The organism is Streptomyces albiaxialis, assembly GCF_039530985.1.
In the GTDB taxonomy this organism is placed as follows: Bacteria; Actinomycetota; Actinomycetes; order Streptomycetales; family Streptomycetaceae; genus Streptomyces; species Streptomyces albiaxialis.
Window position 1 is genome coordinate 414,979 of sequence record NZ_BAAAPE010000001.1, and the last position, 111,315, is coordinate 526,293.

Here is a 111,315-nt window from a genome sequence, read left to right on the forward strand (position 1 = left end):
CCGCGGCGTGGCCCGTCGCGGCGCCCAGGTCGGGGTAGCAGTCGAAGAGCCGCCGCACGCCGAGCGCGGCCAGCACGCGGTTGACGTGCGAGCCGTCGACGGCGCCCTGCGCGGGCAGGATCAGCCGGAGCTGTCCCGCGCACGAGCGCATCAGACGGCGCGAGGCGATCAGCACCCCCACGCCGCTGGAATCGCAGAACAGCACCTCGGACAGGTCGAGCACCAGACTGCGGCGCCCGTCGGCCACCGCGTCGTGCACGTGCTGCCGCACCGCCGGAGAGGTCACCAGGTCCATCTCGCCTGAGACGCGCAGCACGGCCCACTCCCCCCGTACCTCCTCCAGCACTTTCAACGACACGTCCCCGCACCCCTTCGTCGTTCGCCTACAGCTTTCGGCTGCCCGTCCGACTACTGCCAAAACTGGTCCCGTAGGACGACCCTATGTCGTCACCAGGTCGTACTTCTGAGGACTTCTGTCACGGGTGCGCACTGTGACGAAATCAGCACCTTCAGCAATCGCCCCGGGGCGCACATTGCCGTAAAGGGGCGTGCGTTGTCAGCCCCTCGCACTACATTCGAGGTGTTGACGAACGTCACGAGGGCGGGCATGAGGGCGGGGCTTCCATGGCGAACGACACACCACCGCGCTGGGACAGGAAGATGCAGCAGCGCCTCGCGCGCGGCGAGGCGGCGGCGCTCGGCGAGCTGTACGACCGGTTCGCCTCCCTCGTCCACAGCCTCGCCCACCGGGTGCTCGACGACGACGAGGCGGCCGACAGCACGACCCGCGACGTGTTCGGTTACGTCTGGGAGAATCCGCACGCGTTCGACCCCCGCGAGGGCCCGATGCGCTCCTGGATCGCCGCCCTCACCCAGCGGCTCGCGGCGAGCAGGCTGCGGCAGCAGCAGCGGGGAGGCGGGCCGCTGGGCCCCGAGAGGGCCCGGCAGATCGAGGAGAAGGTCCGTGCCGCCTCCACCGCCGCCCGCGCCGACTACATCGTCACGTCGATGCCCGCCTCCCTGCGCGCCGCCCTGGAGCTGGCCTATTTCGAACGGCGCGATTACCGACAGACGGCCGAGCACCTCGGCGTCACCGAGGACGAGGCCCGTCGCCGCCTGCGGCTCGGCCTCCAGCTCCTCTCCTCGGCGATGACCCTGCCGCCGGGGGTCGCCTCCCCCGCGCCCGGCGAGACCCCCGCCCCACCGCACCGCATGGGACACCAGCAGTGAACGCGCCCCTGGACCCCGGACGCGACAAGACCCCGGGCCCCGACCGAGCCGACCGACCCGACCGAGCCCCGAAGCAGCGCTCCGACGCACCCCGGCGGGACGCGCACGTGCCTCCGCAGGGCGGCCCCCAGGGCGCCTCCCGGAGCGGAGCACCCCCGCAGGACGTACGAGCGGCACAGGACGCGGAGGGGCACGTGTACGACCACAACGTCCTCAGGTCGCTGCTCGGCGCCTGGGCCCTGGCCGCCTGCTCCGCCGAGGAGACGGCCGCCGTCGAGGCGCACCTCACCGACTGCGCGGCGTGCGCCGAGGAGGCGCTGCGCCTGCGGGACGCGGTCGGCCTGCTGCACGCCGAGGACAGCCTGGACCTCGACCCCATGCTGCGCACCCGCGTGCTGGAGGGCTGCCTGGTGCGCCGCCCGGCCCGTATCCCGGTGCCCGGCTGGGCCGCGCCGTACGACGCGGAGACCTCACGGCTCGACGCGCTGCTGCGCGACATGGCGGAGGACGAGTGGCGGGCGCCCGTCAGGCTGCGCTGGTTCGACGGGGAGGGCGAGGCGGAGCGGACGACCACCGTCGCCGGGGTGATCGGCCATCTGCTGGCCGTCGACGGCCTGGTCGCGACCGCGCTGGGCCTGCCCGACCCGCTCGGCCGGGCGGCCCGCCTCCCGGACGGGACCGGCGCCCCACCGGGCCCGGGAGCGGGCCCGGGAGCGGTCGGCGGACCGATGGGGCCCGTGGCGCGCACGGAGGCGTTCTGGGCGCTGGAGGACCCGAAGGCGCAGGGCTCGCCCGCCGCGCGGGAGCGGTGGCGCGACCAGACGCACGCGATGGTCCGCTCCGTCTCGTTCACCGACGGGGACGTGGCGGGAGTGGACGTCACGTACGGAGACTTCGCCCTCCCTCTCCGCGACGCCTTCCTGGACCGCGCCTTCGAGTGCTGGATGCACGCCGAGGACATCGCGGAGGCCGTCGACTATCCGTACGGGCCGCCCGTCCCCGGCCACCTCAACATGCTGGTCGATCTCGCGGCCCGGCAGCTCCCCGGCACCATCGCCGGGCGCCGCAGGGCGGGGCTCGCGCCGCCGCCGCGCACGCTGGCCCCGGCGGGCAGGCCGGGCCGGACGCTCCATCTGGAGGTCGAGGGCAGCGGCGGCGGCCACTGGTACATCCCGCTGGACTCGCCCGGCGCGACCGCCTCGCCGGAGGACGCGGTGGCCCACGTGGCGCTGGACGGCATGGAGTTCTGCCAGCTCGCCGCCGGACACGTGCCCCCGCAGGACGCGGCGGCGGGCCAGGACGGGGACCGGGAGGCCATCAGGGACGTGCTCTTCGCGGCGGCGTCGCTCTCCCGGCTGTAGCCCGGAGCGCGTACGGGCGTCCGTTCTCTGCCGAACGGCAGATGTGCGCCCGTACGGCCGCCTGCGAGCGTTCATGGGCCTCGGGAACCTCGGTCTCCTGTGCGCCGCGCGTGCGCCCCGGGGGCGCGCCCTCGCACTCGCCCTGGGCGCGGCCGCGACGACGGCCGCCGCGCTGTTCTTCACCCAGCACGACCCGCTCGGGCTCGGCCCGGGGCTGCTGGAGCGGTTCGCCGCCTACGGGACGGGCGTATGGACCTGCGTCCAGGGCGCCGCCCTGCTGCGGGCTACGCGGGCTACGCGAAGACGACCGTCCGGTGCCCGTTGAGCAGCACCCGGTGCTCGCTGTGCCACTTCACGGCGCGCGCCAGGGCCTGGCACTCGACGTCGCGGCCCACGGCGACGAGCTGCTCCGGAGTGACCTCGTGGCCCACGCGCTCGACCTCCTGCTCGATGATCGGCCCCTCGTCGAGGTCGGCCGTGACGTAGTGGGCCGTGGCGCCGATCAGCTTCACGCCGCGCGCGTGCGCCTGGTGGTACGGCTTGGCGCCCTTGAAGCTCGGCAGGAAGGAGTGGTGGATGTTGATGATCCGGCCGGACAGCTCCTTGCACAGGTTGTCCGAGAGGACCTGCATGTAGCGGGCCAGGACGACGAGTTCCACGCCCTCGTCCTCGACGAGCTTCAGCAGCCGCGCCTCGGCCTCGCTTTTGGTGTCCTTGGTGACCGGGATGTGGTGGAACGGGATGTCGTACGAGGCGGACAGCTCGGCGAAGTCCGTGTGATTCGAGACGACGGCCGCGATCTCGACCGGGAGGGCGCCGATGCGGGAGCGGAAGAGCAGGTCGTTCAGGCAGTGCCCGAACTTGCTCACCATCAGCACGATCCGCATCTTCTCGTCGGCCCGGTGGATCTGCCAGTCCATCTGGAAGGAGTCGCCCACCGCCGCGAAACTCGCACGGAGCTTCTCCAGAGTGACCTCGCCCGCGAAGTGCACCCGCATGAAGAAGAGACCGGTGTCACGGTCCCCGAACTGCTGACTGTCCTCGATGTTGCAGCCCGTCATGAACAGGTAGCTGGAGACGGCGTGCACGATGCCCTTGTTGTCGGGGCACGAGAGGGTGAGGACGTACTGCCCCGGCTCCGTGGCGGCGGAGGGGGCAGGGGCGGCGGCTTGCGACTGGCTCATGGGCCCAAGACTGGCATACCGCACGGGGCGTGACGCACGTCACTCTGCCGTCGCGCCGCCGTCACACCGTCCTGAGCATGATCGCGAGGACGTCCAGGGAGCGCGGGGTCTCGTCCGGGTCGTCCCCGTCGTTCGTCGCCAGCAGCACGTGCGCCTCGCGGGCCGCCCGTACGGCCTCCGGCCAGGACGGATGCTCCATGTACGAGGCGACGGGGGCATCGGCGCCGACCTGGTGCATGATCCGCAGCACCTGGAGCACCGCCGCGTCGACGAGCCCGGCCTCCTGGGCGTCGCGGAAGATCGTCCCGACGTACTTGTCCGCCGACCAGTTGTCCAGCCAGGTGTCCTCGACGAGGCGGTAGACGGCGTCGGTGACGTCGCCGTACCCCGGGCGGCCCGCGAGCCAGCACTCCTGCTGGAAGGCGGGGTCGGAGAGCATGTGCAGCGCCGAGCGCACGTTGCTGCGCCAGCGCCACCAGGGCATGTCGTTGACAGGCATGCCGCCCATGGTGGTGGAACCACGGCCACGGCGGGAAGACCTCACGGAACCTTGCTGCATGGTCATCGACCATACGTTCCTCGCGGATCCCGCCGCGCGCGGGCTCTACAGCTCGCCGAACTGCGAGCTCTACAGCTCGCCGAACTGCCGCGTCGTGAGGCTGTACTTCTGCGCCGTCGGGTTCCACAGCGACGCCGCCTGCTTCTTGGCCGCCGTCGCGCTGCCGCTCGCGCGGTTGCCCGCCGCCGCGCTGGGCGTCGAGCGGGCGTGGCCCTTGTGGCACGTCTTCTTCTTGCCGCGCGCGACCTGGTCGGCCCAGTTCGCGTAGTGGGCGTCGGCCGAGGCGGAGGACTTCCAGGCGCGCGTGAGAGCGCCGGTGAGCTGCGGCCCGTTCGGGATCTTGTCGGTCTTCAGCTCGCCGAGCCGCGTCACCAGCCCGTTGCGCTGCTTCGCGGCGCCGCGCAGGTCGGCGGCGGCCTTGCCGAGCATCTTGCAGGCGCGGATACGGGCGACCGAAGTGACGACCGTGGAACGGCTGTTGTTGCTGTCGGCCAGCAGCTTGTCGAGCTTCTCCGCCTGCCCCTTGGCCGGGTCCGGCGGCTTGGTGGACTCCTTGTGGCCCGCCGGGGCCGTGGACGCCTTGGGCTTCTCGCCCTTCGCGTCATCGCCGCCCTCCCCGCCGGAGAGCGTCGCGCCGACGATCAGCCCGACCACGGCGACGCCGACGACACCGCAGGCGATCAGCAGCCCGGGCTGCGACATCCGGCCCCGGTTCATGCGCTCCGCGGAGCGCCGGGCGGCACGGCCCTGCGGCTCGTAGTCCTCGAACTCCTCGGCCGCCTGCTCGAAGAGGGGCAGGCTCTGGGTGGACCCCGGGTCGCCGTCCCCGGGCGGCGGCGCCGGTGCCCCCATCTTCACGGACGGCTCGGGCCGGAAGAGGCTCTCGAAACCGGCCGGCGGCTGCCGCTGCGGCTGGGGCTGGGGCTGCGGCTGGGCCTGCCCCTGCGGGCGTACGGGCTTCCGTACGGCGCGCAGCTTCTGCGTCGACTCGGCGCTCGTCTCCGGCTGCGCGTCGACGACGGGGGGCATGTACTGCGTCGCCTCCTCGTCCGAGGCGGGCACGGGCGGAAGGACCTGCGTGCCGTCCTCGGCACCGGGCACCCCCGCCCCGGATATGCCCACGGGTGGCAGCATTTGCGTGGCTTCGGCCTCGCTGTCCGGATTACCCGGCCCGAGAAGCTCCGGCACCCCCGTGACCTGCGACTCGGACTGCCCGGCGGGCGGCAGCGGCATGGCGGTCTGCGTCACGGGCGATACGGGCGGCTGCGCGGGCGGCATCGGCGGCTGGGCAGGGGGCTGTGCGGGCGGCTGTGCCGGAGGCTGCGGCATCTGCGCCTGGGGCTGAGCCTGCCCCTGGACCTGAGGCGGCGGGCCCTGCGGAGGCGGGCCCTGCGGCGGCGGGCCCTGCGGAGGCTGGGCCCGCTGGGGCGCCGGGGCGCCCTCGGGGGGCAACGGCTGGGCGACCACGGGCCGTTCCGCGCCCGTCGGCCCGGCGGCGCCCCCCTCGGCGGAGGGCGACGGCAGCGCACCCGGCCCCGGTCCCGCGTGGGCGCCCGGCGCCGCCGGGATCCCGGCGCCCTGCGTCCCCGTGTCCGCGCCCGGGCCCCAGGGCTGGCCCCACGGCTGGCCCGCGGGCGGCTGCACCTGCTGCTGGGCGGACTGGACCTGCTGCGGAGAGGGCCACGGGGCAGCGTTCGCCGGGAGCACGACCCCCTCCTGCGGGGTCGTGGCCGCGGGCAGTTCAGCGTCCCCGGATGGGCCGGGGATGCCGTCCTGTCCGCGTCCGTTGTGCGTTGTCACCGAGACTCCTCGTTCGCATAGCCATCGGAATCGTCGGCTCACGCTACCGGGTGAATCGGAGGGAGGACCAAGAACCCTGGTGACCGAGGGATACGCCACACCAGCACCCCGTCAACCCCCCGCCGGGGCCCGTGGCGCTCCCCGTGGCGCCCCCGTGGCGCTCGTCCGCGGCGCTCCCCGCTACGCCACCGCCTGCAGCTCCAGGCGGGCCGAGAACTCCCTGACCACGGTCTCCTCCCCGTACGGTTCGAGCCGCTGGCGGAAGTCGTCCAGATACTCGGCGCCCCGGTCCGAGCGCAGTCCGGTCAGCACCTCCGTGGCCCGCGTGCCCGTGTGGCAGGCGCGCTCGATCTCGCGCTGCTGGACCTGCGCGGCGGCGAGCAGGAAGAGGCCGATCGCGCGGCGCCGCGCACGCCCCTCCGGGTGCCCCTCGACGGCCTCCTCGGCGGCAGCGGCGGCGGCCTCGGCCTGGCCCAGGTCGCGGTGGCAGTGCGCGAGTTCGTCGGCGAGATAGGCGCGGTCGAAGTGCGCGATCCAGGGCGGGTCGTCACCCGAGCCCTCCGCGCCGTCCGCGCGGTCCATCGCGCCGAGCGCCTGGGTGACCGAGGCCTGGCTCGCGCGCGCGTCGCCCATCAGCGCGTGCCCCCGCGCCTCCGCCGCGTGGAACATCGCCTCCGCGCGCGGCGTCACCCGCCCCCGGGCGCCCTCCTGCGCGGCGCGCGCCAACTGCGCGATCTCGCGCGGGTTCCCGAGCGAGGCGGCGAGGTGGCTCATGCTCGCCGCGAGCACGTACCCGCCGTACGCCCGGTCGCCCGCGGCCTGCGCGAGGCGCAGCGACTGGATGTAGTAGCGCTGGGCGAGGCCGTGCTGGCCGGTGTCCACCGCCATGTACCCGGCGAGTTCCGTCAGTCGGGCGACGGCGGCGAACAACTGCCGCCCCACCGACTCCCGGTACGAGCCCGCGAGCAGCCCGGAGACCACGCTGTTGAGGTAGTGCACGACGACGGGGCGGATGTGCCCGCTGCCGTAGCGGTGGTCGAGCTCGGAGAGGGCCTCGGTCATCGCGCGTACGGCCTCGACGTCGGCCGTGCCCACGCGGGCGCCCGAGGCGCGCGCGACCTGGCTGTCCGGCGCGGTGATCAGCCAGTCGCGGCTGGGTTCGACGAGGGCCGAGGCCGCGACCGTCGAACCGGTGAGGAAGTCACGCCGCCCCACGTCGCTGCGCCACAGCTCACAGACCTGCTCGACGGCGCCGAGAACGGTCGGCGCGAACTGGAGGCCCACGCCGGACGCGAGGTTCTTCCCGTTCGCCATGCCGATCTCGTCGATCGTGACCGTGCGCCCCAGCTTGCGGCCGAGCGCCTCGGCGATGATGCCGGGCGCGCGCCCGCGCGGCTGCTGCCCGCGCAGCCAGCGTGCGACGGAGGTCTTGTCGTACCGCAGATCGAGTCCGTGCTCGGCGCCGCACATGTTCACGCGGCGCGCGAGCCCGGCGTTGGAGCACGCTGCCTCCTGGATGAGAGCTTGCAGCCGTTCGTTGGGCTGCCTCGCGACGAGCGGCCTCGCGGCCATGTGATCCCCCTACTGGATGAAGGCTATGGATGATCACTGCCCAGCGCATATGCACGTGATTCCCGAAAAACCCCGCCCTTCACGGCACAACGCTCAGAGAGGGGCTACCCACCCAGGACGGCCCTTTGTGTACGCGCCCCCGCACTTGCACCCATGCGCCCTCGTGAGCGCGGGCTGCCACCCGCGGGCGCCCCGTAACCCTTGCTGACAAGGGGAGTTGTGATGAGCGTGGATAAGACCATCGGAGTCACAACTGGAGTTACGACGAGCACGCACATCCCCCGCCAGCGGACGGAACCCCTCGTGGAACACGCCGTGCGCTACGCGGAGGAGCGGCACTGGGACGTCTTCCCCGGGACCTGGCTGGAGGCCGTCGACGGCGTGCCGCGCTGCACCTGCGGCGAGGCACGCTGCCACGCGCCCGGCGCACACCCCGTGCGCTCCAGTTGGTCGGGCGAGGCCACCGGGAGCGCGACCACGGCCCGCCGGATGTGGGCCAAGGAGCCCCGCGCCTCCGTCCTGATGCCGACGGGTCGTACGTTCGACGCCATCGAGGTCCCGGAGACGGCGGGCTGTCTGGCGCTGGCGCGGCTGGAGCGCATGGAGCTGACCCTGGGCCCCGTCATCTGCGCCCCCGACGGACGCATGCTCTTCCTCGTCCTCCCGGGCGCCACCGCGAAGGTCCCGGACCTCGTACGGAAGCTGGGCTGGTCCCCCAGCGCGCTCGCCCTCCGCGCGCGCGGCGAGGGCGACTGGGTGGCCGCGCCCCCGACCCGCCTGGGCACCCGGGGCTCCGTGCAGTGGGCGCGGCAGCCGACCGCGGCGAACCGGTGGCTGCCGGACGCGGAGGAGATCGTGCCCACCCTCGCGTACGCCTGCAGCCGCGTCTGACCCTCACATCCGGCCCCCTCCCGCCCGGTCGAACACATAGCCTGGCCGGGACGCAGGAAGGGGGCACTCGTGGCCGAGGACCCGACGAGCACGGGGGAAGCGGCGGAACCCGGAGGAACGGCCCACGCGGCCGTGACCGTCCAGGGGCTGTGGAAGCGGTTCGGCGAGCAGATCGCCGTGTCCGGCATCGATCTGGCCCTTCCGGCGGGCCGCTTCATCGGCCTCGTCGGCCCCAACGGGGCGGGCAAGACGACCACGCTCTCCATGATCACCGGGCTCCTCCGGCCCGACATGGGCACCGTCGTCATCGGCGGGCACGACGTGTGGCGGGACCCCGTCGCGGTCAAGTCCCGCATCGGCGTGCTCCCCGAGGGGCTGCGCCTGTTCGAACGGCTCTCCGGCGCGGAGCTGCTCACGTACATGGGTGCCCTGCGCGGCATCCCCGCCGCCGAGGTCGAGCGCCGCTCCGGGCAGTTGCTGGAGGTGCTCGACCTCTCGGGCGCGCGGCACAAGCTCGTCGTCGACTACTCGACGGGCATGCGCAAGAAGATCGGCCTCGCCACCGCGCTGCTGCACAACCCCGAAGTGCTCTTCCTGGACGAGCCTTTCGAGGGCGTGGACCCGGTGTCCGCGCAGACCATCCGGGGCGTCCTGGAGCGCTACACGGCCTCCGGCGCCACCGTCGTCTTCTCCAGCCACGTCATGGAGCTGGTCGAGTCGCTGTGCGACTGGGTGGCCGTGATGGCCGCGGGCCGCATCCAGGCACACGGCCCGCTCGCGGACGTACGGGGCGGGGCGCCGAGCCTGCACGACGCGTTCCTCGAACTCGTGGGCGCGCACGGCCGTTCGGCCCGCGCGGGCACCAGCCTCGACTGGCTGGGCGGCACGGGATGACCGCCGCGCCCGGAGCCGTGGAGACCGCCGGGACGGCCGGGGGGCCCGGGGGATCCGGGGGACCCGGGGGATCCGGGCCCGCCCCGGTGACGCGGGTGTTCGTCCGGCTGAAGTGGTCGCTGCTGAGCAACGGGCTGCGCCAGTCACCCGGCAGGCGGGCCGCGTTCGTGACCTCCGCCGTGCTGGCGCTGCTGCTCGCGCTGCTCCAGGTGCTGGGGCTGCTGCTGATGCGCGGCCACGAGCACGCGGTGACCGTCGCCGTCGTCCTGAGCGGGCTGCTGGCGCTGGGCTGGGCCGTGGTGCCGCTCTTCTTCCCCGGCGGGGACGAGACGCTGGACGCGACGCGGCTGGTGATGCTGCCGCTCCGTCCCGAACGGCTGGTCGTCGCGCTGCTGGCGGCCTCGCTGGTGGGCATCGGGCCGCTGTTCTCGGTGCTGATGGCGGCCGGAGCCGTCGCGGCACCGGCGGAGGGCGCCGCCGGGTGGACGACGGCCGTGCTCGCGCTGCCGCTGCTCGTCCTCTCCTGCCTGGCGCTCGCGCGCGGGGTGGCCACGGCGAACGTACGGCTGCTGACGAGCCGCAAGGGCCGCGATCTCGCCCTGCTGAGCGGCCTGTTCATCGCGATCGGCGCGCAGTTCGTGAACGTCGGCGTCCAGAAGGTCTCCGAGCCGGGCGGCCTCGCGCTGCTGGAGCCGGTGGGCGCGGTGCTGGGCTGGGTGCCGCCGACCTCGGCCGTGTACGCGGTACGGGACGCGAGCGAGGGGACGTACGCCCTGGCCGCCGTGCGGCTGCTACTCGCGGGCGGCGCGCTCGCGGGGCTGCTGGTCTGGTGGCGGCGGAGCCTGACGCGGCTGATGACCGCGCCGGACGCCTCGACGCTCCAGGCGGCGACGACCGGCCGGGACGCCTCGTCGGAGGAGGCGGGCACGGGGCGTACGCGCGGGGTGCTCGGCCTGCTCGCGCTGCTGCCCGGCGATCCCGGCGGGCGCACGGTCGCGGTCGTACGGCGCACGCTGCGGTACGCGTGGCGCGACCCCAAGACCAAGGTGGGCTGGGTCTCCTCGCTCGGCATCGGCCTGCTGCTGCCGGTGGTGCTGAGCGTCCAGGGCACGGGCAGCCCGTACAACGCGTGCTGGGCGGCGGGCGTGCTGGGCCTGCAGATGTACAACCAGTTCGGGCAGGACTACTCGGGCTTCTGGCTGGTCGCGTCGACCATCTCGACCCGGCGCGACGCCCGGCTCGAACTGCGCGGCCGGATGCTGGCCATCGCGGTGGTGGCCGTGCCGTACGTGGGGCTCGTGGTGCTGCTGTCGTCGCTGCTGATGAACGACTGGGCCGTCTTCCCCGAGGTGCTGGGGCTGGCGTCGGCGGTGCTCGGGGCGCTGCTGGGCACGGGGGCTCTGGCCTCGGTCTGGTTCCCGTACTCGATCCCGCAGGACAGCGGCTACAAGAACGTCGCGCCGGGGCAGGGCTCGCTCGCCTACCTCAGCTTCCTGGGCGGCATGCTCGCGGCGGCCGTGCTGTGCGCCCCGTTCGTGGCGGTGACCGTCTGGCTGCACACGGCGGGCGACGCGGCGGCCGGTGCGGGGGCATGGCTGATGCTGCCCGTCGGCATCGCGTACGGGCTGCTGCTGGCCGTGCTCGCACTGCGCCCCGCGGCGGCGCGCGCCGTGGCGCGGCTCCCGGAGATCCTGACGGCCGTCAGCCGGGGCTGACCGGCGGGCGGCAACGGGCGGCGACCGGAAGGCCGGGCGGCAACGGGCGGCGGCCGGGGGGCGGTTACGGGATTCCGGCCGCCGACCCCGGCGCGCTCGGTGCGCTCGCCGCGGTCAGCCCGAGGGGAGCGCGTGCTGGAGGAAGGGCTCGACGACGCGGCGCCAGCCCTCCGGCTGGTCGTAGTGCACAAGGTGCCCGGCGTCCTGCACCTCCGCGTAGATCCCCCGGGGCAGCACGCGGACCATCTCCTGGGCCTCGGCACGGCCCAGTTCGCCGTCGATGCCGCGGACGACGAGGGTGGGGCACTGGACCTGGGCCAGCTCGTCCCAGTGCGCGTCATAGACCCACGTCTCCCGGGCCTTGAGCATCTGGCGCGGGGAGAAGGCCGGGCGCCATCCGTCGGCGCGCTCGGCCATGACCTCGGCGAAGAACTCGCCCCGCGAGGGGTTCGTGCGCTCCAGGATCGGGTCCTCCTCGCCGAACCAGCGGCGCACATCGCCCAGCGTCGCGAACGGGACGGGCCAGGACTTGAACCACTCCTCCCACTCGCGCTGCGACTGGTCCCCCAGCGCCGAGGCCCGCATGTCGGAGATGACCAGGGCCTGCACCAGGTCGGGGCGCTTGGCCGCGAGCTGCCAGGCGGTGAGGGCGCCCATCGAGTGGCCGATGACGGCGGCGGGGGGCAGATCGAGCTGTTCGAGCGCGGCCTCGGCGTCCTCGACGTACGCCTCCCTGTCGTACGGACCGTCGCCGGGCTTGTCGCTGCGGCCGTGGCCGCGCTGGTCGACGGCGACGGAACGGTACCGGCCCGAGAGCCAGCGGGCGGTCTCCGCCCAGTGGGAGGCGCGGCCCATCAGCCCGTGCAGTAACAGCACGCCCGGGGGCCGACGGCCCTGCGTGCCGGCCGGGCGGGAGGGCTCGCCGCCCGGCCGGACGACCGAACCGGCCGGTGCCTCCGCGCCGGACGCGCCGGCCGCGCCCGCCGCACCGTCAACGGAGCCCTTGGGCGGATCGGCGAACTCCCAGGCAGCCAGCCGGATTCCGCCCGCGCCCGTCACGTTGATCCGTCGCACCATGCGTCTTGGCACCCCCACTCCCTCTGACCGCTGCGTCACCCTATCGAACTTCTATTCGAACAGCCTGGTTCCCCGGTCAACACCCCACCATCGAGTGACAACGCTCCAGGGTTGTCGCACGTCCCCACGGGGAGACAGAAGCCGGGAGGGGGGCCGACCCTGAGAGCTCGGGGCTCCGGGTCGTTCCGGGGGGACATGGGGAAGCGGGGCCCCGGCGGCTGATGGCGCCGGGGCCCTCGCTGTGGGCCGCCCGTCGCGGTCCCGCGCGGAACACGGCATCGACGGCTCCCTTTCCGCCCGATGTGCGGCTGTGCTGCTGTCCCCGCTCCGGCATCGTGCCCCCCGGCACACGTGCCCCGATTCTGGTCCCAGCGACAGCGTCGCACGCCAGGGGCGCCATCGCTCGCGTTCCGGCAACTCTGATACCGCTCGGGCCAATTGGGAAGGTGCGACGTATGGTGCGCGCCCCCTCGCACTCCGCGCGTGGCGCGAAAGTGACAGCACGGGAGGCGCGGGAACGCCGTGGCCGGGGACGCCACAGCCGTCCCCGGCAGCACAGGGGCCCCGTCCGCCCCAGGAGCCCCGTGCCCCCGTGCCCCCGTGCCCAGCAGCAGGAGTGCCCCGTCAGGGGCGCGGGGAACTGCGCGAGCGGCCACGACGCACCCGCACTCTGCGAAGCACAGCCCGGGGCACCCCGAACCCAGCCCTCACGTCCGGGCACCCGGCGTGGGGGCTGCGCTCAGCAACCCGCCGTCGCGGATGCGCTCAGCGCTTGGCCACGAAGACGTGCGCCGCGACCTCCGAGCCCAGCTCGGCGGCCTCGCCGCTGCTGCCGACCTGGACGCCGCCCGCCGCGCCCGCGTTCACACTCACGACCGCGCCGGGCTGGACGCCCGCGCGCCGCAGCGTGTACATGAGCTGGGCGTCCATCTGGATCGGCTCGCCGATCCTGCGGACGACGACCGTCTTGCCTTCGCCGCCCGGCTCCAGCTCGCTCAGGCTCACCAGGCCATCGTCGAGGAACGGGTCGGCCTCGGCCTTCTCGCCCAGCTCCTCCAGGCCCGGGATCGGGTTCCCGTACGGCGACTCGGTGGGGTGGCGCAGCAGGTCGAGGACGCGGCGCTCGACCGCCTCGCTCATGACGTGCTCCCAGCGGCACGCCTCGGCGTGCACCTGCTCCCACTCCAGGCCGATCACGTCGACCAGCAGACACTCCGCGAGGCGGTGCTTGCGCATCACGCGGGTGGCGAGCTGGCGGCCGTCGTCGGTCAGCTCCAGGTGCCGGTCGCCCGCGACCTTCACCAGGCCGTCCCGCTCCATGCGGGCGACGGTCTGGCTCACGGTCGGGCCGCTCTGGTCGAGGCGCTCGGCGATGCGGGCACGCATCGGGACCACGCCCTCTTCCTCCAGCTCCAGAATGGTGCGGAGATACATCTCCGTCGTGTCGATGAGTCCGGACATGCGCGCCCCTAGTCAGCTCGTGCGGTGGCCCTGGCACCAATTCTGACGCATCGCACCGACAACCGTGCCGTCGCGGCGGGAGGCGGTATTGACAGGCCACTGGTCCAGACCTCAACGTGATCGCGGCAACGCGCGATTCCCACGGCCCCTCCCACCGACTCCGAGGATCTTCACCATGAGCGACGACAGGCGCGCGGACGGCCTGGCAGGCGAATTCTTCGACGCCGCGATCGGCCTGTTGCAGCAGGTCAGGGACGGTGAGGCGAAGAACGTCGCGGCGGCGGGCGGGCTGATCGCCGAGGCCGTCGCGGACGGCCGCCGGGTCTTCGCGTTCGGCGCGGGGCACTCGTCGCTCCCCGCCCAGGACGTGGTCTACCGCGCGGGCGGCCTCGCCGTGATGAATCTGCTCTCGCTCCCCGGCGTCGTCGGCGTCGACGTGCGGCCCGTGACGCTGGGCAGCGCCCTGGAGCGGGTCGACGGGCTCGCGGGCGCCGTCCTGGACTCCAGCCACGTCCGGCCCGGGGACGTTCTGATCATCATCTCCCTCTCGGGGCGGAACGCGCTCCCGGTCGAGATGGCCATGAACGCGCGGGCGCTCGGCCTCAAGGTCGTCGGCGTCACCTCGGTCGCGTACGCGACGGGGACCCGCTCCCGGCACACGACCGGCACCTTCCTCAAGGACCACTGCGACGTGGTGATCGACAGCCGGATCGCGGTGGGCGACGCGGAGCTGACCGCGGAGGGCGTCGAGGCCCCGTTCGCGCCCGCCTCGACGGTGGTCACCAGCGCCCTGATGCAGGCCGTCGTGGCGAGCGCCGCCGAGGAGCTGGTGCGGCGCGGCATCGAGCCGCCGCTGCTCCGCTCGGCGAACGTGGACGGCGGGCACGACTGGAACGCGCAGGTCATGGAGCGCTACGCGGACCGGATCTTCTACCGCTGACGCTCAGCGGCGGATCTGGACCGCCAGGTCCACCGATCCGGCGACATGGGCCGCGATGCCCTCCGCGTACGCCGCGTCCGTACGGTCGAAGGGGCGGCGGCCCGCGTCGCGCAGGAAGGTGACGACGCCCAGCGTCCGGCCCCTGCTGCGCAGCACCGTGCACAGCCCGTGCACCGTCCCCCGCGGCCATTTGCGGGCCTCCGCCCAGCCCTCCGGCACCGCGCCGGCGCCGACGCTCGCGCGGACGGAGCCGCACCGCTGGTACGCCTGGAGGGCCGGGTGCCCCTCGACGTAGGCGACGGGGAGGCCGCTCTCGGTGCCGGGCTCGATGTGCGGGCCGCGCCCGTGGGCGGCGGCCGGGGTGGTCGCGGCGCGCACGAGGCGGGGCACAGGCAGCGGGTCCGGCCCGTTCTCCGGCGGGGTCAGCACGTCGAGCAGCGCGTGGTCGGCGAAGCCCGCGAGCGCGAAGTCCAGGTGGACGGTCGCGGCCTCCAGGGGGTCCTCGCACTCGGCGGCGGCGCGCGCCGCGCGGTGGGACTGGCTGTCGCGGAAGCGCAGCCGGGCCGCGGCCTGCTCGGCGCGCTTGGCCTCGGTGACGTCCTGGAAGAGCCACGCCACCCCGAGCGGCACCGGCTCCTCGGCGAGCGGGGTGGCCAGCCGCAGGAAGCCGCTGCGCCAGCAGCACTGCCGGTCCAGCTCGCCCCGCTCGGCCTGGGGCTGCCCGGCGCCCGGCGACAGCCCGGCCTCCCCGGCGTCCGGCACCCTCTCCTCGTCCTCGGCGCCGCGCAGCCGGACCCAGATCTCGGCGGGCCCGGGCGGGGCGCCCTCGGCGAGGACGTGCTGGAGAGCGCCCTCCAGCTCCTCCACCCCGTGTTCCAGCAGCTCGCCGAGGGGGCGGCCCAGCATGGACGTACGGGAGGGGACGCGGAAGGCGCGCGCCGCGTACGCGTTCGCCACCGCCGGGCGCAGGTCGGCGTCGACCAGGACGACGCCCCAGCAGGCGTCCTCCAGCAGGGCCTCGCTCAGCGCGATCGAACGCTCCAGGTCGATCTGGGCGTGCACCTCACTGAACGCGCAGTAGACCCCCTTGGGCCGGCCGTCGGCGCCCGCGACGCCGGAGGACTGGACCCGGACGAGGACCCGGCCGCCGTCCTTGGTCAGCAGCGCGAACTCGTGGACCTGCCGGCCCGGCGCGTCCATCGCGCCGAGCAGCCGCCCCTCGACCTCCTCGGCGTCCGCGGGGCGGACCGCCCATCCGGCCAGGCCCCGGCGGCCCACGGCCTCCTGCGGGGTCCAGCCGAGCATGCGCTCGGCCTCGCGGTTCCAGTGCGTGACGACGCCGTCGGCGTCGAAGGCGCACAGCGCCGCGTCCATGCCGTCCAGCAGCGCGGCGAGCAGAAGTTCGTCGTCGGCACCGCCAGGTCCTCCGTCGTCCCCGTCGGAGGACGACGCGGAATGGGTCTTGGATTGAGCCGACACCTCGGCACCCCCTGCGTTGTGCCTGAACCCCACCGTATGCAGGGCCCATTCAAGTCGAACGTGACCCAGCACACATCGGATTCGAGAAAATTGTTGCGGGCCCGAAATTCGTTTGCGGGCGGGTGCGGCGCTGCATAACGTGCGGGGCACACAGGAAAGGAGGTGATCCGACTGATGATCGATCAGCGGACGTGTGAGGTGGCTGCGGCCTAGGGCCGACCACCAGCGTGTGGCCGGACCTTCCCGGCCAATCCAGAGCAGTCACCCGGCCCGTGGGCTCGTCGGACTCGTCCGACCGGCGCCCTTCGCCTCCGGCGAGGGGAGCAGCCCACGGGCCGTTTCCTGTCCGGACCCTCTTTCAGGCCCTCAGACCCTTACGGGCAGAGCCTCTCCACCGTCCATTTGCCGTCCGTCAGGACGTACCGGAGGCGGTCGTGGAGGCGGTTCTCGCGGCCCTGCCAGAACTCGACGGCCTCCGCGCGGACCCGGAAGCCGCCCCATTGCGGCGGGGCCGGGACGTCCTCGCCCTCCGGATAGCGGTCGGCCAGCCGTGCGTACGTCGCGTCCAGCTCCTCCCGCGAGGCCACCGGCGAGGACTGCTCGCTGGCCCAGGCGCCGAGCTGGGAGCCGTGCGGGCGGGTACGGAAGTACGCGGCCGTCTCGTCGCGCCCGGTGCGCTCCGCCGGGCCGGAGACGATGACCTGGCGGGCGATGCCGTGCCAGGGGAAGAGCAGCGAGGCGTAGGGGTTCGCCTCCAGGTCGCGGCCCTTGCGGGAGCCGTAGTTGGTGAAGAAGACGAAGCCCCGCTCGTCGTACTGCTTCAGCAGGACCGTACGGGAGCTGGGACGGCCCTCGGCGTCGGCGGTGGAGACGACCATGGCGTTCGGCTCGTGCAGGCCGCTGTCGGCCGCCTGCTCGAACCAGCGCGCGAACTGCTGGTACGGGTCGGGCGCGAGGTCGCGCTCCGCGAGGCCCTCCGCGCGGTAGTGGGCGCGCATCGCGGCCGGGTCGAGGGTGGAGGTGGCGGTGGTTGTGGCGTCGTCAGCATGGTCAGCGTGAGGCACGCCGCCAATCTTGCAGCATCCCGGTGCCGCGCGGTCAGACAGTCTGCCCGGAGCCGGGAGCGGGGACGGGAGGGGCGGGGGTGGTGTGGGTTCGGGACCGCACCGGATATCGTGACCGCTCCGTACGAGGAGGGGACCGGATCCACGGCCCCGACCTCGCAGCGGGTGACGACCGGCCGCACCGGGCATCACCGGGGAGACGGCAGGTCCAGGGAGCCGCACTCACGAGGGAGCCGCCACTATGTCCGATTTCGTACCCGGACTTGAGGGAGTCGTCGCGTTCGAGACGGAGATCGCCGAGCCCGACAAGGAAGGCGGTGCGCTGCGCTATCGAGGCGTGGACATCGAGGACCTGGTGGGCCATGTGTCCTTCGGGAACGTGTGGGGTCTCCTCGTCGACGGCGGCTTCAACCCCGGACTGCCGCCCGCCGAGCCCTTCCCGATCCCCGTCCACTCCGGCGACGTCCGTGTCGACGTGCAGTCCGCGCTGGCCATGCTCGCGCCCGTCTGGGGCCTGAAGCCGCTCCTCGACATCGACGAGCGCACCGCCCGGGACGACCTGGCACGGGCCGCGGTCATGGCGCTGTCGTACGTGGCGCAGTCGGCGCGCGGGCAGGGCCTGCCGATGGTGCCGCAGCGCGAGATCGACAAGGCCGACACGATCGTCGAGCGCTTCATGCGGCGCTGGCGCGGCGAGCCGGACCCGCGCCATGTCGCGGCCGTCGACGCGTACTGGACGTCGGCCGCCGAGCACGGCATGAACGCCTCGACGTTCACCGCCCGCGTCATCGCCTCCACCGGCGCCGACGTGGCCGCCTCCCTGTCGGGCGCGGTCGGCGCGATGTCGGGCCCGCTGCACGGGGGCGCGCCCTCGCGGGTGCTCGGCATGATCGAGGAGATCGAGCGCACCGGGGACGCCCGGGCCTACGTCAAGCGCCAGCTCGACCAGGGCGAGCGGCTGATGGGCTTCGGGCACCGGGTCTACCGCGCGGAGGACCCGCGGGCGCGGGTGCTGCGGCGTACGGCGAAGGAGCTGGGCGCGCCCCGCTACGAGGTCGCCGAGGCGCTGGAGCGGGCGGCCCTCGCGGAGCTGCGGGAGCGGCGTCCGGACCGGGTGCTGGAGACGAACGTCGAGTTCTGGGCGGCGATCGTGCTGGACTTCGCGGAGGTCCCGGCGCACATGTTCACCTCGATGTTCACGTGTGCCCGTACGGCCGGGTGGTCGGCGCACATCCTGGAGCAGAAGCGGACGGGCCGGCTGGTGCGGCCGTCGGCCCGGTACGTGGGCCCCGGGCCCCGCGACCCCCGTGAGATCGAGGGATACGTCGAGCAGGGCTGACCGGCCCTACCGGGCAGGGGCTGCCCCTGCCCGTGCCTCGCGGTCTGCGGGCGCGTCGTGGTCGCTCGCGCCCACGCGGCGGAGCCGCATATCGACACAGCCCCGCGCCCCTTCGGGGCGCCCCGAAGCAGCCCCGGAGGGGCGCTTCAGGGGCGCGGGGAACTGCGCGGCCCGCCGCGGCGGCGCTGCGGACTGCGACGCGACAGCAGGGGGCAGCCCCTGCCCAGTCCGAGACGGGGGTTACGCCCTCTCCGCCGGTACCGGGTCGCTGACCTCGCCCGGCACGCCGCCCGGCTCGGGGTCCGTCCCCAGGGAGTCGACCAGGGCGTCGCCCTCGACGGAGCCCTGCGGCTTGACGAGGCCGATCACCACGTACAGGGCCAGCGAGGTGAGCAGGGGCCAGCCGACGGTCATCGCCTCGGTGACGTCCTCGTCGGGCACGCCCCAGTAGAGGTACGACCAGACCGCGAGGCCGCCCGCCCAGGAGCCGATCGCGGCCCAGGCGCCGTTCCGCTTGAACCAGGGCAGCAGCCCCAGCATCAGCGGGATCGAGATCGGGCCCATGGTGGCCGCGACGATGCTGACGACGACCGTCATGATGAAGCCGTCGGGGTCGCTGAAGAGCGCGAAGCCCATGCTGACGCAGACGAAGGCGACGGTCGTGATCCGCGCGAAGAGCAGTTCGCGGCGCTCGTTGAGGCGTCGCAGCTTGGGGAAGAGGACGGGCGCGAGGTCGCGGGTGATGACGGCGGTGATGACGTTGGAGTCCGAGGCGACCATCGCCATCGTGTGGGAGAAGAAGCCCGCCAGCAGGAGTCCGATGAGGCCCGTGGGGAGGAGTTCCTGCGCGAGCTTGATGTAGGACTCCTCGCCGTTCTCCAGGCCGGGCACGATCAGCGGCGCGGCGATCATCGGGAGGAAGAGGATCAGCGGCCATATCAGCCACAGGGCGCTGGAGAGCAGGGCCGACTTCTTCGCCCGTGAGCCGGAGGGCGCGGACATGTAGCGCTGCGCCAGGTTCCACATGCCGCCGTTGTACTCGAAGGTCTTCACCAGCAGGAACGCCATGATCAGGCCGGTGGTGACGCTGCCGTTGACCGGGTCGCCGTGGCTGGCGGGGAGGTCGTCCCACATGGTCCACAGCGTGGAGACGCCGCTGAGGTGGGCCATGACGGCGACGAGCATCGCGATGCCCGCGACCGCCTGGATCACGAACTGCCCGAAGTCCGTGAGGACATCGGCCCACAGCCCGCCGAAGGCCATGTAGAACATCGTGCAGACGCCGGTGAGGATGATCCCCCACTCCAGCGGGAGGTCGGCGAAGCCCTGGAGCAGCACGGCGATGGCGACCCACTTGGCCGCGATGTCCACGACCTTGAGGGCCGCGCCGCTGTAGGCGAGGACCTGCTGGGTGGGGAGGTTGTAGCGGACCGCCAGGTATTCCAGCGGCGACTTGACGTTGTGCTTGGCGCGCAGCCTGTTCCAGCGCGGGGCGAAGAGGAAGGCGCCGACGCCGACGCCGAGCCCGATGGTGAGGGGCCACCAGAAATAGACGGTGATCCCGTAGTCGTACGCGACGGCCGCGAAGGTCACGAACATGATCGCGCTGTAGCCGGACATGTGGTGCGAGATGCCGGAGAGCCACCACGGGATGCGCCCGCGCGCGGTGAAGAAGTCAGCGACGTTCTCGATGCGTTTCGTCGACCACAGGCCGATTCCGATCATGACGCAGAAATACGCGCCGACGACGACCCAGTCCAGACCGGACATGGCGGCTCCTCTGGTTCATCAATATGAACTCGTGCCAGCTCGCTGAACAATCGCCGTCACACTAGGAGCGCCCTATAGGGCCGTCAAGACTGCGCACACGGCGAAGCGCACAAGAAAAGCCCCTTCCGGTTCACATCCGTGTCGGATCCGAACCGGAAGGGGCGGCAGGGGAGTTGCGGCCGCGCGGCGCGGCGCGCGCTCAGGTGGCCAGGTCCAGCCACTCCCCGACGGCCAGGGCACGCGCACGCCGCCCGGCGTGCGCGCGGAACTCCCTCTCCGGGTCGGCGACCTCGACATAGCCCGCGATCTTGTCCGGCTGCCCCGGCTCGTAGTGGATCGGCACCGCGTGGCGGGCGCCGAGGATCTCCGCCGCCGCGGCTGCCTGTCCGGGGTCCAGCGCGGCGGGCAGCGGGCTCGGCGGCTGGAGGTGCGGCGCGTCGACCACCGCGCCGTTGGCGGGCAGGAACACCGCGTCGAACGGGCTGAAGCGGCGCGCGACGAGCCACCAGAAGCCGTGGAACATCGTGTCGCCGCCGTGGAAGACCCGCCGCCCTTCGGCCTCCACCACCCAGTTGACCTGCGGGTCGCCCAGCCCGTCGACGGCCGGGACCGCGGTGACGCGGAACGGTCCGGCCTCGCGGGTGGACCAGACGTCCACGACCTCGGCCGCCAGCCCGTATTGGGCCAGTTCGCGCTCGGCCAGGAGCGTCGTCGCGTTGTCCACGTCGTCGCCGTGGCCGGGCGCGGGACGCAGCACCGGCGCGCCCGGCATCAGCGCGTCCGCGAGCGCCGCCGCGTCGGCGTGGTCCCGGTGCAGGTGGGTGACCAGCGCGAGGGCGGCCTTCCCGCTCGGCGGCACCAGCCCCTCGCCGGTCGTCCACCCCGTGAACAGCGGGGAGAGGTCCCGCACATGGTCGATCACCATGCGCGCGCCGCCCGCCTCGATCTCCACTCCGGCCCAGCCCAGTCGTCGCACCCGCATCCCGCGCTCCTTCGCTCATGACCCCGTGGCTGCGCCGGAATTTAGCGTACGACCGTTCTCCAAGGCAATAGCGAACGTCCGTACGCTATTCTCGTCGCATGTCACCACGACGTTCGGCGGCCGAGGCGCGGCTCACCAGGGGACGGATCCTCGGCCGCGCGGCGGAGATCGCCTCCGAGGAAGGGCTCGACGGCATCACCATCGGCCGCCTGGCCGACGAGCTGGGGATGAGCAAGTCCGGGGTGCACAAGCACTTCGGCACCAAGGAGACGCTGCAGATCTCCACGCTGGACAAGGCGTTCGTCGACTTCTGGCACCGCGTGGTCGAGCCCGCGCTGGCCGAGCCGCCGGGCCTGCGGCGGCTGCGCGCGGTGTGCGCCGGCTCCGTGGGCTATCTGGAGGAGCCGCTGCTGCCCGGCGGCTGCCTGATGACCGCGGCGCTCTCCGAGTACGACGGCCGGCCCGGCCCGGTGCGCGACGCGGTGGCCGAGGTCTGGTCGCGCTGGCGGGGGCAGTTGCGTGCCGACCTGGACGCGGCGGTGGAGAACGGCGAGCTGCCCGCCGGATTCGACGTCGGCCAGGCGCTGTTCGAGATCGTCGCCGCGGGGCTCGCGCTGAACGCGGCCATGCAGCTCCAGCACGACCGGGCGGCCGTGGCCCGGGCCCGCCGCGCGATCGAACGGGCGCTGGACCAGCGCTGACCGAGGCCCGTCACTCCGCGAGGGCCGCCTCCACCAGCCGCGCCCACTGCGCGACCACGCGGGCCCGCCGCGCGCTGTCGTCCGTCAGCAGATTGGCGAGGCCCAGCCCGCGCGCCATGTCGAGCAGCCCCTGCACGGTCTCCCGGACGCCGGGCTTCCGCTCGTCCGCGCCCAGGAGTTCGACCGCCATGCGGTGCGTCTCCCGTCCGATACGGGCCTCCAGCGCGGTCACCCGCGGACCGAGCTGCGGCTCGTTCGAGGCCGCGACCCACAGATGCAGCGCGGCCCGGAAGAGGGGCCCGGTGTAGAGGCCGACCAGGGTCTCGACGGCCTCGTACGCCGAGCGCCCCGGCCGCACCGCCTCCCGCAGCACCCGCGAGCGTTCCTCCGCGACGTACTCCACGGCCGCCGTGAACAGGTCCTCGCGCGTGGGGAAGTGGTGCTGCGCCGCGCCGCGCGAGACCCCGGCGTGCTCGGCGACGACCGTGACGGTGCTGCCGGACCAGCCGTGCTCGGCCAGGCATGTCACGGCCGATTCCAGCAGCCGCTGCCGGGTCGCCCGGCTGCGGTCCTGCTTGGGGGCCGTGCCCCGGGTGTTCACTGGGTGGGCGGGTGGAGCCATGCGGGGTCCCGTCGTTCGAGGAAGGCGGTCATGCCCTCGCGGGCCTCGTCGGAGGCGAAGAGCCGCGCGGACAGCTCGGCGAGGGTATCCGTGTCCCGGTCGAAGGCCGCCAGCACCTCCCGGGTGACCAGCCGCTTCGACTCCGCGAGGCCCTGCGGGGAGCCCCTGCGCAGCCCGTCGAGGACGGGCACGAGCGCGGCGTCCGGGTCCTCGGCGGCCAGCGTCACCAGCCCGATACGGGCCGCCTCCTCGGGCCCGAAGCGCTCTCCGGTCAGGTAGTAACGAGCGGCGGCCCGGGCTTCGATACGCGGCAGCACCGGCATCGAGATCACCGCGGGCGCCACCCCGATCCGCGCCTCCGTGAACGCGAACGTCGCCCCCGGCCCCGCCACCGCGATGTCGCACGCCGCGAGCAGTCCGGTGCCGCCCGCCCGTACGTGCCCGGTGACGCGGGCGACGACGGGCTTCGGGAACGCGACGACCGTACGCAGCAGCCGGGCGAGGCCGCGCGGACCGTCCCCTTCCAGGGGCTCGCTCAGGTCGGCGCCCGCGCAGAAGGTGTTCCCGGTGTGCGTGAGCAGAACTGCCCGCACCGCCGGGTCCTTCTCGGCCTCGCCCAGCGCCTCGTACAGCTCGGTGACGAGGCGCTGGGAGAGCGCGTTGCGGTTGCGCGGCGAGTCGAGGGTGAGCGTGGCGGCACCGCCGCCGGTCTCCGTCCGTACGAGCGCGCCCATCAGTACGACTTCGGGAGGCCGAGGGACTGGTGGGAGACGTAGTTGAGGATCATCTCCCTGCTGACCGGCGCGATACGGGCGACCCGTGCCGCGGTGATCATCTGCGCGAGGCCGTACTCCCTGGTCAGGCCGTTGCCGCCCAGGGTGTGCACGGCCTGGTCGACGGCCTTCACACAGGCCTCGGCCGCCGCGTACTTCGCCATGTTCGCGGCCTCGCCCGCGGCCGTGTCGTCGCCCGCGTCGTAGAGATGCGCGGCCTTCATCATCATCAGCCGCGCCAGCTCGATCTCGATGTGCGCCTGCGCGAGGGGGTGCGCGATGGCCTGGTGCGCGCCGATCGGGTCCCGCCAGACCTGCCGCGTACGGGCGTACTCCAGCGCCTTGCCCAGGGCGTGCCGGGCCATGCCGAGCGAGAACGCGGCCGTCATGATGCGTTCCGGATTCAGACCGGCGAAGAGCTGGAGGAGGCCGGCGTCCTCGTCGCCGACCAGCGCTTCTGGAGGCAGCCGTACGTCGTCGAGGGTCAGCTCGAACTGCTTCTCCGGGGCGGCGATCTCCATGTCGATCATCCGCCGCCCGAAGCCGGGCGCTTCGCGCGGGACGATGAAGAGGCACGGCTTGAGCTTGCCCGTACGGGCGTCCTCCGTGCGGCCCACGATCAGCGTGGCCTCGGCGATGTCCACACCGGACACGAACACCTTGCGGCCGGTGAGCAGCCAGTCGCCCGTCTCCGGGTCGCGCCGGGCGGTGGTCGTGATGCGGTGCGAGTTCGAACCGGCGTCCGGTTCGGTGATACCGAACGCCATCTTGCGGGTGCCGTCCGCGAGTCCGGGCAGCCACTCCCTCTTCTGGGCCTCGGTCCCGAAGCGGGCGATCACCGTGCCGCAGATCGCCGGGGAGACGACCAGCATGAGGAGGGGGCAACCGGCGGCGCCCAGCTCTTCGAGGACGACCGCGAGTTCGGCGATGCCGCCGCCTCCGCCGCCGTGCGCCTCGGGGAGGTTCACCCCGAGGTACCCCAGCTTGGCGGCTTCCGCCCACAGCTCGTCCGTGTGCTTGCCGTCTTCGACGACGCGCGCGAAATACTCCCGGCCGTAGCGGGTGCCGAGTGCGGATACTGCTTGCCGCAGGTCTTGCAGCTCCTGCGATTCGAGGAGGGGGTTGCTGTCCGGCATGACTGAACCTCCGTGATCTTCGAGAACGAGCGCGCCCCTTCGGGGCAGCTCAGGACAACGGGGCTTGCCCGATAAGGGGCGCGGCGCAGCCCATTGGCAGGTCACGTCACTGTGGCCAGGATGTCGCCGGAGGTGACCTGTTGGCCCACCGTCACGTCCAGGGAGGAGAGGACGCCCTCTGTCGGGGAGGTGACCTCGTGTTCCATTTTCATGGCCTCCAGCCAGAGCAAAGGTTGCCCCGCAGTGACCTCGGTGCCCGGCGTGAGGCCCTCCGCGAGCCTCACGACCGTGCCCGGCATCGGGGCCACGAGGGACCCGGGGGCGAGGGTGGATTCCGGTTCGGGGAGGAGGGGGAGGGACGTGAAGGCGTGGGAGCCGAGGGGGGAGTCGACGTGGACGCGGCGCCCGTAGGCCGCGACCGAGAAGGCACGCCGCACGCCCTCGGCTTCGAGGACGACCAGCGAACCGGAGACGCTCACCACCCGTACCCCCGGCTGGTCCTCCGGAGTCAGCGTGCCGCCCCGCTCCCAGCGGTAGCGGACCTCGCGCTCGGCCCCGTCCGGCTCGGAACGGAACCGCTTCGTCCGCGCCTGCGACCGCACGTTCCGCCAGCCGCCGACACGCGGCGTACCGTGACGCGCCGCGTCCGCCAGCGCCGCCGCCAGGAGTGGAAGCGAGGCTTCCTCGTTCGCACCGGTCAGCTCCTCCAAGTACCGCCCGTAGAAGCCCGTGTCCATTTGTCCCGTCACGAACTCCTCGTGGCGGAGCGACCGGACGAGGAGGGACCGGTTCGTCACCGGGCCGTGGACGCGGGCCCCCTCCAGCGCGCGGGCGAGCTTCCGTACGGCCTCCTGCCGGGTGGGCGCGTGCGCGACGACCTTGGCGAGCATCGGGTCGTAGTGGACGCCGACCTCGGTGCCCGCCTCGACGCCGCTGTCCAGACGGACGTCGCCCGGCACGTCGAGCCGCAGCACCGTTCCGGTCCAGGGGCGCCAGCCGCGCGCGGGGTCCTCCGCGTAGAGGCGGGCCTCGACGGCGTGCCCGGCGGCCGGGGGCGGGCCTCCGGCGGGCAGCGCGGCGCCCTCCGCGATCCGTATCTGACGGGCGACGAGGTCGATCCCGTGCACGAGTTCCGTGACGGGGTGCTCGACCTGGAGCCGGGTGTTCATCTCCAGGAAGTACGGGCGGCCGTCGTGCGAGACCAGGAACTCGACCGTGCCCGCGCCCACGTACCCCACCGCGCGCGCCGCCGCGACGGCGGCCTCGCACAGCACACTCGTCAGCTCCTCGCCGAGCCCCGGCGCCGGGGCCTCCTCGATCACCTTCTGGTGGCGGCGCTGGAGCGAGCAGTCGCGGGTGCCGAGCGCCCACACCTCCCCGTGGGCGTCGGCCAGCACCTGCACCTCGACGTGGCGCGCCCGTTCGACGTACGGCTCGACGAAGACCTCGCCGTCGCCGAACGCCGAGGCGGCCTCGGCCCGCGCCGCCTCGGTCTCGCGCTCCAGCGCGGCGAGTTCGCGCACGACGCGCATGCCGCGCCCGCCGCCGCCCGCCGCCGCCTTGACCAGCAGCGGAAGGTCGGCCTCGCCCGGCGCCTCGACCGGCGCGAGCAGCGGCACGCCCGCGTCCGCCATCAGCTTCTTCGCGCGGGTCTTGGAGGCCATGGCCTCGATCGCGGCGGGCGGCGGCCCGATCCACACCAGCCCCGCGTCCTGGACGGCGCGCGCGAAGGCGGCGTTCTCGGAGAGGAAGCCGTAGCCGGGGTGGACCGCGTCGGCGCCCGCGGCGAGCGCGGCCCGCACGATCAGGTCGCCCCGCAGATACGTGTCGGCGGGCGCGGCGCCCGGCAGCCGTACGGCGGCGTCGGCCTCCCGCGCGTGCGGGGCGCCGTCCGCCGCGTCGGCGTCGGAGGCGACGGCCACGGTCGCCAGGCCCAGGTCGCGGCACGTGCGGAAGACGCGCCGCGCGATCTCCCCACGGTTGGCGACCAGTACAGAATCGATCACGTCCCAGTCCCCTTCACAGGTCCCTGTCACATCCGGAAGATGCCGAAGCCGCCGCGCGCGCCCTCGACGGGCGCGGTGTGGATCGCGGACAGGCACAGCCCGAGCACGGTGCGCGTGTCGCGCGGGTCGATGACGCCGTCGTCGTAGAGACGCCCCGACAGGAACATCGGCAGCGACTCGCTCTCGATCTGCTGCTCGACCATCGCCCGCAGCCCGGCGTCGGCCTCCTCGTCGAACGGCTTGCCCTTGGCCGCCGCCGACTCCCGCATGACGATCGACAGCACGCCCGCGAGCTGCTGCGGGCCCATGACGGCGGACTTGGCGCTGGGCCAGGCGAAGAGGAAGCGGGGGTCGTAGGCGCGGCCGCACATGCCGTAGTGCCCGGCGCCGTAGCTCGCGCCCATCAGGACGGAGAGGTGCGGGACCTTCGAGTTCGAGACCGCGTTGATCATCATCGAGCCGTGCTTGACGATGCCGCCCTGCTCGTAGTCCTTGCCGACCATGTAGCCGGTGGTGTTGTGCAGGAAGAGCAGCGGGATGTCGCGCTGGTTGGCCAACTGGATGAACTGGGTGGCCTTCTGGGACTCCTCGCTGAAGAGCACGCCCTGCGCGTTGGCCAGGATGCCGACCGGATAGCCGTGCAGGCTCGCCCACCCGGTCAGCAGGCTCGTCCCGTACAGCGGCTTGAACTCGTCGAAGTCGGAGCCGTCCACGATCCGCGCGATGACCTCGCGGGGATCGAACGGCACCTTGAGGTCCCCGGGGACGATGCCGAGCAGCTCCTCGGGGTCGTGCTCCGGCTCCCGTACGCGCGCGGGGTCCGGATCCGGGTGCGCCTTGCGCCAGTTGAGGCGGGCGATGACGCGACGGGCTCGGCGCAGCGCGTCCTGCTCGTCCAGCGCGAGGTAGTCGGCGAGCCCGGACGTACGGGCGTGCATCTCGGCGCCGCCCAGCTCCTCGTCGTCGGCCTCCTCGCCGGTCGCCATCTTGACCAGCGGCGGGCCGCCGAGGAAGACCTTCGCGCGTTCCTTCACCATGATCACGTGGTCGGACATCCCGGGGATGTACGCGCCTCCGGCCGTGGAGTTGCCGAAGACGACGGCGAGCGTCGGGATCCCGGCCTCCGACAGCCGCGTGATGTCCCGGAAGAGCGCGCCGCCGGGGATGAAGATCTCCTTCTGGCTGGGCAGGTCGGCGCCGCCGGACTCCACGAGGGCGATGCAGGGCAGCCGGTTCGCGTACGCGATCTCGTTCGCGCGCAGCGCCTTCTTCAGCGTCCACGGGTTGCTGGCGCCGCCGCGTACGGTCGGGTCGTTCGCCGTGATCAGGCACTCGACGCCCTCGACGGTCCCGATCCCGGTCACCAGCGAGGCGCCCACTGTGTATCCATCGGCCTCGCTGCCCCATGCCGCGAGCGGCGACAGCTCCAGGAACGGGGTGTCCGGGTCGAGCAGCAGCTCGATGCGTTCCCGCGCGAGCAGCTTGCCGCGCCCTCGGTGCCGCTCGACGTACTTCTCGCCGCCGCCCGCGACCGCCTTCGCCTGCTCGGCGTCCAGCTCGGCGAGCCTGCCGAGCATCTCCTCGCGGTTGCGCGCGTACGCGGCTCCCGCCGTGTCCAGCGCCGACCTCACCTTGGCCACTTGAGCAGCTCCTCCGGTATGTCCATGTGCCGCGACCTCAGCCACTCCCCCAGCGCCTTGCCCTGCGGGTCGAAGCGGGCCTGCGAGGCGACGCCCTCGCCGAGGATCCCGCCGACCACGAAGTTGAGGGCGCGGAGGTTCGGGAGGACGTGCCGTTCGACGTCCAGTTCCGCCGTCTCCGGGAGCAGCGTGCGGAGGCGGCCGACGGTCAGCTCGGCCTCCATCCACTCCCAGACGTCCGTGTCCCGGTCCCGCGCCCAGACCCCGATGTTGGCGCTCCCGCCCTTGTCGCCGCTGCGGGCGCCGAGGACGCGGCCGAGGGGGACGCGACGGGTGACGGGTGCGTCCCCGTCCGGCCTCTCCCGCGTCCGGGGAACGGGCTCGGGGACGGTGTCCGGCTCCCGGGGAGCGGGGGCGGCGCCCCACGAGACGTCCGTCCGCGTCCCGTCCGGCAGCACCGCGACGTGCGGCACCTCCGCCGCCGGGACGAACGCCGCCTCGAACACGCCGTACGGCGCGCCCTTCCCCGGCGGCGCCGTCACATGGAATCCCGGGTAGCTCGCGAGGGCCAGCTCGATCGCGGCGCCCGACAGCGCCCGCCCCACGGCCTCCTGGTCCGGGTCCCGGGCGACGAGCCGCAGCAGCGCGCTGCCCTCCTCCTCGGTCGCCGGGTCCTCCCGGTCCGTACGGGCGAGGGTCCAGCTCACGTGCTCCGGGCGGGCCTTGGCCAGGGCCGCCTCCATCTGCTCCCGCACCAGTGCGGCCTTCTCCTCGACGCGCGGTCCGGTGAGCACGAACGTGACCTCGTTCCGGAAGCCCCCGAGCCGGGTGAGGCCCACCTTGAGCATCTCCGGGCGGGGCTCGCCCCGTACGCCCTCCACGCGCACCCGGTCCGGGCCGTCCCGCACGAGCAGTACGGTGTCGAGCCGGGCCGTGACGTCGGGGCCCGGGTAGCGCGCTCCGGCCGTCTCGTAGAGGAGCTGCGCGGTGACGGTGCCGACGGTGACGGCGCCGCCCGTACCGGGGTGCTTGGTGATCACGGAGGAGCCGTCGGACCGGATCTCCGCGAGGGGGAAGCCGGGGTGCCGTACGTCGATCGACTCCTCGGCGAAGAAGGCGTAGTTGCCGCCCGTCGCCTGGGTGCCGCACTCCAGGACGTGGCCCGCGACGACGGCGCCGGCGAGCGCGTCCAGGTCGCCGGCGCCCCAGCCGAAGTGCGCGGCGGCGGCCCCGCTCACCAGTGCGGCGTCCGTGACGCGCCCGGTGACGACGATGTCGGCGCCCGCGCGCAGACACGCGGCGACGCCCGCGCCGCCGAGATAGGCGTTGGCGGTCAGCACGCCCTCTCCCCAGCCCCCGCGCGCCAGCAGGTCGTCGCCCTCGACGTGCGCCACGCGCGCGGGCACGCCCACGCGCCCGCTCAATTCCCGTACGGCGTCGGCGAGTCCCGCGGGGTTGAGCCCGCCCGCGTTCGTGACGAGCGTGACGCCCCTCTCGCGGGCGAGGGCGAGCCCCTCCTCCAACTGCCGCAGGAACGTCTTCGCGTACCCCCGCGCGGGGTCCTTCAGCCGGTCCCGGCCCAGGATGAGCATGGTCAGCTCGGCGAGATAGTCGCCGGTGAGGACGTCGAGGGGGCCGCCGGTCAGCATCTCGCGCAGCGCGTCGAAGCGGTCGCCGTAGAAACCGGACGCGTTCCCGACCCGCAGCACGCCGCCCGTAGCCGTACCCGTCACGGCTCCTTCCGTATCCGTCACGGCCTCTTCCGCGCCCGTCACGGCTTCTTCCGTTCCCGCCCGGTGCCCGGTGTCCCCGCGAAGGACTGGGCGATGCCGAGCCACCGTTCGGCGTCGGCGCCCTCGGCGCGTACGTCCGCGTCGGCGCGGTGCAGGCGCTGGGTGACCAGCAGGCAGAAGTCGACGGCGTCCCCGGTCACGCGCTGCGCAGCGTCCTCCGGCCCGTGGGCCCACACCTGGCCGCCGGGGCCCGTCACCTCGACGCGGAACGGCTCGGCGGGCGGCTCCAGTCCGCGCACCGCGTACGCGTAGTCCCGCGCGCGGACGCCGATGCGGACGACGTGCCGCAGCCGGGCGGTGACGGGGTGGGGGACGCCGAGCGCGTCGGTCACGTCGCGGCCGTGCGCCCACATCTCCATGATCCGCGCGGTGGCCATGCCGGGCGCGCTCATCGGCAGCCCGTACCAGGGCATCCGCGCCCCCTGCGGCAGTGCGGCCAGCGCGGCCGGCAGCTCGGCGCGGCCGGTGCGCCAGCGGCCGAGCAGCGCGCCGGGCTGCGCCCGCGCGCCCTCCTCGGCGGCCTCGTCGACGAAGCCCATCGGGTCCTCGCGCGCCATGAGGCGTTCGGTCTCCCGCCGGAAGCCGTCGGCGTCGGTGGCGGCGAGCAGCGCCCGCTCGTCGGTCCAGGCCAGATGGGCGATCTGGTGCGCGACGGTCCATCCGGCGGCGGGCGTCGGCAGGGCCCACTCCTTGGCGGAGAGCCCGGCCACGACGGCCTCCAGCTCCTCGCCCTCCGCCCGCATGTCGTCGAACACCTCGTGCGATACCGCCGCCGCGTCAGGCATGCCGCTCCTTCGTGGACGTCGCGTCAACAAGCCGCGTCCGGTCGAGAGTGACAGCGATCCCAAAAACAAGCAAGCGTGCTTGCATGAATCGAAGTCACGGTTGTCCGGATGCCGTTGACGCCGCCGAGGGTCAACGGTATGCAAAGGATTGGCCTAGTCCAGAGGAACGGGGAAGGACGGAGGAGGGACCGTGACCAGCGCCGCCCCCACCATGCCGCTGCACCGACTGGACGTGCCCGCACCGCAGGTGCTTCCCTTCGCCATCGGCTCGTTCGACTCGATCGGGCCGCTCTCCCGCGCGTCCTTCCCGCACCGGCACACCTTCTACGAGATCGCCTACGTCACCCACGGCACCGGCTCCCACGTGATCGACCTGCGCCGCTGGCCGCTCGCCCCGCCGCACCTGTGCTTCATCACGCCGGGCCAGGTCCACCACTGGGAACGGGTCACCGGACTCCAGGGCGTGGTCGTGCTCTTCGAGGACGCGTTCCTGCTGGCGCACCCCGGCGACCGGGACCGGCTGCGCCGCCTCGGCGACTCCCCCTCGCTGCCGCTCGCGGGCCGCGCCGCGCCCCGCGTCGACGGCCTGCTGACGCGGATGCGCGAGGAGTACGCGGAGCAGCAGCACGACATGGTCTCCGTGCTCCAGGCGTATCTGCACATCCTCCTGGCGGAGGCGGCGCGGCTGCCGCCCGGCGCCGCGGCCACCGCGCCCGAGCCGGTGAGCCGGACCGCCGCCGTCTCCGAGGACTTCGTACGGCTGCTCGCCCGGCCCGGCGCCGTCGCCGAACTGTCCGTACGCACATGCGCGGCGGAACTCGGCGTCTCCGTCGGCTACTTGTCCGCCGCCGTCCGCGAGTCCACCGGCCGCACCCCCGGCCAGCTCATCCGGCACGCCCAGGTGCTGGAGGCCAAGCGGCTGCTCGCCGGGACGGCGCTGACCGTGGGGAAGGTCGCGCGCGAGGTCGGGTTCGCGGACCCGGCGTACTTCTGCCGCTTCTTCCGCCGCGAGACCGGGGCGAGCCCCGGCGAGTTCCGGCGCAGGGCCGACGGAAATCACCACGGTCCCCGCACCCTGTCCATCGACCGCGGCACACCCCGCCCGTAACGTCGCTCCCACCGGGCCCCCACAGGCCGGACGCGTCCCGCCCCCGCACTTCCCCACCCTTGGAGAGCGAGGCAAGCACCGTGGACGAGACCCCCGAAGAGACTCCCCGCGAAACCGGCGGGGCCCCGGACCGCGCCGCGCGCGGCGGCATGACCCGCAAGAGCGTGCTGAGGGCCGCCATGGCGGCGGCGCCCGCGGCCGTCCTGATCGGCACGGGCGCGGCCGCCGGGCCCGCGCTGGCCCGCGACAAGGTCGCGGACCGCAAGCCGCTGGAGGCCACTCCGACCTGCGACGACGGCGACGATCCGACGCCGCCGCAGACGGAGGGCCCCTACTTCAAGCCCAACTCCCCGCGACGGGACTCGATCGTGCCGCCGGGCGCGCCCGGACGTCCGCTGAGCGTCAGCGGTTACGTCTTCAGCGTGGGCTGCAAGCCGCTCGCCAACGTCCTGCTGGACTGGTGGCAGGCCGACGCGAACGGGGCCTACGACAACGTGGGATACCGCTTCCGCGGCCACCAGTTCACCGGCGCCGACGGCAGCTTCCGGCTCACGACTCTGCGCCCCGGGCTCTATCCGGGTCGCACCCGGCACCTCCACGTCAAGCTCCAGGCGCCGAACCGGCCCGTCCTCACGACCCAGCTCTACTTTCCGGGCGAGCCGAGGAATCAGACGGACCCGATCTTCGACTCCCGTCTCCTGATGACGGTCCGCCCCGTCGGCTCCGGCTACCAGGCCAGCTTCGACTTCGTCCTCAACGTCTGACCCAACCGCCCCCCGAAACTTGGGGCCCGCCCCCTCTAGGGCGGGCCCCACTCCTCCCCACAGTGCTCGGGAGGCCCGCACCCCTGATCGGGCAAGCCCCGACGTGTCGTGACCCGGCGCGATCGCAGGGCCGCGCCCCTGGAGGGGCGCTCTCCTTCAGGGGCGCGGGGCACGTCACGGTTTGAGGCCGTCCGCCAGGACCTCCGCGAGGTGGCGGCTCCGCACGCCGCCCAACTGTTCGAGCTGAGTCCGACACGAGTAGCCGTCGGCGAGAAGCTCCGTGCCGGGCACGGCCTCCCGGACGGCAGGAAGGAGCTGGTCCTCGGCACAGGCCGCGGACACCTCGTAGTGCCCGGCCTCGAACCCGAAGTTGCCCGCGAGCCCGCAGCAACCGCCGCTCAGCTCACCCGTCAGCCCCGCCCGCTCCCGCAGCCGCTTCTCGGCGGCCTCCCCGATGACGGCGTGCTGGTGGCAGTGGGTCTGGCCGGCGACCGGCCGGTCCAGCCTCGGCGGCGTCCAGTCCGGCGCGTACTCCTCCAGGACCTGCGCGAACGTGCGTACGGACGCGGCGAGCCGCGCCGCACGCGGATCGTCGCCGAGCAGCTCGGGCACGTCCGTCTTCAGCGCCGCCGCGCACGGCGGTTCGAGCACGGCGACCGGCAGCCCCGCGTCGAGCGCGGGCTCGACATGGTCCAGGGTGCGCCGCATGACCGTACGGGCGCGGTCGAGCTGGCCCGTGGAGACGTACGTCAGGCCGCAGCACACCTGCTTCGGCGGCACCGCGATCCGCAGACCCGCGTCGCGGAAGACCTCGACGGCGGCCGAACCCGCCTCCGGCGAGAGGTAATTGGTGAAGGTGTCCGGCCACAGCACCACCCGCTGACCGTCCTCCGGGCCCCGGTCGCTCTGCTTCCGCCACCACCGGGTGAACGGCGTGCGCGGCAGCGCGGGGATGTCCCGCTCGGGCGCGATCCCGCCCAGCTTCTTCGCGACGGCGGCCAGCGGGCCGATCCTCGCGCCCGCGTTCAGCAGCGGCACCGCGCGCGTCGCCGCGCCGAGCCGCAGCCACTCCGGCAGCCGGCCCATCGAGTAGTGCGCCATGGGGCGGCGCCTGCCCTCGTAGTGGTGGTGCATGAACTCGGCCTTGTACGTCGCCATGTCCACACCCACCGGGCAGTCCGTGCGGCAGCCCTTGCACGAGAGGCACAGGTCGAGCGCGTCGCGCACCTCCTCCGACTGCCAGCCGTCGGTCACGACCTCGCCCGCGAGCATCTCGTGCAGCAGCCGGGCGCGCCCGCGCGTGGAGTGCTTCTCCTCGCCCGTCGCGCGGAAGGAGGGGCACATCACGGAGGCCCCGGACGACGACTCGTTGCGGCACTTGGCGACGCCCACGCAGCGGCGTACGGCCGCGGAGAAGTCCCCGCCGTCGTGCGGATAGCCGAACTCGACGTCGACGGGCCCGCGCCGCGCCAGGGGCTCGAAGCGCAGGTTCTCGTCGATACGGTCGGGCCGCACCAGCATTCCGGGGTTGAGCCCGCCCGCCGGGTCCCACAGGTCCTTGAAGCGGCCGAAGAGGCCGATCATCTCCGGCCCGTACATCTTCGGCAGCAGCTCGGCGCGGGCCTGCCCGTCCCCGTGCTCGCCGGAGAGCGAGCCGCCGTGCGCGACGACGGCGTCGGCCAGGGCGTAGGAGAAGTCCCGGAACTTCCGGATCCCCGCCTCGCCCAGCAGGTCGAAGTCGATACGGACGTGGATGCAGCCGTCCCCGAAGTGCCCGTACGGCAGCCCGCGCAGCCCGTACTCGCCCAGCAGCGCGCGGAAGTCCCGCAGATACGCGCCGAGCCTCTGCGGCGGCACCGCGCAGTCCTCCCAGCCGGGCCACGCCTCGGAACCGTCCGGCATCCGCGTGGCCGTCCCCGAGGCGTCCTCGCGCACCCGCCACAGCGAGCGCTGCCCGGCCGGTTCGGTGACGAGCGTGTGGTCGGTGGTCCCCGCGCGCGCGGCACGGCACAGCGCCTCGGCGTTGGCCTTCGCCTGCCCGGCGTCGTCGCCGCCGACCTCGACGAAGAGCCAGGCACCGCCCTTGGGCAGCGAGGCCCGGGCGGCGTCGCTGACGAGGTCGTTGGCCATGCCCTCGACGGTGAGCGGTCCGTACGGCAGTAGACCGGCCGCCGCCTCCGCCGCCGCGCTCTCGTCCGCGTACCCGAGCACGGCCAGCACCCGCGCGCCCGGCACGGGCACGAGCTTGACGGTCGCGGCGGTCAGCACCCCCAGCGTGCCCTCGCTCCCGGTGAAGGCGCGGGCCCAGTCCTCGCCCTTCTCGGGCAGCAGCTCGTCCAGCGCGTACCCGGAGATCCGGCGCGGCAGCTCGGGAAACCCGGTGCGGAGCCGCGCCAACTCGCCCTGCACGAGGGCCGAGGCACCTTTCCGGAGCCTGGCCGGAACCCCCTCGCCGCCCGGCGCGAGCCGCGCGCGCTCGCCCCCGTACGTGAGCACGTCCAGCGCGCTCACGTTGTCGGCGGTCGTCCCCCAGGCGACGGAGTGCGAGCCGCACGAGTTGTTGCCGATCATCCCGCCGAGCGTGCACCGGCTGTGCGTCGAGGGATCGGGCCCGAAGGTGAGCCCGTACGCGCCTGCCGCGTCGCGCAGATCGTCGAGGATCACGCCGGGCTGCACGACGGCCGTACGGCTGTCCGGGTCGATCGACTCGATCGCCCGCATGTGCCGCGTGAAGTCGAGAACGACCCCGACTCCCGTGGCCTGCCCGGCGATCGAGGTCCCCGCGCCCCGCGCCACGACGGGAACCCCCCGCTCGCGGCAGACCGCGAGCACGGCGGCCACGTCGTCGGCGTCCCTCGGCGCCACGACACCCAGCGGTACGCGCCGATAGTTGGACGCGTCCATGGTGACCAGCGCGCGGCTGCCCGAGTCGAACTCCACCTCACCGCGCACCACGCCGCGCAGGGCCCGCGCCACATCCTCTGCCTGTGCCTGTGCCATGGGGACAGGGTGCACGCTGGACGCCCACTACGCGATCACTACGGTTCGGCCGAGTCGCCCTAACGGCCTTACCGATACGGCACATTGCCGTGCCCTCGGGTGGACTCCCGTTCGATATCGCGCCGCACCCGCGCAATCACCTGCTGCGCCTCGGCGCCGTACACGGCCGAGGCGTGGAACGCCTCCCAGACCCGCCGATAGGTCGCGACGCTGTCGGCATCGTCGATCCACAGCTCGGCGTGCCAGTCCTCGACGATGACGAGCCGTTCGTCAAGGATGCAGAAAGCATTCCCCGGCGGCAGCGCAAGCTGGGCGTCCTGCGGCACGATCCCCAGGCACACGGTGTCCATGCCCACGACGCCCAGCAGCCGGTCGAGCTGCGCGACCAGCACGGGGGGAGGCGCTATTCGTGCGCGCAACGCGCCCTCCCAGATCAGCACGTTCAGCCGCTTTCCCGGCCGGTACAGCCACTCCTGCCGCCTCATGCGGGCCCGTACCGCGTCTTCAGTGTCCCTCGGGCAATTCTGGAGCGCCTCGTAGCACTGGAAGACGTGCCGGGCGTAGTCAGCGGTCTGGAGCATCCCCTCGACCGCGAAGTTCTCCCATACGTGCAGCGTGCTGGAACCGTCGATCAGATCGCTCCAGGCGTCCTGCACCGGGCGGTGACCCGCCGCGAGCTGCCGCCGCCACGAGCGGATGTGGGACTCGAAACCCTTCAGCCGACCGTGCAGCTCTTCGAAGGCGTCTTCGCGGCCGGTGGCCTCCGCCCACGCCCGCAGATCTTCGGGCGTGGGCGTCTGCCTCCCGTTCTCCAACTTGCTGATCTTCGACTGCTGCCAGCCGAGACGTTCGGCCAGAGTCGTCCCGGTGAGGCGGCCGAGGGGACTTTCGACCCGGAGCTCTCGGAGTCGTCGCCCCAGGCTCTCGCGCGCCTTCTGATAGTCCGTGCTCACCGGTACAGTTCTCGCCCTCCTACTCGTTCTTGTCCAGCCCTGCGGCGAACTCCTCGTGCGGCACCGCGTGGTGCCACGCCGCTTCCCGGATCATGGAGTACCGCACCACCTCGGCCGGTTCGGTGATCAGCTCCACGTCGAGGAGCTGATCGTCGTCATCGAACCGGAGAAGCGCCACCAATCGGCCGTCGAACAGCCAGAAGTCCTCGGCGGGAAGCTGGAGCCGGTCCGCCGCCGCCCGCGACAGATTGCGGATGTCCTCGCCGAAGGTCGCGTTCTCCTTCGCGTTGTCGAGCAGATAGAGCTGCCCCGTCGTCGGCGGCTCGTCCACGATGCGTACGCGCTCGACCCGCTTGCCCTGATCGGTCTGCGAACGGATCATCCGGGCGTATGCGCGATCGTCGAGTTCCCACTTCGCGTCCCCGGTCTCCGTGAACCGCCGGTAGGTGTCCGTCTCCTCGTCACTGGCGTACCGGCGACGGGTCTCCAGCCGCCACGTCGAGTGCTCGAAGGTGCGGAACAGGTTTCTGAACTCGTCCAGATCGATGATCCGCGCCTGGCGCGTCGTGTCCTTGGGCGCCCAGTCCGCCAGAAGCTCACGCGGTACGACGACCGCGACCTCCCCCTCTGCCAAGTGCTGGAGATTCGCCACATCGTCCGGATCGGTGAGCGGAGGTCCGTGCACGATCACCTCCCCACTGTCCAGGTCCTCGTGCACGGACGGGACAACCGTCGTCCTCGCTGCCCGTCCCGTTGAACCGCATCCTGCGTGCCATGCGATCGCCTCTCGCTCGTCCACCGCTTGTGGATCCCCGCGGAGCAAGGGTGTCCGGGGTCACCGAGGAATGTCGAGACATTACGGAGAGTCGCGCGAGAATATTCGGGAATATTTGGGACTGCCCTCAACCGCCGCCGCATACCGTCGTGTTCGCCCAGTTCACGGCCACGACAGGCATGACGGAGGGAAGCTCCGTATGACGGACGACAAGCCCGCGCTCACACTCCGCGTCTACTACGCGCGCGACGGCAGCCGTACGGCCCGGTTCGTGTCGGACAGGGTCATCCCGTACGCCGCCTGCAAGCCGCTCGCCTCGGAGCGGTGGCCCGTCTGTGAATGCCCGCTATGCCGGAACAGTGCTCACGTACAGCAACAGCCCCTGACCGGGAATCGACCAGTAGGAGACCGGCCGTGACCAGCAAGCACAAGGGCGACCCCGCGCCCGTCGAGCCACCGCCCCCGCCACCGCCGCCGCACCCCGCCAGCGGTCCGCCGCCCGGAGACGGGGGACGGCGCAAGTGAGTGTTCCGCCGGGAGGCGGGGATCGCCTCGGCTGGGAGGCGCTGGTCCGGGATCTGTGCGACTCCGGTGTCCTGGCGGACGGCTGGGCGGCGGCCTTCGTCGCCGTTCCCCGCGCCGGGTTCCTGCCGGATCTGGTCTGGCCGTTTCATCCGGAGACCGGGACCTACTCGGTCGCCGACAGAGCCGACGCCCCCGATGTGTGGCGTCGCTGGGCCGAGGCCGACGTTCCGCTCGTCACCCAGTGGGACGACGGCGGCCATCCGGACGGCGAGCCCGGCCGGGTCCCCACCAGCTCGGCGTCGATGCCCAGCGTCGTGGCCCGCATGCTGGAGCAGCTCGACGTCCGCCCCGGCATGCGGGTTCTGGAGATCGGCACCGGCACGGGCTGGAGCACCGCGCTCCTCTCGCACCGGTTCGGCAGCGACGCCGTCACGAGCATCGAGGTCGACGAAGCCGTGGCCGCCCGCGCGCGAACCGCGCTCCGTCGTGCGGGTCTTGCCCCGGACACGCGCACTGCGGACGGCCTCAAAGGGTGCCCCGACGGCGCGCCCTATGACCGGATCATCGCCACCTGCGGGCTGCGCGAGATCCCCGCCGCGTGGCTGGAGCAGGCGCGGCCGGGCGGGGTCGTCCTCGCGCCCTGGGGCACGGCGTACGGCAACCAGGACGCCCTCGTCCGCCTCGTCGTCGGTGACGACGGTACGTCCGCGTCCGGACGCTTCACCGGACCGGCGCAGTTCATGAAGGCCCGCTCACAGCGCCTGTGCCCGCCTTCGCACGCCGCGTACGTTCCCCGCTTCCCCGGTGACGCCACCCGTACGTCCACCGGGCTGACGGCGGCGGACCTGGGTGACGGCGACCCGTACGGCGCGGCGGGCTTCGCCATCGGCCTCCGCGTACCGGCGTGCACGCATACGGTGCACCGGCAGGCGGACGGGACGACGGCGTTCTGGTTCTACGGACTCACCGACAGGTCCTGGGCAGTCGCCGCGTTCCCCGGCGGGGACGTCCACCAGTCCGGGCCGCGCCGTCTGTGGGACGAAGTCGAGAGCGCCTGGCGCTGGTGGGACGGAGCGGGCCGTCCCACGTACGAGCGGCTGGGCCTCACCGTCGCGAGCGACGGCACACAGCAAGTGAGGTCCTATGAGGTCCTATGACGACGCGTCCGGGCCGCGGACCCCGTAGCGGAGGTGGAGGGCTCGGCGGCCCTGGACCACGGTGGGGTCGTCGAGGAGGAGGTGGCCGCGGGCGAGTTTCGCGAAGTAGGGGACGCCCTCGCCGAACAGCACCGGCACCAGGCTGACGCAGACCTCGTCCACCAGGCCGAGGTCGAGCGCCTGCTGGGTGATCGCCGCGCTCGCGATCGTGACGTCCTTGTCGCCGGCGATCTCGCGGGCCCGGGTGATCGCGGCCTCGACGCCGTCGACGAACGTCGTGGTGGGCCACTTCGTGGCGGCGTCCTCGGGCGGGCGGTGGGTGACCACCACGACGGGGGCGCCCGCCGGGTGCTTGTCGCCCCAGCCCTCCGCGATGTCGAACAGGCGGCGCCCGGCGACGAGCGCGCCGCAGTTCTCGGTCAGCTCCCGCAGCACCTGCTCACTGGCCCGGTCGACCTGGAAGGACACGGTCTCGTTCGGGTTCGGGACGGAGACCTCGCCCGTCTCGTACCACTCGAAGAGCTCCCCGATCCCGTCCTCCGGGTCCGCGACGTATCCGTCCAGCGACATCGTCATGTGGGTGAACACCTTGCCCATGGCGGGCCTCCCTCTCACTGCGCGCCGGCTGATTGCCGAGCCTCACCCGTACCGACCGCCCCGGGCCGGGAAACTCATCGCAGGACGTCTTCCAGGAGTGCCAGTTCTTCGGGAGCCAGTTCCAGCTCCGGCGCGGCGGCCGAGTCGCGGATCGACTCCGGGCGGCTCGCGCCCGGGACGGGGACGATCACGGGTGAGCGCGCGAGCAGCCAGGCCAGGGCGACCCGCTGGGGGCTGACCCCGCGGTCGGCGGCGACGCGGTGGAAGGCCGCGCCCTCGGGCGCGGGCGCGGGGTCCTTGGGGCCGTCCAGGGAGCTGCGGGAGATGCCGCCGAGCGGGCTCCAGGGGAGGAACGCCAGGCCGAGTTCGGCACACAGCCGCAGCTCGGGCTCGCTGTCGCGTACGGCGGGGGAGAACTGGTTCTGGACGGAGACCAGGCCGTCGCCGAGGATCGCGTGGGCCTGTTCGATCTGGGCGGTGTCCACGTTGGAGAGGCCCGCCGCGCGGATCGTGCCCGCGTCCAGCAGTTCGCGCAGCGCGCCGACGGAGTCGGCCCAGGGCACGGCCGGGTCCGGCTTGTGGAGCTGGTAGAGGCCGATCGCCTCGGCGCCGAGCCGTCGCGCCGACGCCTCGGCGGCCCGCTTCAGGTGCGCGGGCCTGCCGTCGACGGTCCAGCTCCCGTCCCCCGGCCGTCCGCGCCCGCCCTTGGTGGCGACCAGGACACCGGAGGTGTCGCCGCCGTAGCGGGCGAGGGCGCGGGCGACGAGCAGTTCGTTGTGGCCGGTCTCGCCCGCGTGCCAGTGGTAGCTGTCGGCGGTGTCGATGAGGGTGACGCCCGCGTCGAGGGCGGCGTGGACGGTGGCCGTCGCGCGCTCCTCGTCCGGGCGCCCCTCGATGGAGAGCGGCATGGCGCCGAGCCCGACGGGGCTCACGGCCATGTCTCCTACAGTGCGGTACGAGTACGGGTACGGCATGGCGTACGGCATCACGTTCCGGCTCCTCACACCTGGGCTTCGACGGCTTCGACGGCTTCGGACACCGCGCCCGGCAGCCAGTCGGCCGTGCGCGAGAAGGGGAAACCCAGGCTCTTGGCGCGGGCGTTGCTCATGGCGTAGTGGCGGTCGTACGAGAACGGCGCGGCCTCCTCGCCCGCCGCCACGGTCCGGTGGACGGGCTTCCGGCCGAGCCGTTCGCCCACGGCGGCGGTCACGTCGCGCACGTCGAGCAGGCCGTCGGAGCAGGCGTTCAGCGGCCCGGTGAAGCCGGTGTCCGTGGCCGCCCACGCCAGCAGGGCCGCCAGTTCCTCGTGGTGGACGAAGACCGTGGGGCGCGCGTCGGCGTGCACCGCGATCGCCTCGCCGCGGGCGACGCGCGTGACGTGGTGCGCGAGCCGTCCGGTGAACTCCAGGGCTCCGCCGCCGAGTACGTGCGCGCTGCGCACCGTCGCGAAGGGGAAGCCGTCCTGCCGCGTGAGGACGGCCTCCGCCTGCCGCTTGCCCTCCCCGTAGTGGGCCTCCCGGTACGCCTCGTCGTGCCAGGGCAGGTCCATGCCCACGGTCCAGTCGGCCGGGGCCACCTGCTCCTCCGGCACGGGCACGCCGGGCGGTACGGGCGGGAGCGCCGCGCTCGCCGGGTCGTACACCTCGATGGTGGACGTCATCACATAGCGGCGGGTCCGGTCCCGGAAGACGCGGGCCGCCACGGCCGCCTGGACGGGCGTGTAGCAGACCTGGTCGACGACCACGTCGAACCGCCGGGAGCCCAACGCCGCGGCCAGCGCCGCCTCGTCGTCGCGGTCGGCCACGAGGTGGGTCACGCCCTCGGGCGGCGCGGCGGAGCCGCGGTTGACCAGGGTGACGTGGTGCCCGGCGTCGCGCAGCCGCTCGACGAGGAGCCTGCCGATGTACCGGCTGCCGCCGATGACGCAGATTCTCTTCACTCGACGCGTCGGATTCGGGTTCGGATTCGGGTTCATGTGTGCATCGTGGCGAGCTACGGTCGCCAGCAGAAGTGCCCACTTGCTGACGACGTATAAAGGAAAACTGTTGATGGACGTCCAGCGGTTCCGCGTCCTGCGCGCCGTCGCGGAGCACGGCAGCTTCAACCGCGCCGCCGCCGCGCTCCACCTCACCCCCTCGGCCGTCTCCCAGCACGTGGCGGCGCTGGAGCGCAGCGTCGGCACCGAGGTCGTCGCGCGCAGCACGCGCGGCGTCACGCTCACCGAGGCCGGGCGGATCATGGTCGGCGCCGCCGAGTCGGTGGCGGCCGAACTGGCGGACGCCCGGCGGCAGATCGACCGGCTCGGCACGGGCCGCCCCCAGCTCACCGTCGCCACGTTCACCACCGGCGGCCGGGTCCTGCTGCCCGGCGCCCTCGCCCGGCTCACGGCGGCCCACCCGGACACCGTCCTGCACGTCAGGGAGGGCGAGCCGGAGCAGACCGTGCCGCTGGTGCGCCAGGGCGCCGTGGACCTCGCGCTCGCCTACCACTTCGACGGCCCGCTCCCCGGCGGAACGGGCGGCCAGGGCCCGCGCTCCGGCGCGCGCTGGACCCCGCTCATGGAGGATCCGCTGCGCGCCGTCCTCCCCGGGGACCACCCGCTGGCGGCCCGCGAGACGCTCGACCTCGCCGAACTCGCGTCCGAGCCCTGGGTGCTGGGCTGCCTCAAGACCGAGGCGTACCTGCGGCGTTACGCCGAGCGCGCCGGGTTCGCACCGGAGATACGGGGCACGACCACCGACTACTTCTTCGCCCGCACCCTCGTCGCCTCGGGCCTCGGCGTCTCGCTGGTCCCCTCCCTCGCGCACACCCCGGAGGTCCCGGGCCTGCGCACCGTCCCCCTGGCCGCCCCGGCCCCGGCACGCCACCTCGGCGTGCTCACCCTCGCCCGCCACGCGGACCGTCCACAGACGGCGGCGCTGGTGGGGGCACTGCGGGAGGAGGCCAGGGCGTGGTCCGGGGCGTGAAGCGGACGTCCGCTCACTCCCCGCCCACGCGCAGTCCCGGCCACGCCTCCAGCAGGCGCGGCGGCGCCGCCTGCTGCCAGGAGTCCAGGAGCATGTCGCGCAGCTCGTCCATGTCCTCCAGGGCCGCGAGCCGGGCCCGCACCCAGTTCGACGAAGCCTCGTGCGGCGGCACCCAGAACTTCTCCGGCTCGGCCTTGATCAGCTCCTCGCGCTCCAGCCGGGGGCAGCGCACCGCGAACGACGACTCGTCGTCCGGCATCGTCACGAACATCTTTCCCGCCACCCGGAAGGTGGGCATGGACCAGGCCGTCACCTCCTTCGTCTCCGGGAAGGACAGCGAGATACGGCGCACGTCGTCGGGGCCGGGCCGGGCATCTGTCATGCCGCTCATCGTAGAACCGGACACCGACACCCTCCCGTCGGCGGATGATCACCGAGAGTGGCCCTCATCTCACGCGGTGGACTCCACGCATGGGGCACCGCCCCGGCGGCTAGGCTGCCTGCGTGGCTGATCTCCAGATTCCCGCTGACATCAAGCCCGCCGACGGTCGCTTCGGCTCGGGTCCCAGCAAGGTGCGTACGGAGGCGCTCAGCGCCCTGGCCGCCACCGGCACGTCCCTCCTCGGCACCTCTCACCGCCAGGCCCCGGTCAAGGACCTGGTCGGCAGGGTGCGGGACGGCGTGCGGGAGCTGTTCTCGCTCCCCGAGGGATACGAGGTGGTGCTCGGAAACGGCGGTTCGACCGCCTTCTGGGACGTGGCGACCCACGGCCTCATCGACGCCAGGTCCCAGCACCTGTCGTTCGGCGAGTTCTCCTCCAAGTTCGCCAAGGCCGCCCAGCAGGCGCCCTGGCTCGGCGAGCCCAGCGTCGTCAAGAGCGACCCGGGTACCCACCCCGAGGCGCACGCCGAGAGCGGCATCGACGTCTACGCGCTGACGCACAACGAGACCTCGACCGGTGTCGCGATGCCGCTCAAGCGCGTCCAGGGCGCCGACGAGGGCGCGCTCGTGCTGGTCGACGCGACGTCCGGCGCGGGCGGCCTGCCGGTCGACATCGCCGAGACGGACGTCTATTACTTCGCGCCGCAGAAGTCCTTCGCCGCCGACGGCGGCCTGTGGGTCGCGGTCTTCTCGCCCGCCGCGGTCGCGCGCGCCGAGCGCATCGCCGCCTCCGACCGGCACATCCCGGCGTTCTTCGACCTGAAGACGGCGATCGACAACTCGCGCAAGAACCAGACGTACAACACCCCGGCGCTCGCCACGCTCTTCCTCCTCAACGACCAGTTGGAGTGGATCAACGGCCAGGGCGGCCTGGACTGGGCCGTGAAGCGCACCGCCGACTCGTCCTCGCGGCTGTACGGCTGGGCGGAGAAGTCCGCGCACGCGACGCCGTTCGTCACCGACCCGGCGCAGCGCTCGCAGGTCGTCGGCACGATCGACTTCGACGACAGCGTCGACGCCGCGGCCGTCGCCAAGGCCCTGCGCGCCAACGGCGTGGTGGACACCGAGCCGTACCGCAAGCTGGGCCGCAACCAGCTCCGGGTCGCGATGTTCCCGGCCGTCGAGCCCTCGGACGTCGAGGCCCTCACGGCCTGCGTCGATTACGTGATCGAGCGACTCTGACGCCGTACGGGCATCCCGCTCATGCGTGCCGGGTACCCGGCACGCATGAGCACACCCACCACCGGCCTGAGGATCTTCGCCCGTGAGCGCCGGGTGCGCCTGACGGCGTACGCGCGCGAGGGCACGCCCGTGGGGCACGTCTCCGGCATCGCGGTCGAGGGCGACCGCGCGTACGTCCGTACGCCCGGCCGGGACCGGCGGAACGCCCACCTCGCCCGCTACCCGGAGGTCGAGATCACCCCGGCCACCCTCGGCGGCACCCCGAACGGCGCCCCCGTCAAGGCCCGGGCCCGCCGCCTGGAGGGCGCCGAGGCACGGCACGCGGCCGGTCTCCTGGCCCGCAGACACCCCCTCACCCAGGGCCTGGCCGTCCCCTTCTGGTGCGCGATGCACCTGAGCAGACCCGTCCACTACGAGCTGAGGCTGGTCGGCGAGTGAAAGGGCAGAGCCCGGCACTCCACCTCGCGGGCATCCTCATCCGGAGGGGCGGGCCTCAGCCGTACTGCGGTTCCGGGGGCCCGGCCGGGCCCAGCCAGTCCTTCAGCCACCGGTCGTAGCTCTTCTGCCAGGCGTTCTTGCCGGTCTTCTCCAGGGTGCCGTTGATCACCCGCAGCAGGTCGTCAGCGCCGTCCTTGACGGCGACGCCGTAGGAGTCCTTGCCGATCTGCGGCCCGGCCAGTCGAGTGCCGTCCTCCTGGGCAGCCAGGCCCGCGGCGGTCCCGCTGTCGGTCAGGACCGCATCCACTCGGGAGAGCTGCAGCAGCATCAGGCAGTCCAGGGCGTTGGGCCGCCCCCGCATCCACGCGCCGTACTTCTTCTGGCCCTCGTCACTCAGCAGCTCGTAGCCGCTGGAGCCGTAGGCGGTGCACACCGTCTTGCCCTTCAGGGTGCGGTTGAAGCCCGTGATGTCGGAGTGTTCGGGAACCAGCACTTGCTGTCCGGTCTCGAAGTAGGGGCTGGAGAAGTCCACCGGCGGTTCCTCCGGGGTGCCCTTGAGCGCCCGGCAGGTGATCGGCACGGCCTGCACCAGCACATCCACCTCGCCCTCTTCCAGGGCCTGTTGGCGGCGGTCGACGGGGACGGTGCGCAGCTCCACCGCGTCGCGGTCGCCGAGCAGGGAGTCGGCCAGTTGCCTGACCAGGTCGATGTCGAAGCCGGCCAGCTCGCCCTCGGCATTGCGGTGGCTCCACAGGTTGCTGTTCTGCGCCACCCCCGCGATCAGTTTGCCCCGCTCCTTGATCTTCTTGACGGCGGCTCCGTTCTTGCTGCCGCTCTCCGGGTCCGGACTCACCTTGGTGTCGCAGTTCCCCCCGGCGGACGCCGAGTTCCGCGGGGCCTGCTCCGGCACCCCCGCCTGCGTCGCGGACCGCGCTCCCGCCGTCGGCGCCTGCTGCGGTGCGGCGCCGCTGACCGTGGGCACCGTCACCAGCGCGACGGCGGCCAGCCACACCGTGGCCCACCCCCCGGCCACGCGGCGCCGGTCGCGCCGTACTGCGGCGTCGCCCCGCGCCGCACCGCCGGACCCTGCACCCGTGTTCCCCACTGCCGTCCCCTCCCTCATCTCCCTCGTCCGGCCGCGGCCCCGGTGGTCACCGGTACTCCGACAGCCGCTTGCCGACGCCCAGGACCACGCCGGCCACGCCCAGCAGACACAGCACCGAGCCGCCGACGGGCAGTCCGGTGAGCGCGCCGCGCCCGTTCTCGACCCGCGCCTGGAACTGCTTCCGCTCGTGGGCGACCGCGGCGGCCAATTTGCGGTCCATGGCGGCGAAGCTGCGCTCGGTGGTGTCCCTGACGGTCCTGCCGTCGGCCTTCCCGCCGATGGTGCGGGCCACGGCGGCCTCGTAGTCACCCTGGTCGTCCTGCTTGCGGGCCTGGTCGTGCTGCTTCTTCCAGTCCTTCAGCTCCGCCCAGGCCTCCGCCACCAGTCGCCGCCCGGCCTTGTCCTCGGCCTGCTGCTCGGAGCGCTGCATCAGCCGCTGTCCCTTGTCCTTGTCGTCCATCGCGCCCGCCCAGTAGTCGAACTCCTGGGAATGGGCGGCGCCCTCCCCGCGCGCGACCAGAGCCATGTTCTCGTTCCCGCGGGCCTTCAGGCCGGCGATCCGGGCCTCGGTCAGGATCTGCACCGAGGCCGAGCCACGCGTTTCGGACCCCTCCAGCGAGGAGCGGGCCGTGGTATGGCTCACCGTCAGCCAGACCAGTGAGCCGAGCACCGCACCGGCTGCCGCCACCAGGCCCAGGTTGAGCAGCCGGTTGGTGGCCAGGTAGAGCCGATAGGAGCAGAAGCCGATCACCGCCAGGGCGAGCAGCCCGGCGCCGTAGGCCGCCCAGGGCGGCTCGACGGTGTCGGCGCGGATCGCGGCCATCCGCCGGGTCTCCGCGTGGTACATGTCCTCGGCCGCCGGGAGCATGGTGGAGCGCATCTGCTCCGAGGCATACCGCATATAGGAGTTGCCGACGGGCTTGTTCTCCCTGTTCGCAGCGCGTGCCGCCGCCACCAGGCCGTTGTAGTCGGGCAGTTCCCTGTTCAGGATCGCGATCTGCCGCTGCGCGGCGAAGGAGTCCCCGGTACGGGCCGCCGCCTTGGAGAGCAGCCGGGAGGCGGTACGGATGTTCGCCTCATAGGAGACGCGGTCCGCATGGGATGCCTTGACGCCCCGCAGGAAGCCCGCAGCCGCCGTGGCGTCCGCGTCCGCCAGCGACCGGTATATCTCCGCCGCGTCCGCGCTCAGCGGCGCGGACTGCTCCGCCAGGTTCCTGGCCGCCGTCTGGCGCTCGTGCACCGATGCGGCCAGAACCGCCCCGAAGAGCACCGTCACCAGCGTCATGACCAGCCCGGCCAGCCGCAGCCGGGCCGGTGGGGAACCCGTCCCGACGCTCCCCAGCACCACCGAGGCCGCCACCCGCGCTCTCCCCCGCCGCCCTCCCGGAACAGCCCGCACGGCCGCCCCCGTCGGTGCGGTCACGTGCACGGACGCATCCGGCCCGGACGCGCCCCCCGTCTTCGTCGGCGTCACCACACCGGCTCTCTTCCTCCCCGTTCGACAGTTCGCCGCGAAACTCCCCTCCCGGCACCACCGTTGGGAACACTAGTGCGCCCATTTCGAATCCACTAGGCTGACGGGATGTCCACCGGGGGAGGCAGCGCACACGCGTGGGGTCGACGCAGGTTCCTGGGGGCCCTGGGCACGGGGGCGCTGGCGCCCGCCGCTCTGGCCGCCTGCGGTACCGGCGGGGAGCCGGGCCGGGCGAAGGCCGCGGCGAAGAAGGACCGGGGGACCGTCACCATCGGCTATGTCGACTGGGACGAGGACATCGCGGTCACCGAGCTGTGGAAGCAGTTGCTGGAGTCCAAGGGCTACCGGGTCGAAGCCGTACGGAAGGGCGCCGTTCCCGAGCTGTTCCGCGGGGTGGCCGAGGGCCGGCTCGACGTCTTCATGGACGCCTGGCTGCCGAGCGTCCACACCGAGCAATGGGCGCGGTACGGCGGATCCGTGGTGGACCTCGGCCCCTGGTACGAGCCCGGTGACCTGGGCCTGGCCGTGCCCGACTACGTGGACGAGGTCGAGTCCCTGGTCGATCTGCGGGAGCACGCCGACCTCTTCGACGGGACGATCGTCGGCATAGAGCCGACCGCGGGTCAGACCAGAACCGTCGAGAAGTCGGTGATCCCGGAGTACGGCCTGCGCGGCAAGTACCGCCAGAAGGCCAAGGACACCGGCACGATGCTGCGGGCGCTGGACACCGCCTACGCCGCGGAGCGCCCCGTCCTGGTGGCCATGTGGCGCCCCCACTGGGCGTTCTCCAAGTACGATATCCGCTACCTGGACGACCCGGCCGACGCTTTCGGCGACCCCGACAAGCTCCACACGCTCGTCTCCCGGAAGTTCCACGGCCGACGCGACAACGAGGCCCTGGAGTGGCTGCGGAACTTCCGGGTGACGCCGGATCAGCTACAGGGTCTGGAGGCCGCGATCCAGGAGGCCGGAGGCGCGGAGCACAAAACCGCCACGGTGGAGACCTGGATCGGCGACAACGAGTCCCTCGTCAAGCAGTGGCTCCCGATCTGACCGCTTCGGCAACCGGAACCGCGCCGCAAGAGGCACCCCCTGTTTCCAGCACGGCCACAGATCTCACTTGCTCATGCGCTGGAACTTCCTGATCGCCAGCGGGAGGAAGAGGGCGGTGATGATCACCGGCCACACCACGGCCATCAGCCCCGAGTGCTGCTCGATCCAGGAGTCCCCGACCGGCAACGGGTTGCCGTACAGCTCGCGGATCTCGTTCGCCGTCGCCGAGACCGGGTTCCACATCGCGAGGGTGCCGAGCCAGTCCGGCATCGCGGACGGCGGCGTGAAGACGCTGGAGATCATGCCGAACGGGAAGGCCACCGCGAAGAGATTGCCCGCCGCCTCCTGGTTCGGCGTCACGAGCCCCAGCAGCACGCCGACCCAGATCAGCGAGAACCGCAGGAGCAGCAGCAGCGCGAAGGCGTAGAGCGTCTCCAGCGGGGAGCCGTCCGAGCGCCAGCCGACGACCAGCGCGATCACGGCCAGCACCGCGAGATCCAGCGCGGCGTGCAGCACGTCGGAGACGCCGCGCCCGGTGACGACCGCCGAGGGCGCCATCGGCATCGAGCGGAACCGGTCGGTGACGCCGCGCTCCTTGTCGACGACGACGGCCATGGCGGTGTTCGTGAAGCCGAAGGCCATGGTCATCGCGAACATGCCGGGCAGCGCGAAGTCCTCGTAGTCCACTCCCGCGCCGACGTCCATGGCGCTGCCGAAGACGTAGACGAACAGCAGCACGGAGACGATGGGGAAGCCGAGCTGCCAGGCGATCAGGGACGGCTGCTTGACGAGGTGCGTGAGGTCGCGGCGGACGATGGTCCAGCAGTCGGCCGCCGCCCAGTACAGCCGCCGCTCGGGGGCCGACGTGCTCATGACGCGCTCTCCTTCTCCTCGGATTCGTCCGTGCGGCTGCCGGTCAGGGTCAGGAAGACCTCGTCGAGCGTGGGGCGCCGCAGCCCGATGTCGTCGACGGCGACGCCCGCCTCCTGGAGGGCGCGCGCGACCTCCGTGAGCGCGGGCACCCCGTCGGTCACGGGCGCGTGCACCCGCAGCTCCGCCGCATCGGTCTCCGGCTCCGCGCCGCCCGCCGCCACCCGCGCGACGGTCTTGACGACGGCGGGGAGGTCGGCGGCCCCGGCCGCCACGACCTCGACGCGGTCGCCGCCGATGGCGCTCTTCAGCTCAGCGGGGGTAGGGGCCTCCCCGCCGAAGGCAGGGGAAGCTTCCGTGACGTTCCGCCCCCGGTCGATGACCGTGACGCGGTCGGAGAGCTTGTCGGCCTCGTCCAGATAGTGCGTGGTCAGCAGGACGGTCGTGCCGCTCTCGGCGAGCCCGCGCACCGCGTCCCACACCTCGCTGCGCCCGCGCGGGTCCAGGCCCGTCGTCGGCTCGTCGAGGAAGAGCACCTCGGGCGCCAGGATCATGCTGGACGCCAGGTCGAGGCGGCGCCGCATGCCTCCGCTGAAGTCCTTCGGCTGCTTGTCGGCGGCCTCCGTGAGGCTGAACCGCTCCAGCAGCTCCCCCGCGCGGGCCCGGGCGCGCGCCGCGCCGAGGTGGAAGAGGCGGCCGAACATCTCCAGGTTCTGCCGCGCGGTGAGGATCTCGTCCACCGCCGCGCTCTGCCCCGTGAGCCCGATGCGGCCGCGCACCCGGCGCGGCTCGGCGCCCACGTCGAAGCCGCCGACTCTCGCCCTGCCCCCGTCGGGCCGGGCGAGGGTGGTCAGGATGCGGACCGCGGTGGTCTTGCCCGCCCCGTTCGGCCCCAGCAGGCCGTGCACGGTGCCGCGGGGCACCGCGAGGTCGAATCCGTCCAGCGCGTGTTTCTCCCCGTACGTCTTGCGGAGCCCCTCGGCGAGGATCGAATACCCGCCCACGTTCCCTCCCTGTCCGTCCCGCCCTCACAAACTGAGTACGGTGTACCCATATAGAAGAGCGTACACCCTACGCAGATTGCCGCAAGGGAAATTAGGATGGCCCCACCATGACCACGGATCCCGCAGACCAGCCCGCCGCCGACGAGACCGGCGAGGGCCTCGCCAAGCTGACCCGCAGCCTCGATCTGCTGTGGAGCGGCGGGGAGAGACCTCGGCCCGCGCGCGGCCCGAAGCCGGGGCTCACGCTCGAACGGATCGTCGTCACCGCCATCGACCTCGCCGACCGCGAGGGGCTCGGCGCCCTCTCCATGCGCAAGGTCGCGGGCGAGCTGGGCGTCGGCACCATGTCGCTGTACCGGTACGTGCCGGGCAAGGGCGAGCTGATCGACCTCATGGTCGACCACGTCAACGGGCCCGAGGAGGATCTGGCGGAGCGGCGCGGCCGGGACTGGCGGGCCACGATGGAGTTCATCGCCGAGTCGTCATGGACCCTCTACACCACCCACTCCTGGATCCTCCAGGTCAACCAGGCCCGGCCGATCCTGGGCCCCAATTCCATGGCGGGCTTCGAATTCGCCCTGGAGGCCCTGGACGGGCTCGGGCTCAGCGGCCAGGAGCGGGTCGGGCTCCTCGTCTCCCTGGACAACCTGGTGACGGGCGCCGCCCGCTCCCACGTGCTCTACCAGCAGGCGGCGCAGCAGTCGGGCGTGACGGACGAGGAGTTCTGGAACACCCAGGGGCCCTACGTCGTACGGGCGATGCGGGACGGCGCGTTCCCGCTGATGGAGGCGCTCCCCGAGGACGCGTTCTCGGCGACCGGCGAGGAGATCATGCGCTTCGGCCTGGAGGCCCTGCTCGACGGGTTCGCCGCGCTCATCGCGAGCCGCGCCGGAAGAGACGGCGCAGCCCCAGCCACAGGCCCAGAGCCACCGCGAACGTGACGCCGCCGAGGACGACCTTCCCGTCGTCCCGGTCCGTGCCCTTCCCGTCGCCGCCGTCCCCGGACGAGGCGCCGCCGCCCTTGCCGTCCTCGCCCTTCCGCTCCGCGCGCAGGACGCTCTCCGGGCGGCGCTGGCCGTCCAGCTCGACCGGCTCGACCTCGCTGTTCGCGCCCTCCGAGCCGAACATCAGCGTCCGCCCGTCGGGCGTGAACGTCACCGACTCGCCCTGCCGCTGGAGCGGCACCGGGACCGTGCCGACGCTCTCCGGCTCCGCGCCGTCCTTCCAGCGGAACATCTCGCCGCTGAAGTAACTGCGCAGCATCAGCCGGGTGCCGTCGGGCGAGAAGGCGCCGTCCGTCGCGTAGACCTTGGTGTCCGCGATCCGGCGGAACGTGTTGACGCCGCCCGCCGTGAGCTTCTCCGGGCCCGCGTAGATCCCGCCCTTGCCCTCGTCGCTCTTGCTGGTGATGTAGACCCGGCCGGTCTTCGGGTGGACCATCAGCGACTCGGCGTCCCGCGGCCCGTCGTCGTACTTCACCGTGTAGCGCGTGGGGGTCACCGACACATCGCCCTTGAGCTTCGCGGGCTCGTGGAAGCGATAGATCCACACCTCGGGCCAGCGGCCGTTGAAGTTGTCGCCGATGTCGCCCACGTACACGTCGCCGTCCGGGCCGACCGAGACCGCCTCGACGTCGCGCGGATCGATGCCGCGCAGCGTGACGGTGGCGACGGTCTTCCCGGTGCTGCCGTCGACCGCGTAGACGTACGGGCCGTCGTCGGAGTCGTTGTGCGTCCAGTACACGCCCTTGTGCGCGCGGCTGGCGGCGAGGCCGCTGGACTCGGTGATCCGCCCGTCCCCGATCGTGAAACCGTCGGGGGTGTCGGCCGCCGCCGGGGGCGCCCCCGTCAGCAGCAGACCGGCCAGACCGGCCACCCCGGCGGCACCGGCCAGACCGGAGACAGCGACAGCACGCACACGCGAACCCACAGACATGCCCCCAGTGTCCAGCATCACGGTGCAGCTCAGAACGTGATCCACAAGGATGTGCGGATGCGCGTTCTCTTCGTCGGCGACTCGATGACGATCGGCGCCGCCGGCGACTTCACCTGGCGGTACCGGATGTGGCGGCACCTGTGCCGTACGTACGGCGGGCCCTTCCGTGTCGTCGGGCCCCGCACGGCCCTGCACGAGGGCTCCCTCGCCTACGCCGACCCCGCCTTCCCCGAGAAGGCCCGCGGCCATCTCGCCGGGTGGGGCGAGGGCTGGCAGCATCTGGCGCCCGGCGTCGGGGACGCCGTCCGCGCGCACAAGGCGGACACGCTGCTGATCTCGCTGGGGCTGATAGACCTCGGCTTCTACACGGACGCCGAGCAGACCGTCGCCCATGTCCACCGCTTCTTCGCCGGGGCCCGCGCCGCCGCGCCGCGGCTGCGCGCCGTGCTGCTCCCGGTGATACCCAACGTCCGGGCCGCCTCGGATCCCGCGTTCGCCGCCGAGTGCGCGTACTTCAACGAGCTGCTGGCCAAGGCCGTCGCCGACCTCTCCGAGCCGGGCTCACCGCTGCTGCTCGCCTCGCCGCCGCACGACTGGGACCTCGACCGCGACACCTACGACGGCACCCACCCCTCGCCCGAGGGCGAGCACCGGCTCGCCGCCGCCTTCGCGGCGGCGCTGCACCAGGGCTGGGACGTGGGCGGCCCGTACGTCCGCGAGGAGCACCAGGAGCGTCAGGAGCGCCAGGCGCGTCAGGGGACCTCGCGCAGATAGAGGGCGCCGCAGCTATGGCAGAAGGGCTCGGCCTCCGGCGTGCCCCACGCGTCGGCGGGCTTCGTCGCCGCGCCCGGGCTCAGCTCACGCCCGCACATGGCCGTGGTCCCGTCCAGCCGCACCATGTGCCAGATCCTGATCTCCGCGTCCCGCTCCCCCGGCGCGGGCCCCTCCTCGTATTCCGCTCGCAATTCATGTTCCATGCGCCCACACTGCCTCAGTCGCCGCGATACCGCGCGGCGTCGGAAGCCCCCGTTCGGCACCGTGCACACACCGGAGAGGACCGCCCCATGCAGCCCCCGCAGCCCGACACCGCCGCCGTACGTGAGTACCCGGTCGGAGGCGCGGCCTCCGGTCCGTACGGGATCGCGCACGGGCCCGACGGCGCGCTGTGGATCACCCTGGTGCACAGCGGCGAGATCGCGCGGCTCGTCCCGGGCGACGAGACCGGCGCCGAGACCCGCACCTTCCCGCTGGACTCCCGGGCCTGCGGGCCCACGGTGATCACGCCCGGCCCGGACGGCGCGCTGTGGTTCACCCGCTTCCAGGACCACCGCCTCGGCCGGATCACCACGCGCGGCACCGCCGAGTCGTTCTCGCTGCCCGAGCCGGACAGCGGGCCCTACGGGATCGCGGCGGGCCCCGACGGCGCCCTGTGGTTCACCGAGATGAACCGGGACCGGATCGGCCGGATCACCCCGGACGGCGAGGTCACCGAGTTCCCGCTGCCCTCGTCCGGCACGTACCCCTCGGCGATCGTCCAGGGCCCGGACGGCGCGCTGTGGTTCACGCTCAACCAGGGCAACGCGGTCGGCCGCGTCACCGTGGACGGCCGGATCACCCTCCACCCGCTGCCCACGCCGGGCGCCGCGCCCGTCGGCATCGCGTGCGGGACGGACGGCGCGCTGTGGTTCGTGGAGATCGGCGCGGGCGCGGTGGGCCGTATCGCCGCCGAGGACGGCCCGGAGGAGGGCCGCATACGCGAGTTCCCGCTCCCCGACCGTACGGCCAGGCCGCACGCGATCGTCGCGGACCCGGAGCCGGGCGGCGGCTGCTGGTTCACCGAGTGGGGCGGCAACCGGCTCGGGCACGTCTCCCCCGACGGCCGGATCACCGAATACCCCCTGCCCACCCCCGCCGCCGAGCCGCACGGGCTCGCCGTCGGCCCGGACGGCGCGGTGTGGGCGGCGCTGGAGACGGGCGCGGTGGCCCGGCTGGCCCGGCCGGCGCCCTGACCGTTCGGCGGGAAGGCGCGCGCCCCTTGCCTGAAGCCCACCCGAAGCGCCTAGCGTGACGACCATGGAGTACACGCAGCTAGGACGCACCGGGCTCAAGGTCAGCCGTCTCGTCCTCGGCACCATGAACTTCGGGCCGCGGACGGACGAGGCCGGCAGTCACTCGATCATGGACGCGGCGCTCGACGCGGGCGTCAACTTCTTCGACACCGCCAACGCCTACGGCTGGGGCGCCAACAAGGGCCGCACCGAGGAGATCATCGGCACCTGGTTCGCGAAGGGCGGCGACCGCCGCGACAAGACGGTCCTCGCCACCAAGGTCTACGCGAACATGGCGCCCGACGGCGCCACGCCCTGGCCCAACCACGACCGCCTCTCGGCGCTCAACATCCGCCGTGCCGCCGAGGCCAGCCTGCGCCGGCTCCAGACCGACCACATCGACCTCTACCAGTTCCACCACGTCGACCGGCACACGCCGTGGGAGGAGATCTGGCAGGCGATCGACGTCCTCGTCCAGCAGGGCAAGGTCCTCTACGCGGGCTCCAGCAATTTCGCGGGCTGGCACATCGCCCAGGCCAACGAGACGGCGGCCCGCCTCGGCTCGTACGGCCTCGTCAGCGAGCAGTGCCTCTACAACCTCGCCGAGCGCAGCGCCGAGATGGAGGTCATCCCGGCGGCGCGCGACTACGGCCTGGGCGTCATCCCCTGGTCGCCGCTGCACGGCGGACTGCTGGGCGGCGCCCTGCGCAAGTCCCGCGAGGGCGGCAAGGGCCGCTCGTCCTCGGGCCGCGCCGCCGACGCGCTGGCCCATACCCAGGTCCGCGAGCAGATCGAGGCGTACGAGGCACTCGCCGACAAGCACGGCCTCGACCCCGGCGAGATCGCCCTCGCCTGGCTCCTGACCCGCCCCGGCGTCACGGCCCCCATCGTCGGCCCCCGCACGGGGGAACAGCTCGACTCCGCCCTCCGCGCCGTCGAACTGACCCTCCCGGACGAGGTCCTGACCTCCCTGGACACCCTCTTCCCCGGCCCGGGCCCGTCCCCGGAGTCCTTCGCCTGGTAGCCACCCGGCCCCTCACTCGAAGGTGACGTTCCCCTTTTGACCTGGGCAGACATTGTGCAAGCATGAGCGCATGGCTACCAGGATGCTCAGCGTGCGCATAGACAGCGAGACCCTTGAGTCGGTGAAGGAGCGGGCAGAGGCACGGGGAATGACCGTGCAGGAGTTCGTGGTGCGGAACCTTCAGCGCGACGGTTTCCACGACAGGTTCATGGAGTCGGCGACCGAAGCGCTGGAGGTGTACTACGACGCGCTGTCGCACGTGGACACCAACGCGAAGCCGACGACGGGCAGCGCGCCGGACATCGATGAGGAGCCGCTGTGATCCACCACCTTGATCTGGCGGAGCTGCTGCACCTCGCGGAGAGCGTCCCCGGCGATCCGCAGGTCGATGACTACGGAGCCCTCGTCTCCGCCACCACCCGCCCCTCGGCGGCGGTGAGCGAGATCGAGTGCTACCAGTCGCTGACCGGCAAGGCCGCCGCGCTGCTCCACACTCTGGCGCTCCTCGAGCCACTGGAGCACTCCAACAAGCGATACGCCCTCGTCGCGGCCCTCGCCTTCATGGAGGCCAACGGAGTGCGCGTCAAACCGGACGTCGGGCGGGCAGCCGCCCTGCTGGCGGACATCAAGCCGGGCATGTCGGGGGTGCGGGCCATCGCTCGTTCACTCCGGGAATGGACGGCCGCGTAGCGGCGGGGCTCAGTTCCCGCCCAGGGCCGAGGCGAGGATCACGACGACGAAGAGGAGCAGAAGCGTGGCCGTCACCACGCGCATTCTGGTCTTGGCATTCACGCCGTCAACGGTAGCCCGGCGCCGCGCGGAGCCGTGGTGAGGGGTCACTCACCCCCGCCGGGACCCAGGGACCACGAGGTCAGGGCCTCGTAGCGGGGCTTCTCGCCCTCCACCCCGGAATCGGGGAGGCGGCTGCGGACCAGGGTGAGGCGGTCCGCCGTCCAGGACGTGCCCGTGAAGGGGCCGAGGGCCTCGACATACGGGCGCAGGTCCACCGGCTCCGGGCGGCGGACTCGGGCGAGGGTGAGATGGGGGCGGAAGGAGCCGTGGGTGTCCTCCATGGCCAGGCCCGACCGGCGCCCGGCGGCGACCGCGGCTCCGGCCAGCCGTTTCAGCGGCTCGCGGTCGCTGCCCTCGCCGAGCCCCGCCCACAGCGCCCGGTCGCCGAACCGGCCGCCGCCCGCGAGGCGCAGCGTGAGGGGCGACGCGCGGCGGGCGGCGCGGGCGAGGCGCTCGCACAGCTCCTCGCGCGTCCCCTCGTCCCCGACCTCGCCGTAGAACGCGAGGGTGAAGTGCCATCCCGCGCGCTCCGTCCAGCGCAGCTCGCCCGCGCCGGGGAGGGCACGCAGGCTCTCGGCGGCACGGGCGAGTTCGTCGGCGACGGGTTCCGGCGGCAGGACGGCGGCGAAGAGTCTCATCGGGACAGGATCCACCCCCGTGGCGCCCCTACGCCGCCTCGGCGACCCGCTCCCGGGGCCGCTCCTCCGCTCGCTCCTCCGCCCGCGCCGCCGCGGCCGACGCCGCGGTCGGGACGAAGCGGACGTGCGGGCGGCCCGGGCGCAGGTCCACCGCGAGCCTCAGGCCCGCCAGGCGGCCGAGGACGAGCGCGACGACGACCGCGATGGCGGCCGAGATCAGCCCGCCCGCGAGGAAGCCGATCCGCGCGCCGTACGTGTCGGTGACCCAGCCCATGATCGGCCCGCCGATGGGCGTGCCGCCCATGAAGACCATCACGTACAGGCTCATCACCCGGCCCCGCATCACGGGGTCGGAGGCCATCTGGACGCTCGCGTTCGCCGTGACGTTGAAGGTGAGGCCGACGATGCCGATGGGGGCCATCAGCGCGGCGAAGACCCAGTACGAGGGCGAGAGCGCGGCGGCCATCTCCAGCACGCCGAACAGCAGCGCGGCGCCGACCATCAGCCGCATCCGGGAGTGCCCGCGGCGCGCGGAGAGCAGCGCACCGGCGACCGAGCCGACGGCCATCAGCGAGTTGAGCAGCGCGTACGTACCGGCGCCGGCGTGGAAGACCTTGTCGGCGAACGCGGTCAGCCAGATCGGGAAGTTGAAGCCGAAGGTGCCGATGAACCCGACGAGGACGATGGGCCACAGCAGCTCGGGGTGCGTACGGACGTAGGTCAGGCCCTCGCGCAACTGGCCCTTGCTGCGCGGCGCGCGCTCGCTCGGCGTCAGCTCGCCCGTGCGCATCAGCAGCAGGGCGACGAGCGGCGCGACGAAGGACAGCCCGTTGAAGAGGAACGCCCAGCCGCTGCCGACGGCCGAGATCAGCACACCGGCGACGGCGGGGCCGGTGATGCGGGCCGTCTGGAAGTTGGCCGAGTTCAGCGCGACCGCGTTCCGTATCTGCTCGGGGCCGACCATCTCGGAGACGAACGTCTGGCGTGCCGGGTTGTCGACGACCGTGACCATGCCGAGGACGAACGCGAGGGCGTAGATGTGCCCGGCCTGGACGTGGCCGGAGAGCGTCAGCGCGGCGAGCGCGAGCCCGGTCAGGCCCATCATCGCCTGGGTGATCAGCAGCAGCTTGCGCTTGGAGCAGCGGTCGGCGATCACGCCCCCGTACAGCCCGAAGAGCAGCAGCGGGAGGAACTGGAGCGCCGTGGTGATGCCGACCGCCGTGGAGGAGCCGGTGAGGCTCAGCACCAGCCAGTCCTGGGCGATGCGCTGCATCCAGGTGCCGGTGTTGGAGACGACCTGGCCGCTCGCGAAGAGGCGGTAGTTACGGATGCGCAGCGAGCTGAACATCGAGGTCTTGGCGGGGCCCTTGGCAGCGGGGGTCTTGGTAGAAGTGGTGTGACGGGGTGCGGGTGCGGAGTCTGCTCCGTTGCCCGTACTCACAGGGGGTTCGCCTCCTCGGCTCTTTCGTCCTGCTTCTTACAGATGCGCGAGCTTCTCCAGCACGGGTGCGGCGTCGCGCAGCGTCGCCCAGTCGTCCTCGTCCAGCTCGGCGACCAGCTCGGCCAGCCACGCGTTCCGCTTCGTGCGGGCCGCGGCCAGCATGGACTCGGCCTGCTCGGTCTGGGTGACCACCTTCTGGCGGCGGTCCTCCGGGTGCGCTTCGAGCCTGACCAGCCCCTTGGCCTCCAGCATCGCCACGATCCGGGTCATCGACGGCGGCTGGACGTGCTCCTTGCGGGCCAGCTCACTCGGAGTGGCCGAGCCGCAGCGGGCCAGGGTGCCGAGCACGGACATCTCCGTGGGGCTCAGCGACTCGTCGACCCGCTGGTGCTTGAGCCGTCGGGAGAGGCGCATGATGGCCGAGCGCAGCGCGTTGACCGCGGCGGCGTCAGCGGTGCTGGGAGGCTGTTCCGGCATGTTAGTTAGAGTAACTCATTACTACGTCTAAAGACCACCGGGTTTTCCGCCCGTATCTCACACGTACGGGTGAGACGGCGCACATTCCCGGGACAGCTCAAGGGGTCTGGCGTGGACCTTGGTGGTATGACCGCGTCAACCTCGCACTCGCCGGACTCCAAGGTGCTGAGCCTGCGGATAGACAGCGCGCTCTTCGCCCGCCTCTCCGAGCACGCCGCCAAACGCGGGATGAGCGTCCAGGACTACGTGGTCCGGGCCCTCGTCCGCGACGACTTCGACGAACGGTTCAAGACGTCCGTCGACGAGACCGAGAAGTTCTACGGGCAGTCGGCCTGAGCCCCGCGCCCCGCGGGGAGGCGCAGGACGAACACCGAGCCCTGTCCCGGCGTGCTGGCCGCCGTGACCGTGCCCCCGTGCGCCTCCGCGAGCTTGCGCACGATGGCCAGGCCCAGCCCGCTGCCGCCGCCGCTGCGGCCGCGGGACTTCTCGGCGCGCCAGAACCGGTCGAAGACGTGGGGCAGTTCGCCGGGCGCGATGCCCGTGCCCGTGTCCGCGACCTCCAGCGCCACCGCGCCGTCCTCGGACCGGGCCCGCAGCGTCACCGTGCCGCGCTCGGGCGTGTGCCGGACCGCGTTCGTCACGAGGTTGCCGAGCGCCTGGCGCAGCCGTACGGGGTCGGCGTCGAGGTCTTCCGTCCCTTCGCCGGGTTCCGCGACCCTCAGCGTCACGCCCGCCGCCTCCGCGGCGGCGCGGTGCGCGACGGCGGTCGCGCGCAGCAGCTCCGCCACCCCGACGGGCTCCCGCTCCAGCCGCAGCGCGCCCGCCTCCGCCTCCGCGAGGTCCCGCAGGTCGTCGATGACGTGCTGGAGCAGCAGGGCCTGGCCCAGGAGTGAGGAGACCAGCTCGGGGTCGGGGTCGGCGAGGCCGTCCTCGACCGCCTCCAGCCAGCCCCGGATGTTGCTCAGCGGCGTCCGCAGCTCGTGCGCGACGTCGCTGGTCATGGCCTTGCGGGCGGCTTCGAGCTGGGCGCGCCGCGCCGACATCGCGTTGAAGGCGGCGGAGAGCCGCGCGATCTCGTCGCCGCCGGTCACCTCCACGCGGGCCGCGACATCGCCGTCCTCCATCCGCCGCGCGGCCCGCGTCAGCTTCCGCAGCGGCCGCACCAGCCGTACGCCCGCGAGCGCGGTGACCGCCACCGTCACCAGCAGCACGAGCGCCGCGCCCCCGGCGATCCGCAGCTTGTTGCCCGGGGACAGGTCGAAGAAGGTGCTCGCGCTGCGGCCCGTACTGCCGACGTAGAGCCGCACGGCGGGCGCCACGTACGAGGCGAGCTGCTGGCTGCGGCTGGTGGCGAGGCACGAGGCGACGCGCGCGGAACCCGCGCGCTCCCTGTCGGTCGACGGCTGCCAGCTCCCGTCCAGCTCCAGCCGGACATCGGGCTCGCCGCGCCGCGAGAGGCAGGAATTCACCAGAGAGTTCAGCGCCCTGAGCGCCTTGGTCTCGGTGGGCGTGGGCGCGTCGAGCCGCGGGTCCCCGCAGTGGTCGCCGTCTCCGTCGCCCCGTCCGGCGCCGCCCGCGCCCGAGCCGGGCGGTGCGGGCGCGGGCACCTTGGACGGCCGCCCGAGCCCGCCCGGCGGCTCGGACGGCACGTCGGACCGCGCCGCAGACGGCGCCCTGGACGGCCGCTTGGGCATGGCCTCGGACGGCACGGGGGACGGATCCGTGGCGGACGGATCCGTAGCGGACTGGTCTGTGGCAGACGGATCCGTGGCGGACGGTTCCGTGCGGGACGTGACGACCCGGGGGCGCCCGCTCGGGCCGACCTCGACCCGCGCCCGTACGCCCCGCGCGGCGGTCCGGCACTCGGCGACCCCGGCCGCGTAGGCGCGCAGGCGGGCGCGTTCGTCCGCGGGCAGCCGGAAGGGGCCCACCGCACGCGGGTCGATGCCGTCCGCCGCGCCCTCGGGCAGCAGTTGCGGATCGACCGCCAGCGGATCGACGACCGCCGTCGGCCGGTCCGGCGGACGGTACGCGCGCCCCGGCTCCGGATCGGAGTCGGCCACCGTGCGCCCGCCCTTGTCGCGCAGGACGACGCGATGGCCCGTACGGGCCGCGAGCCGGTCGACGAGGGGGCCCGCGCCGTTCCAGTCCCGGTGCGCGGCGGCGTGGCCGAGCAGCGCGTCGTAGATCCGCGCGTCGTCGGCGAGGGCCTGCCCGCGCTCCTCGCGGATGGCCACCGCGGTCGTCCGCACGACGACCCAGCCCGTCGCCGCGACGGAGCAGACGGAGACCAGCGCGGACACGGCCAGCAGCCGCAGCAGCAGGCTGCGGCGCAGCGGAACGTCCCTCTCCGTCACCGGGGTTCCGCCCCGTCCCCGAGCCCGTCCGCGGGACCGTCCCCGAGCCCGTCCGCGAGCTTGTAGCCGACGCCGTAGACCGTCAGCAGGCTGCGGGGGCGGCGCGGGTCGTCCTCGATCTTCTTGCGGAGGTTCATGACGTGCACGTCGACCGTGCGGCTGGTGATGTAGCCGTCGAAGCCGTGCAGCCGCTCCAGGATCTGCGCGCGCGTGAACACCTGCCCCGGCCGCTCCACGAGCACCTCCAGCAGCCGGAACTCGCCGGGCGTGCAGTCCACGCGGCGGCCGTGCGCCCGCACCTCGTGGCGCGCGGGATCGACCGCCAGCGGCCCCGCGCGCAGCACCGGGTCCGGCGCCGGGCCCGGCTCCCCCGCCGCCGCCCGTACGCCCCGCGCCGTACGGCCGCCCCGGCGCAGCAGCGAACGGGCGCGCGCCGTCAGCTCCCGAGGGCTGAACGGCTTCGTCATGTAGTCGTCGGCGCCCAGGTCGAGCCCGAGCAGCAGGTCGTCCTCCGTGGAGCGCGCGGTCAGCATCAGCACCGGCAGATCGGCCAGCGCCTCCTCGGCCCGGACGATCCGGCACACGTCGAGCCCGTCGACGCGGGGCATCATCACGTCCAGCACGAGCAGGTCGGGCCGGTCGCGGCGCAGGGCTTCGAGGGCCGCCCGGCCGTCGTGGACGACGGTCACGGCGTGCCCCTCGCGGTCCAGATAGCGGCGGATCAGCTCGGCCTGTCCCTCGTCGTCCTCGGCGACCACCACGTGCGCGTTCATGGCGGCGAGTCTAGGAACGCCTGTTCCCTTCGAGGCCGTTCAGGGGCGGAACGGGGCGGGGGCTCATCGAGCGGCCACCGGTTCCTGACAACCGTCTGACAATTGCCCGGCACTCTCGCCGGCATGACACAACGCATCACGTCCGTCCGGCGCGCCACCGCCGCCTGCGCCCTCGTCCTGTCCGCCTGCGCCGCGCTCACCGCCTGCGGGGGCGGCGGCTCCGGCTCCGGCGAGGACTCCGGCGGACAGAAGAACGTGGCCAGCGTGAGCAGCGCCGCGCCCTCGAAGGAGCCAGGGAAGCCGGGCAAGCCCGCCGCGAAGAAGCCGGGAGCCGTCCCCTCCTCGCCCGCCGCCGCCCCGGCGAAGCCGTCCGCCGAGCCCTCGTCCCCGCCCGCGAAGCGCCCCGGCACGCGCCCGGGCGCTCGCCCCGGCGCACCGTCGGCGGCACCCGCGAAGCCGTCCGGGGCGCTCAAGCTGCCCGGCCGCGCGAAGGACCGGCGCGTCTACGTCGACTGCCTGCGCGCGCACGGCATCAAGATCGAGACCGCCACCCCCGCGCCCGTACCGGCGTCGAAGGTGAAGGACGTGCGGGCCTGCGCGGCGAAGGTGTCCGGCGCCAGGGGATAGCGCCGGAGCGGCCGGGGGCCCCGGCCACGACCACCGGCCGCACACGGAACGGGCGGGGCCTCCTGGGAGAGGCCCCGCCCGTTCGCGCGCCGTACGGGTCACGTGACCCGTACGGCCACGTGACTCCGTACGGCTACTTCACCCCGAGCACCTGCTCGATCGGGTCGAGGAAGAAGTAGACGAGGAAGCAGAGGCCGACGACGTTCAGCAGCCACGGCACCTCGCGGATCCGGCCGGTCGCGGCGCGCAGCACGATGAACGCGATCACGCCGATGCCGATGCCGTTGGTGATGCTGTACGTGAACGGCATCGAGATCAGCGTCAGGAAGGCCGGGATCGCGACCGTCGGATCGCCCCAGTCGATGTCCCGGACGTTCGAGGACATGATCAGGAAGCCGACGACGATCAGCGCGGGTGTCGCGGCCTGCGAGGGCACGACCGTCGCGAGCGGCGTGAAGATGAGCGCGAGCAGAAAGAGCCCGCCGGTCATCAGGTTGGCGAGGCCCGTCCTGGCGCCCTCGCCGACACCGGCCGTGGACTCGACGAAGCAGGTGTTGGCCGAGCAGGAGCCGACGCCGCCCGCCGCGACGCCGACGCCGTCCATGAACAGGATGCGGCCCATCCGCGGGAGCTGGCCGTCCTTGTCCGCGAGCCCGGACTCCTCGCCGACGCCGATGATGGTGCCCATCGCGTCGAAGAAGCCGGACAGCAGCACGGTGAAGACGAAGAGGCAGCCGGTCAGCCAGCCCACTTCGTGGAAGCCGCCGAAGAGGCTGACGTCGCCGACGAGCCCGAAGTCCGGGGTGCTCACGACCGAGTCCGGCACCTTCGGCACGGCCAGACCCCAGGCGGCGTCGGGGATCTCGGCCATCGTGTTGATCAGGATCGCCACGAAGGTCATCACGGCGATGCCGATGAGGATGGCGCCCTTCGTCTTCCGGACGAGCAGGACGAACATCAGGATCAGCCCGAGCACGAACACCAGCACGGGCCAGCCCTGGAGCTGGCCGCCCTGGCCGAGACCGAGCGGCACGGTGGTGTGCGCCTTGTCCGGGTTACGGGTGACGAAGCCCGAGTCGACCAGGCCGATGAGGCAGATGAAGAGGCCGATGCCGATCGCGATGGAGCGGCGCAGCCCGTTCGGGATCGCGTCCATCACGCGCTGCCGCAGACCGGAGGCGACCAGCACCATCAGCACGAGGCCCGCGAGCACGACCATGCCCATCGCGTCGGGCCAGCTCATCTTGGGCGCGAGCTGGAGCGAGACGACGGCGTTGATGCCGAGGCCCGCGGCGAGCGCGATCGGGACGTTGCCGATGACGCCCATGAGGACGGTCGTGAGCCCGGCCATCAACGCGGTGGCCGTGACGAGCTGGCCGTTGTCGAGCTGGTGCCCGAACTTGTCCGTACCGGCGCCGAGGATGATCGGGTTCAGGATGATGATGTACGCCATCGCAAAGAACGTGGCGAGGCCACCCCGGATCTCCTGGGTCACGGACGAGCCGCGCTCCGTGATCCTGAAGAAGCGGTCCAGCGGGGAGCTGGGGATGGGCTTGAGGGAAAGGGGTTCGCCCTTCCCCTTCTCGGTGTCGGCCGGACCGGCCGGACCCGAAGCGGACATGCGTGACCTCGAAGGTGTTCTGGAGTGGCGGTGCGTGGGTCGATCGGTGATCGACTTGGAGCATTGAACGAATGAAACCGGTCAATTCCAAGTAGGTTCAGTATGAACAAACAAGCCCGGTGATCGCTATCTCCGCGCGTAGACGCCTCCGTCGACTGGCTAGGCTGGGCCCATGGGCCTGATGAGCAAGTGGACCGACGGCGAGCGCGAGGCACCCGAGCCGCTGGAAGGCAATGTCGTCGCGACGACCGTCACCGGCACGGTGGTGTGGCTGGTCCTCTTCCTCGCCCAGCTCCCCTTCTACGGGTGGTTCGACGAGAACGGGCACACGTGGTGGATCTGGACGTGTGCCGCGGGCACGGGCCTCGGCTTGATCGGCATCTGGTACGTCCGCAGGCGGGACGCGGCGATCCGCCGGGCCGCCGCCGCTGAGCGCGAGGCCTGAAGCAGCCCCGGAGGGGCGCTTCAGGGACGCGGGGAACTGCGCGACAAGCCACCCACAGGCGCACCCCGCGAAGCGCAGCGCGGGGCAGGTTCTGCCCGGAAACGCACAGGACGGCGGCCGATCTTCGCCCCTATCCGGCAAAAAGGCCAGGGGCCCACGTACGGTCAAGGCATGACGCACCGCATCCCGGAAGGGCCCCCGGCTGAGGGGGCCCTCGGCATGGCCTCCGGCTCGGCTCCCGCTCGTTCTCCCGGGCTCTCGGCGACCGAGGTCGCCGAACGGGTCGCGCGCGGGGAGGTCAACGACATCCCCGTGCGCAGCAGCCGCTCCACCGCGGACATCGTCCGCGCGAACGTCTTCACGCGCTTCAACGCGATCATCGGCATCCTCTTCCTGATCATCCTCGTGGTGGGGCCGATCCAGGACGGCCTCTTCGGCTTCGTGATCGTCGCGAACACCGGGATCGGCATCATCCAGGAGCTGCGGGCCAAGAGGACGCTCGACAACCTCGCGGTGATCGGCGAGTCCAGACCCACCGTGCGCCGCGACGGGACGTCCGCCGAGATCCCGACGGGCGAGATCGTGCTCGGGGACCTGGTGGAGCTGGCGCCCGGCGACAAGTGCGTGGTCGACGGCGTGGTGGCCGAGGCCGACAGCCTGGAGGTCGACGAATCGCTGCTGACCGGCGAGGCCGACCCGGTCGTCAAGCAGCCGGGCGACAAGATCATGTCGGGCAGCTTCGTGGTCGCGGGCAGCGGTGCGTTCACCGCGACCAAGGTGGGCCGCGAGGCCTACGCGGCGCAGCTCGCCGAGGAGGCGTCCCGCTTCACGCTCGTCCACTCCGAGCTGCGCAGCGGCATCAGCCAGATCCTCAAATACATCACGTGGATGATGGTCCCGGCCGCGATCGGCCTGATCGTCAGCCAGCTCGTCGTCGAGGACCACGGGCTGGACGAGGCGATCCGGCGCATGGTCGGCGGCATCGTGCCGATGGTGCCCGAGGGCCTGGTCCTGCTGACGTCCGTCGCCTTCGCGATCGGCGTCATCCGGCTCGGCCGCAAGCAGTGCCTCGTGCAGGAGCTGCCCGCGATCGAGGGCCTGGCCCGGGTCGACGTGGTGTGCCTCGACAAGACGGGCACGCTGACCGAGGGCGGCATGGACGTGAGGGAGGTACGGCCGCTCCAGGGCGCCGACTCCGCGACCGTCGGGCGGGTCCTCACCGCGCTCGGCGCCTCCGAGGCGCACCCCAACGCGAGCCTTCAGGCCATCATCGAGGCGTACCCGGCGGGGGACGGCGTCTGGGAGTGCACCGGGACGCTGCCCTTCTCCTCCGCCCGTAAGTACAGCGGAGCCTCGTTCACCGAGTCCGACGGGACGGACAGCGCCTGGCTGCTGGGCGCCCCCGATGTGCTGCTCGGCAAGGGCGACCCGATCCTCGGCGACGTCGACCGGCTCGACCGGGAGGGGCTGCGGGTGCTGCTGCTCGCGCGGGCCGCGCACCCGCTCGACGCGCCGCACGTCGCGGAGGGTGCCACGCCCACGGCGCTCGTCGTCCTCGAACAGCGGCTGCGCCCCGACGCCTCCGCCACCCTGGAGTACTTCGCCGAGCAGAACGTGCAGACCAAGGTCATCTCCGGGGACAACGCGGTCTCCGTCGGCGCCGTCGCGGGCAAGCTCGAACTGCCGGGCGCCGAGGCGCCGGTGGACGCCCGTAAGCTGCCCGAGGACCCGGAGGAGATGGGCCGGCGGGTCGAGGACGGCGCGGTGTTCGGGCGCGTCACCCCGCAGCAGAAGCGGGACATGGTCGGCGCGCTCCAGGCCCGAGGCCACAACGTCGCGATGACGGGCGACGGCGTCAACGACGTCCTCGCCCTCAAGGACGCCGACATCGGCGTCTCCATGGGCTCCGGCTCCGAGGCCACCAAGGCGGTCGCCCAGATCGTCCTGCTGAACAACAGCTTCGCGACGCTCCCCTCGGTCGTCGGCGAGGGCCGCCGCGTCATCGGCAACATCGAGCGCGTCGCGAACCTCTTCCTCACCAAGACCGTCTACTCGGTGCTGCTCGCGCTCCTCGTCATCTGCTGGCAGATCCCGTATCCGTTCCTGCCGCGCCACCTGACGCTGCTCTCGACCCTGACCATCGGCGTCCCCGCCTTCTTCCTCGCCCTCGCGCCCAACAAGGAGCGCGCCAAGCCGCACTTCGTACGGCGCGTGATGCGGTACGCGATCCCGTCCGGCGTCATCGCGGGGATCGCCACGTTCACCACGTATCTGCTGGCCCGGCACCATTACCGGGGCGAGAACGCGCTCGACGCCGAGACGAGCGCGGCCACCCTCACCCTCTTCCTCATCGCCATGTGGGTCCTGGCGATCGTCGCCCGCCCCTACACCTGGTGGCGCGTCGGCCTCGTCCTGACGATGGGCGCGGGCTTCCTCATCGTGCTGGTCACCCCCTGGCTCCAGGACTTCTTCGCGCTGAAGCTCGTCGGCACGACGATGCCGTGGGGCGCGGTCGGCGTCGCGGCGGTCGCGGCCGTACTGCTGGAGATCGCGTGGCGCTGGGTGGCCCGAAAGTTCCCCGCCTGACAGTTCCCCGCCTGACAGTCTTCGACACGAGAAGGAGCCATCATGCCGCTCACCGGTGAGTACGAGCCGAGCACGGCCAAGCCGGTGCGGGACCACGTGGAGCTGTACGAGGGCTCGGGCGGCACGGAGGGGACGACGCTGCGTCCCCTCGTCGGTGCCGACGACCCGAGGCAGGACCTGCCCGTCGTCATCCTGACCACCGTGGGCGCGAAGAGCGGCAGGCTCCGCAAGTCCCCGCTGATGCGCGTGGAGCACGAGGGCGCGTACGCCGCGGTCGCCTCCAACGGCGGCACTCCCCAACACCCCGTCTGGTACCACAACGTGGTCGCCGACCCCCGGGTGGAGCTCCAGGACGGGCCGGTCCGCCAGGACATGCGGGCGCGCGAGGTGACCGGGGACGAGAAGGCCGCGTGGTGGGCCCGCGCGGTCGAGGCGTATCCGGACTACGCGGACTACCAGGAGAAGACGGACCGCGAGATCCCCCTCTTCGTCCTGGAACCGGTGCCGGAGGGGCACTGACCCCACTCAGAGCCGGATGCCGGAGAGCTTGGAGAGGCGCAGGAGCTGAGGGTTGCTGCGGCGGTGAAGGGGGCTGATGACGCGGAAGACCTCGCGTCCCATCGGGTGGATACGAGCCAGTTCAGGAGCGGCCTGCCATGCGGTGGTGAGGTTGTCCAGCGCGCCGTCGCGGTCGCCGAGGTCGAGCTGGGCGCGCGCGAGGTTGATGTGGGCCGGTGCGAAGCGGGTGAGCGGGAGCCCTTCGAGGACGCGGGGCAGATCACGCCCCATGACCGCCGCCTCGCGCGGCTTGCCGAGGTCGATGTGGGTGGCCAGAACGTGCGTGGCGGTATTGGCGGGGCCGAAGATCAGGCCGTGGATCGTACGGTCACCGCCGAACTCGTCGGCCGCCGCGCGAGCTGAGCGGATGTGCCGGTCCGCCTCGCGCCGCGCCTCCGTCTTGTCCTTGAGCCGTCCTGCCAGCGTCATGCCCCGCAGATTGAGAATGCCGACGGCGTAGGCGCGTTCCACGCCCGACAGGCTGTTCCGGGCTTGTGCGACCGCGCGGTCGACGACCGTGAGGCCGGTCTCGACCGCGCCGAAGTTGAGGTACGTTCCGGCTCGGTCCCGTGCGGCCAGCGCCTCGCCGACGGGGTTCGGCTTCTGCTCGACAGCCCACCGCTGCCGGGCTACGGCTACCTCCGCAAGGCCCATCCACCTGTGGCGCGCGGCGAGCCAGTAGACGGTGCTGTACACGTCGGTGAGGACGCTCCAGGTCGGTGCCGAATCTCACTGTGGGCGTACGCGGTCGCCTTGCGGACCAGTCCGGGCAGAAGCGGGAGGAGGCGCGTGACCTCGATCCTCGACCGGTGCTCTTCAGCCGCGGCGAGCAGGATTCCCACCTCCTGGCCGTCGGTCGGCTCCGGCCCCGGGAGATCGTAGTCCCGCATCGCCTCGCGCAGAGCCGACAGAGCCGACTCGTCCACGCACGAGAGGGGCACGCTGCCCAGAACCTGGGCTTTGCTCAAGCCGAGGGCCTTCCCGATATCTGCCGCCACGGCCGGGCTGAGTGCCCGATGAGCTGGCATGAGGAGAATCAGACGGTGTCGAGCAACAGCCAAGGTAAGTGGCGCCTGCAACGCATCCCGGGCAAGCGGGTCGGTGAAGAGCCCGACGGGACGTACACAATCCCTCTGTGGGTCGCCCGCGACGGCGCGCACTTCGCAGACCTGACGCTCCGGCTAGCCGGACACGAAGCCGAACAGCTTCACGCGGAGCTGTGCCTGGCCCTGGGCGACGGCACTCCGGGCTCGCGTCCGGCCTGAACACCTATCCCCCTGCCCAGAGCGGCAAGGACGGGAAGATCGATGCCGACACCGGGCACGACGCCGAACAGGACTGAGGAGGCCCGGGTGGAGGAGAGGCCGGTGATGATCTCGACAGCAGATGAAGATGCGACCGCGGACCTGGTCATCGCCGAACTCAACCGACGTCGAGTGCCCGTCCTCCGTTTCGATCCGGGACAGGATTTCCCTCACCGCGCCGTACTCAGGGCGCACACCGGGCAGGCCGGTCGGGCGGGGACACTGACCGTCGGTTCACGCACCGTCGATCTCGGCAGCGTGCGCGTAGAGAACGAGGCCCGGCGGATCGTCTGGTGAGGCGCGTGAGCACTCCTCACTCCGCGAGCAGGCGCGCGATGCCCTCCGGGCTGAAGACGTCGCGGGCGGCGAGGGCCACGCCGCCCGCGAGGCCGGGGTCGGAGCCCGGCTCGGTGGTGGTGATGGTCAGCCGGCGCGTGGCCAGCGGCAGGGCGCGCTGGTAGACGACGGCGCGCACCCCGGAGAGCAGTTCGTCGCGCTGCTCGCTCATCGGGCCGCCGAGCACCAGCGTGCGCGGGTTGTACATGTGGACGAGCGTCGCGACGACCTCACCGATCTCCGTCGCGGCCTGCCGGATGCGGTAGAGCGCCTCCGGGTCGCCGTGCGCGACGGCCTCGGTCAGGCGGGCCGTGCCCCCCTCCCCCGTGAAGCCCAGGTCCCGGAGGACGGCGCCGTGCGAGGCGATGGCCTCCACGCAGCCGGTCTTGCCGCAGCGGCACAGCACCTCGCTGTCGCCCGAGGCGCGCAGGTGCCCGATGTCGCCCGCCGCTCCGTCGGCGCCGCGGTGGACGGAGCCGTCCGCCGTGATGATCCCGGCGCCGATGCCCGCGCCGATCTTCAGCGCGAGGAGCGGCGCGTCGACGTCGTCGCGCGCGGCCTCGCCCAGGGCCATCAGATTGACGTCGTTGTCCACCACGACGGGCGCGTCGAACTGCTCGCGCAGGTACGCGCCGACGGGATAGGCGTCCCAGCCCGGCATGATCGGCGGGCGTACGGCGCAGCCGTGCTGGAAGTCGACGGGGCCGGGCAGGCCGACGACGAGTTCGCGCACGGGGGCGCCGTCCCGGCCGTGCGCGCCGAGGAGTTCGCGGATCCGGGAGGTGACGGCGCCGAGCACGGCGGCGGGCCCGTCCTCGACGGGGACGGGGACCACGGAGCGCGCGACGATCCTGCGGGTGAGGTCGGCGAGGGCGATCTTCGTCGCGTTCACATCGACGTCCGCGACGGCGATGGTGCCCGCGTGCGGGCTGATGGCGAGGACCTTGGGCGGGCGTCCGCGCACCGAGGAGCCCGCCTCGGTCTCCTCGAAGATCCCGCGCCGCAGCAGATCGTCGACCTGCTGCCCGACCGTGGAGCGCGCCAGCGAGGTGCGGCGCGCGATCTCCGCGCGGCTCGTGGCCTCTTGGGAGGCGACCGCGCCAAGTATCTGGCGCAGGGCGACAGTTGCGAAGTTTCTTGCCGAATCAGTCGCCATGGCGCGGCCTCGCACCCCTGAAGTCTTCGGATTTATGCACTACGAAAAACTAAAATCGGCCTCTTGTGCGTGTCAACCGGCTGAAACAAGCTGGCGGCTGAACGTCAGCAACACAGGAGGTCCGCACATGAGCCGCGCGAGCAGCGGAGCGGCCGTCGTCGGGGCCGGGATGATCGCCCGCGTCCATGTCCACGCGATACGCGCCGCCGGCGCCGAGGTGCGCGGGATCGTCGCCTCGTCGCCGGAGAGCGGCGCCCGGGCGGCGCGGGAGTGGGGGCTCCCCCACGGCTATCCGGACCTCGCGGCGGCGCTCGCCGACGACACGGTCGGCGTCGTCCACGTCTGCACCCCGAACGCGCTGCACGCCGCGCAGGCCGAGGCCGCGCTGCGCGCGGGCAAGCACGTCGTCTGCGAGAAGCCGCTGGCCACCTCGGCCGCCGACGCCGCGCGCCTCGCGGCCGTCGCCGAGGAGACGGGCCGCGTCCTCGCCGTCCCGTTCGTCTACCGCTACCACCCGCTCGTCCGCGAGATACGGGCCCGGGCGCAGGCGGGCGAGTTCGGGGCCTGGCAGCTCCTGCACGGCAGTTACCTCCAGGACTGGATGCTCGACCCGGGCGCCGCCTCCTGGCGGACGGACCCGGCGAGCGGCGGCCCCTCGCGGGCGTTCGCGGACATCGGTTCGCACTGGTGCGACCTGGTCGAGTGGGTCGCGGGCGTCCGCTTCGCGGAGGTCTCCGCGCGGCTGGCCACCACCGTCGAGGGGCGCGCGGCCGACACCGAGGACGCGGCGGCCGTACTGCTGCGCACGGACGACGGCGTGCTCGGCACGCTCACCGTCTCCCAGGTCTCCGCGGGCCGTAAGAACCGCCTCTGGTTCGAGCTGGACGGGGCCCGGGGCAGCGCCGTCTTCGACCAGGAGCAGCCCGAGACCGTCTGGCTCGGCACGGCCGAGGGCGCCAGGATCCTCGCCCGCGACCCCGGGCAGGGCAGCGCCGAACAGCGCCGCCTGTCCACGCTGCCCGCGGGCCATCCGCAGGGCTACGCCGACTGTTTCCGCGCCTTCGTCGCCGACGCGTACGCGGCCATGGCGGGCGGGAAGCCCGAGGGGCTGCCCGAAGCGGAGGACGGGGCGCGCGCGGCGCGGCTGGCCGAGGCCGTCCTCGGCTCCGCGCGCACGCTCGCATGGACCAGCGTCAGGAAGAGCGTCAGGAAGGACGAATCCGCATGAGACTGGGAATGCTCACCGCCTGCCTGCCGGGGCTCGCCCTGGAGGAGATCGCCGACTGGGCCGCGTCACGGGGGTACGAGGCGCTGGAGGTGGCCTGCTGGCCGGGGACCGGCGGGCGCGACTTCGAGGCCGCGCACCTGCCCGTCGCCTCGTTCGGGGAGCGCGAGGCCGACGCCACCCGCGAGCTGTTCGCCCGGCACGGCCTGGAGCTGTCCGCGCTCGCGTACTACGAGAACAACCTGCACCCCGACCCCGCGCGCCGCGAGGAGATCCGCGCCCACCTGCGGCACGCGATCGACGCGGCGGCGGCCCTGGACGTCCCGTACGTCGGCACGTTCGTCGGCCGCGACTGGACCCGGCCGGTGGCCGAGAACCTCGCGGAGGCCGAGCGGATCCTGCCGCCGCTGGTCGAGTACGCGGGCGAGCGCGGCGTGAAGCTCCTCATCGAGAACTGCGTGATGGAGGGCTGGCACCCCGACGGCTACCCCGGCAACCTCGCCTACTCGCCCGAGCTGTGGGAGTGGATGTTCTCCCTCGGCCTCTACCTCAACTGGGACCCCTCGCACCTCACCTGGATCGGCATCGACCCGGTGGAGACGATCGCCCCGTACATCGACCGCATCCCGCACGCCCAGGCCAAGGACGTCGAGCTGCGGCCCCGCGACCGGCAGCGCTACGGCCACTTCGGGCCCGCCACGGGCCGCGAGGCGAACCCCTGGGACATGGGCTGGTGGCGCTACCGGGTGCCGGGCCTCGGCCAGGTCGACTGGCCCCGCGTCGTCGACCGGCTCTACGAGGCGGGCTTCACCGGCACGCTCTCCGTCGAGCACGAGGACCCCGTCTGGGGCGGCGACGAGACCCGCGTCAAGCAGGGCCTCGACATCGCCCACCGCACCCTGCGCCCGCTCATCGTCGGCTGAACACCCCTCTCTCCAGGAGCACCCGTGACCTACACCCCCGAACGCCCCGCCCGGGTCGGCCTGATCGGCACCGGCAACATCTTTGGCCGCTACGTCCACGGCATGGCGCGCTTCCCGCGCCTCAAGATCGTCGGCTGCGCCGACCTCGACCACGCCCGCGCCGTCAAGGCGGCGGCCGAGCACGGCATCGCGGCGTACGACTCCGTCGAGGCGCTGCTCGCCGACCCGGACATCGACATCGTCGTCAACATCACCCCGCCCGTCGCGCACGCCGCCGTGACGGCCCAGGCGATACGCGCGGGCAAGCACGTCTACGTCGAGAAGCCCGTCGCCGCCACCGTCGCCGAGGCCGAGCCGCTCATGGCCCTCGCCGAGAAGCACGGCGTGCGCTACGGCTCGGCGCCCGACACTTTCCTCGGCAGCGCCGCGCAGACGGCACGCCGGGCGCTGGACGAGGGCGCCATCGGCACGCCCGTCGGCGCGACCGCGTTCGTCACCCACAGCAAGGCCGAGACCTGGCACCCGGACCCCACGTTCCTCTTCGTGCCCGGCGGCGGCCCCGGGCTCGACCTCGGCCCGTACTACCTCACCCACCTGGTGAACCTCCTCGGCCCGATCGCCACCGTCTCCGGGCTCAGCCGGATCGGCGCTCCCGTGCGCGCGGTGACGAGCCCCGGCCGCACCGTCGAGAGCATCGAGGTCACCACCCCGACCCACGCGGCGGCCGTCCTCGGCTTCGCCTCCGGTGTCATCGGCTCGCTCCAGATGAGCTTCGACGTCTGGAACCACCACCTGCCGTTCATCGAGGTCTACGGCACCGAGGGCACCCTCAGCCTGCCCGACCCCAACGGCTTCGACGGCGACGTCCGCGTCCGCGGCAACCTCGACGCGGAGTGGACGACCCTGCCGCCCGTCTTCGAGCCCTCCGGGCCGCTGGAGATGGAGGTCCAGATGCTGCGCGGCAGCGGCGTCGACGACCTCGCGGGCGCCGTGGACGGCGCCCCGCACCGCGCCTCGGCCGCACTCGCCTTCCACGTCCTCGAAGCGCTCGAAGCCGTCGAGACGTCCAGCACCACGCGCCAGGTCGTCGAGCTGACCTCGACGGCCGCGCGCCCGGCACCCGTCAACAGCGAAGGAGCAACCGCATGACCGCGCACGCACCCGTGAAGTTCGGCGTCGACCTGATCACCTTCTACAACCCCTCGTTCTGGGACCTGCCCGACGAGAACGCGATCCAGGAGCTGTCCGACCGCGACCCCGAGGCGATCTGGCGGAAGATCCTCGACGCGGCGGCCGAGGCCGGGATCACCAGCCTGGAGGTCACCTTCGGCCCGGCGGACACCGACAGCATCCGGCGCGCGTTCGGCGGCCCCGAGGAGTTCCGGAAGGAGCTGGAAGGCCGCGGCATGGAGCTGAAGAGCGCCTTCTACCTGGAGGGGAGCTGGGAGCCGGACGCCGACCGCGGGGCGATAGCCGACAGCGCCGCCGCGTACGCCCGGTTCATCAAGGAGGCGGGCGGGGACGTGCTGGTGGCCGCGCCGCCGATGCGTACGACGTGGAACGCGCGGCCCCCGGTCTTCGCCGACTTCGACCTCATGAAGAACGTCGCCGACATCGCGCACGTCGTCGGCCACGCCAGCCTCCAGGAGGGCGTGACGACCGCGCTGCACACCGAGGCCCACTCCACGTTCTGCACGGCACGCGACGTGGACCTGCTGATGGCGCTCACCGACCCGCTGTTCGTCAGCCTCTGTCCCGACACCGGGCACCTGGCGCTCTCCGGCGGCGAGCCCTCGCACATCGTCTCCCGGCACCGCGAGCGCGTCGTCCTCTCGCACTGGAAGGACGCCACGGGCCCGGCGCCGCTGCGCGTCCCGATCGACGAGTCGATCCACGACGAGCACCGGGAGTACTTCCGCCGCGTCGGCGCGGGCTCCGTCGACTGGTTCTCCTGGGGCCGCCTGATGCGCGAGATCGGCTTCACCGACCTGGCGCTGCTGGAGCTGGACGCGGTCGCCGACCCGGTCGCGGAGATCACCGCCGCGCGGGAGTTCATCGAGCGGTCCCTCGCCCCGGTCTTCCCGTAAGGGCGCGGCCATGACCGACAGTGCCGTCAACTCCCCGGAGCCCACCTGTTCCGTGGTGGCCGCCGGGGAGGCCCCGCCCGGCCCGGCACGGGACCGCGCGAGCGCCTCGTTCATCGCCGTGTTCATCCTGGCGCTCTTCGGGAGCTACGTCGCGATCATCACCCCGTCCGTCGTCTCCCTCGCCCTCAAGATCCAGCAGATCGACCCCGACGGGAAGGTCGGCTCGCTCTCGCTGGTGCTCAGCGTCGGCGCCCTGTGCGCCGTGATCGCCAACCCCCTCTTCGGCAAGCTCAGCGACCGTACGACCTCCCGGTTCGGGATGCGCCGCCCCTGGATGCTCGTGGGGCTGGCCGGCGGCGGCGCGGGCCTCGCGCTCGTCGCCGGGGCGACCGGCACCGGGATGGTCCTGGTCGGCTGGTGCGTGGCGCAGACCTTCTTCAACGCGCTGCTGGCGCCGCTCGTCGCGATCCTCCCCGACCAGATCCCCCCGCGCCAACGCGGCGTCGTGGGCGGCCTGATGGGCATCTGCTACCCCGTCGGGCTGATCCTCGGCACCTGGATCGCGCAGCGCATGGCCGCCTCGGCGCCCCGGGCGATGATCCTCGCGCCGATGGCCGTGGCCGTGGTGACCGTGCTGCTGCTGTGCGTGCGGCTGAAGGACCGCAGGCTGGCGAAGGAGGACCAGGAGCCGTGGAACCTCCGCGAGTTCCTGCGCACCTTCTGGTTCGACCCGCGCAGGAACCCCGACTTCGGCTGGGCCGTCCTCAGCATCCTGCTGGTCTCGACCGCGATCATGACGTTCGTGACCTACCAGGTCTACTACCTCTCCGACCACCTCCACATCGACGAGGACCGGCTGCCGTCGCTGACGTTCGTCCTCACCCTCGTCGTCAACGGCACGAGCGCGGCCACCGCCGTCGTCTCGGGCTGGCTCGCCGACCGGTACCACCGGCGCAGGTTCTTCCTGGTCTGCGCCGGGCTACTCGCCGTCGCCGGGTTCGTCGTCCTGATCACGACGCGCTCGCTGCCGGGCATGTTCGCCGGGGCCACCGTCCTCGGCCTCGGCATGGGCTTCTTCTACAGCGGCCACTACACGCTGCCCGCCTCCGTCCTGCCCAGCGAGCAGGACGCCGCGAAGGACATGGGCGTCGTCAACATCGCCGTCACCCTGCCCAGTTCGCTCGTCCCCCTCTACGCGCCGACACTGCTGGCCCTCGGCGGAAACGACGGCGGCTACCCCGCCCTGTTCGCCTCCGGCATCGTGCTCGCGCTGCTGGGAATCCCGGCCGTCCGCCGCATCCGCGGCGTCGCCTGACGAATCCGGACAAGAATGCGGGAATTCAATTCCGCGCCATTCCACGGAACCTGGGATCAGTTCAACTGAACCAGCGGAAAGTTTACGCGTGTTGAAATCGCGAAACGCAGCGGGAAGAATCGCGTCGCGTTCCCACGCATGGCCGCGCGTCGCCATGCGTCAGTACGCGAAGGAGAATTCAGATGCCCCCCAGGTCCCGTATGGCGGTCGCCGCCGGTGCGGCGTTGGCCGCCGTGTCCCTGATCAGCGGCTGTGGCCCCGAGGAGGGCGCGGACGCGGGCGGCGAGGGGGGATCCGGGTCCACGGCGGCCAAGGCGAAATTGCTGCACCAGGTCCCCATGCCGAAGGTCTCCGAGATGGCCGACGCAATGGGCATGTGGACCACGGACCGGAATTTCGTGAAGGTCGGGCTCAAGCGGATATCCGGATATCCGCTGAGCGGCGGCACAGCGCGCTGGCAGATTCCGCTCGCCGGTGAGGTCTGCTGGTCGTCCCCCGAGCCCACGAAGGACGGGCTCGTCGCCGTCCTCTTCGAGAACGACAAGGCGGACTACGCCGACTGCACGGAGGTCGGCCTGGTCGATCTGAACACGGGCAAGCTCCGCTGGCACAAGCGGGCCATGGACGACGGCGACCCCATCTCGTTCGACGAGGTGACCATCGGCGGCGGCACCGTCGCCGCGGGCGGCACCGGCGGCACCGCGGCCTGGTCGACGGGCGGACGGGCGCTGTGGAAGTCGGACAGCATGGACGGCAAGTGCCCGGCGGACGCGTACGCGGGCAGCGGCGAGAAGCTGATCGCCGTCCGCGACTGCGGCACCGTGAAGAACCCGAAGCTGCGCGTCGAGACGGTCAACCCGCGTACGCGCGCGGCCAAATCGGCCTTCAACCTCCCCGCCGGTACGGAGAACGTCCACGTGGCCTCGGCCGACCCGCTGGTCCTCGCCGTGGACGACGGCAAGGCGAAGGGTGGCAGCGGCGTCTCCGAGTTCCTCACCGTGGACGACAGCGTGCGCCGCGGCCAGCTTCTCTCCCGCATCCCGATGGGCGGGGGCAAGTACGGCCAGTACGACGCCGACTGCCCGGCGACCGAGGTCACCGACTGCAAGCAGGTCGTCGTCAGCAAGGAGGCCGACGCGCTCTACCTGGGCACCCAGGACTCCGCGGGGGACGAGGCGAACAACGACGTCGTCGCGCTCAGCCTCAAGACCGGTAAGCGGATCGCCAGGATCCCCGGCGCCTCCGGCGGCAGGTTCCTCCCCATCGGCCTCGGCCGGGACGGAGAGGTGCTGGTCTACCAGCAGAGCGGCTACACCAAGGGCGGCGCCGTCTGGAAGATCTCGCCCAGCACCCGCAAGAAGACGAAGATCCTCCAGAACCCCACGTCCTCGCGGAAGACCGAGAGCGCCCTGGAGATCGGCGACGGCCGGATCCATTACGCGCACGGGCGGCTCTACATCGGGAACGACGACGTGACCGAGCCTTCCGGCAGCCGCGCCGAAAAGGACCCGCTGGCCGCGGTCTTCGGCACGAAGTAAAGCGCCGACCGCGCTGACCGCGTGCATCCTCCCCCCTGAGCCCCGGTGCCGGGACCGACCTGGCAGGCCCCGGCACCGGCCGGCCCCGCGGCGCGCGTACGCGCCGACACACCGCGACGGGCCGCCCCGGCCGCGCACGCGTGAGCGCCCGACGCGCCCGACGCGTCCACGGCCACCCCGGCGCCCGTCAACCGCGGTGAGCGTGCGCTCAGTCGAACCAGCGGGCCCTCGCCAGCTCCTCCGTGCGGGTGGGGTCCTCCAGCAGGGCCGCCACCTCGAAGCGGCGGCTCCACGCGTGCGATGCCCAGGCCAGGCCCGCCGCTACGCCCTCCAGGGTCGCGGCGTGCAGGGTGCCGTCGGGGGTCAGGCGCCAGTCGGCGGCCGTGCCGTCCACGAGGAGTTCGTCGTGCTCGCGGTACGTCTCCGGGGCGCCGGGCAGCATCACCCGTACGGCGTCCGGCACGGCCCGTTCGACGCCCTCGTCCGCGACCTCGCCGGGTACGGCCTCGCTGAGCCTGCGTACCTCCAGCAGCGACGCCAGCTCTCCGGCCAGGTCCGGGCGTACGGGCAGCAGGGCGCGGTCCTCCACGAGGTCCAGCAGGTCGGGCGCGTCGGCGACCAGGACCTCGCCCGCGTCGGCGACCAGCACCTCGTCCCCGGCGGCGCCGCGCACCGCGCGCAGTTCGTCCGGCAGCGTGACCCCGTCCGGGTCGAGGCCCGCGTCGGCGAGCAGCGAGTACAGGCCGTGGAGCTGCGCCGCGGCCACGGGCAGGCCCGGGTCGGCCAGCCGTCCCAGCAGCTCGGCGGCGCCGCCCGGCTCCTCCAGCAGCGCCGCGGCGGACGTGCGGACGCCGAGCGCGCGCAGCACCTGCGTGTCCCGCACCTCGCCGGGGTCGGCCTCCTCGTACAGGCCGCGCAGCAGCGGGTCGCCGCCCGCCGCGCGCAGCCCCGCCGGACGCCGCCCGTCCAGCACCGGGTGGCCGCGCAGCCACCAGGCGGTGTACGGCCGCACGGTCTCCGTGCCGCCGCCCGGCATCCGTACCCGTACGGGCGCGGTGAGCGCGTCGCGCAGCGGCGGCCGGGAGAGCATCGCGAGGGCCTCGGGCCAGCGGTCGTCGTCCACGAGGTCGAGGTCCCGTACGGCGACGATCTCCGTCGCGACGGGCGGCACGGGCGCGTCGGCGTCGCCGAGCTGGTCGAGGACGTCCTCGCACCACACGTCGACGGCGTCGAGGAGACCCACGTCGTCCGGCTCGGGGAAGTCGCTGTCGCGGGGCTCCAGTTCGTCGGGGTCCAGGACGACGTCGGTGGCGCGGACGAGCGCGAAGCCCGCCTGCACGCCGACGGCGGTCAGCGGCTGCTCGCCCCAGCGTTCGGCCAGCTCCGCGTCGCAGGCGGCGAGTTCGCCCTCGCGCAGGACGCGCGCGAAGGGGCTGCCGGGGTAGACGAGTTCGGCTGCGGGCGCCGGTTCGCCGTCCTCGTCGGGCAGGGCGAGGGCGCCCAGCCAGGGCTCGTCGCCGGGCGCGAGACGCGCGTCCCGGACGAGCCCGAGCACGGTGTCGGCCAGCTCGTCGGGATCGACGTCCGGCTCGTCGTCGTCGAGCGAGGCGGCGACGGCGGCCCGCACCTGCGGCGTCGTCAGCACGGCGCGCGGCGTGGCCGTGGTCGCGCCCAGCTTCTCCAGCAGCGGGTGCACGGCGTCCCGGTGCGCGACCTTCAGCCCGAAGCGGGCAAGCTGCTCGGCGGAGACCGCGCCGTCCTGCTGCGGCAGCAGCACGTGCCGGGGCCCGACGGCCGTACGGGCGCCGTCCGCGAGCGGCACGGGCAGGCCGGTGAGCCGGTCGGGGTCGGTCCCGCCCAGCGAGTCGTAGAGCCGGTACCACCACTGCGGGGCGCGCTCGACGCCCGCGAGCCGGTCGACGGCCTCGCCCAGCGGCACCCGGGCGACCTCCAGGACGCGCAGCTCGGTGCGGCGTTCGAGCCCGGCGGGCAGCAGGTTCGGGAAGATCTCCGCGAGGACCGCGACGGTCTCGGCGCCCGCGCCCTCCACGATCTCGGCGTCCCGGGGCCGCAGCGCGTACGGCTCGTCGGCGTCGCCTTCGCCCTCCTCGGGGCGCGCGGCCCCGGCCAGGAACGGGACGCGCGGCAGCCGTTCGAGGACGAGCGCCCGCAGCTCCCCGTCCAGCTCGCCCAGGCCGAGCGGCCCGGGGACCAGGCTCAGGGTGCCGGTGGAGACGGGGTGCCAGTCGCGCAGCAGCGCGGCGTACGCCTCGGCGGCACGCTCCAGCAGGAAGCGCGTGAGCGGCCCCGGCGCGACATGGCGGCGGGTCGGCTCCAGCGGGAACGTCGCCAGCAGCAGCGCAGGGAAGCCCAGCGGCTCGTCGGTCGGCGTCGGCGCGTGCACGAAAGCGGCGGTGCGCGGCCGGACCGGCGCGCCCTCGGCGTCGACCGGAACGGCCCAGGTCACCGACCACTCGGGCCGTACGCGCTCCTCCACGGGCCGGTCGGCGAGCAGCTCGGCCGCCGCGGCCCCGTGGTCGGACGAGACGCGCCAGCGGGTGGTCCCGGAGGCCGAGTCGGCGACGCGGACGTACGGCCCGTCCTCGTGGCGCGTCAGCGTACGGACGCCGTCCGGGGTCTCGATCACGACCTCGCCCAGCCCCGGCAGCGCGAGCAGCAGCGCGTCGTCCACCGCGCCCAGCAGCTCCGCCGCGAACCGGTGCGCCTCCGGGTCCCGCAGCGGCAGCCGTACGAGGGTGTCGTAGCCGTCCGGTACGGGCCCCGCGTCCGCCTCGCCCGCGGGGAACGGCAGCCGCAGCAGTGGCACATGCCCCTCGCGCCGGGCCAGCTCCTCCGCGAGCGCCGGGTGCTCCCCGGCGGTGCGCCGGGCCAGCTCCCGGGCCTCCGCCAGCGACCAGCGCACGCCCTCGCCCGTACGGCCGACGAGCGCGGGCGCGTCCGTGACGGCGAGGACGGCCGAGAAGCCGACGCCGAAGCGGCCGACGGCACGGCGGTCGGCGTCGTCCCGCTTGGCCGAGGCGCGCAGCGTCGAGAGGGACTCCACCCCGGCGGCGTCGAGGGGCTGCCCGGTGTTCGCGGCGGTGAGCGCTTCGCCGGTGAGGGTCAGCCGGAGCCTGCCGGGCGCTCCGGCGCGGGCCGCCGCGTCCGAGGCGTTCTGCGCCAGCTCGATGACGAGCCGGTCGCGGTAGCCGCCCAGGGCGAGGTCCTGCTCGGCGTTCGCGTCCTCCCGGAATCGGGCGGCCGAAGCGGCCCACCCTCCCAGCACTCCGTCACGAAGCCGCCCGGTCCCGAAGCTGTCCTCCACGACTCCCCATTCCGTCGACGTCCCGGCCCCTGCGGGCCCGCACTGGCCTGTTCCGGCCACCGGAGCATAGGCGCAACGGGGCGTGTACCCCCACGGGAAGGGGTCAGCCCACCTCGGCAGGACCGCCCCCGGTCAGCCCACCTCGCCCTGGCGCGTGTCCGTCGCGGTCCCGGCCAGCTCGTCGCCCGCCGAGCCGAAGTCGGCCCGCGTCTCGTCGAGGACCGGCGGCGGGGGCTGCGGGGGACGGGGCATGACGGCGGCCTCGGAGTGGCCCCCACATCCGTAGGCGAGGGAGACGACGTGACCGTCCGCCGGGCTGAACTCGTTCGCGCAGACCCCGAACGCCTGGCGCAGCGAGCCCGCCATCGGCACGAGGAAGCCGCAGCTCACGCAACTCGCGGGCGCCGACTGGGCCATGGCCGTCTTCGGGCCGTGGTCCTCCTCCCAGCGGTCGGCCGCGGCGTGCAGCCCGTACCGGGACAGGACGCGGGGCCGGGCCATGCCCAGCTCCTCCGCGACGGGCGCGATGCCGCCGCGGGCCGGGGGCTCCTCCGGCGTCGCCTGCTCCTCGGGCTCCTCGTCCTCGCCGGAGAAGCCGGGTTCGAGGCGCAGGTCCTCCGCGTCGGTCGGGAGCAGGTCGCCGGGGCCCAGGTCGCCGGGGCGCAGCCGCTCGCTCCACGGCACCCACTCGGGCGCCATCAGCGCCTCGGGGCCGGGCAGCAGCACCGACTCGTCGACGGTGACGTGCTTGGCACGGGAGGCGCGCGCGACGGTGACGGCCCAGCGCCAGCCCCGGTAGCCGGGCTCGCGGCTCTCGAAATGGTGCGTGACGACGCGGTCCCCGTCAGCGACGGCCTCGATCCAGTCGCCGACCACCTCCGGCCCGGTGACCTCGGTCAGCGCGTCACGCGCGAGGTCCACGGCTTCGGCGCACAGCTTGTCGGGAGCACGCCGGCTCCGGGAGGCGCCCCGGGCGGTCCCCGGAGCCGGCGTGCTCTCCGAGCCCTTCGTGCTCCCCGTGCTCCTTGTGCTCTTCGTCTCCGCGCTACGCGTAGCGCTCCGCGTCGCGGCACTCATGCAGCACTCACAAGAATCGTCTCTCCTACGCCGTTGCGCCGTTGTCGGCGTGCACAGCCCGTACGGCCTCTGAGGAGACGGCGCGTGACCGGCGGGGACGGAGCGGGACCTGTAGGCCGCTGCGACGTCCGCGCCCGCGCTCAAAGGGCCGTGCGGTGCGCACCGTCCACCCACGCTACCCCACAGGTCCCGGGAAGGAATCCGCAGCCAGCCGCCGCGGCCCTCCGAGCCCCTCCTCTCCGGCGGTTCTGCGGCACACTGAACGTCGTGGCTGCCGACATGCCCGGGCGGCGCCCCGGGAAGCCCCTCCGTGCCGCGCGCGCCCTCGGACGGCCGCCCGCCGCGCTGGCGCGCCGCGTCCGCCGCGCCACGCACGCGCAGGGCGCGGGCGAGTCGGGGCTCGGCCGGCTGATCGAGCTGCACGCCGTCAACTCGGCGGGCGACATGCTCATCACCGTGGCCCTCGCCTCCACGGTCTTCTTCTCCGTCCCCACGGGGGAAGCGCGTGGCCGTGTCGCGCTGTACCTCCTGGTGACGATGGCGCCCTTCGCGCTCCTCGCCCCGGTGATCGGCCCGCTGCTCGACCGGATCCCGCACGGGCGGCGCGCGGCGATGGCGGCGGCGATGCTGGCCCGCGCCCTGCTCGCGCTGACGATGGCGGGCGCGGTGGCCACGGGCGGCCTGGAGCTGTACCCGGCGGCGCTGGGAGTGCTGGTCTCCTCGAAGGCGTACGGCGTGGTCCGCTCGGCCGTGGTGCCCCGGCTGCTGCCGCCGAGGATCTCCCTCGTCAAGGCGAACTCGCGGGTCACCCTCGCCGGGCTCCTCGCCACCGGTGCCGCCGCCCCGCTGGGCGCGGGCCTCAACGCGCTCGGCCCGGCCTGGCCCCTCTACGCCGCCTGCGCCGTCTTCAGCGTGGGCACCTTCGTCTCCTTCTCCCTCGACCACAAGGTCGACTCGGCGAAGGGCGAGCGCAAGGCGAAGCTCGCCGCCGAGTCCACCGCGGGCGGCAAGGGCCCCCGGCCGGGGCTGCGGACGGTCGGCACCTCGGTGCTCAGCGCCCTGTGCGCGAACTCCGCGCTGCGCGGCCTCTCCGGCTTCCTCACCTTCTTCCTCGCCTTCCTGCTCCGCGAGCACCCCCTCGGCGGGCTGTCGGCCGCGCTCTCCCTCGGCCTGGTGGGCGTCGCCGCCGGTACGGGCAACGCGCTGGGCACGGCCCTCGGCGCCCTCCTCCGGGCCCGCGCGCCCGAGGCGATCGTGACCACCGTGCTGTTCTGCGCCCTGGGCGCGACGATCGCCGCCGCCGCGCTCTACGGCACGGTCGCCGTCACCGCCGTCGCCGCCACGGCGGGCCTCGTGCAGGCGCTCGGCAAGCTGTCGCTGGACGCCCTGATCCAGCGGGACATGCCGGAGGAGTTCCGCACCTCGGCCTTCGCGCGCTCCGAGACGCTGATGCAGATGTCGTGGGTCGCGGGCGGCGGCATCGCCATGTCCCTGCCGCTGAACGGCCCGCTCGGCATGTCCGTGGCCGCCGCCGTCGTGGCCGTCGGGGTGCTCGCTGCCGTACGAGGGCTGCTGGGCCCGTCGCGCGGCGGCACGCCGCACCCGCGCGTCGTGTGACAGGAACCGCCCGGTAGCCTGCCCGCATGTCGTCACAGTCGCGGCGGACCATCCGCACCGCCACCGTCATCGGGGCCGTCTCGCTCGGCCTCATCGCTCTGTCCGCGTGCGAGAAGCCCACCCCGCGTGCCACGGCCACGGTCGGCAGCACCTCGATCTCCACCGAGGCGTCCTGCTACGACGACGGGAAGACGATTCCGCAGGACGAGGTCCGCAAGTGCCTCAGCAAGAAGACGGACAAGACGATCTCCGTCGGCACCGGCGAGAAGCTCCGCATCGGCGTCGAGCCCGACATGGCGGAGAACGGCTGGCTGGTCTTCGTCAACGGCCAGCCCGCGCTGCCCGACCCGGTCAAGAAGACCTACTACTCGTTCCCCGGCGAGGCCTTCTTCCAGCAGCAGGGCGCCCAGGGCCAGCCCACCGCGCCGAAGAAGACGGCGCAGATCAGCATCGTCGAGGCGGACGGCAGCGACTTCAAGGGCGTCTGGCACCTGAAGCTGAAGAACGACAACGGCTGACCCCCTGACGACCGTGCCGCGCACCCTCGTCGTGACCGCCGTCGACGCCGAGCGGGACGCCGTCGCCGCGGGCGCCCCGTTCGACGTCCTCGCGGGCGGCGTGGGCCCCGCCGCGGCGGCGGCGAGCACCGCGACGGCACTCGCCCGGCGCTCCTACGACCTCGTCGTCTCCGCCGGGATCGGCGGCGGCTTCCTCGACCTCCTCGGCGACCGTGCGCTCGTCGTCGCCGAGCGCATCGTCGCCGCCGACCTCGGGGCCGAGACGCCCGAGGGGTTCGTGCCCGTGACCGGGCTCGGCTTCGGCACGGACACGCACACGCCGCCCGAGGGGCTCGTACGGGACGTCGCGCGGGCGACGGGCGCCGTCCCCGGCGACGTCCTCACCGTCTCCACCGTGACCGGCACCGCCGAACGGGCCGCCGCGCTGAGGGAGCGTCACCCCCGCGCCGCCGCCGAGGCCATGGAGGGCTTCGGGGTGGCGGAGGCCGCGGCGCTCCACCGGACACCGGTGCTGGAGATCCGCGCCGTCTCCAACCCCGTAGGACCGCGCGACCGTGCGGCCTGGCGCATCCCGGAGGCGCTGGCGGCGCTGACCGCCGCCTTCTCCGCGCTCGCACAGACAGGAGCCGCACCATGGACGCCGTGAGCATCGCCTACTCCCCCTGCCCCAACGACACGTTCGTCTTCGACGCGTGGGCCCACGGCCGCGTCCCGGGCGCCCCGGCGCTCGACGTGACGTTCGCCGACATCGACGTGACCAACGGGATGGCCGAACGCGGCGAGGGCGATGTGCTGAAGGTGTCGTACGCCGTCCTCCCCTGGGTGCTGGACGAGTACGCGCTGCTGCCCTGCGGCGGCGCGCTCGGCCGCGGCTGCGGGCCGCTGGTGCTGACGGCGGAGCCGGGCGGCCCCGCGTCGATCGCCGGGAAGCGCGTGGCCGTACCGAGCGAGCGGTCCACGGCGTACCTGCTGTTCCGGCTGTGGGCGGCGAGCGAGGTGCCGGGCGGGGTCGGCGAGGTCGTCGTGATGCCGTTCCACGAGATCATGCCCGCGGTGCGCGACGGGAGGATCGACGCCGGGCTCGTGATCCACGAGGCCCGCTTCACGTACCAGGACTACGGGCTGCACAAGCTCGCCGACATGGGCGAGCACTGGGAGGCCACCACGGGCCTGCCCATCCCGCTGGGCGCGATCATCGCCAGGCGCTCGCTCGGTGAGGAGACGCTGCGCACGCTGGCCGAGAGCGCCCGGGCCTCGGTCCGCGCGGCCTGGGCCGACCCGGAGGCCGCCCGCCCGTACGTCGCCGCCCACGCCCAGGAGATGGACCCCGCGGTCGCCGACCAGCACATCGCGCTCTACGTCAACGAGTTCACGGAGGACCTGGGCGAGGACGGCTACGGGGCCGTACGGGGCCTGCTGACCAGGGCCGCCGAAGAGGGGCTGGTCCCGCCCCTCCCGGCTGATGCCCTCGCTTTCCCCTGAGCCCTTCTAGACGTCCAGTTGGTCCGCGACGGCGCGGAGCATGCCGGCGATCTTGCGGCCGTGCTGCTTGTCCGGGTAGCGCCCGCGCTCCAGGGACTGGGAGACGCCGTCCAGCAGCGTCGTGAGGTCCTGCACGATCGAGGCCAGCTCGTCCGGCTTACGGCGCTGCGCCGCCGCGACGGACGGGGCGGGGTCCAGCAGGGTCACCGAGAGAGCCTGGTCACCTCGCTGCCCCGCGACGACACCGAACTCGACCCGCTGGCCGGGCTTCAGGGTGTCCACTCCGTCCGGGAGGACCGACGAGTGCACGAAGACGTCACCGCCGTCGTCGCGGGAGAGAAAGCCGAAACCTTTCTCACTGTTGAACCACTTGACCTTGCCGGTAGGCACGTCTGTCCTCGTCCTTGTACTCGTCCGGATTTCCCGGGGCTACGGCTGCTGAAAGACTGGCTCTGCTGTGCGAGGCCGAAGGCCGTCGACGCTCGTGAAGACGCCCCCCAAACCCCCGGAATAGCAGTTGAGCGGGCCCGAAAGACCCGCCAACACCAAGGTTAATGGCCCGAAGCCCGGTGGCAAGGTGCCGCCGGACGGTTCCTCCGCGCTCCTGCTCCCGGGCCTACCCTGAGCGGGTGAACGCTGAAACTCCCTCCGCCGGTGATCTTCTCGTACGAATCGGCGGCATCGTCTTCCTGGTCGGCGCGGTCGCCACGCTCGTCACGGTGGCGCCGCTCTTTCTCGGCACCGAGCCCTTTCCGGCGCCCGCGTATTTCGTCTGCATGCTGATGGGCGCGGGCTTCGCGCTCGCCGCCGCGGGGCTCGTGCGCTCGGCCACGGCCCAGCGCCGGGCCGCCGCGGACCGCTCGGCGGGCTGATCAGGCCGCCGAGGCCAGCCAGTCCGGGAACGCGGTGAGGTCGGGCAGCACCACGTCCGCGCCCTCCGCGCGCAGCTCGTCCGCGCCGCACGGCCCCGTCGCCACTGCGACAGAGATCACACCGGCCCGGCGCGCGCCCCGTACGTCGCCCACGTGGTCGCCGACGTACGCCGTGGCGCCGTGCTCGCGCAGCGCCGTCGCCTTGCCCTCCGCCCACAGCTCGCCGATCAGCACATCGGGCGTCAGCCCCACGTGTTCCAGGTGCAGCTTCGCGTTGCCCTCGTGCTTGGCCGTGACGACGAGTGAACGTCCGCCCCGCGCCCGTACGGCCTCCAGCGCCGCGTGGGCGCCGGGCAGCGCGGGGGACGGGGCGACGGCGAAACGCGGGTACAGAGCGCGGTAGCGATCGGCCATGGCCGGGATCTCCTCGGCCGGGAACCAGTGCGCCAGCTCCTCCGCGAGCGGCGGCCCGAGGCGGGTGACCGCCAGGTCGGCGTCGATGTACGCGCCGGTCTCCCGCGCCAGTTCGACGTACGCCGCGCGGATGCCCGGCCGGGAGTCGATCAGGGTCATGTCGAGGTCGAAGCCGATGGTCGGGGCCGGGAGGTGGTGCTGAGCCATGCCGATCATTCTGCCTTGCCGCACCCCTTACGATAAGGGCTGCCTAACCTATGAACCCGAGGACACGATGCCTTCCGCCGCACCGACGACCACGCCCGGCGGCGCCCCGCACGGGAGCGCCCGGGGCGCCAAGGGGCGTTCCGGCGGCACCGGGTCCCGCACCCCGCGCCGCGCGGTCCTCGCGCGGCGGCTCGCCTGGACGCTGGCGGCGCTCGCCGCGCTGGCCCTCGCCGCGCTGCTGAGCCTCGCGCTCGGCTCCCGCTCGATCGCGCCCGGCGAGGTCTGGCACGTGCTGCTGCACGGCGGCGACAGCAACGCCGCCGAGGTCATCCGCACCATGCGCGTCCCCCGCACCCTCGTCGGCCTCATGGTCGGCGCCGCGCTCGGCGTCGCGGGCACCGTCATGCAGGGCCTCACCCGCAACCCCATCGCCGAGCCCGGCATCCTCGGCATCAGCCAGGGCGCCTCGGTCGGCGTCGTCTGCGCGATCGCCTTCGCGGGAGTGCACACGCTGACGGGCTACGTGTGGTTCGCGTTCGCCGGTGCCGGGATCGCGGCCGTCGGGGTCTACGCGGTCGCCGCGCGCGGCCGGGGCGGCGCCACGCCGGTGAAGCTCGCGCTCGCGGGCGCCGCGGTCAACGCGCTGCTGGTCGCCGTGATCTCCGCGATCCTCACGACGCGGGCCGCCGCCCTGGACGAGTTCCGCTTCTGGCAGGTCGGCTCGCTCTCCGGGCGGGACGCGGAGATCGCCGGGCAGATATGGCCGTTCCTCGTCGCCGGGCTGCTGCTCGTCCTGACCGTCGCACGCGGTCTCGACGCGCTGGCCCTCGGCGAGGACGTCGCGAAGGGCCTCGGCCAGAACGTCGCGACGGTACGGGTGGTCGGCGGGCTCGGCGCGACGGTCCTGACGGGTGTCGGGGTCGCCGCTGCCGGGCCCATCGCGTTCGTGGGCCTCGCCGTCCCCCACGTCGCCCGCGCGATCGTGGGCGGCGACCACCGGTGGCTCCTGCCGATGGCCGCGCTGCTGGGCCCTGTGGTGCTGCTCGTCTCCGATGTGGCGGGACGTCTGGTGATGCGTCCCGGCGAGGTGCCCGCCGGGGTCATGACCGCCCTGATCGGCGTCCCGTTCCTCATCGCCCTCGTCCGGAGGAAGAAGGGGGTGGCGGCGTGATTCCGGTTCCGCCTTCCGGGCTGCCACGTCAGGCTGCGTCGGCGAGTGCGGCTGCGCCGTGGCCGGTCGCGCAGTTCCCCGCGCCCCTGAGGGGGCAAGCCCCGTCATTCCCTGCTGCGCTTGGGCAGTCTGCGCCAGGGGCGCAGGGTGGGCAAGCGCAGCCCACCCACCGGGCCGCGGCCCGCGACGGCGCTTCGGGGGCGGTCCGGTGACCGCGCTGCACACCCCCGCCGGGTACAAGGCGATACGCAGCGGACGTACGTCCTGGCTCGTGCACAAGCGGGCTCTGCTCGTGGGTGCCGGGCTCGCGCTCGCGCTCTTCGCCGCCACCGTGGCGAATCTGACGCTCGGCGAGACGACGGTCAGCCCCACCGAAGTGGTGAAGGTGATGTTCGGCCGGCCGTCGCCGGACGAGCTGGTCGTGGGGACGCTCAGGATGCCGCGGCTCGTGGTGGGCCTCATGGCGGGCGCGGCCCTCGGGGTCGCCGGTGCCCTCATCCAGACCGTGGCCCGCAACCCGCTCGCGAGCCCGGAGATCATCGGGGTGACGCACGGGGCCTCGGCGTTGACGGTCGGCGCGATGACGTACGGCATCACCTCGTACGCCGCGCTCCCGTACCTCTCCGTCACCGGCGGTCTCGCCGCCGCCGCGCTCGTGTACGTGTTCGCGTGGCGCGGCGGTCTGCACGCGACCCGGTTCGTGCTGATCGGCATCGGCATCTCGGTGGCGCTGCGCTCGGTCACGCACCTCTTCCTGACCAAGGGCGACTATCTCGTCGCGCAGCAGGCGAAGGTGTGGATGACCGGTTCGCTCAACGGCCGGGGCTGGGACCAGGCCGCCCCGCTGGGCATCGCGCTGCTGCTGATGCTGCCGCTGGTCGTCTGGTCGGCCCGCGCGCAGCGCAACGTCACGCTCGACGACGACACGGCCACGGCGCTCGGCGTGCATCTGGGGCGCAACCGGCTCGGGCTCGTCTTCACGGGCGTCGTCCTCGCGTCGGTCGCGACGGGCGCGGCCGGGCCGATCGACTTCGTGGCGCTGCTCGCCCCGCAGATCGCCCGCCGCCTGACGCGTACGGCGCAGATCCCGCTCGTCTCCTCGGCGCTGCTGGGGGCGTTCATCGTCACGCTCGGGGACCTGCTGGCCCGCAAGCTGTTCGCGCCGACCGAGCTGCCGGTGGGTGTGCTGACGGCGGCGGTCGGCGCCCCGTACCTGATCTGGCTGATCGTGCGTACGAGCAGCAGCAAGCAAGGCCGTCGCAGCCGTACTGGAGCCACGTCATGAGCGAGACCCGTGAGACCTCTGAGACCCCGAGCCCGACGTCCCGTCTCGCCGCGCGCGGGCTGACCCTCGCCTACGACGACCGTACGGTCGTGGAAGGGCTGGACCTGGACGTGCCGGACGGCGAGGTCACCGTCGTCGTCGGGCCGAACGCCTGCGGGAAGTCGACCACGCTGCGTGCCCTGGGCCGGCTGCTCAAGCCGAAGCACGGCTCGGTGCTGCTGGACGGCGCGGAGCTGGCCCGTACCCCGACGCGGAAGATCGCGCAGTCGATCGGGCTGCTGCCGCAGTCGCCCGTGGCGCCCGAGGCGATCACCGTCGCCGACCTCGTCTCGCGCGGACGGCAGCCGCACCAGCACTGGTGGCAGCAGTGGTCCGAGGACGACGAGCGGGCCGTGACGGACGCGATGGAGCGCACGGACGTCACCGAGCTGGGCGACCGGCCGGTGGACGAGCTGTCGGGCGGGCAGCGGCAGCGCGTGTGGATCGCGATGGCGCTCGCGCAGGAGACGGACCTGCTGCTGTTGGACGAGCCGACCACGTACCTCGACATCGCGCACCAGGTCGAGGTCCTGGACCTGGTGCGGCAGCTCAACCACGACCGCGGGCGCACCGTCGTGATGGTGCTGCACGACCTGAACCAGGCGGCGCGGTACGCCGACCATCTCGTCGCCATGAAGGACGGCCGGATCGTCGCGCAGGGACCGCCGGACGAGACCGTGACCGCCGACCTCGTCCGGGAGGTGTTCGGGCTGGAGTCCGTCGTCATCCCGGATCCGGTGACGGGCGACCCGCTCGTCGTGCCCGGCACCCCCAGCATCGCCCTACGAAAGGCCACACCATGAAGGTCACCCGCTCCGCGGCCCTCATCGCGATTCCCCTGGCCTCCGCGCTGACGCTCTCCGCGTGCGGCTCGGACGACAGTTCCGGGGAGAAGTCCTCCAAGGGAGGCACGCACACCGTCAAGACCGCCAACGGCGACGTGAAGGTCCCGAACGACCCCAAGCGCGTCGTCGTCCTGGACACCGCCGAGCTGGACTCCGCGATCACGCTCGGCGTCAAGCCGCTGGGCGCGACGACGGCGCAGCCCGGCAAGCCCTTCCTGTCCTACCTCCCCAAGGACAAGGTCAAGGGCATCCAGAACGTCGGCGTCATCGCGCAGCCCAGCATGGAGAAGGTCGCGGCGCTCAAGCCGGACCTGATCCTCACCAACAAGGAGCGCGACGCGGACCGTTACGACGAGCTGTCGAAGATCGCGCCGACGGTGATGACGAAGACGACGGGCTACCCCTGGAAGGAGAACTTCCAGGTGCACGCCGACGCGCTCGGCAAGAAGGCCGAGGCGAAGAAGGTCCTCGCGGACTACCGGGCCCACACCGAGAAGGTGACGGACGCCGTCGGCGGCAAGGACAAGGCCGCGAAGATCGAGACGAGCGTCATCCGCTTCCAGGAGGGCGCCGACACCCGCATCTACGGCCACAAGGCGTACGTGGCCACGCTGCTGAAGGACGTCGGCCTCGGCCGCCCGAAGGTCGCCGACCAGGCGAAGGCGTACAACGGCCTGGCGATGGACGTCAGCCCCGAGCAGGTCGACAAGGGCGACGCGGACGTCGTCTTCTACACCTCGTACGGCGACACGAAGAAGTCCGGCGAGCAGAAGGCCGTCAAGAGCCCGCTGTGGAAGAACATGCGGGCGGTGAAGGACAAGAAGGCCTTCCACGTCGAGGACGAGCTGTGGATCCAGGGCATCGGCTACACGGCCGCGAACAAGATCCTGGACGAGATGGAGGACGACCTCACCAAGTGATCCGGTGAGGCCGTCCCCCGGGGCCGCGGGCCGTCAGCTTCTGGCGGCCCGCAGTCCTTTCGGGACCAGCGCGCGCTGGAGGAGGGCGAGGCCTCCGTCGGCGAGGAGGGCGAGGGCCGCGACCCACAGGGCCGCCGCGATGACGCCCTGGAGGCCGTACGTCGCCTGGCCCAGGACGATGTCCCCGAGGCCGCCGCCGCCCGCGACCGTGGCGAGGGTCGCGCTGGAGATCACGTAGACCACCGCGATCCGGATGCCGGAGAAGAGCAGCGGGAGCGCGAGCGGCAGTTCGACCTTGAAGAGGACCTGGGCCGGGGTGAGGCCCATGCCGCGCGCCGAGCGGACGAGATCCGGATCGACCTGGTCGACGGCCAGGTACGCCTGGCTGAGGATCGGCGGGATCGCCGTGATGAGCAGGGCGATCGCGATGTTCGTGAAGGTGAGCCCGAAGATGCCCAGGCCGATGGCGATGACGGCGAGGTTCGGGAGCGCGCGCCCGATGTTGGAGATGCTCGTCGTCAGGAACTCGCCCTTGTGGAGGTGGCCGAGCCAGAGGCCCGCCGGGACGGCGACCGCCAGCGAGACGGCGATGACGACCGCGCACATCCACACGTGCTGGCCCGTCTTCTCCAGGAGGAGCGGCAGCCGGTCGGCCATGAAGGAGAAGGAGTCGAGGAAGGTGCCCATTTCTCATGCCCTCCTTGTCCGGGCCCAGGGCGTGAGCAGCCGTCCGGCCAGCACCAGCACGGCGTCCGCCGCCAGCGCCAGGGCCACCGCCAGCGCGCCCGCGCCGATGAACTGGGTGTTGAACGGCGACTGGAGCGCCTTGAGGATCAGCGAGCCGAGGCCCTGGTCGACGACGTAGGCCGCGATGGCGACGACGCCGATCGTCATGACCGTCGCGACGCGCAGCCCCGCGATCAGCGAGGGGACGGCGAGCCGGAGTTCGACCTTGAAGAGGATCTGGCGGCGGGTCAGGCCCATGCCGCGCGCGGCCCGTACGGCGTCCTCGGGGACCTCGCGCAGGCCCGTGAGGATCGTCGTGAAGAGCAGGTAGAGGGTGTAGGAGACCAGGGCGATCTCGACCGTGAGGACCGAGAAGCCCGTCACCGGGACCAGGAGCTGGAAGAGCGCGAGCGGCGGCACCGTGTAGAGGAACGAGGCCACGCCCGAGACCGGGGCCGCCAGCCAGCCCTGGAAGTGGGCCAGGACCGCGGCGGCCACGGCGAGGACGAAGCCGATCGCGACGGCGATCAGGGTGAGTTCGAGGTGCTCGACCAGCGCCGGCCAGAACAGGTTCGACCAGTGGCCGGTGAACCAGTCGGCGCAGAACGTCGAGTCGTTCGCGACGCAGGAACTGGGCTCCCCGAAGTCGGGGATGACCGGTCCTCCGGACAGCGGTGCGCTCATGCCGCGCCCGCCTTCCGTACGGCGTCCAGCGAGGCCTCACCCAGCACCTCACCGGACGCGTCCAGTACCCGGACGGCGTCCGTGCCCTCGGCGACCATCAGGGAGAGCGCGGAGCGGAGCGTGGCGTCGGACGCGAGGTCCGGGAGGCCCTCGGCTGCGGTGACCGGGGCGAGGTCCAGGTCCGCGAGGCGCGTCAGCGTGAGCCGCTTCAGGCCCCGGTCGGCGCCGACGAAGCGGGCGACGAACGCGTCGGCGGGCTGCTTGAGCAGCGTGCGCGGGGTGTCGTACTGGGCGAGCCTGCCGCCCTCGCGGAAGATCGCGATACGGTCGCCCATCTTCACGGCCTCGTCGATGTCGTGGCTGACGAAGATGACGGTCTTGCGTATCCGCTCGTGCAGCGCGAGGAACTCGTCCTGGACGTGCTCGCGGGTGATCGGGTCGAGCGCGCCGAACGGCTCGTCCATCAGCATCACCGGCGGGTCAGCGGCGAGCGCCCGCGCGATGCCGACGCGCTGCCGCTGGCCGCCGGAGAGCTGCGAGGGGTACCGCCTGCCGTACTCGCCGACGGGCAGCCCGACCAGCTCCAGCAGCTCGCCGACGCGCTCCTTGATCCGCTTCTTGTCCCAGCCGAGGACCTTGGGCACGGTCGCGACGTTGTCGGCGATCGACAGGTGCGGGAAGAGGCCGGTCTGCTGGATGACGTAGCCGATGGAGCGGCGCAGTTCGATCGGGTCGAGGTCGGTGATGGACTTGCCGCCGATGCGGATGTCGCCGCCGGTGGGCTCGGCGAGGCGGTTGACCATCATCAGCGCGGTCGTCTTGCCGGAGCCGGAGGGGCCGAGCAGCACGCAGATCTCGCCCGCGGGGACGGTGAGGGAGAGGTCGTCGACGGCGGGCGTGTCCGAGCCCGGGTACGTCTTGACGACGTGGTCGAAGACGATTTCCCGTGCGTCCGCTGTGGATTGCTGAGTCATGGGGTTGTTCTCCTAGAGAAGGCCGTTGGCCTTGAGGAACCGCTCGGCGACCTCGCCGGGCGTGAGCCGTACGGTGTCGACGGCCCGGTTGAGGTCCTGGACGGCCTTCTCCGTCAGCAGGCCGTCGATCCGGTTCAGCACCTTGGCGAAGCCGGGGCCCTGCTCCTTCAGCACGTCCTCGTGCACGACGGGGGCGACGTTCTGGAAGCCGTAGAAGCCCTTGTCGTCCTCGAGCAGCGTGTAGTCGCCCTTGGCGAGCTGCGGATCGGTGGTGAAGACGTCGGCGGCCTCGACCTCGCCGTGGTCCAGCGCGGTGTACTGGAGGCCGATGTTGAGGGACTTGACCTTGGTGTTGGTCAGGCCGTACCGCTTCGCCATCTCGGTGTAGCCGACGGCGCCCTCGATGTTGTCGGGGTACTCGGCGAAGCGGACCTTGGGCACCTTCCTGAGGTCGCCGATGGTCTTGAGGCCGTACTTCTTCGCGAGCGCGGGCTTGACCCCGACCGCGTTCTTGTTCTGGAACGGCGTCGGGTCGAGCATCGTCAGCCCGTGGCCGCGCTGTTCCTGGAACTTCTTGGCCTCGCGGAACGTGGCCGCCGCCGAGTGCGGGATCCTCTCCTGCGCGGCGAGCACCTGGAGGATCACGCCGGTGTACTCGGGATAGAGATCGATCTGGCCGGAGGTCAGGGCGCTGTCGATGATCTCCGTGCTGCCGATGTTCGACTTCAGCTCGACGTCGTAACCGGCCTTCTCCAGGCCCTTCTTGTACATCTCGCCGATGATCCACTGCTCGGTGAACTGCTTGGCGCCGATGACGACGGTCGGCTTCCCGCCGGGCGCTGCCCCCGCCCGTCCGCAGCCGGTGAGGGCCGCGAGGCAGGCGAGGGCGAGGAGGGCCGCGCCGGTCGCGCGGGCGGCCGGGGCGGGCCTCACACCTGGTCCCGGGGGACGGAGAACGACCAGGTCCGGGTGAAGACCTCGCGCTCCTCCGCGCCGCTGCCCTCGTACGCCGTCAGCTCGTTGACGACGAGGAAGTCGGTGGAGTCGGCGGTCATCCGGGAGCGGGTGTGCACGCGGGCGGCCCAGCCGTCCCTGGCCCGGCTGATCGTCTCCTCGCGCTCGCACTCGACGGCGGCCGAGAGGGGGTCGCCCTCGGTGAGCCGGAAGCGGTTGAGGTCCCGGCCGGTACGGGTGAGGCCGTCGGCGTGGTCGGTCATGGTGCCGTCGGCGGGCGTCGTGAGGATCGTCTGCTCACCGGTCTCCAGGTCGAGGGTGACGGTCCGTTCGCCGGGGATACCGGTCAGCTCGATGCTGTGCGGCGGGCCCTCGCGCGGCGGCCCGTACGGGCGCAGCGCGGCGTCGGCGTCCCGCGGCTCCCGTACGGGGAGGCTCAGTTCGCCGTGCGCGGGGTCGAGTTCGAGGGTGACCTTCTCCGGGGACGGCCAGGCCCAGGGCCACAGGGAGGCGGAGACGGCGACACGTATCCGGTTCCCGGCGCCGAAGGCGTGCCCGATCGCGAAGAGCGGCACGGTGACGTCGTACGCACGCCCGGGCTCCAGCGGTTCGGGCTCGGCGTGGCCGTCCCGGTGGGTGAGGTTGAGCAGCCCGGTGGTGACGAGCTTGGAGGAGCCGTCGGGGAAGACCTCGCACAGCCGCGCCGCGAGCTGGGCCTGCGGGCGGTCAGCGGTGACGCGGAGGGTGACGGAGGGGACGCCGAGGATCTCGACGGTCTCCGCCAGCGGCTCCCCGGTGAAGCAGGCCGAGCGCCCGTCGTCGGCGGCCTGGTCGGCGTACTGGCCCGGTATGTCGCCGAACTTGAGGAAGTCGCCCGAGGCCGCGCCGAGCGCGAGCGGGGAGCGGAGGAGGGCGGTGCCCTCGTGGCTCAGCTCCGCGAGCGGGGTGCGGGTGGCGGTGACGCCGGGCGCGGGCCAGGACGGCTCGGCGATCCAGCGCCCGGGCCGGGTCTCGCGGTCGGTGCCGACGGGCGCGGAGTCGGGCATCCAGGCGCGCAGCCGGGGCTCCTCCTCCCCCATGGCCTTCGGCATGGGAGGTGCCCCCATCCCGTTGTCGGCGCCGCGCATCCAGTGGTCGAACCAGCGCACGCACTCGCCCTGGAAGTCCATCGCCGGTCCGGGCTCGGCCTGGTGCGGGTAGGTGTGCGCCCAGGGCCCGATCAGGGCCTTGACCGGGGCCTTCTCGGGGTCCAGGTGTTCCGCCAGCCGGAATATCGCGCCCCGGTACGGGTCGAGCCAGCCGCCGACCGCGTAGACGGGCACCTCGATCGCGGAGTAGTCCTCGCACACCGAGCCGTGCCGCCAGTACGCGTCGCGGCGCTGGTGGGAGAGCCACGTCTCGGCGTACGGCACGGTCGCGTCGAGCCGCGCGAGCCACTCCTCGCGCCAGCGCTCGCCCAGCACGGAGGGGTCGCCGGGGCGGGCGTTGTAGGCGAGCATCGTCGCGGCCCAGGGCAGCATCTCGGAGGCGAGCAGGGCGCCGCCCGCGTAGTGCACATCGTCCGCGTAACGGTCGTCGGTCGAGCAGACGGTGACGACGCAGCGGAGCTGCGGGGGCCGGAGCGCGGCGATCTGGAGGCCGTTGAAGCCGCCCCAGGACTTGCCGATGATCGCGGCCTGCCCGTCGGACCAGTCCTGCCGCTCGATCCAGGCGAGGACTTCGAGGGCGTCGTCCAGCTCCGTCTGGTGGTACTCGTCGAGCATCACGCCGTCGGAGTCGCCGCTGCCCCGGCAGTCCACGCGGACGGCGGCATAGCCGGCCTGCGCGAACTGCCCGTGCAGCGTCGCGTCGCGCGGCGCCGTCCCGTCGTTCTTGCGGTACGGGATGTACTCCAGGACGGCCGGTACGGGGGCGTCCGTTCCCGCGTGGGCCGGGAGCCAGACGCGCGCGGCGAGCCGCGTGCCGTCCTTGAGCGGGATCCATACGTGCCGGAGCACCCGGACGGGGTGAGCGGCGGGACGGGCGGCGGGATGGGGTCTATGCGGTGCGGGGGTCGAACTCATGCCCTGGGACCCTAGACGAGCCCTAGGGGCGAATTGCCCCCTTCACGGCTTACGTTCGGCGTTGTTCAACGATGAACAACGACACAGGAATGGGTGCCTCCGGAGCGGGTAGACGTGCATCCGAGCGCATGTCTATGCAATGGCAGAACCATGGTTCACGAGGCCTTCTCCCGCGCCGCCCGCCACTCCGGCGCGAGCACGGACCAGACCTCGATGTCCTGCCGGACACCATGGTGCAGGTAGTGCGCGCGGAGCACCGCGTCCCTGCGCATCCCCAGCCGCCGCGCGACGGCGATGCTCGCCGCGTTCCCCGACGCGACCCGCCACTCGACCCGGTGCATACCGCGCTCGTACACCGCCCAGTCGACCAGGATCCGCACCGCCCGCGTCACCAGGCCCCGCCCGGTGGCCGAGGGCTCCAGCCAGCATCCGGCCTCGCACATGCCCTGCTCCGCGTCGAACACCCGGAAGAGCACGCCCCCGACGAGCTTCCCCTCCAGCCAGATGCCGTGCAGCCGCGCGGTGTCGGCGGCGGCCTTGTCCGTGTACGACTGGAGCCAGGCGCGCGCGGAGTCGAGATCGGTGGCGGCGTCCGCCAGCCCGATGAACCGGCCGACGTGCTCCCGGCCCCGGTCCATGTGCTCCAGCAGCTCCTCGGCCCGCCACGGCTCCAAGGGCCTCAGCACGGCCCCGTTCCCCAGCTCCCGCGCGAACATCCCCGCCACACCTCCGCAGCCTCGCCTGTTCCCCGGATCCTCGCACGGCCTCACGTGTCGCATCCGACCCCGTCGCCGTCCCGGTCCAGGTGCGGCCCGTATCCCGGCTGGCCCCGGCGCACGGGGGCGGCCCCGGCGGCACGGGCCTCGGAGCAGTTCCCGTAGGCGACGGGGGCCTCCCCGCCGCCGCCCTCCTCCTCGGCGGGGGCGGGCGCGGGCGCGTTCGCGGTGACCGTCGCGCGGGCGGTCTTCGTGACGCGCACCTTCACGGTCTCGGTGACGGTGGGGCGGGGCGCGGCCTTCTTCGCCTTCGGCGCCGCCGTCTCGGTGGCCGTGGCGGTCACGGTCGCCGTCGCGGTCGCGCCCGGCTTCGAACTCGCCGCCGCCTTCCCCCCGTTCTCCTCGCCGTTCGCGCCGATGCCCACCCCGATGAGCAGCGCGAGCGCCGCTCCGGGCAGCACGAACCGCTTGCGCGCCCAGCGCGGACCGGGCTGCGGCTGGGGCCGCGGAGGCAGTGGATATCCCTGTGGATACGGATTCGTCATGATCCCCCCTGGATTCAGGTGGGATGACGGTAAGGCGACGAGGCACGTGGGACGAGGGCCGAGTGGCCCTACCCGTCCCCTCCGCCTGCCCCTACTCCTTAGCCTTCGCCGGGCGGCGCGAGCGCCAGAGGAGGAAGAGCGCGCTGGCCACCGCCGCCACCCGGAGCATGACGGGCAGGACGCCCTCCATCGCCTCGCTCATCGCGTCCCCGCCCTCGGGGATACGGTCGCCCCAGCGCCCCTCCGTACGGCCCCAGAGCCACACCGCCGCGCCCGCCACGACCAGCCCCGGCATGCCCGCCGCCGCCCACTTGGCCTCGACGCGGCTCAGCCTGGGCGACCACCAGGCCGCGAGCCAGCCCGCCGCCAGGGGGATCAGCGAGCCCGTGACCGCGCCCGCGGCCAGCAGGATCGCGGCGCCCAACTCGACGATGCCGCCGACGCGGGGTACGCCCGCCGTCCTGGTCGCGCCCGCGGCGGCGCGGGCGCCGAGAAGGCGCCCGAACAGCGTTCTGCGGGGCGTCGATTCGGTGGACGGCGCGTCCGCGTCCGGCGCGGCGGGCTTCTCCTCCTCGTCCTTCTTCTCCGGCGGCGGCTTCAGCACCTCCGGCAGCTCGATACCGCCCGTGAAGCCCGGCACCTGCTCGCCCACCGCCAGCGGGCCGCCGGTGCTCTCGCCGAAGGGGCTCGGGTCCACCCGCCACCAGTCCGGATCGGACTCCTCGGGCCCCAGCTCGTCCGCGCTCGCCAGGTGCGGGGGCGCGCCGCTCTGGCCCAGCCCCGGGGACCCCGCGGGCATCTCCGGCTCGGCCCGCGGCACCGGCACGCTCGGCCCCGCGTCGTCGTACGCGTCCCGCCCGCCGTCCCGCTGCGAGGGGACGGCCGCGGCGGACGACGGCGGCGGCGCGCCCCCGTTGGCCGCCGCGACGACCTCCTCCGGCTTGCCGAGCGAGCCCAGGATCTTCCGTACGGCCGCCTTGCTCTCCGCGCCGCCGTCCTCGGCCCGCATCCGGTCGATCCGCGTGCGCAGCCCGCCGACCAGCCGCGCCCGCTCCGCGGCCGTCATCGACGTGCCGTGCGCCAGATCGCCGATCCGGCTCAGATAGTCGAATACGAGCTGATCGCTCTCGATCCCCACCAAGTCCCCAACGCCTGCTCGCTGCCCGCTGCCTGCCTGCCCTGCCGTGCCCTGTCGCCGCCGTCCGGGGTTCCGCCCGGTCCGCGCCCGGGACGCCGCCCGCGCGCACCCTCCGCGCACGCCGCCCTCGCACGCCGCCCGCGCGCCCCGTCCACCGCTCGTCGCCCGCCCGCCGCCGCCCGCTCCGACAGGCCCCGACGCCTCCGCAACGACCGTACCGCGCCCACCCCGCTACCGTGGGAGGGGTGAGCAGCGAGCAGAACGGCCGGACACCCCCACGTCAGGCAGGCCCCTCGGCCCCGCGCACCCTCGCGGAGGACCTGCGGGCACGTGAGGACGCCGCGCTCGCCGACCTGCTGCGCACCCGCCCCGACCTCCTCTCGCCCGTGCCCGGCGACCTCACGCAGCTCGCGACCCGCGCGGGCACCCGCGCCTCCGTGGCCCGCGCGCTCGAACGGCTCGACCAGTTCACGCTCCAGACCGCGCAGGCCCTCGCGCTGCTCCCCTCCCCCGGGTCCCCCACCGGCCCCGCCGGCCCTCCCCCGGACGAGGCCCTGGGCGCGCTGCTCCCGGGTGACGAGGCGGCGGCCCAACTCCCGTACGCGCTGCGGCGATTGCGCGAGCAGGCCCTCGTCTGGGGCGGCGAGGGACAGCCCCGCCTCGTCCGTACGGCACGCGAGCTGCTCACCTCGCCCTCCCCCACGGGCCTCGGCCCCACCCTCGCGGAGGCGGCGAACACCGCGAAGCTCTCCCCCGCCCGGCTCCAGGAGATCCTGGCCGCCGCCGGGCTCCCCGCCACGCACGACCCGGTCAGCGCCCTCGCGGCGCTGACCTCGCTGTTCACGGACCGTACGCGGACGGCGGCGCTGCTCGACGAGGCCCCGGACGGCGCCGAGGCGCTGCTGCGCAAGCTGGAGTGGGGCCCGCCGTACGGCACGGCCGACACCGACGCGCCCTCGCCGCCCGTGGCCTGGCTGCTGGACCGGGCGCTCCTCGTCCCCGCCGGGCCAGGCGAGCCCGGCAAGGTCGTCCTGCCGCGCGAGGTCGCGCTCCATCTGCGCGGCGGGCACGCGCACCGCGTGCTCGAACCCGTGCCGCCGCCCGTCGCCGTGGCCCGCGCGTACGAGCCGGGGACCGTGGACGCGACCGCCGCCGGGCAGGCGCTCGCCGCGCTCGCCGCCGTCGAGGAGCTGCTGGCCGCCTGGGAGGCGGAGCCGCCGCCGGTGCTGCGCGCGGGCGGCCTGGGCGTACGCGACCTCAAGCGCGCCGCCCTCACCCTCGACGTGCCCGAGCCCACCGCCGCCTTCTGGGCCGAACTCGCCTACGGCGCCGGGCTGCTGGCCTCGGACGGCGAGGCCGACGAGACGTACGCGCCGACGCCCGCCTACGACGACTGGCTGCGCCTCCCGCCCGCCGAGCGCTGGACCCGGCTGGTGACCCCCTGGCTCACGGCCACCCGCGTCGCCGGGCTCGTCGGCGAGCGCGACGCGAAGGGCCGCGCGCTCTCCGCCCTCGGGCCGGGGCTCGACAGGGGCCTCGCGCCGGAGATCCGCGGCCGTACGCTCGCGCTCCTCGCGGAGCTGGCGGACGGCACGGCCGGAGGCACCCCGGGCGCCGCGCCCGACCCGGCGACGGTCCGCGAACGGATGCGCTGGGAACGCCCGTTGCGCGGCCAGGACGTGCCCCCGCCGCACGACCTGCGCTCCCGCCTCGTCTCCTGGACCCTCACCGAGGCGGAGTCGCTGGGCCTCACGGGACGCGGGTCCCTCGCGAGCCACGCCCGCCCGCTGCTGGCCGACGAGCAGAAGGCGGCCCAGGCGGCCCTGTCCCCCCTCCTCCCGCCGCCCCTGGACCACGTGCTCCTCCAGGCCGACCTCACGGCCGTCGCGCCCGGCCCCCTGGAGCGCGAACTCGCCACCGCGCTGGGCATCCTCGCCGACGTCGAGTCCAAGGGCGGCGCCACCGTCTACCGCTTCACGCCCGGCTCCGTCCGCCGCGCCCTGGACAGCGGGCAGACCGCCGCCGACCTGCACGCCTTCCTCACCGCGCACAGCCATACGCCGGTGCCGCAGCCCCTCACGTACCTGATCGACGACGTGGCCCGCAAGCACGGCGTCCTCCGCGTCGGCGCGGCCTCCTCGTACGTCCGCTGCGACGACGACGCGCTCCTCGCCGAGCTGCTGGCGGACAAGCGCTCGGCGCCCCTGCGCCTCCGCCTCCTCGCCCCCACGGTCCTCGCCTCCCCGGCGCCCCCGGACCAACTCCTCGCCCGCCTCCGCGAGATGGGGTACGCGCCCGCGGCCGAGTCCTCCGACGGCGACGTCCTGCTGAGCCGCCCCGACGCCCACCGCACCCCGCCCCGCGCGGCCCCCGACCCGGTTCCCGACGGCCCCCCGCTCCCGGACCGCACCCTCCTCACGGCGGCCGTACGCGCGATCCGCGCGGGCGACCACGCCGCGACGCTCCCCCACAGACCCCCGCGCCCGGACACGGCCCCGAACGGCGACCTCCCCCGCACCGTCATGGCCGAGACCCTCGCCACGATGCAGTCCGCGACCCTCACCGGCACCCCGCTCTGGATCGGCTACGTCAACGCCGACGGCGCCGCCAGCCAGCGCGTCATCGCCCCGGTCAAGGTCGAGGGCGGCTTCGTCACGGCCTACGACCACACGGCGGACGAGGTCCGCACGTATCCCCTCCACCGCATCACGGGCGTGGCGGAGGTCCCGGAGGACTGAGCCGAGGCCCAGACTCACCACCCATGGGAGCGGTGATGGCCACCGACGTACACAACAAGCACTGGGTGTGCCCTCGCCCCGAGGGGTGGACATTCGACCAGGCGCAAGATCTGGATCTGCCCTTCGACTGGGAACTCGTGGATGGGAAGATCGTGGTTCGTGTTTGGAGCGGCTGGCGACCATGTCCAGAAGCCGCGCCAGCCCGGTGCCGTCGCAGATCGGCGTCAGGCCGATGATCACGGTCACGTACTTGTCGCCACGCCGGGTGTGCCGCCAGACGTGCTCGTCCACGCCGATGACCTGCACGTCGTCGAAGCGGTGCGGATCGTCGATCAGGACCCGGCGGCCCTCGGCCAGGACCGCGTCGTTGGCGGTGTTCCACGAGACCCCCAGAGCGTCGGCGACGCGGGCGACACTCAGGTGTTGGCACACCAGGGCTTCCAGCGCCCACCACAGGCCACGTCGCGACAGCTTCGCCCGCGGCTCGACAACCCGGCACCGGAGAATCGCCCGATCGGGCTCCAACCGCTGCGCGAGCGGACGGCATAGTCACCTCCGTCCTCGGGAGACCTCGACCCCTACCCGGCCACCGACGCGCCGACCGGACTACACCCTCAACTGCGCCTGCGAAGAGCCCGAGAACAGCCCCGGTGCGAGGGTCGGCCCGCGTGCTATGTTCCGGCCATGACTAGACCCGGTGAGGTCCTCGGCAGCGTGGTCGCCGCCGGCGAGCGCGAGCAGCTCGAGACGTTCCTGGATTATCTGCGCGACGCCGTCGTGCGCAAGGCCCGCGGGGTGTCGGAGGAGGACGCCCGGCGCAGCCCGGTGCCGACCGGCACCAACCTCGGCGGTCTGATCAAACACCTGCGGTGGGTGGAACTGGGCGGGTTCGCCGAGCAGATCGGGCAGATCCCCGCCGCGGAGCTGCCCACGCCGCCGTGGACCGACGCAGACCCGGAGGCCGACCTGCGGCTGGAGCCGGACGAGCAGCTCGACGACGTCATCGCCGCCTACCAGGCGGAGTGCGACCGCTCCCGCGAGATCGCCGCCCAGCACAGCCTCGACTACGCCGTCACCACACCGCGGGGCAGGGAACTGACGTGGATGTACCTGCACGTGATCGTGGAGACCGCCCGGCACGCGGGCCACGCGGACATCCTGCGCGAGATGATCGACGGCAGCGTCGGCGACTGACGGCTCGCGGCGCGTCGTCGGTCCGTGTTCCGGGTCGTCGCCGACCGGACTACACCCTCAACTGCGAAGAGCCCGTTCACGACGATGAGGGTCTCAGGATCAGTGAGGCCGATTGCGTACCCGTCTCCAGGGTCGCGTTGGCCGTTGAAGTGGTATCCCCGGGCTCCCGCAGCACGGACCGTTCCATGAAACCCGCGCAGTACGCCGCCGCCAAGATCCCCTACTACTGGCGCGTGGAGCTGGAGCGCGACGAGCAGATCGCCGTGCACGAGTACTGGCTGAACGCCGACACCTTCTCCTACATCCCCCGCCCCGAGCGCCCCGCGCACCGCCGTGAGCTGGTGACGGAGCACCCGTTCCCCCTCAAGATCGACCTGGCCGCTCTCACCGGCTTCTGAGCCGGGTGCGGCACACTGGACGGATGCCCGGACCACTGATCGTCCAGTCGGACAAGACCCTGCTGCTCGAAGTCGACCACGAGCAGGCGGACGCCTGCCGGCGGGCCATCGCGCCGTTCGCCGAGCTGGAGAGGGCGCCGGAGCACATTCACACGTACCGGCTGACACCGCTGGGGCTCTGGAACGCGCGGGCCGCGGGGCACGACGCGGAGCAGGTCGTGGACGCGCTCGTCGAGCACGCGCGGTATCCGGTGCCGCACGCGCTGCTCGTGGACATCGCGGAGACGATGGCGCGTTACGGGCGGCTCACGCTCAGCAAGCATCCCGCTCACGGGCTGGTGCTGGTGACCTCCGACCGGCCCGTGCTCGAAGAGGTGTTGCGCTCGAAGAAGATCCAGCCGCTCGTCGGGGCGCGGGTGGGCGAGGACACCGTGATCGTGCACCCCTCGGAGCGCGGGCAGATCAAGCAGGTGCTGCTCAAGCTCGGCTGGCCCGCCGAGGACCTCGCGGGGTACGTGGACGGGGAGGCCCACTCCATCGACCTCCACGAGGAGGGCTGGGCGCTGCGGCCGTATCAGCAGCAGGCCGTGGAGGGGTTCTGGCACGGCGGGTCCGGGGTCGTGGTGCTGCCCTGCGGCGCCGGGAAGACCCTCGTGGGCGCCGGGGCCATGGCGCGGGCCGGGGCGACGACGCTGATCCTCGTCACGAACACGGTCTCCGCGCGGCAGTGGAAGCACGAGCTGGTGAAGCGGACCTCGCTCACCGAGGACGAGATCGGCGAGTACAGCGGGACGAAGAAGGAGATCCGGCCCGTCACGATCGCCACGTACCAGGTGCTGACGACCAAGCGGAAGGGCGTCTATCCGCATCTGGAGCTGTTCGACTCCCGCGACTGGGGCCTGATCGTCTACGACGAGGTGCATCTGCTGCCCGCGCCCGTCTTCAAGTTCACCGCGGATCTGCAGGCCCGGCGGCGGCTGGGGCTCACCGCCACCCTCGTACGGGAGGACGGGCGGGAGTCCGACGTCTTCTCGCTGATCGGCCCGAAGCGCTTCGACGCGCCCTGGAAGGAGATCGAGAACCAGGGCTACATCGCGCCCGCCGACTGCGTCGAGGTCCGGGTCAGCCTGACCGAGTCGGAGCGGCTGGCGTACGCGACGGCGGAGGCCGAGGAGAAGTACCGCTTCTGCGCGACGACGGACAGCAAGCGCCGGGTCACCGAGGCGCTGGTCCGCAAGCACAAGGGCGAGCAGACGCTCGTGATCGGCCAGTACATCGACCAGCTCGACGAGCTGGGCGAGCACATCGGCGCCCCCGTCATCAAGGGCGACACCAGCAACGCGCAGCGGGAGAAGCTCTTCGACGCCTTCCGGCGGGGCGAGCTGGACTGCCTCGTCGTCTCGAAGGTCGCCAACTTCTCCATCGACCTGCCGGAGGCGACGGTCGCGATCCAGGTCTCCGGGACGTTCGGGTCGAGGCAGGAGGAGGCCCAGCGGCTCGGCCGGGTGCTGCGGCCGAAGGCCGACGGGCACGAGGCCCGCTTCTACTCGGTCGTCGCCCGCGACACCATCGACCAGGACTTCGCCGCGCACCGCCAGCGCTTCCTCGCCGAACAGGGGTACGCGTACCGGATCGTGGACGCGCACGAGCTGCTCGCGGAGTAGCGGAGTAGCGGTTCCCTAACGGCGCCGGGTGCGGACTACGCCGGGTTCGTCGTGGACGCCGAGGACGGCGACGCTGAAGGCGGCGCCCGCGAAGACGCGGACGGCGCGGAGGGCACGGGCGGCATCACCGGCACGGCGCCGGGACGACGGGCGGATTCCGGTCGCGGGGGCGTTCACGGTTGCGGTGTTCATGGGTCAAGCATGCGTTCGCGCAGGTCGTCGCCGCATCGGCCGAAGGTCCGGAACCCCGCGACCGTTCCTCAGCCGTACGGCTGACCCCGAACCAGGGAGAACCCTGAGAACCCTCCCGGGGTCGGCGGAGTCCGGCGGCGGAAATTCGTTGGCCCCGCCACCGGCCGCTGATTAGAATCCCGCACTTGCCCCCTCCCCCGGCCGCCCGCGGCGGTCGTCGACGGGAGGAGCCCGCCGCACGGAAACCGGCTGGCCGTCCGACACGTATCTCAGACGTCACCGCACGCGTCGCCGTCGCGTGCGGCTTTAAGGATGCCCCGTGACCAGTGACCCCCTGAGCCGTGAGCGCGCCCATCTCGCCGCCTCGCGTGCCGCCCTCCGCGCGATGCGGGCCGACGCCGAGGCCCTCGACATCCGCGACGTGACCGCGAACTGGGTCAACGCGGAGGTGCTCCAGTCCGGCATCGAGCAGCGGATCGCCTCGCTCGCCGACCTCGCGCACGCGCCGCTGTTCTTCGGCCGCCTCGACTATCTGCACGGCCCCGGCGACGACCACAGCGCCGACGACGGGCACAGCTTCTACATCGGGCGGCGGCACGTCCACGACGCGGACGGCGACCCGATGGTGATCGACTGGCGCGCGCCGGTCTCGCAGCCGTTCTACCGGGCGTCGAAGAAGGACCCGCAGGACGTCGCGCTGCGCCGCCGGTTCGGGTACACGGGCGGCGAACTGACGGCGTACGAGGACGAGCACCTCACCGACCCCCGGGAGGCCGAGCGGACGAGCGCGCTGCTGCAGGCCGAGATCGAGCGCCCGCGCGTGGGGCCGATGCGGGACATCGTCGCGACGATCCAGCCCGAGCAGGACGAGATCGTACGCGCCGGGATCGAGGGCACGGTGTGCGTGCAGGGAGCCCCGGGGACGGGGAAGACGGCGGTGGGCCTGCACCGTGTCGCGTATCTGCTCTACGCGCACCGCGAGCGGCTCACCCGCACCGGCACCCTCGTCATCGGGCCGAACGACTCCTTCCTCCGCTACATCGAGCAGGTGCTGCCCGCGCTGGGCGAGTGGGAGGCCCGGCAGACGACGGTGGAGGGCCTGGTCACGCGCCCGGACGTGCCGGTACGGGGCACGGACGCGGCGGAGACGGCCCGGATCAAGGGCGACGCGCGCATGGCCGAGGTGCTGCGGCGCGCGGTGCGGTCCGGGGTGCGGATGCCGGAGGAGGGGTGCGTGGTGGTGCGCGGCTCGCGCCGCTGGCGCGTCCCGGCGTACGAGATCGAGGAGATGGTCCGCGAGCTGCTCGCCCGCGGCATGCGGTACGGGGCGGCGCGCGAGGCCCTGCCGCAGCGCATCGCGCACGCCGTGCTCGTCCGGATGGAGGCGGCGGGCGAGGCGCCGGACGACCGTACGCAGAACGCGGTCGCGCGGAACAAGGAGGTCAAGGACCTCGTCAAGGCGGTCTGGCCCGCGGTCGATCCGGCGAAGCTGGTGCTGCGGCTGCTGTCGGACCCGGAGTTCCTGGCGGAGCAGGCGGACGGGATCCTCACACCCGACGAGCAGAAGCTGCTGCTGTGGGAGAAGCCCGCGCGGGGCGTGAGGTCGGCGAAATGGTCGGCGGCGGACGCGGTGCTGGTCGACGAGGCGTACGACCTGGTGGAGCGGACCCCGTCGCTCGGCCATGTGGTGCTGGACGAGGCGCAGGACCTCTCCCCGATGCAGTACCGCGCGGTGGGCCGGCGCTGCACGACGGGCTCGGCGACGGTGCTGGGCGACCTCGCGCAGGGCACCACGCCCTGGGCGACGGAGAGCTGGGCCGAGGCCCTCTCCCACCTGGGCAAGCCGGAGGCGGCGGTCGAGGAGCTGACGGAGGGCTTCCGGGTGCCGCGCGACGTGATCGCGTACGCCTCCCGGCTGCTGCCCGACATCGCGCCGACGCTCAGCCCGGCGACCTCGGTCCGCGAGTCGCCGGGCGACTTCGCGGTACGCCCGTCCGCCGACCTGGGCACGGACGTCGTCGCCGCCTGCCGCGAGGCCCTGCGCCGCGAGGGCTCGATCGGGCTGATCGCGGCGGAGCCCCGTACGGCCGTGCTGGGCAGGGCACTTGAGGCCGCGGGCCTGCCGTACCTCTCGCCCGGCGAGGAGACGAGCGCGGACGCCCGCCTCACCCTGGTCCCGGCCACGCTGGCGAAGGGGCTGGAGTACGACTACGTGGTCCTGGACGAGCCCGCGGCGATCGTCGAGGCCGAGCCGGACGAACGGACGGGCCTGCGCCGCCTCTACGTCGCCCTGACCCGCGCGGTCTCGGGCCTCACGGTGCTGCACGCCGCCCCGCTGCCGGGGGCGCTGGCTACGCCGTCCCCGAGCTGAGCAGCACCTCCACCAGGCCGGGGAACCTCGACTCCAGGTCGTCGCGGCGCAGTTCGACGTAGCGGTTGCGGCCGACGGCCCAGGTCGAGGTGAGGCCGGACTCGCGCAGGATGCGCAGGTGGTGGGAGACGGTCGACTTGTGCAGGTGGGAGAGGCCGAGGCGTTCCGAGGAGCAGTCGCACTGGAGGCCGGTCTCCGCGAACGTCCGGAACAGGTGCATCCGCGTGGAGTCCCCGAGCGCGTGCATGACCTTCACCAGGTCGATCTCGGCGACGTCCGGCTGGGGCAGCAGCTCGCCGGCCCGCCGGGCCTGTTGATCCTCGCTCTTCATTGTTTGACACCTATCCAACAGTCTCTATTGTTTGACGCACCTCAAACTGTATCCTCCGGGGGAAGGACACCCGTGCGTCCACGTCTGCTGCTGCTCGCCCTCGGCACATTCGCCGTCGGCACCGACTCGATGGTGATGGCCGGAATCCTCGGCCGCGTCGCCCGCGACCTGGACGTCGGCGTCCCCGCCGCCGGGCAGATGGTCACCGTCTTCGCGCTCTCCTACGCCGTGCTCGCCCCGGTCCTCGCGACCCTCAGCGCACGCTGGCCCCGCCGCCGCGCGCTGCTCGCCGGGATGGCCGTCTTCACCGTCGCCAACGCGCTCAGCGCGCTCGCGCCGGACTACGCGTTCCTGCTGGCCACCCGCGTCCTCGCGGCGGCGGGCGCCGCGCTCTACACCCCGACCGCCACGGCCGCCGCCACCCTCCTCGTCCCGCCGGAGCGGCGCGGCAGCGCGGTGGCCACCGTGTACGGCGGGATGACGGTGGCCACCGCGCTCGGCGTGCCGCTGGGCACCTACGTGGGCCGGAGCGACTGGCGGCTGACCATGTGGCTCGTGGTCGTCCTCGGCGCGCTGGCGCTGACCGGGCTCGCGCTGCTGCTGCGCGGGCTCCCCACTTCCACCGGCGCTCCCGGAGCGGCCGGGGGCTCCGGTACGGCTCGGGCGCCTCGCCTGGGCGAGCGGCTGCGGCCCCTGCGCGACGCGCGCGTGACGGGCGCCGCGGGCACCACGTTCCTGTTCTTCCTCACCATCAACGTCGTCTACATCTACCTCGCCACCGCCGTCCGCCCCGCCACCGGCGGCGACGCCGGACGCCTCACCCTCGTCATGTTCGCGACCGGCCTGGCCTCGGTCGCCGGGAGCTGGCTGGGCGGCCGTGCCGTCGACCGCCTCGGCGCCCGTACGGTCCTGCTCTCCGGGGGCGCGGCCCTCGTTCTCGCGTTCGCCGCGCTGCCGTGGCTCGGCCGTACGATGCCCGGCGCGCTCACGTACGCGGTGGCCGCGCCGCTCGCCGGGTGGATCGTGGCCGTCGCACTCGCGCACCGCATGGCGTCCCTGGACCCGGCGAACGCCCCGCTGCTCCTCTCCCTCAACAGCAGCGCGCTCTATCTGGGCGTCGCGGCGGCCGGCGGCGCGGGCAGCCTGTCGCTGACCGTCCTCGGCGCGCGCTGGTTCCCGCTGACCTCGGCGCTCCTCGCGCTGGCGGCGCTCGGGCTGGTGGCGGCGACGACGCGGCGCGGCGGCGGTACGGCCGTCGTGGACACCGCCGCGCCCGCCGCACGTACCCCGCATAAGGTGACGCGATGAGCACCCTGTCGTATGCGGACATCAAGGCGGCGGCCGACCGGATCGCGGGCCGGGTACGCCCGGTGACCGTCGCCCCCGGCGATCCGGAGGGCCCGTCGCTGGCCCTGGAGTTCCTCCAGCACACCGGCACCTTCAAGGCACGCGGAGCCCAGAACTTCCTGCTCGCGCACCGCGAGGCGGGCACCCTCCCCGACACGGGCGTCGCCCTCGCCTCCGGCGGCAACGCGGGCCTGGCGAACGCCTGGGCCGCCGGACGCCTCGGCGTCCCCGCGACCGTCTTCCTCCCGGAGACGGCGCCCCCGGTGAAGATCGCCCGGCTGCGCGGGTACGGCGCCGAGGTGCGGCTCGCCGGGCGCGAGTACGCCGAAGCGGCCGCCGCCTGCGCGGAGTTCGCCGACCGTACGGGCGCGCTGCGCTCCCACGCCTACGACCACCCCCTCATCGCGGCGGGCGCGGGCACGCTCGTGGACGAGATCCTGGCCGCGTGCCCGTCCGGAGGGCCGGACACTCTCGTCGTCTCGGTGGGCGGCGGCGGCCTCTTCGCGGGCGTCGCGACGGCCGCGCGCCACCACGGCATCCGTACGGTCGCCGTCGAGCCGGAGCACTGCCGCGCGCTCAACGCGGCGCTGGAGGCGGGCGAGGCGGTGGACGTCCCGGTCGACTCGGTCGCCGCCGACTCGCTCGGCGCCCGCCGCGCGACGCCGCTCGCGCTGGAGGCGGCCCGTGCGTCCGGCGCCCGCTCGGTGCTGGTGCCGGACGCCGCGATCGTACGAGCGCGGCGTGCGCTCTGGGACGAGTGCCGGGTCGCGGTCGAGCATGCCGCCGCGGCGGCGCTGGCCGGGCTCTCCTCGGGGGCGTACGTCCCTGCGGACGGCGAGCGCGTCACGGTCGTCCTCTGCGGCGCGAACACGGACCCCACGGACCTCGCGGGCCCGGCGAGTTGAGGCTCGCGGCCCGCTCTTGCCCGTGCGGAGACTGCCCCTTGCTGTTGCGTCGCGGGCCGCGGGTGCGCCGTGGCCGATCGCGCAGTTCCCCGCGCCCCTGACGGGGCAAGCCCTGCCTCGCCCCTGACGGGGCACGACCTGCTCGCCTGCTGACGGGGCGCTCAGGTGCGGGGGACCTCCACGTACCACTCGCGGCCCAGGACCAGGGCGAAGGCGGGGGCGGGGAGGCGGACCAGGGCTCGCCAGACGGCGGACATGCGGCCGTGGCCGTGCACCGCCGAGGTGTGCGCGGCGAGCGCGTCCCGCTTGCGGCGCGCGTACCGCCCGACGCGGATCCGGTGCGTGATCGCCTCGCGCGGGCTGAACGCGGCACGCAGTCCGGCCTCGTCGTGCCCGAAGGGGATCCGCAGCAGCCGTACGAGCCGCACCAGGCGGGCGACGGCGTCGCGCGGGATCGTGGCCTCCAGCAGGCGGACGCCGCCGTCGAGCGCGGCGGCGCGGCGTGCGACCTCGTGGACCCTGACGTGGTCGGGGTGGCCGTAGCCGCCGTTGGGGTCGTAGCCCAGCAGCACGTCGGCGCGCTCCTCCGCGAGCACCGCCGCCAGCCGCCCGGCCGCCTCGTCGAGCGGCGCGCGGACGAAGCGCCGCCGGTCCGGCGGATCCGGGTACAGCACCGGGCCGTGCCCGCTGTCCGCGTACCCGAGGTGCACCACGCGGGCCACGCCCAGCACCCCGGCGCTCGCCCGCAGTTCCCGCAGGCGCGGCGCCTCCGCCCCCTCCGGCACGGGCCCCATCAGCCCGTCGGCGGCCACCACGACCACCACCCGGTGCCCCTCGGCGGCGGCCCGCGCGAGCGTCCCGCCGGTGAGCAGCACCTCGTCGTCGGGGTGCGCGTGGAAAGCGACCAGCACGGACACGGCTACGTGGCCTCCTCGCCGCTCGTCTCCTGGACGTTGGCCGGGGTCGCGACGGGCGTGAGATGCGTCAGGGCGCACAGCCAGCGGCCCTCGCGCCGTACGAACACGTCGGTCGTCCACTCGTCGGCGTCGTAGCGCTGGCCCCGGTAGTGCGCGGTGTTGGTGATGCGTCCGGTGACGACGGCGGTGTCCCCGTAGACCCGGACCCTGGCCTCCCCGGCGAGCCGCATCGCCGAGTGCGTCAGGTCCCCGGACGCGACGAGCGCGAGGAACTGCTCCCTGGTCGCGGGGCCC

Annotated in this window: 104 protein-coding genes and 3 pseudogenes (2 of these 107 cut by a window edge); 51 read left to right on the top strand and 56 right to left on the bottom strand. The window is 73.1% G+C overall.

Translation table 11 applies throughout. The features are described from left to right. On the bottom strand, nucleotides 1–358 hold the 5' portion of the coding sequence (locus ABD343_RS01875; RefSeq protein ID WP_344523209.1) for an STAS domain-containing protein. Its footprint begins 59 nt before the window's first position; the window shows 358 of its 417 coding nt (coding positions 1–358); it begins with the start codon at nucleotides 356–358; its stop codon lies beyond the left edge, outside the window. Nucleotides 359–624: 266 nt separating this feature from the next. Here ABD343_RS01875 and ABD343_RS01880 point away from each other — a divergent pair, with 266 nt between their 5' ends. The 3 genes from ABD343_RS01880 (at nucleotide 625) to ABD343_RS01890 (ending at nucleotide 2,916) form a co-directional block, all read left to right on the top strand. Further along, nucleotides 625–1,230 (top strand): sigma-70 family RNA polymerase sigma factor, encoded by a 606-nt coding sequence (locus tag ABD343_RS01880; RefSeq protein ID WP_344523211.1) that lies wholly within the window; start codon nucleotides 625–627, stop codon nucleotides 1,228–1,230. Nucleotides 1,231–1,424: 194 nt separating this feature from the next. Next, nucleotides 1,425–2,591, top strand: coding sequence for an anti-sigma factor family protein (locus tag ABD343_RS01885; protein ID WP_425578080.1), 1,167 nt, complete (start codon nucleotides 1,425–1,427; stop codon nucleotides 2,589–2,591). A 73-nt stretch (nucleotides 2,592–2,664) separates the two neighbouring features. Next, nucleotides 2,665–2,916: a hypothetical protein gene (locus tag ABD343_RS01890; protein WP_344523215.1), complete on the top strand. Its 252-nt coding sequence runs from the start codon at nucleotides 2,665–2,667 to the stop codon at nucleotides 2,914–2,916. Here ABD343_RS01890 and purU read toward each other — a convergent pair. From purU to ABD343_RS01910, 4 genes are all read right to left on the bottom strand, one after another. Then, entirely contained in the window at nucleotides 2,885–3,775 is an 891-nt protein-coding gene (purU, locus tag ABD343_RS01895; RefSeq protein WP_344523217.1) for a formyltetrahydrofolate deformylase, read from the bottom strand. The genes ABD343_RS01890 and purU overlap by 32 nt on opposite strands. A 61-nt stretch (nucleotides 3,776–3,836) precedes the next feature. Further along, the gene (locus tag ABD343_RS01900) at nucleotides 3,837–4,283 is read right to left on the bottom strand and encodes an SCO4402 family protein (RefSeq protein ID WP_425578081.1); all 447 of its coding nucleotides are present in this window, start codon (nucleotides 4,281–4,283) and stop codon (nucleotides 3,837–3,839) included. A gap of 120 nt (nucleotides 4,284–4,403) precedes the next feature. Then, nucleotides 4,404–6,134 carry a hypothetical protein gene (locus ABD343_RS01905; protein WP_344523221.1) on the bottom strand — a complete coding sequence of 577 codons (1,731 nt, stop codon included), beginning with the start codon at nucleotides 6,132–6,134 and terminating at the stop codon, nucleotides 4,404–4,406. Between the two features lie 180 nt (nucleotides 6,135–6,314). Next, on the bottom strand, nucleotides 6,315–7,706 hold the full coding sequence (locus ABD343_RS01910) for an NsdA family TPR-like regulatory protein (protein WP_344523223.1): 1,392 nt from the start codon (nucleotides 7,704–7,706) through the stop codon (nucleotides 6,315–6,317). A 222-nt stretch (nucleotides 7,707–7,928) separates the two neighbouring features. Here ABD343_RS01910 and ABD343_RS01915 point away from each other — a divergent pair, with 222 nt between their 5' ends. From ABD343_RS01915 to ABD343_RS01925, 3 genes are all read left to right on the top strand, one after another. Continuing rightward, nucleotides 7,929–8,597, top strand: a complete 669-nt coding sequence (locus ABD343_RS01915) for a bifunctional DNA primase/polymerase (protein ID WP_344523225.1) — start codon at nucleotides 7,929–7,931, stop codon at nucleotides 8,595–8,597. Nucleotides 8,598–8,666: 69 nt separating this feature from the next. Next, nucleotides 8,667–9,491 carry an ABC transporter ATP-binding protein gene (locus ABD343_RS01920; protein WP_344523227.1) on the top strand — a complete coding sequence of 275 codons (825 nt, stop codon included), beginning with the start codon at nucleotides 8,667–8,669 and terminating at the stop codon, nucleotides 9,489–9,491. Then, nucleotides 9,488–11,206, top strand: coding sequence for a transporter (locus ABD343_RS01925; RefSeq protein WP_344523229.1), 1,719 nt, complete (start codon nucleotides 9,488–9,490; stop codon nucleotides 11,204–11,206). Before ABD343_RS01920 ends, ABD343_RS01925 begins: the two co-directional genes overlap by 4 nt. Before the next feature lie 114 nt (nucleotides 11,207–11,320). On the opposite strand, the gene ABD343_RS01930 is transcribed toward ABD343_RS01925, so the two are convergent. Both ABD343_RS01930 and ABD343_RS01935 read right to left on the bottom strand, forming a co-directional pair. After that, complete coding sequence (locus tag ABD343_RS01930; protein ID WP_344523231.1) at nucleotides 11,321–12,283, bottom strand: alpha/beta fold hydrolase; 963 nt, start codon at nucleotides 12,281–12,283, stop codon at nucleotides 11,321–11,323. Between the two features lie 765 nt (nucleotides 12,284–13,048). Further along, nucleotides 13,049–13,744 carry an iron-dependent transcriptional repressor DtxR gene (locus tag ABD343_RS01935; RefSeq protein ID WP_344523233.1) on the bottom strand — a complete coding sequence of 232 codons (696 nt, stop codon included), beginning with the start codon at nucleotides 13,742–13,744 and terminating at the stop codon, nucleotides 13,049–13,051. Between the two features lie 175 nt (nucleotides 13,745–13,919). Between ABD343_RS01935 and ABD343_RS01940 the strand changes: the two genes are divergently transcribed. Beyond that, the gene (locus ABD343_RS01940) at nucleotides 13,920–14,684 is read left to right on the top strand and encodes an SIS domain-containing protein (protein ID WP_344523235.1); all 765 of its coding nucleotides are present in this window, start codon (nucleotides 13,920–13,922) and stop codon (nucleotides 14,682–14,684) included. Nucleotides 14,685–14,687: 3 nt separating this feature from the next. On the opposite strand, the gene ABD343_RS01945 is transcribed toward ABD343_RS01940, so the two are convergent. Further along, complete coding sequence (locus tag ABD343_RS01945) at nucleotides 14,688–16,163, bottom strand: PAS domain-containing protein (RefSeq protein WP_344523237.1); 1,476 nt, start codon at nucleotides 16,161–16,163, stop codon at nucleotides 14,688–14,690. A 374-nt stretch (nucleotides 16,164–16,537) separates the two neighbouring features. Beyond that, complete coding sequence (gene pdxH / locus ABD343_RS01950; protein ID WP_344524342.1) at nucleotides 16,538–17,161, bottom strand: pyridoxamine 5'-phosphate oxidase; 624 nt, start codon at nucleotides 17,159–17,161, stop codon at nucleotides 16,538–16,540. Between the two features lie 307 nt (nucleotides 17,162–17,468). Here pdxH and ABD343_RS01955 point away from each other — a divergent pair, with 307 nt between their 5' ends. Next, complete coding sequence (locus ABD343_RS01955; RefSeq protein ID WP_344523239.1) at nucleotides 17,469–18,566, top strand: citrate synthase 2; 1,098 nt, start codon at nucleotides 17,469–17,471, stop codon at nucleotides 18,564–18,566. Nucleotides 18,567–18,806: 240 nt separating this feature from the next. On the opposite strand, the gene ABD343_RS01960 is transcribed toward ABD343_RS01955, so the two are convergent. After that, nucleotides 18,807–20,336, bottom strand: a complete 1,530-nt coding sequence (locus ABD343_RS01960) for a sodium:solute symporter family protein (protein WP_344523241.1) — start codon at nucleotides 20,334–20,336, stop codon at nucleotides 18,807–18,809. Between the two features lie 199 nt (nucleotides 20,337–20,535). Continuing rightward, a complete protein-coding gene (locus ABD343_RS01965; RefSeq protein ID WP_344523243.1) occupies nucleotides 20,536–21,318 on the bottom strand; it encodes an MBL fold metallo-hydrolase in 783 nt (260 codons plus the stop codon). A gap of 98 nt (nucleotides 21,319–21,416) precedes the next feature. Here ABD343_RS01965 and ABD343_RS01970 point away from each other — a divergent pair, with 98 nt between their 5' ends. Beyond that, complete coding sequence (locus tag ABD343_RS01970) at nucleotides 21,417–22,019, top strand: TetR family transcriptional regulator C-terminal domain-containing protein (RefSeq protein ID WP_344523245.1); 603 nt, start codon at nucleotides 21,417–21,419, stop codon at nucleotides 22,017–22,019. Nucleotides 22,020–22,029: 10 nt separating this feature from the next. Here ABD343_RS01970 and ABD343_RS01975 read toward each other — a convergent pair whose 3' ends face one another. The 7 genes from ABD343_RS01975 to ABD343_RS02005 all read right to left on the bottom strand — a co-directional run bounded on the left by ABD343_RS01975 (nucleotide 22,030) and on the right by ABD343_RS02005 (nucleotide 30,774). Continuing rightward, a complete protein-coding gene (locus ABD343_RS01975) occupies nucleotides 22,030–22,641 on the bottom strand; it encodes a TetR/AcrR family transcriptional regulator (protein ID WP_344523247.1) in 612 nt (203 codons plus the stop codon). Further along, nucleotides 22,617–23,375, bottom strand: coding sequence for an enoyl-CoA hydratase family protein (locus tag ABD343_RS01980; RefSeq protein WP_344523249.1), 759 nt, complete (start codon nucleotides 23,373–23,375; stop codon nucleotides 22,617–22,619). Before ABD343_RS01980 ends, ABD343_RS01975 begins: the two co-directional genes overlap by 25 nt. Further along, nucleotides 23,375–24,550 (bottom strand): acyl-CoA dehydrogenase family protein, encoded by a 1,176-nt coding sequence (locus ABD343_RS01985; RefSeq protein WP_344523251.1) that lies wholly within the window; start codon nucleotides 24,548–24,550, stop codon nucleotides 23,375–23,377. The genes ABD343_RS01980 and ABD343_RS01985 overlap by 1 nt, the downstream gene beginning before the upstream one ends. Before the next feature lie 101 nt (nucleotides 24,551–24,651). Next, nucleotides 24,652–26,556: an ATP-binding protein gene (locus tag ABD343_RS01990; RefSeq protein WP_344523253.1), complete on the bottom strand. Its 1,905-nt coding sequence runs from the start codon at nucleotides 26,554–26,556 to the stop codon at nucleotides 24,652–24,654. A gap of 26 nt (nucleotides 26,557–26,582) precedes the next feature. Then, nucleotides 26,583–28,196 carry an acyl-CoA carboxylase subunit beta gene (locus ABD343_RS01995; RefSeq protein ID WP_344523255.1) on the bottom strand — a complete coding sequence of 538 codons (1,614 nt, stop codon included), beginning with the start codon at nucleotides 28,194–28,196 and terminating at the stop codon, nucleotides 26,583–26,585. Next, nucleotides 28,184–29,929, bottom strand: a complete 1,746-nt coding sequence (locus tag ABD343_RS02000) for an acyclic terpene utilization AtuA family protein (RefSeq protein ID WP_344523257.1) — start codon at nucleotides 29,927–29,929, stop codon at nucleotides 28,184–28,186. Before ABD343_RS02000 ends, ABD343_RS01995 begins: the two co-directional genes overlap by 13 nt. A 38-nt stretch (nucleotides 29,930–29,967) precedes the next feature. Next, complete coding sequence (locus tag ABD343_RS02005; protein WP_344523259.1) at nucleotides 29,968–30,774, bottom strand: TIGR03084 family metal-binding protein; 807 nt, start codon at nucleotides 30,772–30,774, stop codon at nucleotides 29,968–29,970. A gap of 211 nt (nucleotides 30,775–30,985) precedes the next feature. Here ABD343_RS02005 and ABD343_RS02010 point away from each other — a divergent pair, with 211 nt between their 5' ends. Both ABD343_RS02010 and ABD343_RS02015 read left to right on the top strand, forming a co-directional pair. Continuing rightward, entirely contained in the window at nucleotides 30,986–31,882 is an 897-nt protein-coding gene (locus ABD343_RS02010) for a helix-turn-helix domain-containing protein (protein ID WP_344524344.1), read from the top strand. Nucleotides 31,883–32,031: 149 nt separating this feature from the next. After that, a pseudogene (locus tag ABD343_RS02015) lies at nucleotides 32,032–32,643 on the top strand (dioxygenase family protein); the annotation flags it as partial. A gap of 177 nt (nucleotides 32,644–32,820) precedes the next feature. On the opposite strand, the gene ABD343_RS02020 reads toward ABD343_RS02015, so the two are convergent. From ABD343_RS02020 to ABD343_RS02030, 3 genes and pseudogenes are all read right to left on the bottom strand, one after another. After that, nucleotides 32,821–35,646 (bottom strand): FAD-binding and (Fe-S)-binding domain-containing protein, encoded by a 2,826-nt coding sequence (locus ABD343_RS02020; RefSeq protein WP_344523261.1) that lies wholly within the window; start codon nucleotides 35,644–35,646, stop codon nucleotides 32,821–32,823. Nucleotides 35,647–35,714: 68 nt separating this feature from the next. Then, entirely contained in the window at nucleotides 35,715–36,599 is an 885-nt protein-coding gene (locus ABD343_RS02025) for a helix-turn-helix domain-containing protein (RefSeq protein ID WP_344523262.1), read from the bottom strand. Nucleotides 36,600–36,618: 19 nt separating this feature from the next. After that, nucleotides 36,619–37,375, bottom strand: a pseudogene (locus ABD343_RS02030) (DUF6879 family protein). A gap of 520 nt (nucleotides 37,376–37,895) precedes the next feature. Here ABD343_RS02030 and ABD343_RS02035 point away from each other — a divergent pair. After that, nucleotides 37,896–39,056, top strand: coding sequence for an rRNA adenine N-6-methyltransferase family protein (locus ABD343_RS02035; RefSeq protein ID WP_344523264.1), 1,161 nt, complete (start codon nucleotides 37,896–37,898; stop codon nucleotides 39,054–39,056). Here ABD343_RS02035 and ABD343_RS02040 read toward each other — a convergent pair. The 3 genes from ABD343_RS02040 to ABD343_RS02050 all read right to left on the bottom strand — a co-directional run bounded on the left by ABD343_RS02040 (nucleotide 39,051) and on the right by ABD343_RS02050 (nucleotide 41,592). Further along, on the bottom strand, nucleotides 39,051–39,653 hold the full coding sequence (locus tag ABD343_RS02040) for a dihydrofolate reductase family protein (protein WP_344523266.1): 603 nt from the start codon (nucleotides 39,651–39,653) through the stop codon (nucleotides 39,051–39,053). The two genes, ABD343_RS02035 and ABD343_RS02040, sit on opposite strands and share 6 nt — an antisense overlap. Nucleotides 39,654–39,727: 74 nt before the next feature. Beyond that, nucleotides 39,728–40,591, bottom strand: coding sequence for an aldo/keto reductase (locus ABD343_RS02045; protein WP_344523268.1), 864 nt, complete (start codon nucleotides 40,589–40,591; stop codon nucleotides 39,728–39,730). A 62-nt stretch (nucleotides 40,592–40,653) separates the two neighbouring features. Continuing rightward, nucleotides 40,654–41,592 carry an NAD-dependent epimerase/dehydratase family protein gene (locus ABD343_RS02050; protein ID WP_344523270.1) on the bottom strand — a complete coding sequence of 313 codons (939 nt, stop codon included), beginning with the start codon at nucleotides 41,590–41,592 and terminating at the stop codon, nucleotides 40,654–40,656. Between the two features lie 106 nt (nucleotides 41,593–41,698). Here ABD343_RS02050 and ABD343_RS02055 point away from each other — a divergent pair, with 106 nt between their 5' ends. Next, complete coding sequence (locus ABD343_RS02055) at nucleotides 41,699–42,619, top strand: LysR family transcriptional regulator (protein WP_344523272.1); 921 nt, start codon at nucleotides 41,699–41,701, stop codon at nucleotides 42,617–42,619. A gap of 13 nt (nucleotides 42,620–42,632) precedes the next feature. On the opposite strand, the gene ABD343_RS02060 is transcribed toward ABD343_RS02055, so the two are convergent. After that, nucleotides 42,633–43,001, bottom strand: coding sequence for an MmcQ/YjbR family DNA-binding protein (locus ABD343_RS02060; protein WP_344523274.1), 369 nt, complete (start codon nucleotides 42,999–43,001; stop codon nucleotides 42,633–42,635). Between the two features lie 122 nt (nucleotides 43,002–43,123). Between ABD343_RS02060 and serC the strand changes: the two genes are divergently transcribed. Together serC and ABD343_RS02070 are read left to right on the top strand one after the other, a co-directional pair. Further along, the gene (gene serC, locus ABD343_RS02065) at nucleotides 43,124–44,242 is read left to right on the top strand and encodes a phosphoserine transaminase (protein WP_344523275.1); all 1,119 of its coding nucleotides are present in this window, start codon (nucleotides 43,124–43,126) and stop codon (nucleotides 44,240–44,242) included. A gap of 45 nt (nucleotides 44,243–44,287) precedes the next feature. Further along, nucleotides 44,288–44,680 carry a hypothetical protein gene (locus tag ABD343_RS02070; protein ID WP_344523277.1) on the top strand — a complete coding sequence of 131 codons (393 nt, stop codon included), beginning with the start codon at nucleotides 44,288–44,290 and terminating at the stop codon, nucleotides 44,678–44,680. 55 nt (nucleotides 44,681–44,735) lie between these two features. Here ABD343_RS02070 and ABD343_RS02075 read toward each other — a convergent pair whose 3' ends face one another. Together ABD343_RS02075 and ABD343_RS02080 are read right to left on the bottom strand one after the other, a co-directional pair. Then, the gene (locus ABD343_RS02075) at nucleotides 44,736–45,785 is read right to left on the bottom strand and encodes a transporter substrate-binding domain-containing protein (protein WP_344523279.1); all 1,050 of its coding nucleotides are present in this window, start codon (nucleotides 45,783–45,785) and stop codon (nucleotides 44,736–44,738) included. 46 nt (nucleotides 45,786–45,831) lie between these two features. Beyond that, nucleotides 45,832–47,145, bottom strand: a complete 1,314-nt coding sequence (locus ABD343_RS02080) for a hypothetical protein (RefSeq protein WP_344523281.1) — start codon at nucleotides 47,143–47,145, stop codon at nucleotides 45,832–45,834. 222 nt (nucleotides 47,146–47,367) lie between these two features. Here ABD343_RS02080 and ABD343_RS02085 point away from each other — a divergent pair, with 222 nt between their 5' ends. Next, a complete protein-coding gene (locus tag ABD343_RS02085; RefSeq protein WP_344523283.1) occupies nucleotides 47,368–48,312 on the top strand; it encodes a glycine betaine ABC transporter substrate-binding protein in 945 nt (314 codons plus the stop codon). Nucleotides 48,313–48,375: 63 nt separating this feature from the next. Here the strand turns inward: ABD343_RS02085 and ABD343_RS02090 are convergent, their stop codons facing one another. Together ABD343_RS02090 and ABD343_RS02095 are read right to left on the bottom strand one after the other, a co-directional pair. Beyond that, nucleotides 48,376–49,185, bottom strand: a complete 810-nt coding sequence (locus tag ABD343_RS02090; protein ID WP_344523285.1) for an ABC transporter permease — start codon at nucleotides 49,183–49,185, stop codon at nucleotides 48,376–48,378. Beyond that, nucleotides 49,182–50,186, bottom strand: a complete 1,005-nt coding sequence (locus tag ABD343_RS02095) for an ATP-binding cassette domain-containing protein (RefSeq protein ID WP_344523287.1) — start codon at nucleotides 50,184–50,186, stop codon at nucleotides 49,182–49,184. Before ABD343_RS02095 ends, ABD343_RS02090 begins: the two co-directional genes overlap by 4 nt. A 107-nt stretch (nucleotides 50,187–50,293) precedes the next feature. Here ABD343_RS02095 and ABD343_RS02100 point away from each other — a divergent pair, with 107 nt between their 5' ends. Beyond that, entirely contained in the window at nucleotides 50,294–51,127 is an 834-nt protein-coding gene (locus tag ABD343_RS02100; RefSeq protein ID WP_344523289.1) for a TetR/AcrR family transcriptional regulator, read from the top strand. On the opposite strand, the gene ABD343_RS02105 is transcribed toward ABD343_RS02100, so the two are convergent. Continuing rightward, nucleotides 51,060–52,121 (bottom strand): TolB-like translocation protein, encoded by a 1,062-nt coding sequence (locus tag ABD343_RS02105; RefSeq protein WP_425578082.1) that lies wholly within the window; start codon nucleotides 52,119–52,121, stop codon nucleotides 51,060–51,062. The two genes, ABD343_RS02100 and ABD343_RS02105, sit on opposite strands and share 68 nt — an antisense overlap. Before the next feature lie 57 nt (nucleotides 52,122–52,178). Between ABD343_RS02105 and ABD343_RS02110 the strand changes: the two genes are divergently transcribed. Further along, the gene (locus tag ABD343_RS02110) at nucleotides 52,179–52,895 is read left to right on the top strand and encodes a GDSL-type esterase/lipase family protein (protein ID WP_344523291.1); all 717 of its coding nucleotides are present in this window, start codon (nucleotides 52,179–52,181) and stop codon (nucleotides 52,893–52,895) included. On the opposite strand, the gene ABD343_RS02115 is transcribed toward ABD343_RS02110, so the two are convergent. Beyond that, nucleotides 52,874–53,098 (bottom strand): hypothetical protein, encoded by a 225-nt coding sequence (locus tag ABD343_RS02115; RefSeq protein WP_344523293.1) that lies wholly within the window; start codon nucleotides 53,096–53,098, stop codon nucleotides 52,874–52,876. The two genes, ABD343_RS02110 and ABD343_RS02115, sit on opposite strands and share 22 nt — an antisense overlap. An 87-nt stretch (nucleotides 53,099–53,185) precedes the next feature. Here ABD343_RS02115 and ABD343_RS02120 point away from each other — a divergent pair, with 87 nt between their 5' ends. The 4 genes from ABD343_RS02120 to ABD343_RS02135 all read left to right on the top strand — a co-directional run bounded on the left by ABD343_RS02120 (nucleotide 53,186) and on the right by ABD343_RS02135 (nucleotide 55,883). After that, on the top strand, nucleotides 53,186–54,130 hold the full coding sequence (locus tag ABD343_RS02120; RefSeq protein ID WP_344523295.1) for a Vgb family protein: 945 nt from the start codon (nucleotides 53,186–53,188) through the stop codon (nucleotides 54,128–54,130). A 64-nt stretch (nucleotides 54,131–54,194) separates the two neighbouring features. Beyond that, nucleotides 54,195–55,193 carry an aldo/keto reductase gene (locus ABD343_RS02125; protein ID WP_344523297.1) on the top strand — a complete coding sequence of 333 codons (999 nt, stop codon included), beginning with the start codon at nucleotides 54,195–54,197 and terminating at the stop codon, nucleotides 55,191–55,193. 70 nt (nucleotides 55,194–55,263) lie between these two features. After that, complete coding sequence (locus ABD343_RS02130; protein WP_344523299.1) at nucleotides 55,264–55,515, top strand: hypothetical protein; 252 nt, start codon at nucleotides 55,264–55,266, stop codon at nucleotides 55,513–55,515. Next, a complete protein-coding gene (locus ABD343_RS02135) occupies nucleotides 55,512–55,883 on the top strand; it encodes a fic family toxin-antitoxin system, toxin component (RefSeq protein ID WP_344523301.1) in 372 nt (123 codons plus the stop codon). Before ABD343_RS02130 ends, ABD343_RS02135 begins: the two co-directional genes overlap by 4 nt. A gap of 146 nt (nucleotides 55,884–56,029) precedes the next feature. Here ABD343_RS02135 and thpR read toward each other — a convergent pair whose 3' ends face one another. Genes thpR through ABD343_RS02150 form a run of 3 tightly spaced genes read right to left on the bottom strand, consistent with a single transcriptional unit; the run spans nucleotide 56,030 to nucleotide 58,541 of the window. After that, nucleotides 56,030–56,623 carry an RNA 2',3'-cyclic phosphodiesterase gene (thpR, locus tag ABD343_RS02140; RefSeq protein WP_344523303.1) on the bottom strand — a complete coding sequence of 198 codons (594 nt, stop codon included), beginning with the start codon at nucleotides 56,621–56,623 and terminating at the stop codon, nucleotides 56,030–56,032. A 28-nt stretch (nucleotides 56,624–56,651) separates the two neighbouring features. Further along, a complete protein-coding gene (locus ABD343_RS02145) occupies nucleotides 56,652–58,064 on the bottom strand; it encodes an MFS transporter (protein ID WP_344523305.1) in 1,413 nt (470 codons plus the stop codon). A gap of 36 nt (nucleotides 58,065–58,100) precedes the next feature. Beyond that, a complete protein-coding gene (locus ABD343_RS02150) occupies nucleotides 58,101–58,541 on the bottom strand; it encodes a MarR family winged helix-turn-helix transcriptional regulator (protein WP_344523307.1) in 441 nt (146 codons plus the stop codon). Between the two features lie 126 nt (nucleotides 58,542–58,667). On the opposite strand from ABD343_RS02150, the gene ABD343_RS02155 reads away from it, so the two are divergent. Next, a complete protein-coding gene (locus ABD343_RS02155; protein WP_344523309.1) occupies nucleotides 58,668–58,877 on the top strand; it encodes a ribbon-helix-helix protein, CopG family in 210 nt (69 codons plus the stop codon). On the opposite strand, the gene ABD343_RS02160 is transcribed toward ABD343_RS02155, so the two are convergent. Further along, a complete protein-coding gene (locus ABD343_RS02160; RefSeq protein ID WP_344523311.1) occupies nucleotides 58,859–60,898 on the bottom strand; it encodes an ATP-binding protein in 2,040 nt (679 codons plus the stop codon). The two genes, ABD343_RS02155 and ABD343_RS02160, sit on opposite strands and share 19 nt — an antisense overlap. After that, entirely contained in the window at nucleotides 60,895–61,671 is a 777-nt protein-coding gene (locus ABD343_RS02165; RefSeq protein ID WP_344523313.1) for a response regulator transcription factor, read from the bottom strand. Before ABD343_RS02165 ends, ABD343_RS02160 begins: the two co-directional genes overlap by 4 nt. A 123-nt stretch (nucleotides 61,672–61,794) precedes the next feature. Between ABD343_RS02165 and ABD343_RS02170 the strand changes: the two genes are divergently transcribed. Then, nucleotides 61,795–62,298, top strand: a complete 504-nt coding sequence (locus tag ABD343_RS02170) for a hypothetical protein (protein WP_344523315.1) — start codon at nucleotides 61,795–61,797, stop codon at nucleotides 62,296–62,298. 133 nt (nucleotides 62,299–62,431) lie between these two features. Here ABD343_RS02170 and ABD343_RS02175 read toward each other — a convergent pair whose 3' ends face one another. After that, on the bottom strand, nucleotides 62,432–63,919 hold the full coding sequence (locus ABD343_RS02175; protein ID WP_344523317.1) for an NCS2 family permease: 1,488 nt from the start codon (nucleotides 63,917–63,919) through the stop codon (nucleotides 62,432–62,434). 172 nt (nucleotides 63,920–64,091) lie between these two features. Here ABD343_RS02175 and ABD343_RS02180 point away from each other — a divergent pair, with 172 nt between their 5' ends. From ABD343_RS02180 to ABD343_RS02190, 3 genes are all read left to right on the top strand, one after another. Next, nucleotides 64,092–64,364, top strand: coding sequence for a DUF2530 domain-containing protein (locus ABD343_RS02180; protein WP_344523319.1), 273 nt, complete (start codon nucleotides 64,092–64,094; stop codon nucleotides 64,362–64,364). Nucleotides 64,365–64,583: 219 nt separating this feature from the next. Continuing rightward, nucleotides 64,584–66,950, top strand: coding sequence for an HAD-IC family P-type ATPase (locus tag ABD343_RS02185; protein WP_344524347.1), 2,367 nt, complete (start codon nucleotides 64,584–64,586; stop codon nucleotides 66,948–66,950). A gap of 42 nt (nucleotides 66,951–66,992) precedes the next feature. Further along, nucleotides 66,993–67,469 (top strand): nitroreductase family deazaflavin-dependent oxidoreductase, encoded by a 477-nt coding sequence (locus tag ABD343_RS02190; protein WP_344523321.1) that lies wholly within the window; start codon nucleotides 66,993–66,995, stop codon nucleotides 67,467–67,469. A 6-nt stretch (nucleotides 67,470–67,475) separates the two neighbouring features. Here the strand turns inward: ABD343_RS02190 and ABD343_RS02195 are convergent, their stop codons facing one another. Beyond that, a complete protein-coding gene (locus ABD343_RS02195; RefSeq protein ID WP_344523323.1) occupies nucleotides 67,476–68,204 on the bottom strand; it encodes a DNA-binding protein in 729 nt (242 codons plus the stop codon). A 23-nt stretch (nucleotides 68,205–68,227) separates the two neighbouring features. On the opposite strand from ABD343_RS02195, the gene ABD343_RS02200 reads away from it, so the two are divergent. Continuing rightward, entirely contained in the window at nucleotides 68,228–68,773 is a 546-nt protein-coding gene (locus tag ABD343_RS02200; RefSeq protein WP_344523325.1) for a hypothetical protein, read from the top strand. A 102-nt stretch (nucleotides 68,774–68,875) separates the two neighbouring features. Further along, entirely contained in the window at nucleotides 68,876–69,109 is a 234-nt protein-coding gene (locus tag ABD343_RS02205) for an MvdC/MvdD family ATP grasp protein (RefSeq protein WP_344523327.1), read from the top strand. Between the two features lie 16 nt (nucleotides 69,110–69,125). Here the strand turns inward: ABD343_RS02205 and ABD343_RS02210 are convergent, their stop codons facing one another. Then, nucleotides 69,126–70,304, bottom strand: a complete 1,179-nt coding sequence (locus tag ABD343_RS02210) for an ROK family transcriptional regulator (protein WP_344523329.1) — start codon at nucleotides 70,302–70,304, stop codon at nucleotides 69,126–69,128. A gap of 127 nt (nucleotides 70,305–70,431) precedes the next feature. Between ABD343_RS02210 and ABD343_RS02215 the strand changes: the two genes are divergently transcribed. The 6 genes from ABD343_RS02215 (at nucleotide 70,432) to ABD343_RS02240 (ending at nucleotide 77,392) form a co-directional block, all read left to right on the top strand. Further along, nucleotides 70,432–71,532, top strand: coding sequence for a Gfo/Idh/MocA family protein (locus tag ABD343_RS02215; protein ID WP_344523330.1), 1,101 nt, complete (start codon nucleotides 70,432–70,434; stop codon nucleotides 71,530–71,532). Further along, nucleotides 71,529–72,452 carry a sugar phosphate isomerase/epimerase family protein gene (locus ABD343_RS02220; protein WP_344523331.1) on the top strand — a complete coding sequence of 308 codons (924 nt, stop codon included), beginning with the start codon at nucleotides 71,529–71,531 and terminating at the stop codon, nucleotides 72,450–72,452. Before ABD343_RS02215 ends, ABD343_RS02220 begins: the two co-directional genes overlap by 4 nt. Before the next feature lie 24 nt (nucleotides 72,453–72,476). Continuing rightward, complete coding sequence (locus ABD343_RS02225) at nucleotides 72,477–73,601, top strand: Gfo/Idh/MocA family protein (protein ID WP_344523333.1); 1,125 nt, start codon at nucleotides 72,477–72,479, stop codon at nucleotides 73,599–73,601. Then, entirely contained in the window at nucleotides 73,598–74,539 is a 942-nt protein-coding gene (locus ABD343_RS02230) for a sugar phosphate isomerase/epimerase family protein (RefSeq protein ID WP_344523335.1), read from the top strand. The genes ABD343_RS02225 and ABD343_RS02230 overlap by 4 nt, the downstream gene beginning before the upstream one ends. 10 nt (nucleotides 74,540–74,549) lie before the next feature. Then, nucleotides 74,550–75,854 carry an MFS transporter gene (locus ABD343_RS02235; RefSeq protein WP_344523336.1) on the top strand — a complete coding sequence of 435 codons (1,305 nt, stop codon included), beginning with the start codon at nucleotides 74,550–74,552 and terminating at the stop codon, nucleotides 75,852–75,854. A 182-nt stretch (nucleotides 75,855–76,036) separates the two neighbouring features. Further along, nucleotides 76,037–77,392, top strand: coding sequence for a hypothetical protein (locus ABD343_RS02240; protein WP_344523338.1), 1,356 nt, complete (start codon nucleotides 76,037–76,039; stop codon nucleotides 77,390–77,392). Nucleotides 77,393–77,600: 208 nt separating this feature from the next. Here the strand turns inward: ABD343_RS02240 and ABD343_RS02245 are convergent, their stop codons facing one another. Then, nucleotides 77,601–80,717 (bottom strand): sacsin N-terminal ATP-binding-like domain-containing protein, encoded by a 3,117-nt coding sequence (locus tag ABD343_RS02245; protein ID WP_344523340.1) that lies wholly within the window; start codon nucleotides 80,715–80,717, stop codon nucleotides 77,601–77,603. 132 nt (nucleotides 80,718–80,849) lie between these two features. Beyond that, nucleotides 80,850–81,638: a DUF3027 domain-containing protein gene (locus ABD343_RS02250; RefSeq protein ID WP_344523342.1), complete on the bottom strand. Its 789-nt coding sequence runs from the start codon at nucleotides 81,636–81,638 to the stop codon at nucleotides 80,850–80,852. A 435-nt stretch (nucleotides 81,639–82,073) separates the two neighbouring features. Between ABD343_RS02250 and ABD343_RS02255 the strand changes: the two genes are divergently transcribed. Genes ABD343_RS02255 through ABD343_RS02270 form a run of 4 tightly spaced genes read left to right on the top strand, consistent with a single transcriptional unit; the run spans nucleotide 82,074 to nucleotide 85,411 of the window. Further along, nucleotides 82,074–83,411 carry an MFS transporter gene (locus ABD343_RS02255; protein WP_344524349.1) on the top strand — a complete coding sequence of 446 codons (1,338 nt, stop codon included), beginning with the start codon at nucleotides 82,074–82,076 and terminating at the stop codon, nucleotides 83,409–83,411. A gap of 26 nt (nucleotides 83,412–83,437) precedes the next feature. Next, a complete protein-coding gene (locus tag ABD343_RS02260; protein ID WP_344523344.1) occupies nucleotides 83,438–83,929 on the top strand; it encodes a DUF2771 domain-containing protein in 492 nt (163 codons plus the stop codon). 13 nt (nucleotides 83,930–83,942) lie between these two features. Next, entirely contained in the window at nucleotides 83,943–84,575 is a 633-nt protein-coding gene (locus tag ABD343_RS02265; protein ID WP_344523346.1) for a futalosine hydrolase, read from the top strand. Continuing rightward, nucleotides 84,563–85,411 carry a 1,4-dihydroxy-6-naphtoate synthase gene (locus ABD343_RS02270; protein WP_344523348.1) on the top strand — a complete coding sequence of 283 codons (849 nt, stop codon included), beginning with the start codon at nucleotides 84,563–84,565 and terminating at the stop codon, nucleotides 85,409–85,411. The genes ABD343_RS02265 and ABD343_RS02270 overlap by 13 nt, the downstream gene beginning before the upstream one ends. 6 nt (nucleotides 85,412–85,417) lie before the next feature. Here ABD343_RS02270 and ABD343_RS02275 read toward each other — a convergent pair whose 3' ends face one another. Beyond that, nucleotides 85,418–85,801 carry a cold-shock protein gene (locus ABD343_RS02275; RefSeq protein ID WP_344523350.1) on the bottom strand — a complete coding sequence of 128 codons (384 nt, stop codon included), beginning with the start codon at nucleotides 85,799–85,801 and terminating at the stop codon, nucleotides 85,418–85,420. 239 nt (nucleotides 85,802–86,040) lie between these two features. Here ABD343_RS02275 and ABD343_RS02280 point away from each other — a divergent pair, with 239 nt between their 5' ends. Next, nucleotides 86,041–86,283, top strand: a complete 243-nt coding sequence (locus ABD343_RS02280) for a hypothetical protein (RefSeq protein ID WP_344523352.1) — start codon at nucleotides 86,041–86,043, stop codon at nucleotides 86,281–86,283. Here ABD343_RS02280 and ABD343_RS02285 read toward each other — a convergent pair whose 3' ends face one another. After that, nucleotides 86,284–86,904, bottom strand: a complete 621-nt coding sequence (locus tag ABD343_RS02285) for an HAD family hydrolase (protein WP_425578083.1) — start codon at nucleotides 86,902–86,904, stop codon at nucleotides 86,284–86,286. It abuts the gene before it with no gap. A 67-nt stretch (nucleotides 86,905–86,971) separates the two neighbouring features. Between ABD343_RS02285 and ABD343_RS02290 the strand changes: the two genes are divergently transcribed. The 4 genes from ABD343_RS02290 (at nucleotide 86,972) to ABD343_RS02305 (ending at nucleotide 91,164) form a co-directional block, all read left to right on the top strand. Then, entirely contained in the window at nucleotides 86,972–88,075 is a 1,104-nt protein-coding gene (locus tag ABD343_RS02290) for a FecCD family ABC transporter permease (RefSeq protein ID WP_344523356.1), read from the top strand. 208 nt (nucleotides 88,076–88,283) lie between these two features. Next, nucleotides 88,284–89,360, top strand: a complete 1,077-nt coding sequence (locus tag ABD343_RS02295; RefSeq protein WP_344523358.1) for a FecCD family ABC transporter permease — start codon at nucleotides 88,284–88,286, stop codon at nucleotides 89,358–89,360. Then, complete coding sequence (locus tag ABD343_RS02300) at nucleotides 89,357–90,202, top strand: ABC transporter ATP-binding protein (protein ID WP_344523360.1); 846 nt, start codon at nucleotides 89,357–89,359, stop codon at nucleotides 90,200–90,202. The genes ABD343_RS02295 and ABD343_RS02300 overlap by 4 nt, the downstream gene beginning before the upstream one ends. Next, nucleotides 90,199–91,164 (top strand): ABC transporter substrate-binding protein, encoded by a 966-nt coding sequence (locus ABD343_RS02305; RefSeq protein WP_344523362.1) that lies wholly within the window; start codon nucleotides 90,199–90,201, stop codon nucleotides 91,162–91,164. The genes ABD343_RS02300 and ABD343_RS02305 overlap by 4 nt, the downstream gene beginning before the upstream one ends. Nucleotides 91,165–91,197: 33 nt before the next feature. Here the strand turns inward: ABD343_RS02305 and ABD343_RS02310 are convergent, their stop codons facing one another. The 8 genes from ABD343_RS02310 to ABD343_RS02345 all read right to left on the bottom strand — a co-directional run bounded on the left by ABD343_RS02310 (nucleotide 91,198) and on the right by ABD343_RS02345 (nucleotide 98,964). Then, nucleotides 91,198–91,851 (bottom strand): ABC transporter permease, encoded by a 654-nt coding sequence (locus ABD343_RS02310; protein WP_344523364.1) that lies wholly within the window; start codon nucleotides 91,849–91,851, stop codon nucleotides 91,198–91,200. Between the two features lie 3 nt (nucleotides 91,852–91,854). Next, nucleotides 91,855–92,574, bottom strand: a complete 720-nt coding sequence (locus ABD343_RS02315) for an ABC transporter permease (protein WP_344523366.1) — start codon at nucleotides 92,572–92,574, stop codon at nucleotides 91,855–91,857. After that, nucleotides 92,571–93,548, bottom strand: coding sequence for an ABC transporter ATP-binding protein (locus ABD343_RS02320; RefSeq protein ID WP_344523368.1), 978 nt, complete (start codon nucleotides 93,546–93,548; stop codon nucleotides 92,571–92,573). The genes ABD343_RS02315 and ABD343_RS02320 overlap by 4 nt, the downstream gene beginning before the upstream one ends. Nucleotides 93,549–93,560: 12 nt before the next feature. Beyond that, a complete protein-coding gene (locus ABD343_RS02325; RefSeq protein WP_344523370.1) occupies nucleotides 93,561–94,481 on the bottom strand; it encodes an ABC transporter substrate-binding protein in 921 nt (306 codons plus the stop codon). Next, the gene (locus ABD343_RS02330; RefSeq protein ID WP_344523373.1) at nucleotides 94,478–96,565 is read right to left on the bottom strand and encodes a CocE/NonD family hydrolase; all 2,088 of its coding nucleotides are present in this window, start codon (nucleotides 96,563–96,565) and stop codon (nucleotides 94,478–94,480) included. The genes ABD343_RS02325 and ABD343_RS02330 overlap by 4 nt, the downstream gene beginning before the upstream one ends. A gap of 155 nt (nucleotides 96,566–96,720) precedes the next feature. Then, complete coding sequence (locus tag ABD343_RS02335; protein WP_344523375.1) at nucleotides 96,721–97,281, bottom strand: GNAT family N-acetyltransferase; 561 nt, start codon at nucleotides 97,279–97,281, stop codon at nucleotides 96,721–96,723. Nucleotides 97,282–97,331: 50 nt separating this feature from the next. After that, on the bottom strand, nucleotides 97,332–97,826 hold the full coding sequence (locus tag ABD343_RS02340) for an excalibur calcium-binding domain-containing protein (protein ID WP_344523377.1): 495 nt from the start codon (nucleotides 97,824–97,826) through the stop codon (nucleotides 97,332–97,334). A 91-nt stretch (nucleotides 97,827–97,917) separates the two neighbouring features. Beyond that, complete coding sequence (locus ABD343_RS02345) at nucleotides 97,918–98,964, bottom strand: hypothetical protein (RefSeq protein WP_344523379.1); 1,047 nt, start codon at nucleotides 98,962–98,964, stop codon at nucleotides 97,918–97,920. A gap of 245 nt (nucleotides 98,965–99,209) precedes the next feature. Here ABD343_RS02345 and ABD343_RS02350 point away from each other — a divergent pair, with 245 nt between their 5' ends. Then, a complete protein-coding gene (locus tag ABD343_RS02350) occupies nucleotides 99,210–101,702 on the top strand; it encodes a helicase-associated domain-containing protein (RefSeq protein ID WP_344523381.1) in 2,493 nt (830 codons plus the stop codon). A 162-nt stretch (nucleotides 101,703–101,864) separates the two neighbouring features. Here the strand turns inward: ABD343_RS02350 and ABD343_RS02355 are convergent. Further along, nucleotides 101,865–102,188, bottom strand: a pseudogene (locus tag ABD343_RS02355) (ISL3 family transposase); the annotation flags it as partial. A 198-nt stretch (nucleotides 102,189–102,386) separates the two neighbouring features. Here ABD343_RS02355 and ABD343_RS02360 point away from each other — a divergent pair. Genes ABD343_RS02360 through ABD343_RS02370 form a run of 3 tightly spaced genes read left to right on the top strand, consistent with a single transcriptional unit; the run spans nucleotide 102,387 to nucleotide 104,958 of the window. Beyond that, complete coding sequence (locus ABD343_RS02360; RefSeq protein ID WP_344523383.1) at nucleotides 102,387–102,896, top strand: DinB family protein; 510 nt, start codon at nucleotides 102,387–102,389, stop codon at nucleotides 102,894–102,896. Then, nucleotides 102,803–103,294, top strand: coding sequence for a Uma2 family endonuclease (locus ABD343_RS02365; protein WP_344523385.1), 492 nt, complete (start codon nucleotides 102,803–102,805; stop codon nucleotides 103,292–103,294). The genes ABD343_RS02360 and ABD343_RS02365 overlap by 94 nt, the downstream gene beginning before the upstream one ends. A 23-nt stretch (nucleotides 103,295–103,317) precedes the next feature. After that, nucleotides 103,318–104,958, top strand: coding sequence for a DNA repair helicase XPB (locus ABD343_RS02370; RefSeq protein ID WP_344523387.1), 1,641 nt, complete (start codon nucleotides 103,318–103,320; stop codon nucleotides 104,956–104,958). A 15-nt stretch (nucleotides 104,959–104,973) separates the two neighbouring features. Here ABD343_RS02370 and ABD343_RS02375 read toward each other — a convergent pair whose 3' ends face one another. Further along, the gene (locus tag ABD343_RS02375; protein WP_344523389.1) at nucleotides 104,974–105,150 is read right to left on the bottom strand and encodes a hypothetical protein; all 177 of its coding nucleotides are present in this window, start codon (nucleotides 105,148–105,150) and stop codon (nucleotides 104,974–104,976) included. A 319-nt stretch (nucleotides 105,151–105,469) separates the two neighbouring features. Here ABD343_RS02375 and ABD343_RS02380 point away from each other — a divergent pair, with 319 nt between their 5' ends. Continuing rightward, nucleotides 105,470–107,521, top strand: a complete 2,052-nt coding sequence (locus ABD343_RS02380) for a HelD family protein (protein ID WP_344523391.1) — start codon at nucleotides 105,470–105,472, stop codon at nucleotides 107,519–107,521. Here the strand turns inward: ABD343_RS02380 and ABD343_RS02385 are convergent. Continuing rightward, nucleotides 107,502–107,852 carry an ArsR/SmtB family transcription factor gene (locus ABD343_RS02385; protein ID WP_344523393.1) on the bottom strand — a complete coding sequence of 117 codons (351 nt, stop codon included), beginning with the start codon at nucleotides 107,850–107,852 and terminating at the stop codon, nucleotides 107,502–107,504. The genes ABD343_RS02380 and ABD343_RS02385 overlap by 20 nt on opposite strands. Before the next feature lie 72 nt (nucleotides 107,853–107,924). Between ABD343_RS02385 and ABD343_RS02390 the strand changes: the two genes are divergently transcribed. Both ABD343_RS02390 and ABD343_RS02395 read left to right on the top strand, forming a co-directional pair. Further along, a complete protein-coding gene (locus ABD343_RS02390) occupies nucleotides 107,925–109,160 on the top strand; it encodes an MFS transporter (protein ID WP_344523395.1) in 1,236 nt (411 codons plus the stop codon). Next, the gene (locus ABD343_RS02395) at nucleotides 109,157–110,104 is read left to right on the top strand and encodes a serine/threonine dehydratase (RefSeq protein WP_344523397.1); all 948 of its coding nucleotides are present in this window, start codon (nucleotides 109,157–109,159) and stop codon (nucleotides 110,102–110,104) included. Before ABD343_RS02390 ends, ABD343_RS02395 begins: the two co-directional genes overlap by 4 nt. A 161-nt stretch (nucleotides 110,105–110,265) precedes the next feature. Here the strand turns inward: ABD343_RS02395 and ABD343_RS02400 are convergent, their stop codons facing one another. Both ABD343_RS02400 and ABD343_RS02405 read right to left on the bottom strand, forming a co-directional pair. Then, nucleotides 110,266–111,021: a PIG-L deacetylase family protein gene (locus ABD343_RS02400; protein ID WP_344523399.1), complete on the bottom strand. Its 756-nt coding sequence runs from the start codon at nucleotides 111,019–111,021 to the stop codon at nucleotides 110,266–110,268. Between the two features lie 2 nt (nucleotides 111,022–111,023). Next, nucleotides 111,024–111,315, bottom strand: partial view of a nuclear transport factor 2 family protein gene (locus ABD343_RS02405; RefSeq protein WP_344523401.1) — the 3' portion only. Its footprint extends 164 nt past the window's final position; 292 of the gene's 456 nt are visible here — the last part of the coding sequence; the start codon falls outside the window, past its right edge — the gene reads right to left on this strand; its stop codon occupies nucleotides 111,024–111,026.

Excerpts from the sequence above, each read along its gene's own strand:
- ABD343_RS01880 (WP_344523211.1), top strand. The coding sequence starts at position 625 with ATGGCGAACGACACACCACCGCGCTGGGACAGGAAGATGCAGCAGCGC.
- ABD343_RS01890 (WP_344523215.1), top strand. The coding sequence starts at position 2,665 with ATGGGCCTCGGGAACCTCGGTCTCCTGTGCGCCGCGCGTGCGCCCCGG.
- purU (WP_344523217.1), bottom strand. The coding sequence starts at position 3,775 with ATGAGCCAGTCGCAAGCCGCCGCCCCTGCCCCCTCCGCCGCCACGGAG.
- ABD343_RS01900 (WP_425578081.1), bottom strand. The coding sequence starts at position 4,283 with ATGGGCGGCATGCCTGTCAACGACATGCCCTGGTGGCGCTGGCGCAGC.
- ABD343_RS01910 (WP_344523223.1), bottom strand. The coding sequence starts at position 7,706 with ATGGCCGCGAGGCCGCTCGTCGCGAGGCAGCCCAACGAACGGCTGCAA.
- ABD343_RS01915 (WP_344523225.1), top strand. The coding sequence starts at position 7,929 with ATGAGCGTGGATAAGACCATCGGAGTCACAACTGGAGTTACGACGAGC.
- ABD343_RS01925 (WP_344523229.1), top strand. The coding sequence starts at position 9,488 with ATGACCGCCGCGCCCGGAGCCGTGGAGACCGCCGGGACGGCCGGGGGG.
- ABD343_RS01930 (WP_344523231.1), bottom strand. The coding sequence starts at position 12,283 with ATGGTGCGACGGATCAACGTGACGGGCGCGGGCGGAATCCGGCTGGCT.
- ABD343_RS01935 (WP_344523233.1), bottom strand. The coding sequence starts at position 13,744 with ATGTCCGGACTCATCGACACGACGGAGATGTATCTCCGCACCATTCTG.
- ABD343_RS01940 (WP_344523235.1), top strand. The coding sequence starts at position 13,920 with ATGAGCGACGACAGGCGCGCGGACGGCCTGGCAGGCGAATTCTTCGAC.
- pdxH (WP_344524342.1), bottom strand. The coding sequence starts at position 17,161 with ATGCGCGCCCACTACCGCGCGGAGGGCCTCGCGGAGCGCGACCTCGCG.
- ABD343_RS01955 (WP_344523239.1), top strand. The coding sequence starts at position 17,469 with ATGTCCGATTTCGTACCCGGACTTGAGGGAGTCGTCGCGTTCGAGACG.
- ABD343_RS01960 (WP_344523241.1), bottom strand. The coding sequence starts at position 20,336 with ATGTCCGGTCTGGACTGGGTCGTCGTCGGCGCGTATTTCTGCGTCATG.
- ABD343_RS01965 (WP_344523243.1), bottom strand. The coding sequence starts at position 21,318 with ATGCGGGTGCGACGACTGGGCTGGGCCGGAGTGGAGATCGAGGCGGGC.
- ABD343_RS01970 (WP_344523245.1), top strand. The coding sequence starts at position 21,417 with ATGTCACCACGACGTTCGGCGGCCGAGGCGCGGCTCACCAGGGGACGG.
- ABD343_RS01975 (WP_344523247.1), bottom strand. The coding sequence starts at position 22,641 with ATGGCTCCACCCGCCCACCCAGTGAACACCCGGGGCACGGCCCCCAAG.
- ABD343_RS01980 (WP_344523249.1), bottom strand. The coding sequence starts at position 23,375 with ATGGGCGCGCTCGTACGGACGGAGACCGGCGGCGGTGCCGCCACGCTC.
- ABD343_RS01985 (WP_344523251.1), bottom strand. The coding sequence starts at position 24,550 with ATGCCGGACAGCAACCCCCTCCTCGAATCGCAGGAGCTGCAAGACCTG.
- ABD343_RS02005 (WP_344523259.1), bottom strand. The coding sequence starts at position 30,774 with ATGCCTGACGCGGCGGCGGTATCGCACGAGGTGTTCGACGACATGCGG.
- ABD343_RS02010 (WP_344524344.1), top strand. The coding sequence starts at position 30,986 with ATGCCGCTGCACCGACTGGACGTGCCCGCACCGCAGGTGCTTCCCTTC.
- ABD343_RS02020 (WP_344523261.1), bottom strand. The coding sequence starts at position 35,646 with ATGGCACAGGCACAGGCAGAGGATGTGGCGCGGGCCCTGCGCGGCGTG.
- ABD343_RS02040 (WP_344523266.1), bottom strand. The coding sequence starts at position 39,653 with ATGGGCAAGGTGTTCACCCACATGACGATGTCGCTGGACGGATACGTC.
- ABD343_RS02045 (WP_344523268.1), bottom strand. The coding sequence starts at position 40,591 with ATGGCCGTGAGCCCCGTCGGGCTCGGCGCCATGCCGCTCTCCATCGAG.
- ABD343_RS02060 (WP_344523274.1), bottom strand. The coding sequence starts at position 43,001 with ATGACAGATGCCCGGCCCGGCCCCGACGACGTGCGCCGTATCTCGCTG.
- ABD343_RS02070 (WP_344523277.1), top strand. The coding sequence starts at position 44,288 with ATGAGCACACCCACCACCGGCCTGAGGATCTTCGCCCGTGAGCGCCGG.
- ABD343_RS02085 (WP_344523283.1), top strand. The coding sequence starts at position 47,368 with ATGTCCACCGGGGGAGGCAGCGCACACGCGTGGGGTCGACGCAGGTTC.
- ABD343_RS02090 (WP_344523285.1), bottom strand. The coding sequence starts at position 49,185 with ATGAGCACGTCGGCCCCCGAGCGGCGGCTGTACTGGGCGGCGGCCGAC.
- ABD343_RS02100 (WP_344523289.1), top strand. The coding sequence starts at position 50,294 with ATGACCACGGATCCCGCAGACCAGCCCGCCGCCGACGAGACCGGCGAG.
- ABD343_RS02105 (WP_425578082.1), bottom strand. The coding sequence starts at position 52,121 with ATGTCTGTGGGTTCGCGTGTGCGTGCTGTCGCTGTCTCCGGTCTGGCC.
- ABD343_RS02110 (WP_344523291.1), top strand. The coding sequence starts at position 52,179 with ATGCGCGTTCTCTTCGTCGGCGACTCGATGACGATCGGCGCCGCCGGC.
- ABD343_RS02115 (WP_344523293.1), bottom strand. The coding sequence starts at position 53,098 with ATGGAACATGAATTGCGAGCGGAATACGAGGAGGGGCCCGCGCCGGGG.
- ABD343_RS02120 (WP_344523295.1), top strand. The coding sequence starts at position 53,186 with ATGCAGCCCCCGCAGCCCGACACCGCCGCCGTACGTGAGTACCCGGTC.
- ABD343_RS02125 (WP_344523297.1), top strand. The coding sequence starts at position 54,195 with ATGGAGTACACGCAGCTAGGACGCACCGGGCTCAAGGTCAGCCGTCTC.
- ABD343_RS02130 (WP_344523299.1), top strand. The coding sequence starts at position 55,264 with ATGGCTACCAGGATGCTCAGCGTGCGCATAGACAGCGAGACCCTTGAG.
- thpR (WP_344523303.1), bottom strand. The coding sequence starts at position 56,623 with ATGAGACTCTTCGCCGCCGTCCTGCCGCCGGAACCCGTCGCCGACGAA.
- ABD343_RS02150 (WP_344523307.1), bottom strand. The coding sequence starts at position 58,541 with ATGCCGGAACAGCCTCCCAGCACCGCTGACGCCGCCGCGGTCAACGCG.
- ABD343_RS02155 (WP_344523309.1), top strand. The coding sequence starts at position 58,668 with ATGACCGCGTCAACCTCGCACTCGCCGGACTCCAAGGTGCTGAGCCTG.
- ABD343_RS02165 (WP_344523313.1), bottom strand. The coding sequence starts at position 61,671 with ATGAACGCGCACGTGGTGGTCGCCGAGGACGACGAGGGACAGGCCGAG.
- ABD343_RS02170 (WP_344523315.1), top strand. The coding sequence starts at position 61,795 with ATGACACAACGCATCACGTCCGTCCGGCGCGCCACCGCCGCCTGCGCC.
- ABD343_RS02175 (WP_344523317.1), bottom strand. The coding sequence starts at position 63,919 with ATGTCCGCTTCGGGTCCGGCCGGTCCGGCCGACACCGAGAAGGGGAAG.
- ABD343_RS02180 (WP_344523319.1), top strand. The coding sequence starts at position 64,092 with ATGGGCCTGATGAGCAAGTGGACCGACGGCGAGCGCGAGGCACCCGAG.
- ABD343_RS02185 (WP_344524347.1), top strand. The coding sequence starts at position 64,584 with ATGGCCTCCGGCTCGGCTCCCGCTCGTTCTCCCGGGCTCTCGGCGACC.
- ABD343_RS02190 (WP_344523321.1), top strand. The coding sequence starts at position 66,993 with ATGCCGCTCACCGGTGAGTACGAGCCGAGCACGGCCAAGCCGGTGCGG.
- ABD343_RS02210 (WP_344523329.1), bottom strand. The coding sequence starts at position 70,304 with ATGGCGACTGATTCGGCAAGAAACTTCGCAACTGTCGCCCTGCGCCAG.
- ABD343_RS02215 (WP_344523330.1), top strand. The coding sequence starts at position 70,432 with ATGAGCCGCGCGAGCAGCGGAGCGGCCGTCGTCGGGGCCGGGATGATC.
- ABD343_RS02220 (WP_344523331.1), top strand. The coding sequence starts at position 71,529 with ATGAGACTGGGAATGCTCACCGCCTGCCTGCCGGGGCTCGCCCTGGAG.
- ABD343_RS02230 (WP_344523335.1), top strand. The coding sequence starts at position 73,598 with ATGACCGCGCACGCACCCGTGAAGTTCGGCGTCGACCTGATCACCTTC.
- ABD343_RS02235 (WP_344523336.1), top strand. The coding sequence starts at position 74,550 with ATGACCGACAGTGCCGTCAACTCCCCGGAGCCCACCTGTTCCGTGGTG.
- ABD343_RS02240 (WP_344523338.1), top strand. The coding sequence starts at position 76,037 with ATGCCCCCCAGGTCCCGTATGGCGGTCGCCGCCGGTGCGGCGTTGGCC.
- ABD343_RS02255 (WP_344524349.1), top strand. The coding sequence starts at position 82,074 with ATGCCCGGGCGGCGCCCCGGGAAGCCCCTCCGTGCCGCGCGCGCCCTC.
- ABD343_RS02260 (WP_344523344.1), top strand. The coding sequence starts at position 83,438 with ATGTCGTCACAGTCGCGGCGGACCATCCGCACCGCCACCGTCATCGGG.
- ABD343_RS02270 (WP_344523348.1), top strand. The coding sequence starts at position 84,563 with ATGGACGCCGTGAGCATCGCCTACTCCCCCTGCCCCAACGACACGTTC.
- ABD343_RS02285 (WP_425578083.1), bottom strand. The coding sequence starts at position 86,904 with ATGGCTCAGCACCACCTCCCGGCCCCGACCATCGGCTTCGACCTCGAC.
- ABD343_RS02290 (WP_344523356.1), top strand. The coding sequence starts at position 86,972 with ATGCCTTCCGCCGCACCGACGACCACGCCCGGCGGCGCCCCGCACGGG.
- ABD343_RS02300 (WP_344523360.1), top strand. The coding sequence starts at position 89,357 with ATGAGCGAGACCCGTGAGACCTCTGAGACCCCGAGCCCGACGTCCCGT.
- ABD343_RS02305 (WP_344523362.1), top strand. The coding sequence starts at position 90,199 with ATGAAGGTCACCCGCTCCGCGGCCCTCATCGCGATTCCCCTGGCCTCC.
- ABD343_RS02310 (WP_344523364.1), bottom strand. The coding sequence starts at position 91,851 with ATGGGCACCTTCCTCGACTCCTTCTCCTTCATGGCCGACCGGCTGCCG.
- ABD343_RS02315 (WP_344523366.1), bottom strand. The coding sequence starts at position 92,574 with ATGAGCGCACCGCTGTCCGGAGGACCGGTCATCCCCGACTTCGGGGAG.
- ABD343_RS02320 (WP_344523368.1), bottom strand. The coding sequence starts at position 93,548 with ATGACTCAGCAATCCACAGCGGACGCACGGGAAATCGTCTTCGACCAC.
- ABD343_RS02330 (WP_344523373.1), bottom strand. The coding sequence starts at position 96,565 with ATGAGTTCGACCCCCGCACCGCATAGACCCCATCCCGCCGCCCGTCCC.
- ABD343_RS02335 (WP_344523375.1), bottom strand. The coding sequence starts at position 97,281 with ATGTTCGCGCGGGAGCTGGGGAACGGGGCCGTGCTGAGGCCCTTGGAG.
- ABD343_RS02340 (WP_344523377.1), bottom strand. The coding sequence starts at position 97,826 with ATGACGAATCCGTATCCACAGGGATATCCACTGCCTCCGCGGCCCCAG.
- ABD343_RS02360 (WP_344523383.1), top strand. The coding sequence starts at position 102,387 with ATGACTAGACCCGGTGAGGTCCTCGGCAGCGTGGTCGCCGCCGGCGAG.
- ABD343_RS02370 (WP_344523387.1), top strand. The coding sequence starts at position 103,318 with ATGCCCGGACCACTGATCGTCCAGTCGGACAAGACCCTGCTGCTCGAA.
- ABD343_RS02375 (WP_344523389.1), bottom strand. The coding sequence starts at position 105,150 with ATGAACACCGCAACCGTGAACGCCCCCGCGACCGGAATCCGCCCGTCG.
- ABD343_RS02385 (WP_344523393.1), bottom strand. The coding sequence starts at position 107,852 with ATGAAGAGCGAGGATCAACAGGCCCGGCGGGCCGGCGAGCTGCTGCCC.
- ABD343_RS02395 (WP_344523397.1), top strand. The coding sequence starts at position 109,157 with ATGAGCACCCTGTCGTATGCGGACATCAAGGCGGCGGCCGACCGGATC.